This window comes from Amycolatopsis rifamycinica (genome assembly GCF_000695625.1).
Taxonomy (GTDB): Bacteria; Actinomycetota; Actinomycetes; order Mycobacteriales; family Pseudonocardiaceae; genus Amycolatopsis; species Amycolatopsis rifamycinica.
The window spans coordinates 1-109,456 of sequence record NZ_JMQI01000011.1 but is presented as its reverse complement, the minus strand read 5'-3'; the positions used below and the strand labels follow the sequence as shown (position 1 = coordinate 109,456).

122 protein-coding genes, 1 tRNA gene and 1 pseudogene (1 of these 124 cut by a window edge) are annotated in these 109,456 nt (G+C 71.6%); 69 read left to right on the top strand and 55 right to left on the bottom strand.

Going from position 1 to position 109,456, the window contains the following annotated elements:
• Positions 1-833 carry the 5' portion of a recombinase family protein gene (locus DV20_RS05215; RefSeq protein ID WP_043776807.1) on the bottom strand. 52 nt of this gene lie to the left of the window's left edge, so 833 of the gene's 885 nt are visible here — the first part of the coding sequence; it begins with the start codon at positions 831-833; its stop codon lies beyond the left edge, outside the window.
• Between the two features lie 132 nt (positions 834-965).
• Between DV20_RS05215 and DV20_RS05210 the strand changes: the two are divergent.
• From DV20_RS05210 to DV20_RS05165, 10 genes and pseudogenes are all read left to right on the top strand, one after another.
• A pseudogene (locus DV20_RS05210) lies at positions 966-1,163 on the top strand (endonuclease NucS domain-containing protein); the annotation flags it as partial.
• A 1-nt stretch (position 1,164) separates the two neighbouring features.
• Positions 1,165-1,380, top strand: a complete 216-nt coding sequence (locus tag DV20_RS05205; protein ID WP_235190710.1) for a DUF1653 domain-containing protein — start codon at positions 1,165-1,167, stop codon at positions 1,378-1,380.
• A 383-nt stretch (positions 1,381-1,763) separates the two neighbouring features.
• Complete coding sequence (locus tag DV20_RS05200) at positions 1,764-2,540, top strand: hypothetical protein (protein ID WP_043776800.1); 777 nt, start codon at positions 1,764-1,766, stop codon at positions 2,538-2,540.
• A 198-nt stretch (positions 2,541-2,738) separates the two neighbouring features.
• The gene (locus DV20_RS05195) at positions 2,739-4,436 is read left to right on the top strand and encodes a sodium:solute symporter family protein (RefSeq protein ID WP_043776798.1); all 1,698 of its coding nucleotides are present in this window, start codon (positions 2,739-2,741) and stop codon (positions 4,434-4,436) included.
• A 9-nt stretch (positions 4,437-4,445) separates the two neighbouring features.
• Complete coding sequence (locus DV20_RS05190) at positions 4,446-4,736, top strand: hypothetical protein (RefSeq protein WP_043776795.1); 291 nt, start codon at positions 4,446-4,448, stop codon at positions 4,734-4,736.
• A gap of 47 nt (positions 4,737-4,783) precedes the next feature.
• A complete protein-coding gene (locus DV20_RS05185) occupies positions 4,784-5,776 on the top strand; it encodes a DUF3558 domain-containing protein (protein WP_235190709.1) in 993 nt (330 codons plus the stop codon).
• 67 nt (positions 5,777-5,843) lie between these two features.
• On the top strand, positions 5,844-6,845 hold the full coding sequence (gene dhaK / locus DV20_RS05180) for a dihydroxyacetone kinase subunit DhaK (protein ID WP_043776792.1): 1,002 nt from the start codon (positions 5,844-5,846) through the stop codon (positions 6,843-6,845).
• Positions 6,845-7,474 (top strand): dihydroxyacetone kinase subunit DhaL, encoded by a 630-nt coding sequence (gene dhaL / locus DV20_RS05175; protein ID WP_043776790.1) that lies wholly within the window; start codon positions 6,845-6,847, stop codon positions 7,472-7,474. The genes dhaK and dhaL overlap by 1 nt, the downstream gene beginning before the upstream one ends.
• Positions 7,471-8,142: a dihydroxyacetone kinase phosphoryl donor subunit DhaM gene (gene dhaM, locus DV20_RS05170; RefSeq protein ID WP_043776789.1), complete on the top strand. Its 672-nt coding sequence runs from the start codon at positions 7,471-7,473 to the stop codon at positions 8,140-8,142. The genes dhaL and dhaM overlap by 4 nt, the downstream gene beginning before the upstream one ends.
• Before the next feature lie 119 nt (positions 8,143-8,261).
• Positions 8,262-10,031, top strand: a complete 1,770-nt coding sequence (locus DV20_RS05165; RefSeq protein WP_043776787.1) for a 3-hydroxyacyl-CoA dehydrogenase family protein — start codon at positions 8,262-8,264, stop codon at positions 10,029-10,031.
• On the opposite strand, the gene tsaA is transcribed toward DV20_RS05165, so the two are convergent.
• The 3 genes from tsaA to DV20_RS05150 are packed head-to-tail and all read right to left on the bottom strand — an operon-like array spanning position 10,032 to position 11,703.
• Positions 10,032-10,442, bottom strand: coding sequence for a tRNA (N6-threonylcarbamoyladenosine(37)-N6)-methyltransferase TrmO (gene tsaA, locus DV20_RS05160; RefSeq protein WP_043776786.1), 411 nt, complete (start codon positions 10,440-10,442; stop codon positions 10,032-10,034).
• Complete coding sequence (locus tag DV20_RS05155; RefSeq protein WP_043776784.1) at positions 10,439-10,867, bottom strand: nucleoside deaminase; 429 nt, start codon at positions 10,865-10,867, stop codon at positions 10,439-10,441. The genes tsaA and DV20_RS05155 overlap by 4 nt, the downstream gene beginning before the upstream one ends.
• Positions 10,864-11,703, bottom strand: coding sequence for an LLM class flavin-dependent oxidoreductase (locus DV20_RS05150; protein ID WP_043776782.1), 840 nt, complete (start codon positions 11,701-11,703; stop codon positions 10,864-10,866). Before DV20_RS05150 ends, DV20_RS05155 begins: the two co-directional genes overlap by 4 nt.
• Before the next feature lie 93 nt (positions 11,704-11,796).
• On the opposite strand from DV20_RS05150, the gene DV20_RS05145 reads away from it, so the two are divergent.
• Entirely contained in the window at positions 11,797-12,261 is a 465-nt protein-coding gene (locus tag DV20_RS05145; protein ID WP_043776781.1) for an Lrp/AsnC family transcriptional regulator, read from the top strand.
• Complete coding sequence (locus tag DV20_RS05140) at positions 12,245-12,769, top strand: P-loop NTPase family protein (RefSeq protein WP_043776779.1); 525 nt, start codon at positions 12,245-12,247, stop codon at positions 12,767-12,769. The genes DV20_RS05145 and DV20_RS05140 overlap by 17 nt, the downstream gene beginning before the upstream one ends.
• 2 nt (positions 12,770-12,771) lie before the next feature.
• Here DV20_RS05140 and DV20_RS05135 read toward each other — a convergent pair whose 3' ends face one another.
• Positions 12,772-13,248: an Lrp/AsnC family transcriptional regulator gene (locus tag DV20_RS05135; RefSeq protein WP_043776777.1), complete on the bottom strand. Its 477-nt coding sequence runs from the start codon at positions 13,246-13,248 to the stop codon at positions 12,772-12,774.
• A gap of 58 nt (positions 13,249-13,306) precedes the next feature.
• On the opposite strand from DV20_RS05135, the gene DV20_RS05130 reads away from it, so the two are divergent.
• Positions 13,307-14,425: a trans-sulfuration enzyme family protein gene (locus DV20_RS05130; protein WP_043776775.1), complete on the top strand. Its 1,119-nt coding sequence runs from the start codon at positions 13,307-13,309 to the stop codon at positions 14,423-14,425.
• Here the strand turns inward: DV20_RS05130 and DV20_RS05125 are convergent.
• Positions 14,422-14,634, bottom strand: coding sequence for an FmdB family zinc ribbon protein (locus DV20_RS05125; RefSeq protein WP_043776774.1), 213 nt, complete (start codon positions 14,632-14,634; stop codon positions 14,422-14,424). The genes DV20_RS05130 and DV20_RS05125 overlap by 4 nt on opposite strands.
• Positions 14,635-14,679: 45 nt before the next feature.
• Between DV20_RS05125 and DV20_RS05120 the strand changes: the two genes are divergently transcribed.
• The 3 genes from DV20_RS05120 (at position 14,680) to DV20_RS05110 (ending at position 17,689) form a co-directional block, all read left to right on the top strand.
• Positions 14,680-15,804, top strand: coding sequence for an alkaline phosphatase family protein (locus tag DV20_RS05120; RefSeq protein WP_043776772.1), 1,125 nt, complete (start codon positions 14,680-14,682; stop codon positions 15,802-15,804).
• A gap of 184 nt (positions 15,805-15,988) precedes the next feature.
• Entirely contained in the window at positions 15,989-17,089 is a 1,101-nt protein-coding gene (locus DV20_RS05115; protein ID WP_200876356.1) for an NAD/NADP-dependent octopine/nopaline dehydrogenase family protein, read from the top strand.
• 294 nt (positions 17,090-17,383) lie between these two features.
• Entirely contained in the window at positions 17,384-17,689 is a 306-nt protein-coding gene (locus tag DV20_RS05110; protein ID WP_043776770.1) for a peptidase associated/transthyretin-like domain-containing protein, read from the top strand.
• A gap of 34 nt (positions 17,690-17,723) precedes the next feature.
• Here DV20_RS05110 and DV20_RS05105 read toward each other — a convergent pair whose 3' ends face one another.
• Positions 17,724-18,263: a GNAT family N-acetyltransferase gene (locus DV20_RS05105; RefSeq protein ID WP_043776769.1), complete on the bottom strand. Its 540-nt coding sequence runs from the start codon at positions 18,261-18,263 to the stop codon at positions 17,724-17,726.
• Between DV20_RS05105 and DV20_RS05100 the strand changes: the two genes are divergently transcribed.
• Positions 18,262-19,023 (top strand): alpha/beta fold hydrolase, encoded by a 762-nt coding sequence (locus tag DV20_RS05100; protein ID WP_043777214.1) that lies wholly within the window; start codon positions 18,262-18,264, stop codon positions 19,021-19,023. The two genes, DV20_RS05105 and DV20_RS05100, sit on opposite strands and share 2 nt — an antisense overlap.
• Here the strand turns inward: DV20_RS05100 and DV20_RS05095 are convergent.
• Positions 19,011-19,835: a phosphotransferase gene (locus DV20_RS05095; protein WP_043776767.1), complete on the bottom strand. Its 825-nt coding sequence runs from the start codon at positions 19,833-19,835 to the stop codon at positions 19,011-19,013. The genes DV20_RS05100 and DV20_RS05095 overlap by 13 nt on opposite strands.
• A gap of 135 nt (positions 19,836-19,970) precedes the next feature.
• Between DV20_RS05095 and ctaD the strand changes: the two genes are divergently transcribed.
• From ctaD to DV20_RS05075, 4 genes are all read left to right on the top strand, one after another.
• Complete coding sequence (gene ctaD, locus DV20_RS05090; protein WP_043776765.1) at positions 19,971-21,758, top strand: aa3-type cytochrome oxidase subunit I; 1,788 nt, start codon at positions 19,971-19,973, stop codon at positions 21,756-21,758.
• Between the two features lie 115 nt (positions 21,759-21,873).
• Complete coding sequence (gene serB, locus DV20_RS05085; RefSeq protein WP_043776763.1) at positions 21,874-23,103, top strand: phosphoserine phosphatase SerB; 1,230 nt, start codon at positions 21,874-21,876, stop codon at positions 23,101-23,103.
• Positions 23,100-23,879 (top strand): peptidyl-tRNA hydrolase, encoded by a 780-nt coding sequence (locus tag DV20_RS05080; RefSeq protein ID WP_043776762.1) that lies wholly within the window; start codon positions 23,100-23,102, stop codon positions 23,877-23,879. The genes serB and DV20_RS05080 overlap by 4 nt, the downstream gene beginning before the upstream one ends.
• Positions 23,880-23,895: 16 nt before the next feature.
• A complete protein-coding gene (locus DV20_RS05075) occupies positions 23,896-24,297 on the top strand; it encodes an OsmC family protein (RefSeq protein WP_043776760.1) in 402 nt (133 codons plus the stop codon).
• Positions 24,298-24,585: 288 nt separating this feature from the next.
• Here the strand turns inward: DV20_RS05075 and DV20_RS05070 are convergent, their stop codons facing one another.
• The 3 genes from DV20_RS05070 to DV20_RS05060 form a co-directional block, all read right to left on the bottom strand.
• Positions 24,586-24,927, bottom strand: a complete 342-nt coding sequence (locus DV20_RS05070) for a hypothetical protein (protein ID WP_020640935.1) — start codon at positions 24,925-24,927, stop codon at positions 24,586-24,588.
• Positions 24,928-24,985: 58 nt separating this feature from the next.
• Positions 24,986-27,034 carry an ATP-dependent DNA helicase gene (locus DV20_RS05065; protein WP_043776757.1) on the bottom strand — a complete coding sequence of 683 codons (2,049 nt, stop codon included), beginning with the start codon at positions 27,032-27,034 and terminating at the stop codon, positions 24,986-24,988.
• Between the two features lie 135 nt (positions 27,035-27,169).
• Complete coding sequence (locus DV20_RS05060) at positions 27,170-27,757, bottom strand: biotin transporter BioY (RefSeq protein ID WP_043776756.1); 588 nt, start codon at positions 27,755-27,757, stop codon at positions 27,170-27,172.
• A gap of 211 nt (positions 27,758-27,968) precedes the next feature.
• On the opposite strand from DV20_RS05060, the gene DV20_RS05055 reads away from it, so the two are divergent.
• Complete coding sequence (locus tag DV20_RS05055; RefSeq protein ID WP_043776754.1) at positions 27,969-28,586, top strand: choice-of-anchor P family protein; 618 nt, start codon at positions 27,969-27,971, stop codon at positions 28,584-28,586.
• Between the two features lie 54 nt (positions 28,587-28,640).
• Here the strand turns inward: DV20_RS05055 and DV20_RS05050 are convergent, their stop codons facing one another.
• From DV20_RS05050 to DV20_RS05040, 3 genes are read right to left on the bottom strand one after another with little or no spacing between them, the layout of a single operon-like run.
• Positions 28,641-29,285, bottom strand: a complete 645-nt coding sequence (locus tag DV20_RS05050; protein WP_043776752.1) for a bifunctional 4-hydroxy-2-oxoglutarate aldolase/2-dehydro-3-deoxy-phosphogluconate aldolase — start codon at positions 29,283-29,285, stop codon at positions 28,641-28,643.
• Complete coding sequence (locus tag DV20_RS05045) at positions 29,282-29,860, bottom strand: isochorismatase family protein (protein ID WP_043776750.1); 579 nt, start codon at positions 29,858-29,860, stop codon at positions 29,282-29,284. The genes DV20_RS05050 and DV20_RS05045 overlap by 4 nt, the downstream gene beginning before the upstream one ends.
• Before the next feature lie 14 nt (positions 29,861-29,874).
• Positions 29,875-31,176 (bottom strand): nicotinate phosphoribosyltransferase, encoded by a 1,302-nt coding sequence (locus DV20_RS05040; RefSeq protein ID WP_043776749.1) that lies wholly within the window; start codon positions 31,174-31,176, stop codon positions 29,875-29,877.
• A gap of 74 nt (positions 31,177-31,250) precedes the next feature.
• Between DV20_RS05040 and clpS the strand changes: the two genes are divergently transcribed.
• The 9 genes from clpS to DV20_RS04995 all read left to right on the top strand — a co-directional run bounded on the left by clpS (position 31,251) and on the right by DV20_RS04995 (position 36,349).
• Complete coding sequence (gene clpS / locus DV20_RS05035) at positions 31,251-31,550, top strand: ATP-dependent Clp protease adapter ClpS (protein WP_043776748.1); 300 nt, start codon at positions 31,251-31,253, stop codon at positions 31,548-31,550.
• Positions 31,547-32,104, top strand: a complete 558-nt coding sequence (locus tag DV20_RS05030; RefSeq protein WP_043776746.1) for a DUF2017 domain-containing protein — start codon at positions 31,547-31,549, stop codon at positions 32,102-32,104. Before clpS ends, DV20_RS05030 begins: the two co-directional genes overlap by 4 nt.
• Positions 32,101-33,081, top strand: coding sequence for a P1 family peptidase (locus tag DV20_RS05025; protein WP_043776744.1), 981 nt, complete (start codon positions 32,101-32,103; stop codon positions 33,079-33,081). The genes DV20_RS05030 and DV20_RS05025 overlap by 4 nt, the downstream gene beginning before the upstream one ends.
• Before the next feature lie 30 nt (positions 33,082-33,111).
• The gene (locus DV20_RS05020; protein ID WP_043776742.1) at positions 33,112-33,354 is read left to right on the top strand and encodes an ATP-dependent Clp protease adaptor ClpS; all 243 of its coding nucleotides are present in this window, start codon (positions 33,112-33,114) and stop codon (positions 33,352-33,354) included.
• Positions 33,351-33,845 carry a DUF2017 family protein gene (locus tag DV20_RS42955; protein ID WP_051735794.1) on the top strand — a complete coding sequence of 165 codons (495 nt, stop codon included), beginning with the start codon at positions 33,351-33,353 and terminating at the stop codon, positions 33,843-33,845. The genes DV20_RS05020 and DV20_RS42955 overlap by 4 nt, the downstream gene beginning before the upstream one ends.
• 74 nt (positions 33,846-33,919) lie before the next feature.
• Positions 33,920-34,327: a Mov34/MPN/PAD-1 family protein gene (locus tag DV20_RS05010; RefSeq protein WP_043776741.1), complete on the top strand. Its 408-nt coding sequence runs from the start codon at positions 33,920-33,922 to the stop codon at positions 34,325-34,327.
• 65 nt (positions 34,328-34,392) lie between these two features.
• Positions 34,393-34,665: a MoaD/ThiS family protein gene (locus DV20_RS05005; protein ID WP_004559268.1), complete on the top strand. Its 273-nt coding sequence runs from the start codon at positions 34,393-34,395 to the stop codon at positions 34,663-34,665.
• A 3-nt stretch (positions 34,666-34,668) separates the two neighbouring features.
• Positions 34,669-35,619, top strand: a complete 951-nt coding sequence (locus DV20_RS05000; protein ID WP_043776737.1) for a PLP-dependent cysteine synthase family protein — start codon at positions 34,669-34,671, stop codon at positions 35,617-35,619.
• Positions 35,620-35,632: 13 nt separating this feature from the next.
• A complete protein-coding gene (locus DV20_RS04995; protein ID WP_043776735.1) occupies positions 35,633-36,349 on the top strand; it encodes an aspartate/glutamate racemase family protein in 717 nt (238 codons plus the stop codon).
• Here DV20_RS04995 and DV20_RS04990 read toward each other — a convergent pair.
• Complete coding sequence (locus DV20_RS04990) at positions 36,307-37,167, bottom strand: arylamine N-acetyltransferase family protein (RefSeq protein ID WP_152603638.1); 861 nt, start codon at positions 37,165-37,167, stop codon at positions 36,307-36,309. The two genes, DV20_RS04995 and DV20_RS04990, sit on opposite strands and share 43 nt — an antisense overlap.
• An 85-nt stretch (positions 37,168-37,252) precedes the next feature.
• Between DV20_RS04990 and DV20_RS04985 the strand changes: the two genes are divergently transcribed.
• From DV20_RS04985 to rdgB, 5 genes are read left to right on the top strand one after another with little or no spacing between them, the layout of a single operon-like run.
• On the top strand, positions 37,253-37,885 hold the full coding sequence (locus DV20_RS04985) for a rhomboid family intramembrane serine protease (RefSeq protein ID WP_043776732.1): 633 nt from the start codon (positions 37,253-37,255) through the stop codon (positions 37,883-37,885).
• Positions 37,882-38,688, top strand: a complete 807-nt coding sequence (gene murI, locus DV20_RS04980; RefSeq protein WP_084093321.1) for a glutamate racemase — start codon at positions 37,882-37,884, stop codon at positions 38,686-38,688. Before DV20_RS04985 ends, murI begins: the two co-directional genes overlap by 4 nt.
• A 29-nt stretch (positions 38,689-38,717) precedes the next feature.
• On the top strand, positions 38,718-39,485 hold the full coding sequence (locus tag DV20_RS04975; RefSeq protein ID WP_043776728.1) for an MBL fold metallo-hydrolase: 768 nt from the start codon (positions 38,718-38,720) through the stop codon (positions 39,483-39,485).
• A 22-nt stretch (positions 39,486-39,507) separates the two neighbouring features.
• Positions 39,508-40,284 (top strand): ribonuclease PH, encoded by a 777-nt coding sequence (gene rph / locus DV20_RS04970; RefSeq protein ID WP_043776727.1) that lies wholly within the window; start codon positions 39,508-39,510, stop codon positions 40,282-40,284.
• Positions 40,281-40,883 (top strand): RdgB/HAM1 family non-canonical purine NTP pyrophosphatase, encoded by a 603-nt coding sequence (gene rdgB, locus DV20_RS04965; RefSeq protein ID WP_043776726.1) that lies wholly within the window; start codon positions 40,281-40,283, stop codon positions 40,881-40,883. The genes rph and rdgB overlap by 4 nt, the downstream gene beginning before the upstream one ends.
• Before the next feature lie 60 nt (positions 40,884-40,943).
• Here rdgB and bcp read toward each other — a convergent pair whose 3' ends face one another.
• The 5 genes from bcp to DV20_RS04940 all read right to left on the bottom strand — a co-directional run bounded on the left by bcp (position 40,944) and on the right by DV20_RS04940 (position 44,297).
• Positions 40,944-41,417, bottom strand: coding sequence for a thioredoxin-dependent thiol peroxidase (gene bcp, locus DV20_RS04960; protein ID WP_043776725.1), 474 nt, complete (start codon positions 41,415-41,417; stop codon positions 40,944-40,946).
• A gap of 15 nt (positions 41,418-41,432) precedes the next feature.
• Positions 41,433-41,978: a hypothetical protein gene (locus DV20_RS04955; protein WP_043776724.1), complete on the bottom strand. Its 546-nt coding sequence runs from the start codon at positions 41,976-41,978 to the stop codon at positions 41,433-41,435.
• Positions 41,979-42,168: 190 nt separating this feature from the next.
• A complete protein-coding gene (locus DV20_RS04950) occupies positions 42,169-42,351 on the bottom strand; it encodes a hypothetical protein (RefSeq protein WP_043776723.1) in 183 nt (60 codons plus the stop codon).
• Between the two features lie 129 nt (positions 42,352-42,480).
• Positions 42,481-43,368 carry a hypothetical protein gene (locus tag DV20_RS04945; protein WP_043776722.1) on the bottom strand — a complete coding sequence of 296 codons (888 nt, stop codon included), beginning with the start codon at positions 43,366-43,368 and terminating at the stop codon, positions 42,481-42,483.
• A gap of 50 nt (positions 43,369-43,418) precedes the next feature.
• Positions 43,419-44,297, bottom strand: a complete 879-nt coding sequence (locus tag DV20_RS04940; RefSeq protein WP_043776721.1) for an AraC family transcriptional regulator — start codon at positions 44,295-44,297, stop codon at positions 43,419-43,421.
• Between the two features lie 118 nt (positions 44,298-44,415).
• Between DV20_RS04940 and DV20_RS04935 the strand changes: the two genes are divergently transcribed.
• Positions 44,416-45,498, top strand: coding sequence for an aldo/keto reductase (locus tag DV20_RS04935; protein WP_043776719.1), 1,083 nt, complete (start codon positions 44,416-44,418; stop codon positions 45,496-45,498).
• Here the strand turns inward: DV20_RS04935 and DV20_RS04930 are convergent.
• Positions 45,492-46,412 carry a helix-turn-helix domain-containing protein gene (locus DV20_RS04930; RefSeq protein WP_043776718.1) on the bottom strand — a complete coding sequence of 307 codons (921 nt, stop codon included), beginning with the start codon at positions 46,410-46,412 and terminating at the stop codon, positions 45,492-45,494. The genes DV20_RS04935 and DV20_RS04930 overlap by 7 nt on opposite strands.
• 70 nt (positions 46,413-46,482) lie before the next feature.
• Here DV20_RS04930 and DV20_RS04925 point away from each other — a divergent pair, with 70 nt between their 5' ends.
• Positions 46,483-47,430: a saccharopine dehydrogenase NADP-binding domain-containing protein gene (locus tag DV20_RS04925; protein WP_043776716.1), complete on the top strand. Its 948-nt coding sequence runs from the start codon at positions 46,483-46,485 to the stop codon at positions 47,428-47,430.
• Between the two features lie 23 nt (positions 47,431-47,453).
• On the opposite strand, the gene DV20_RS04920 is transcribed toward DV20_RS04925, so the two are convergent.
• Positions 47,454-47,527: transfer RNA gene (locus DV20_RS04920), tRNA-Leu, on the bottom strand.
• Between the two features lie 99 nt (positions 47,528-47,626).
• Between DV20_RS04920 and DV20_RS04915 the strand changes: the two genes are divergently transcribed.
• The gene (locus DV20_RS04915; RefSeq protein ID WP_004559246.1) at positions 47,627-47,848 is read left to right on the top strand and encodes a DUF3618 domain-containing protein; all 222 of its coding nucleotides are present in this window, start codon (positions 47,627-47,629) and stop codon (positions 47,846-47,848) included.
• A 4-nt stretch (positions 47,849-47,852) separates the two neighbouring features.
• Here the strand turns inward: DV20_RS04915 and DV20_RS04910 are convergent, their stop codons facing one another.
• Both DV20_RS04910 and DV20_RS04905 read right to left on the bottom strand, forming a co-directional pair.
• Positions 47,853-48,272, bottom strand: a complete 420-nt coding sequence (locus DV20_RS04910; protein ID WP_200876358.1) for a hypothetical protein — start codon at positions 48,270-48,272, stop codon at positions 47,853-47,855.
• A gap of 204 nt (positions 48,273-48,476) precedes the next feature.
• Positions 48,477-49,034 (bottom strand): TetR/AcrR family transcriptional regulator, encoded by a 558-nt coding sequence (locus DV20_RS04905; protein ID WP_051735808.1) that lies wholly within the window; start codon positions 49,032-49,034, stop codon positions 48,477-48,479.
• Positions 49,035-49,147: 113 nt separating this feature from the next.
• Here DV20_RS04905 and DV20_RS04900 point away from each other — a divergent pair, with 113 nt between their 5' ends.
• The gene (locus DV20_RS04900; protein WP_043776710.1) at positions 49,148-50,605 is read left to right on the top strand and encodes a flavin-containing monooxygenase; all 1,458 of its coding nucleotides are present in this window, start codon (positions 49,148-49,150) and stop codon (positions 50,603-50,605) included.
• Between the two features lie 60 nt (positions 50,606-50,665).
• On the opposite strand, the gene DV20_RS04895 is transcribed toward DV20_RS04900, so the two are convergent.
• The 3 genes from DV20_RS04895 to DV20_RS04885 form a co-directional block, all read right to left on the bottom strand.
• Complete coding sequence (locus DV20_RS04895; RefSeq protein ID WP_043776709.1) at positions 50,666-51,136, bottom strand: helix-turn-helix domain-containing protein; 471 nt, start codon at positions 51,134-51,136, stop codon at positions 50,666-50,668.
• A gap of 179 nt (positions 51,137-51,315) precedes the next feature.
• A complete protein-coding gene (locus DV20_RS04890) occupies positions 51,316-52,992 on the bottom strand; it encodes an LCP family protein (RefSeq protein WP_043776707.1) in 1,677 nt (558 codons plus the stop codon).
• Positions 52,993-53,137: 145 nt separating this feature from the next.
• Entirely contained in the window at positions 53,138-55,291 is a 2,154-nt protein-coding gene (locus tag DV20_RS04885) for a phospholipase A2 (protein WP_043776706.1), read from the bottom strand.
• A 163-nt stretch (positions 55,292-55,454) separates the two neighbouring features.
• Between DV20_RS04885 and DV20_RS04880 the strand changes: the two genes are divergently transcribed.
• Positions 55,455-56,561, top strand: coding sequence for a hypothetical protein (locus DV20_RS04880; RefSeq protein WP_043776705.1), 1,107 nt, complete (start codon positions 55,455-55,457; stop codon positions 56,559-56,561).
• On the opposite strand, the gene DV20_RS04875 is transcribed toward DV20_RS04880, so the two are convergent.
• Together DV20_RS04875 and DV20_RS04870 are read right to left on the bottom strand one after the other, a co-directional pair.
• Positions 56,539-57,969, bottom strand: a complete 1,431-nt coding sequence (locus DV20_RS04875; protein WP_043776704.1) for a GGDEF domain-containing protein — start codon at positions 57,967-57,969, stop codon at positions 56,539-56,541. The two genes, DV20_RS04880 and DV20_RS04875, sit on opposite strands and share 23 nt — an antisense overlap.
• 285 nt (positions 57,970-58,254) lie before the next feature.
• A complete protein-coding gene (locus DV20_RS04870) occupies positions 58,255-59,502 on the bottom strand; it encodes an MFS transporter (protein WP_043776702.1) in 1,248 nt (415 codons plus the stop codon).
• Positions 59,503-59,805: 303 nt separating this feature from the next.
• On the opposite strand from DV20_RS04870, the gene DV20_RS04865 reads away from it, so the two are divergent.
• Entirely contained in the window at positions 59,806-60,705 is a 900-nt protein-coding gene (locus DV20_RS04865; protein ID WP_043776700.1) for an SDR family NAD(P)-dependent oxidoreductase, read from the top strand.
• Here the strand turns inward: DV20_RS04865 and DV20_RS04860 are convergent.
• Positions 60,702-62,552: an AMP-dependent synthetase/ligase gene (locus tag DV20_RS04860; protein WP_043776698.1), complete on the bottom strand. Its 1,851-nt coding sequence runs from the start codon at positions 62,550-62,552 to the stop codon at positions 60,702-60,704. The genes DV20_RS04865 and DV20_RS04860 overlap by 4 nt on opposite strands.
• Positions 62,553-62,748: 196 nt before the next feature.
• On the opposite strand from DV20_RS04860, the gene DV20_RS04855 reads away from it, so the two are divergent.
• The 5 genes from DV20_RS04855 (at position 62,749) to DV20_RS04835 (ending at position 67,917) form a co-directional block, all read left to right on the top strand.
• Positions 62,749-63,405, top strand: a complete 657-nt coding sequence (locus DV20_RS04855) for a hypothetical protein (RefSeq protein WP_043776696.1) — start codon at positions 62,749-62,751, stop codon at positions 63,403-63,405.
• A gap of 601 nt (positions 63,406-64,006) precedes the next feature.
• Positions 64,007-66,550 (top strand): sensor histidine kinase, encoded by a 2,544-nt coding sequence (locus tag DV20_RS04850; protein ID WP_043776695.1) that lies wholly within the window; start codon positions 64,007-64,009, stop codon positions 66,548-66,550.
• On the top strand, positions 66,550-66,966 hold the full coding sequence (locus DV20_RS04845) for a roadblock/LC7 domain-containing protein (RefSeq protein ID WP_043776694.1): 417 nt from the start codon (positions 66,550-66,552) through the stop codon (positions 66,964-66,966). Before DV20_RS04850 ends, DV20_RS04845 begins: the two co-directional genes overlap by 1 nt.
• Positions 66,963-67,334 carry a DUF742 domain-containing protein gene (locus DV20_RS04840; protein WP_004561733.1) on the top strand — a complete coding sequence of 124 codons (372 nt, stop codon included), beginning with the start codon at positions 66,963-66,965 and terminating at the stop codon, positions 67,332-67,334. The genes DV20_RS04845 and DV20_RS04840 overlap by 4 nt, the downstream gene beginning before the upstream one ends.
• Positions 67,315-67,917 carry a GTP-binding protein gene (locus DV20_RS04835; RefSeq protein ID WP_004561734.1) on the top strand — a complete coding sequence of 201 codons (603 nt, stop codon included), beginning with the start codon at positions 67,315-67,317 and terminating at the stop codon, positions 67,915-67,917. The genes DV20_RS04840 and DV20_RS04835 overlap by 20 nt, the downstream gene beginning before the upstream one ends.
• A gap of 23 nt (positions 67,918-67,940) precedes the next feature.
• Here the strand turns inward: DV20_RS04835 and DV20_RS04830 are convergent, their stop codons facing one another.
• Entirely contained in the window at positions 67,941-68,381 is a 441-nt protein-coding gene (locus DV20_RS04830; protein WP_043776688.1) for a DoxX family protein, read from the bottom strand.
• Positions 68,382-68,493: 112 nt separating this feature from the next.
• Here DV20_RS04830 and DV20_RS04825 point away from each other — a divergent pair, with 112 nt between their 5' ends.
• Positions 68,494-68,961: an NUDIX domain-containing protein gene (locus DV20_RS04825; RefSeq protein WP_043776686.1), complete on the top strand. Its 468-nt coding sequence runs from the start codon at positions 68,494-68,496 to the stop codon at positions 68,959-68,961.
• Here DV20_RS04825 and DV20_RS04820 read toward each other — a convergent pair.
• The 4 genes from DV20_RS04820 to DV20_RS04805 all read right to left on the bottom strand — a co-directional run bounded on the left by DV20_RS04820 (position 68,951) and on the right by DV20_RS04805 (position 74,172).
• Positions 68,951-69,598 carry an HAD family hydrolase gene (locus tag DV20_RS04820; RefSeq protein ID WP_043776685.1) on the bottom strand — a complete coding sequence of 216 codons (648 nt, stop codon included), beginning with the start codon at positions 69,596-69,598 and terminating at the stop codon, positions 68,951-68,953. The two genes, DV20_RS04825 and DV20_RS04820, sit on opposite strands and share 11 nt — an antisense overlap.
• 54 nt (positions 69,599-69,652) lie before the next feature.
• On the bottom strand, positions 69,653-72,124 hold the full coding sequence (locus tag DV20_RS04815; protein ID WP_152603625.1) for a hypothetical protein: 2,472 nt from the start codon (positions 72,122-72,124) through the stop codon (positions 69,653-69,655).
• A gap of 47 nt (positions 72,125-72,171) precedes the next feature.
• Positions 72,172-72,963, bottom strand: coding sequence for an alpha/beta fold hydrolase (locus DV20_RS04810; RefSeq protein WP_043776681.1), 792 nt, complete (start codon positions 72,961-72,963; stop codon positions 72,172-72,174).
• 87 nt (positions 72,964-73,050) lie between these two features.
• A complete protein-coding gene (locus DV20_RS04805) occupies positions 73,051-74,172 on the bottom strand; it encodes a metallophosphoesterase (protein ID WP_235190707.1) in 1,122 nt (373 codons plus the stop codon).
• A 72-nt stretch (positions 74,173-74,244) separates the two neighbouring features.
• Between DV20_RS04805 and DV20_RS04800 the strand changes: the two genes are divergently transcribed.
• Both DV20_RS04800 and yidC read left to right on the top strand, forming a co-directional pair.
• Positions 74,245-74,517: a DUF6412 domain-containing protein gene (locus tag DV20_RS04800; protein WP_043776677.1), complete on the top strand. Its 273-nt coding sequence runs from the start codon at positions 74,245-74,247 to the stop codon at positions 74,515-74,517.
• 78 nt (positions 74,518-74,595) lie between these two features.
• On the top strand, positions 74,596-75,246 hold the full coding sequence (yidC, locus tag DV20_RS04795; protein ID WP_043776676.1) for a membrane protein insertase YidC: 651 nt from the start codon (positions 74,596-74,598) through the stop codon (positions 75,244-75,246).
• On the opposite strand, the gene DV20_RS04790 is transcribed toward yidC, so the two are convergent.
• A complete protein-coding gene (locus tag DV20_RS04790; RefSeq protein WP_043776674.1) occupies positions 75,229-75,642 on the bottom strand; it encodes a DnaJ family domain-containing protein in 414 nt (137 codons plus the stop codon). The two genes, yidC and DV20_RS04790, sit on opposite strands and share 18 nt — an antisense overlap.
• Before the next feature lie 60 nt (positions 75,643-75,702).
• On the opposite strand from DV20_RS04790, the gene DV20_RS04785 reads away from it, so the two are divergent.
• The gene (locus tag DV20_RS04785; protein ID WP_043776672.1) at positions 75,703-76,473 is read left to right on the top strand and encodes a TetR/AcrR family transcriptional regulator; all 771 of its coding nucleotides are present in this window, start codon (positions 75,703-75,705) and stop codon (positions 76,471-76,473) included.
• Here the strand turns inward: DV20_RS04785 and DV20_RS04780 are convergent.
• Both DV20_RS04780 and DV20_RS04775 read right to left on the bottom strand, forming a co-directional pair.
• Entirely contained in the window at positions 76,470-76,730 is a 261-nt protein-coding gene (locus tag DV20_RS04780) for a hypothetical protein (RefSeq protein WP_235190706.1), read from the bottom strand. The genes DV20_RS04785 and DV20_RS04780 overlap by 4 nt on opposite strands.
• A complete protein-coding gene (locus tag DV20_RS04775; RefSeq protein ID WP_043776669.1) occupies positions 76,727-77,896 on the bottom strand; it encodes a lytic transglycosylase domain-containing protein in 1,170 nt (389 codons plus the stop codon). Before DV20_RS04775 ends, DV20_RS04780 begins: the two co-directional genes overlap by 4 nt.
• A gap of 352 nt (positions 77,897-78,248) precedes the next feature.
• Between DV20_RS04775 and DV20_RS04770 the strand changes: the two genes are divergently transcribed.
• Positions 78,249-78,908: a hypothetical protein gene (locus tag DV20_RS04770; protein WP_235190705.1), complete on the top strand. Its 660-nt coding sequence runs from the start codon at positions 78,249-78,251 to the stop codon at positions 78,906-78,908.
• A 3-nt stretch (positions 78,909-78,911) separates the two neighbouring features.
• On the opposite strand, the gene DV20_RS04765 is transcribed toward DV20_RS04770, so the two are convergent.
• A complete protein-coding gene (locus DV20_RS04765) occupies positions 78,912-79,352 on the bottom strand; it encodes a GNAT family N-acetyltransferase (protein ID WP_043776666.1) in 441 nt (146 codons plus the stop codon).
• Positions 79,353-79,527: 175 nt separating this feature from the next.
• On the opposite strand from DV20_RS04765, the gene DV20_RS04760 reads away from it, so the two are divergent.
• Positions 79,528-79,698: a hypothetical protein gene (locus DV20_RS04760; protein WP_235190704.1), complete on the top strand. Its 171-nt coding sequence runs from the start codon at positions 79,528-79,530 to the stop codon at positions 79,696-79,698.
• A gap of 269 nt (positions 79,699-79,967) precedes the next feature.
• On the opposite strand, the gene DV20_RS04755 is transcribed toward DV20_RS04760, so the two are convergent.
• The 5 genes from DV20_RS04755 to DV20_RS04735 all read right to left on the bottom strand — a co-directional run bounded on the left by DV20_RS04755 (position 79,968) and on the right by DV20_RS04735 (position 85,418).
• Positions 79,968-81,203, bottom strand: coding sequence for an HNH endonuclease signature motif containing protein (locus DV20_RS04755; protein ID WP_043776663.1), 1,236 nt, complete (start codon positions 81,201-81,203; stop codon positions 79,968-79,970).
• 98 nt (positions 81,204-81,301) lie between these two features.
• Positions 81,302-82,795, bottom strand: coding sequence for an alpha/beta hydrolase (locus tag DV20_RS04750; protein ID WP_043776662.1), 1,494 nt, complete (start codon positions 82,793-82,795; stop codon positions 81,302-81,304).
• An 82-nt stretch (positions 82,796-82,877) separates the two neighbouring features.
• Positions 82,878-84,272, bottom strand: coding sequence for an MDR family MFS transporter (locus DV20_RS04745; protein ID WP_043776661.1), 1,395 nt, complete (start codon positions 84,270-84,272; stop codon positions 82,878-82,880).
• 94 nt (positions 84,273-84,366) lie between these two features.
• Positions 84,367-84,675, bottom strand: a complete 309-nt coding sequence (locus DV20_RS04740; RefSeq protein ID WP_043776660.1) for a hypothetical protein — start codon at positions 84,673-84,675, stop codon at positions 84,367-84,369.
• Positions 84,676-84,953: 278 nt separating this feature from the next.
• Entirely contained in the window at positions 84,954-85,418 is a 465-nt protein-coding gene (locus tag DV20_RS04735) for a GNAT family N-acetyltransferase (protein ID WP_043776659.1), read from the bottom strand.
• Positions 85,419-85,478: 60 nt separating this feature from the next.
• On the opposite strand from DV20_RS04735, the gene DV20_RS04730 reads away from it, so the two are divergent.
• Positions 85,479-86,096: a TetR/AcrR family transcriptional regulator gene (locus DV20_RS04730; RefSeq protein ID WP_043776658.1), complete on the top strand. Its 618-nt coding sequence runs from the start codon at positions 85,479-85,481 to the stop codon at positions 86,094-86,096.
• Here DV20_RS04730 and DV20_RS04725 read toward each other — a convergent pair.
• Positions 86,053-87,018, bottom strand: a complete 966-nt coding sequence (locus DV20_RS04725) for a helix-turn-helix domain-containing protein (protein WP_043776657.1) — start codon at positions 87,016-87,018, stop codon at positions 86,053-86,055. The two genes, DV20_RS04730 and DV20_RS04725, sit on opposite strands and share 44 nt — an antisense overlap.
• A gap of 52 nt (positions 87,019-87,070) precedes the next feature.
• On the opposite strand from DV20_RS04725, the gene DV20_RS04720 reads away from it, so the two are divergent.
• The 8 genes from DV20_RS04720 (at position 87,071) to DV20_RS04685 (ending at position 94,140) form a co-directional block, all read left to right on the top strand.
• Positions 87,071-87,451: a cupin domain-containing protein gene (locus tag DV20_RS04720; protein ID WP_407638316.1), complete on the top strand. Its 381-nt coding sequence runs from the start codon at positions 87,071-87,073 to the stop codon at positions 87,449-87,451.
• A gap of 10 nt (positions 87,452-87,461) precedes the next feature.
• On the top strand, positions 87,462-88,037 hold the full coding sequence (locus DV20_RS04715; protein WP_043776653.1) for a GNAT family N-acetyltransferase: 576 nt from the start codon (positions 87,462-87,464) through the stop codon (positions 88,035-88,037).
• A gap of 32 nt (positions 88,038-88,069) precedes the next feature.
• Positions 88,070-88,573, top strand: coding sequence for a winged helix-turn-helix transcriptional regulator (locus tag DV20_RS04710; protein WP_043776652.1), 504 nt, complete (start codon positions 88,070-88,072; stop codon positions 88,571-88,573).
• Between the two features lie 62 nt (positions 88,574-88,635).
• Positions 88,636-89,127 (top strand): SRPBCC family protein, encoded by a 492-nt coding sequence (locus tag DV20_RS04705; protein WP_043776651.1) that lies wholly within the window; start codon positions 88,636-88,638, stop codon positions 89,125-89,127.
• Positions 89,124-90,149 carry an LLM class flavin-dependent oxidoreductase gene (locus DV20_RS04700; protein WP_043776650.1) on the top strand — a complete coding sequence of 342 codons (1,026 nt, stop codon included), beginning with the start codon at positions 89,124-89,126 and terminating at the stop codon, positions 90,147-90,149. Before DV20_RS04705 ends, DV20_RS04700 begins: the two co-directional genes overlap by 4 nt.
• Entirely contained in the window at positions 90,146-92,449 is a 2,304-nt protein-coding gene (locus tag DV20_RS04695; RefSeq protein ID WP_043776648.1) for a molybdopterin-dependent oxidoreductase, read from the top strand. The genes DV20_RS04700 and DV20_RS04695 overlap by 4 nt, the downstream gene beginning before the upstream one ends.
• A 42-nt stretch (positions 92,450-92,491) precedes the next feature.
• Positions 92,492-93,037 (top strand): dihydrofolate reductase family protein, encoded by a 546-nt coding sequence (locus tag DV20_RS04690; RefSeq protein WP_043776647.1) that lies wholly within the window; start codon positions 92,492-92,494, stop codon positions 93,035-93,037.
• A complete protein-coding gene (locus tag DV20_RS04685; RefSeq protein WP_043776644.1) occupies positions 93,034-94,140 on the top strand; it encodes an epoxide hydrolase family protein in 1,107 nt (368 codons plus the stop codon). Before DV20_RS04690 ends, DV20_RS04685 begins: the two co-directional genes overlap by 4 nt.
• On the opposite strand, the gene DV20_RS04680 is transcribed toward DV20_RS04685, so the two are convergent.
• A complete protein-coding gene (locus tag DV20_RS04680) occupies positions 94,137-95,660 on the bottom strand; it encodes an AMP-binding protein (RefSeq protein ID WP_043776643.1) in 1,524 nt (507 codons plus the stop codon). The genes DV20_RS04685 and DV20_RS04680 overlap by 4 nt on opposite strands.
• Positions 95,661-95,721: 61 nt before the next feature.
• On the opposite strand from DV20_RS04680, the gene DV20_RS04675 reads away from it, so the two are divergent.
• Entirely contained in the window at positions 95,722-96,567 is an 846-nt protein-coding gene (locus DV20_RS04675; protein WP_200876355.1) for a hypothetical protein, read from the top strand.
• Between the two features lie 209 nt (positions 96,568-96,776).
• Complete coding sequence (locus tag DV20_RS04670) at positions 96,777-97,505, top strand: nitroreductase/quinone reductase family protein (RefSeq protein WP_043776639.1); 729 nt, start codon at positions 96,777-96,779, stop codon at positions 97,503-97,505.
• On the opposite strand, the gene DV20_RS04665 is transcribed toward DV20_RS04670, so the two are convergent.
• The 5 genes from DV20_RS04665 to DV20_RS04645 form a co-directional block, all read right to left on the bottom strand.
• Entirely contained in the window at positions 97,506-98,354 is an 849-nt protein-coding gene (locus DV20_RS04665; RefSeq protein WP_043776638.1) for an LLM class F420-dependent oxidoreductase, read from the bottom strand.
• Between the two features lie 25 nt (positions 98,355-98,379).
• On the bottom strand, positions 98,380-99,069 hold the full coding sequence (locus DV20_RS04660) for a TetR/AcrR family transcriptional regulator (protein WP_043776636.1): 690 nt from the start codon (positions 99,067-99,069) through the stop codon (positions 98,380-98,382).
• 62 nt (positions 99,070-99,131) lie between these two features.
• On the bottom strand, positions 99,132-100,058 hold the full coding sequence (locus DV20_RS04655) for a phosphotransferase enzyme family protein (protein ID WP_043776635.1): 927 nt from the start codon (positions 100,056-100,058) through the stop codon (positions 99,132-99,134).
• 11 nt (positions 100,059-100,069) lie between these two features.
• The gene (locus DV20_RS04650) at positions 100,070-101,263 is read right to left on the bottom strand and encodes a pyridoxal phosphate-dependent aminotransferase (protein WP_051735792.1); all 1,194 of its coding nucleotides are present in this window, start codon (positions 101,261-101,263) and stop codon (positions 100,070-100,072) included.
• 21 nt (positions 101,264-101,284) lie between these two features.
• Positions 101,285-102,193: a hypothetical protein gene (locus tag DV20_RS04645; RefSeq protein ID WP_043777207.1), complete on the bottom strand. Its 909-nt coding sequence runs from the start codon at positions 102,191-102,193 to the stop codon at positions 101,285-101,287.
• Between the two features lie 212 nt (positions 102,194-102,405).
• Here DV20_RS04645 and DV20_RS04640 point away from each other — a divergent pair, with 212 nt between their 5' ends.
• The 3 genes from DV20_RS04640 to DV20_RS04630 all read left to right on the top strand — a co-directional run bounded on the left by DV20_RS04640 (position 102,406) and on the right by DV20_RS04630 (position 104,131).
• Positions 102,406-102,705, top strand: a complete 300-nt coding sequence (locus tag DV20_RS04640) for a YciI family protein (protein ID WP_043776632.1) — start codon at positions 102,406-102,408, stop codon at positions 102,703-102,705.
• Between the two features lie 113 nt (positions 102,706-102,818).
• Positions 102,819-103,397 carry a hypothetical protein gene (locus DV20_RS04635; protein ID WP_043776630.1) on the top strand — a complete coding sequence of 193 codons (579 nt, stop codon included), beginning with the start codon at positions 102,819-102,821 and terminating at the stop codon, positions 103,395-103,397.
• Positions 103,394-104,131 carry a dihydrofolate reductase family protein gene (locus DV20_RS04630; RefSeq protein ID WP_043776629.1) on the top strand — a complete coding sequence of 246 codons (738 nt, stop codon included), beginning with the start codon at positions 103,394-103,396 and terminating at the stop codon, positions 104,129-104,131. The genes DV20_RS04635 and DV20_RS04630 overlap by 4 nt, the downstream gene beginning before the upstream one ends.
• A 172-nt stretch (positions 104,132-104,303) precedes the next feature.
• Here DV20_RS04630 and DV20_RS04625 read toward each other — a convergent pair whose 3' ends face one another.
• The 4 genes from DV20_RS04625 to DV20_RS04610 all read right to left on the bottom strand — a co-directional run bounded on the left by DV20_RS04625 (position 104,304) and on the right by DV20_RS04610 (position 107,283).
• The gene (locus DV20_RS04625; RefSeq protein ID WP_043776628.1) at positions 104,304-104,705 is read right to left on the bottom strand and encodes an NUDIX hydrolase; all 402 of its coding nucleotides are present in this window, start codon (positions 104,703-104,705) and stop codon (positions 104,304-104,306) included.
• 15 nt (positions 104,706-104,720) lie between these two features.
• On the bottom strand, positions 104,721-106,385 hold the full coding sequence (locus tag DV20_RS04620; RefSeq protein ID WP_043776627.1) for a hypothetical protein: 1,665 nt from the start codon (positions 106,383-106,385) through the stop codon (positions 104,721-104,723).
• A 76-nt stretch (positions 106,386-106,461) separates the two neighbouring features.
• On the bottom strand, positions 106,462-106,827 hold the full coding sequence (locus DV20_RS04615) for a VOC family protein (RefSeq protein WP_043777204.1): 366 nt from the start codon (positions 106,825-106,827) through the stop codon (positions 106,462-106,464).
• A gap of 30 nt (positions 106,828-106,857) precedes the next feature.
• Positions 106,858-107,283 carry a hypothetical protein gene (locus tag DV20_RS04610; RefSeq protein ID WP_043776626.1) on the bottom strand — a complete coding sequence of 142 codons (426 nt, stop codon included), beginning with the start codon at positions 107,281-107,283 and terminating at the stop codon, positions 106,858-106,860.
• A gap of 101 nt (positions 107,284-107,384) precedes the next feature.
• Between DV20_RS04610 and DV20_RS04605 the strand changes: the two genes are divergently transcribed.
• Together DV20_RS04605 and DV20_RS43645 are read left to right on the top strand one after the other, a co-directional pair.
• A complete protein-coding gene (locus tag DV20_RS04605) occupies positions 107,385-108,524 on the top strand; it encodes an EstA family serine hydrolase (RefSeq protein WP_043776625.1) in 1,140 nt (379 codons plus the stop codon).
• A gap of 47 nt (positions 108,525-108,571) precedes the next feature.
• A protein-coding gene (locus DV20_RS43645; RefSeq protein WP_235190703.1) for an IS5 family transposase occupies positions 108,572-109,440 on the top strand; the annotation gives its coding sequence in 2 pieces (ribosomal slippage) (positions 108,572-108,943 and positions 108,946-109,440; 867 coding nt in all).
• The last annotated feature ends 16 nt before the right edge of the window (positions 109,441-109,456 follow it).

Genomic DNA, 109,456 nt, shown 5'->3' with positions numbered 1-109,456 from the left:
TTGTCGATGAGTTTGAGGCTCTCCCACTCGTCCGGTGTCCATACGGGCTTCCACTGCGCCTTATAGTGGTCGCCCTTGTGCTCGCGGATGGCGAAGTTCTCATCCTCCGGCCAAGGTGCGTACCGGACTCGGCGTAGCATGTTGCGTATGGTGAGCGCGTTGAACAGCTTTCCCTCGGTGGTCAGGTAGCCGTTCTCGTTCATCCAGAAGGCGATCTCCTTGTTGGACCAGCCCTTCATCCGGCGCCCGCCGGCTGCGCGTAGGCCCTTGAACTCTTTCCCTTCCTTGTCGAGCTCGCTGTTGCCCTTCTTAAAGGCGTACGCGCGCCGAGAGCCGTGGCTGAAGCCTTCCTTGGCTCGCTCGGCCTGCTTGCGTCGCTGACGCTTGGAGGTCTTGTTCGACTCACGTTCGGCCAGGGCGACAGCTTGACGGGCACGGTAGATGCCGTTGTCCGTCGTCAGGTCGAAGACATCATCAGAGGTCAGGTTGATCTCACGAAGGTCACCTGAGCCACCCGGCTTCTGCGGGTCGGCGTGGTCGATGAGAACACTCATCTCGTTGGGGCGCCGGGTGATCCGCTCCATCTCAGTGCCGATGACCATATCCACCCAGTTGCCCTCAACCAAGCTGACGGTCTGCTCCCACATGGGGCGCGGCTTCTTCGAGTACTTGCTTGCGCTGCGGTCGTCCTCCTGGAAGACGGCGACGATCACGATGCGCACGTTCCGGTCCTTGGCGAGGTACCGAAGCTCGCTCAGGCACTCTTGAACCTGGATGCTTGTGTTAGTGCTGTTGCTCTTCCCGATCTTGCTGATACGGGTGTAGATCACCACGCGCAAGATGCCCGGCGCTTTGCGGACCAGAGTGGGGGGAGAATCAGGAGGGGGTAGTTCTAGCTCCATTACTGTTTGTGACTTAATGTCACTCTCGGTATAACATTTCTTTCGGTGGGTTTCCATGCCTCAGATGGCGTCGAGCAGCTCACCCGCTACCTGGAGCTGCTCAACCGCGACCCGCTCCTGGCGCCGGTGCAGGGCGTGTTCGCGGCCCAGATCATCAAGCCACAGGCCCGCACGCTGGCGGAGGACCGTGGCATCCGCTGCCTGACGCTGGACTACGACGAACTCCGCGGCATCGAGTCCGACGAGTTCCGGCTGTTCTGACGTGTCCGACGTGGAGCCCGGCCGGTACGTCCACCACAAGGGCGGCGAGTACGAGGTGCTCGGCGTGGCCCGGCACAGCGAGACCGAAGAAGAACTGGTGGTGTACCGGGCGCTCTACGGCGAGCACGGCCTGTGGGTGCGCCCGGCGGCGATGTTCGCCGAGGCGGTCGAGACGCCCGCGGGCCGGGTGCCGCGCTTCCGGCGGGTGGCGGACTGACCGCGGGTCGTTGAAAAATCGACCCGCGGCTGCCCGAAGGGGCGGATCTCGGGGCCGATACCGAATCGATGCCGAAATCGATGTATCTGATTCGGTGGTTATTACTCCGCCAGGAAATCTTTGACCCGATAGGTACCCGAGTGGTCAGCAGAAACTTTTTCACCGGGAATTGTGCGCTGTTCGGGTGAGCTCGGGTTCTTTTCCGCCGTTGTCGTGCGACACTCGATTCGAGGGGTTCCGCCGGTGCGTCCGGCGTGGCCGGAGGGTGGTGCGCTCGGCCGTCTTTCCACGTCGTGCCAACGTTTCAGTCCGCCTTCGAGCTCGGGGTGCGCATGCCATCCGGCCGGCCTGCGCGCATTTTCGCCTGCACGGAGGAGGAAGTCATGCGTTATCGCCCACTCGGTTCCGATCCGGCCGATCCGCGCCTGGGCCGGTTCATTCCGGACGACTGGCGGCACGTGGAAAGGTATCCGCTCGGGGCGCTGGCCGAAGAGGACCGGCCCACCCGCGCGCCGGTCGTGATCGGCGTCAACTGGTACTCGGCGTTCGACCAGCCGGAACAGGACGAGACGTCCGGCGAGTTCTTCATCGCGAAGGCCGGGGTCAAGAAGCTCGGCCGGATCCGCGGCGGCCACTGCGTCTGCCTCGAGCCGGGCGGCACCCCGGACACCGACGCCTGGTACGCCTTCTACGACCAGGGCCACGAGGGCGCCTGCGTCGGCTTCGGCTGGTCGCGGTGCATGTCGATCTTCAACGGCAGCGAGTACGCGGCCCGCTGGCTCTGGGACTCGGCCAAGAAGCGCGACGAGTGGCCCGAGACCAACCCCGGCGACGAGAACGGCACGTCGGTCCGGGCCGCGGCCGAGGTGCTCAAGGACACCGGGCACGTCCTCTGGGACGAGTCCTACGCAGACGACGACTGGCACACCCGCGAGAAGTACACCGCCGAGGCCAAGCAGGGCATCAAGGCGTTCCGCTGGGCCAAGACGGTCGACGACGTGCACGCCGTGCTCGCCAACCCGCGGGCCGACGAACTCGGCGCCGTGCCGATCCTCAACTCGTGGGGTCCGGGCTACCCGCACCGGACCTACCTGCCCGACGAAGTGCTGGCCCACCTGATCGCCGAAGACGGCGAGATCGCCGTACCGACCGACCGCTGATCCCGGCCGCTCCCGCGGCGCGTGGAACGAGGGCGCGTTCTTCCTGGTCAAGGCCGGGGAGGGCGCGCCCTCTGACCATTTTGGACACGTCGGCGTGCCGACCCTGAATCCATGCAGTACTGTCCCGATCCGACGGGATGCTGTTGTTTCCTGTCGGTTCTTGTCCTGTCTGCAGAAGAACTGCCGGAGGTGGGTCGGGTGCTCGTCTTGGCCGATGCGAACCTGCGTCTCGACGCGAGCGCGATCGACTACATCGAGTTGGCGTTCTACTTCGTCCTCGTGCTCGGCATCGGGTACCTGGCGCGGCGGCAGGTGTCGAGCAGCCTCGACTTCTTCCTCTCCGGCCGGTCGCTGCCCGCCTGGGTCACCGGCCTGGCGTTCATCTCGGCGAACCTCGGCGCGGTCGAGGTGATGGGCATGTCGGCCAACGGCGCCCAGTACGGCCTGCCGACCGTGCACTACTTCTGGATCGGCGCCATCCCGGCGATGCTGTTCCTCGGCATCGTGATGATGCCCTTCTACTACGGCTCCAAGGTCCGCAGCGTCCCGGAGTTCATGCGGCGGCGCTTCGGCAAGCCGGCCCACCTCGTCAACGGCGTCAGCTTCGCCGCGGCCCAGATCCTCATCGCGGGCGCGAACCTCTTCCTGCTGGCCAGCGTGGTGAATCTGCTGCTGGGCTGGCCGCTGTGGGTGTCGATCATCGTCGCCGCCGCGATCGTGCTCTCCTACACCGCGCTCGGCGGCCTCTCCGCCGCCATCTACAACGAGGTCCTGCAGTTCTTCGTCATCGTCATCGCGCTGGTGCCGCTGACGATCATCGGCCTGGTCAAGGTGGGCGGCTGGCAGGGCCTGGTGGACAAGGTGACCAACAGCCCGGGCGGATCCGCGCAGCTGCACTCGTGGCCCGGTGACAACCTGACCGGCTTCGGCAACAGCGTGCTTTCGGTGCTGGGCATCGTCTTCGGCCTCGGGTTCGTGCTCTCCTTCGGCTACTGGACGACGAACTTCGTCGAGGTCCAGCGCGCGATGGCGTCGAAGAGCATGTCCGCCGCGCGGCGCACGCCGATCATCGGCGCGTTCCCGAAGATGCTGGTCCCGTTCATCGTCATCATCCCCGGCATGATCGCCGCGGTCACCGTGTCCGAGTACGTTAAGGACAAGCAGGTGCTGCTCGACGGCGGCAAGGCCGAGAGCGGCGTCACCTTCAACAACGCGCTCCTGCTGCTGATGCGCGACCTGCTGCCGAACGGCATGCTCGGCATCGCCATCGCCGGCCTGCTGGCCTCGTTCATGGCCGGCATGGCGGCGAACCTGAGCTCGTTCAACACGGTCTTCACGTACGACATCTGGCAGACGTACGTGAAGAAGGACAAGCCGGACCACTACTACCTGAACCTCGGCCGCATCGTGACGTCGGCCGGCACGATCCTCGCGATCGGCACCGCGTTCATCGCGTCGAACTCCGGCAACATCCTGAACTACCTGCAGGACCTGTTCTCCTTCTTCAACGCGCCGCTGTTCGCGACGTTCATCCTCGGCATGTTCTGGAAGCGGATGACCCCGCACGCCGGCTGGAGCGGCCTGGTGCTCGGGACCGCGTCAGCGATCACGGTGTGGGGCCTCTCGCAGGCCGGGGTGCTGGGCCTCACCGGCCAGGGCATCAGCTTCGTCGCCGCCGGCACCGCGTTCGTCGTCGACATCGTGGTGAGCGTCGTCGTCTCGCTGGCGACCAAGCCGAAGCCGGACGAGGAGCTGGTGGGCCTCGTCTACTCGCTGACGCCGAAGGAGACGCGCCGGCACGACGCGACCGGCGAGAACGCGGGCTGGTACCGCAAGCCGGGCCTGCTCGCGGGCATCGTGCTCGTCCTGACCATCGCCCTGAACGCCATCTTCTAGGAGGTCGGAATGGCTACCGAGTCGCAGCCGCGCGCACACAAGGCAGGCGCCTTCGACATCCGGCTGATCATCGCCCTGCTGATCGGCGTCTACGGCATCATCCTCACCGTCATGGGCCTCGGCTTCACCTCCGACGAGGAGATCAAGAAGGCGGCCGACGTCAACATCAACCTGTGGGCCGGGATCGGCATGCTGGTGGTCGCCGCGCTGTTCGTCCTCTGGGCCGTGATCCGCCCGCTCGTCGTGCCGGCCGAGCCGGAGGCCGAGACGGGCGACACACCGGCGGTGGCGGGCGAATAGCCGGGTTGTCCGGACAGCGGCGCGCGGGTGCCGCTACCGTGCATCGCGTGTTCCCAGACGTTCGGCGCCGCCGTCTCCCGAAGCTGTTCCTGCTGGTCACCGCGCTCGCGCTGCCGCTGACGGCGTGCGGGCCGGACCTCGGCAAGTCCAACTTCGCCCGGACGACGGTGCCCGCGGCGGCCGGCTCCGGCCAGGTTGCCGACGGCCCGATCACCGACGCCGCCGTGGCGGCCGGCGTGCTCCGCACGATCCAGCCGTGCCAGTTCCTGACCAAGGACGCCCTCGGCGCACTGGGCCTCGGCACGGTCGAGGACGACCCTTCGCCGTCGTCCATCGCCTTCGACACCTGCAGCAACAAGGTCAAGGACCCCGGCGGCAAGGAGATGCGGCTCGCGCTGGAGATCGGCAGCACGATCGTGCCGCGCGCCGACAAGACCACCGGGGTGGCCGGCGGGCTGCCGCTGCGGGTGAACGAGACCGGCGACACCGACTGCACGGTCGCCGTGATGACGGCGCTGAACCCGGACATGGCGCTCGAGGTGTCGGTCACCTACGCCGGTGACCCCTGCCGTCCCGGGCGGACATTCGCCGAGGCCGTCGTCCAGAAGCTGCACAACTCGCCGGAGAAGTACTCGACGCCCGCGGGCACCGTGCTGACCGCCGACCCGTGCGCGATGGCCGACACCGCGGCGGTGACCGGCGTCGTGCCGTCGGCGAAGCCCGCGGCCACGGGCCTGCACTCGTGCGAGTGGAAGGATCGGGGCCCGGCGGTGACGGTCGGGTTCCGGCCGGGCCTGCCCCCGCTCGTCGGCGACGGTTACTCCAAGGTGGACCTCGGCAACGGCGTGACCGGCTTCCAGAAGCAGCAGACCGGGGGCTCGGCCCGGTGCAAGGTCGAGTGGCAGCACCGGCCGTGGCAGGGCGACGACGTCGAACTGGCCCAGGTGGACTACCAGGGCTATGCCGACAACGACACCGACCCGTGCGGCAAGGCGGTGACCGTCGCGAAGAACGTGGTCACCAAGCTCCCCAAGCCCTGATCTGGCGGCGGGCCCCGCGGCGAGGTAGGAAGGGGGCACCCCACCCGCCGATGTGCCGGAGGCTGCCGTGAAGAAGATCATCAACGATCCGGCGAACGTGGTCGCCGAGTCGCTGCGGGGCCTCGCCGCCGCGCACGCCGACATCCTCCGCGTCCAGTACGACCCGGACGTCGTGATCAGAGCCGGTGCCCCGGTCGCGGGCAAGGTCGCCGTCATCTCCGGCGGCGGCTCCGGGCACGAGCCGCTGCACGGCGGCTTCGTCGGCCACGGCATGCTCGCCGCCGCGGTCCCCGGCGCGGTGTTCACCTCGCCGACGCCGGACGCCGTGCAGGCCGCCGTCACCGCGACCACCGGCGAAGCCGGCGCGCTGCTCATCGTGAAGAACTACACCGGCGACGTGCTGAACTTCGAGACGGCCGCCGAGCTGGCCGCCGCCGAAGGCCTCGAGGTGCGCAGCGTCGTGATCGACGACGACGTCGCGGTCAAGGACTCGACGTACACCGCGGGCCGCCGCGGGGTGGGCGGCACGGTGCTGCTGGAGAAGATCACCGGCGCCGCCGCCGAGCGCGGCGACTCGCTCGACGCCGTCACCGCACTGGCGCAGAAGGTGATCGGCCAGGTCCGGTCGATCGGCGTCGCCCTCACCGCGCCGACCGTGCCGCACGCCGGCACCCCCAGCTTCGACCTCGACGACGACGAGATCGAGTTCGGCATCGGCATCCACGGCGAGCCCGGCCGCGAACGGATCCCGGCCGAGCCCGCCGACGCGCTGGTGGCGCGGATGGTCGAGGCGGTCGTCTCGGACCTGCCGTTCGCCTCGGGCGACCGCGTGCTGCTGTTCACGAACTCGATGGGCGGCACCCCGCTCGTCGAGCTGTACCTGGCCCACGGCATCGCCGAGCGGCTGCTGGCCGACCGTGGGATCGTGGTCGAGCGCCGGCTGGTCGGCCCGTACATCACCAGCCTCGAGATGCAGGGGATGAGTCTGACGTTGCTCAAACTGGACGACGAGCTGACCGAGCTGTGGGACGCCCCGGTCAACACCGCGGCCCTGCGGTGGGGGCTCTGATGGCCTGCACGGCCGAGGGGGTCGCGGCGGCGGTGCGGGCCGCCGCGGCGGTGGTCGCCGAGCACCGCGGGGAACTGATCGACCTCGACCGCGCGATCGGCGACGGCGACCACGGCGAGAACATGAACCGCGGCTTCGCGGCCGTCGTCGCGGCGCTCGATTCCGCGGTTCCGGACACCCCGGGCGGAGTGCTGAAACTCGTCGCGACGACGTTGATCTCCAAGGTCGGCGGCGCGGCGGGCCCGTTGTACGGCACGGCTTTCCTGCGTGCGTCGGCCAAGCTGGGCCGGGCCGGTGACCTCGACGTCCCGGCGCTGCTGGACGCCCTGCGCGCCGGCCTCGAAGGCGTCCAGGCCCGCGGCAAGGCCGTCGGCGGCGACGCGACCATGGTCGACGCCCTGCTCCCCGCGGTGGCGGCCGCGGAGAAGGCGGCCGGCGACGGCGGGGACGTCGCCGCGGTGCTCACCGCGGCGGCCGACGCGGCCGACACCGGCGCGGAGTCCACAGTGGACCTGGTGCCGCGGAAGGGCCGGGCGTCCTACCTCGGCGAGCGGGCCGTGGGGCACATGGACCCCGGCGCCCGATCGTCGGCGCTGCTGCTGCGGGCGTTCGCGGAGGCCGCCCGGTGAGCGTGGGAATCGTGCTCGTTTCGCACAGCGCCAAGCTCGCCGAAGGCCTGGCCGAACTGGCCGCCCAGATGGCGCCGGACGTCACCATCCTGCCCGCCGGTGGCCTCTCCGACGGCTCGATCGGCACGGACTACGACGAGGTCGTCGCGGCCACCCAGCGCGCCGACTCCGGCGACGGCGTCGTGCTGCTCTACGACCTGGGCAGCGCCCAGATGACGGCCGAGCTCGCCGTCGAATCGCTGGCCGGCCCCTCGGCCGCGGTCGTCGCGGACGGCCCGCTGGTGGAGGGCGCGATCGCGGCGGCGGTCGCCGCGCAGGCCGGGCAGGACCGCAAGGCGGTGGCCGAAGCCGCCGCGGCGGCCGGCGTCCCCGACGACCTGACCCTCGCCGATGCCCCGGCCGACGCCGCCGAAATCGAACTGGAGCTGCGCAACGAGGTCGGGTTGCACGCTCGCCCCGCCGCGGTGCTGGTGCGCACGCTCAGCGAGTTCGACGCCGAGGTGACCGTCCGGCTCGGTGACCAGGAGGCCGACGGCCACAGCGTCCTGGCCCTGATGTCGCTCGGGGCACGCCAGGGTGACCGCATCCGCGTGCGGGCGCGCGGGCCGCAGGCCGCCGCCGCGCTGGACAAGGCGAAGGAGCTGGTGGACGGCAATTTCGGCGAGTGAAGCCGCCGTTGCCGACCGGGTGACTTGAGCGGTACTGACTCGATTCCGTCTGGGCTCCGGCGGTCCCGCGTGGCAGTATCGAGGCCAATTACCAGCGAGTAACATCTCTGGAGGCCTCGATGGCGCGGGACATTTCGACGGTCGGTGTGATCGGCCTGGGCACCATGGGGGCCGGGATCGCCGAAGTGCTCGCGCGCAGCGGGCTCGACGTCGTCACGGTCGAGCTCGACGAAGCCGGCGTCGCCCGCGGCCGCGGGCACCTCGAGCACTCGACCGAACGGGCGCTCACCGGCGGCAAGCTGGATGCGGCCGGGCGCGAAGCGCTGCTGGGCCGGATCAGCTACTCCACGTCGCTGTCGAATCTGTCCGAAGTGGACTTGGTGATCGAGGCGATCCCGGAGAGCCTCGAGCTGAAGGCCGACGTCTTCGCCGAGCTGGACAAGATCACCCGGCCGGAGGTGGTCTTCGCGTCCAACACGTCGTCGCTGTCGATCACCGAGATCAGTGTGCACACCGCGCGTCCCGGCAAGGTCGTCGGCATGCACTTCTTCAACCCGGCGCCGGTGCTGAAGCTCGTCGAGATCGTCAAGACGGTGGTGACCGAGCCCGACGTGGTCGCCGAGGTGGTCGAGTTCGCCGAGCGCCTCGGCAAGGTGCCGGTGGTGATCGGCGACCGGGCCGGGTTCATCGCCAACGCGCTGCTGTTCGGCTACCTCAACCACGCGGTGCGGATGTACGAGCAGCGCTACGCCACGCGCGAGGACCTCGACGCCGCGATGCGGTTCGGCTGCGGCTACCCGATGGGCCCGCTCGCGCTGCTCGACCTGATCGGGCTGGACACCGCGAACGAAATCCTCGACACGATGTACCACCAGTCCCGCAACCGGCTGCACGCCCCGGCGCCTCTGCTCAAGCAGATGATCACGGCGGGCCTGCTGGGCCGCAAGACCGGCCGGGGTTTCTACAGCTACGACGCCCCGGATTCGCCCACCGTGGTCTCGGACGCGGCGGCCGCGTCCACTGTGGACTCCGTTCCGCCGCGGCCGGTGGCGCGGGTCGGCGTGGTCGGGACGGGGACGATGGCCACCGGCATCGCGGAGGTGTTCGCCAAGCGTGGCCTCGACGTCGTGCTGCGCGCCCGGAGCCTGGAGAAGGCGCAGGCGTCCGTGGCGCGCGTCAAGAAGTCGCTCGACAAGGCCGTGGTCAGGGGCAAACTGTCCGAAGAGGACGCTGCGGCGGCCTTGGCCCGCGTCACCCCGGTCACCGACTTCGAGGCACTGGCCGACGTCGACCTGGTCGTCGAGGCGGTGGCCGAGGAGCTGGCGGTCAAGCAGGCGGTGTTCGCGGCGCTGGACGAGGTGGTCCGCCCCGGCGCGGTCCTGGCCACGACGACGTCATCGCTGCCGGTGATCGAGTGCGCGGCCTCGACGTCCCGCCCGGCCGACGTGATCGGTCTCCACTTTTTCAATCCGGCCCCGGTGATGAAGCTGGTCGAGGTGGTGTCGACGATCGCGACCGCCCCGGACGTGGTGGCGACGGCGGGCGCGGTCTGCGCCGCGGTGGGCAAGCACGCGGTGCACTGCGGCGACCGCGCGGGCTTCATCGTCAACGCGTTGCTGTTCCCGTACTTGAACGACGCGGTGAAGATGCTGGAAGCCCACTACGCGGGCGCGGACGACATCGACACGGCCATGAAGGTCGGCTGCGGCCTGCCGATGGGCCCGTTCGAACTGCTGGACGTCGTCGGCCTCGACGTCTCCCTGGCCATCCAACGCACGCTGTACAACGAGTTCCGCGAAGAAGGCTTCGCGCCGGCCCCGCTGCTGGAGCACCTCGTGACGGCCGGCCGGCTCGGCCGGAAGACCGGGAAGGGCTTCAAGGACTACTGATCAACGCTCGGCCACTTCGCCGAGGACGGGTTTCACGTCGAGCACCGGGGTGCCGTCGATCGCCTCCAGCCCGGTGACCGTGAGCGTGCCGCCGTCGACCGCCGTCACCGTGACCGTGTGGAGGCCGATCGGGTTCGGACGGTCCGGCGACCGCGTCGAGAACACACCGGTGCTCGGGCGGTCGCGGTCGCCGCGCGGGTGGACCGACTGGACGTCGCGGTCCGCCTCGTGCAGCCACGTCAGCAGCACCAGACGGTCACCCGGCCGGAGGTCGGCCGCCGCCGGGCCGAACTCCGGCTCGAACACCACCCGGGACGGCGGCGCCCCTTCGTCACCCTGCCTCGGGGCCGCCGAGCGGTCGGCCAGCGCCGAACGCACGACGGCCACCGGGCGGACGTCGTAGGACGTCACTGGTAATAGCCCTCGACCGGCACGCGGGCCTCGTCGAACAGGGCGGGGCCCTCCATCTTGTGCTTGCCCCAGGTGAGCGGCGGGCGCAGCGTGAGGAACTGCTCCGTCGACAGCGCGTAGACGACGCGGCCGAGCCCGGACCGTTCGATCGCGCCGGTGCACATCCCGCACGGCTGCGTGCTGGTGAACATCGTTGTGGCCGCCGCGGTTTCCGGGTCCAGGTTCTGCGCCGCCCAGCGGGCCAGCTTCAGTTCCGGGTGGGCCGTGATGTCGTTGTCGGTCAACGAGGTGTTGCGGTCCTCGGCCAGGATCTTCCCGTCGGCGTCGGCCAGCAGGGAGCCGAACGGCGGGTTGCCGTGTTCCTCGCGCGCTTCGCGGGCGAGCTCGATCGCCCGCCGCAGCAGGGCTTCTTCGGTGTCCTTCACAGGTTCTCCCTCCAGGATGCGGCTACCGCCGCGAGATCCCGCCACGCCACTTCCGGGCGCAGCGTTTCGGCCGGGTCCGAGTCGAACGGGTCGAGCACGACGGTCTCCGCCCCCAGCGCCCGCAACTGCGCCAGATCGTCGAGCACCTGCTCGAGCGTGCCTTCCCCGGCCAGCCGCTCCGGCCCGGTCACCGGCGCCGCCGTCAGCCGCAGCAGGATCCGCGGCGCGAAGCCGGGCAACGGCCGGTCGCCGGCCAGCTTTTCCAGCCGCCCCAGCGTTTCCCGGAACCCGGCCGTCGTCATCCGCAGCGGGTGCCACGCGTCGCCGAGCTCGATCGCCCGGCGCAGCCCGGCGTCGCTGTGCCCGCCGAGCCACAGCGGGATCGGACCCGCGCGGTAGTCGTCGCGCTCTCCCCACGCGGCGCGGATCGTGCGCAGGTACTCGGTGGTGAGCTTGCCCCGCTGCTCGAACGGCACGCCCAGCGCGTCGAACTCCTGCTTCGCCCAGCCGATACCGGCCCCGAGCACGAGCCGGCCGCCGCTGAGGGCGTCGAGGTTCGCCGCCATCCGCGCCACCAGCAGGGGATGGCGGTAGGGCACCACCAGCACCGTGGTGCCCAGCCGCACCCGCTGCGTCACCCCGGCCAGCCACGACAACGTCGTGAACGGCTCGTAGAACGGCGCCGGGTACTGCTCGGCGACGTCCGGCGTGATGGCGACGTGGTCGGACACCATCAGCAGGTCGTAGCCGAGCCCTTCCACCGTCTGCGCCCAGGCACGCAGGACACCCGGGTCCGTGCCGGGCCCGAAATTGGGGACGTTCACGCCGATCTTCACCCGGAAAGGCTATCGACGTTTTGCCCGAATCCGGAAGGGAATGATCACGGCGTTCGGGGAGTTCCGCCGTGGATCCCACGGTATGTTCGGCGGATGACCGAGAGTCTCGATCAGACGGACTGGGCCATCCTGACCGAGCTCCAGCGCGACGCCCGGGTGCCGCTCACCGAGCTCGGCCGCCGGGTCAACCTCAGCGCGTCCGCGGCGACCGAACGGCTGCGGCGGCTCGAGACCGCCGGCGTGATCAGCGGCTACCGCGCGGAAATCGACCTCGGCAAGGTCGGCTACCCGGTGCTCGCCGTGGTCCGCCTCAAGTACCCGGGCAGCCGCCACGAGCCGTTGCACAAGCTGCTCGCCGAACGCTCCGAGATCCTCGAGTGCCTGCGCACCACCGGCGACGACTGCTACACGCTCAAGATCGCCGCCGCCTCCATGGCCCACCTCGAGCGCACGGTCGACGAGCTGTGCCAGTTCGGCAGCACGACGACCAACCTCGTCTACAGCCAGACCCTGCCCTACCGCGGCCCGCGGGAGCCCGCCCGTGACCTCGAGGCCTGACCGCATCCTCGTCTACGGCGTGACCGGCTCGGGCAAGTCGACGCTCGCGGCCCGGATCGCCGAGCGCACCGGCCTGCCCTACCACCCGGTGGACGACCTCACCTGGGAGCCGGGCTGGGTCCCGGTCCCCGACGACGAGCAGCGCCGCCGGCTCGGCGAGGTCTGCGCGGGCGAACGCTGGGTCATCGACTCCGCCTACTCGAAGTGGAAGGAGATCGCGCTGGCCCGCGCCCAGCTCGTCGTCGGCCTCGACTACCCGCGCTGGCTTTCGCTGGGCCGCCTGCTGCGCCGGACGGCCGTGCGCGCCCTGACCCGCGAACGGATCTGCAACGGCAACGTCGAATCGCTCCGCCAGGTGTTCTCTGCGGACTCGATCATCCGCTGGCACTTCACCTCGTTCGCGCGCAAGCGGCAGCGCATCCGGGCCTGGGCCGCGTCCCCGGACGGCCCCGCCGTCGTCCGCCTGACGTCCCCGCGCGAGACCCGCCGCTGGCTCGAGACGCTCTGAGATCAGGCACCCGGCGGCAGCAGCGGGCCGCCGCTCCAGTGCTGGAAGACGAGGTTCGTGTGCACGCGGGCGACCTCGTCCCGCGCGGTGAGCTCGTCGAGGACCAGCCGCTGCAGCTCCCCGGCGGAGCCGGTGGCGACGTGCGCGAGGAAGTCGTCCGGCCCGGTCAGGTGGTAGACCGCGCGCACCTCCGGCAGGGAGAGCAGGTGCTCGACGAACGGGTCCACCAGCGGCCGCCGGTGCGGGCGGACCTGGACGAACAGGAACGCCTCCAGTGGACGGCCCAGCTTCGCCGCGTCGACCGACGCGTGCTGGCCGGTGATGACGCCGGTGTCCCGCAGCCGGGCGACGCGGTCCAGGCACGTCGACGGCGCGATGCCGACCGCGGCCGCCAGGTCCTTGTTGGTGATCCGGGCATCGTTCTGCAGCAGGCGCAGAATCTCGAGATCGACCGGGCTCAGTTCGACGGAAGCAGACATCGCCGAATGATATCCGAGAGTGTTGCCCCTGGTCCGGGAAAAGCTCGACCATGCTGACATGACTTCCTCGCTGCGCACGCGAGCCGTCCACGCCGGCCGTGACGATCTCACGGACCTCGGGGTGCACGCCGCTCCGCTCGACCTGTCCACGACCTACCCGTCCCGCGACAGTGCCGCCGAAGCCGCCCGGATCGACGCCTTCGCCGCCGGCGCCGAGCTGGCCGGGCCGCCGATCTACGGCCGGGTGGGCAACCCGACCGTCGAACGGTTCGAGCGGGCGCTCGCCGAGCTCGAAGGCTTCGACCACGGCGTCGCGTTCGCCAGTGGCATGGCCGCCGTCTCGGCCTGCCTGCTTTCCGCGGTGGCGCAGGGGAAGCGGCACATCGTCGCCGTGCGCCCGCTCTACGGCTGCAGCGACCACCTGCTCGAGTCCGGGCTGCTCGGCACCGAGGTCACCTGGGCCGCGCCCGGCGCCGTCGCCGCCGCGCTGCGGCCGGACACCGGGCTGGTGTTCGTCGAGACGCCGGCGAACCCGACCCTGGCCGAGGTGGACATCGCCGAGCTGGCGCTCGCTTGCGGTGAGGTGCCGCTCCTGGTGGACAACACGTTCGCCACCCCGGTGCTCCAGCGCCCCGGCCGCCACGGCGCGCGGATCGTGCTGCACAGCGCGACGAAGTTCCTCGGCGGCCACGGCGACGTGATGGGCGGGATCGTCGTGTGCGACGCGTCGGAAGCCGCCCGGCTGCGGCAGATCCGCTTCGCCACCGGCGGCGTGCTGCACCCGCTCGCCGGATACCTGTTGCTGCGCGGGCTTTCCACGCTGCCGCTGCGGGTCGGCGCCGCGTCCGCGACCACGTCGACCCTGGCGTCACGGCTCGGCGAGCACCCGGCCGTGACCGCCGTCCACTACCCGGGCATCGGCGGCCCGCTGGTGGCGTTCGAGGTCGACGGCGACCCGCACGCGCTGATCAAGGCGGTCCGGCTGATCACGCCCGCCGTCAGCCTGGGCAGTGTGGACACGCTGATCCAGCACCCGGGTTCCATCAGCCACCGGATCGTCGACGAGGGCGACCGGCACGGTGCCGGGGTGTCCGACCAGCTGATCCGGATGTCCGTCGGCCTCGAAGACGTCGAGGACCTGTGGGCCGACCTCGAGCAGGCGCTGAAGGCGCTTTAGCCGCAGCAGCCGCCACCGCAGCAGCCACCACCACCGCCGGCCGGGGCCGCGGGACCGCTCGCGGCCCCGGTGAGGGCGACCGTGGTGAGCAGCTTGACGGTGTCGCCGTGACCCTCCGGGCAGGTCGCCGGCGCGCTGGATTCGCTCATCGGACGCAGGAGCTCGAACGTCCCGGTGCACTCGCGGCAGCGGTAGGCGTAGGTGGGCATGCCGCGATTATCGCCGGAGCCGCCCGGGGATGGGAAGCTGGGCACGTGCAGCCGCCCTCGCTCGCCGACGTCCCGCACCTCGGCCAGGTCGTCCCGTCCCTGCTCGCCGCGCTCGGGGTGCCGGGCTGCGGGAACACGCTGGCCCTGCCGGAGGCACGCAGTGCCGGTGTGCTGCTCGTCGACGGGCTCGGCTGGGAACTGCTCGCCGAGCACGCCGCGGACGCCCCGGTGCTGACCGAGCTCGCCCGCGAGTCCCTGCGCGTCGGGTTCCCGTCCACGACGGCCGCCGGCGTGGCCGCCATCGGCACCGGGCTCGCGTCGGGCGAGCACGGGATGGTCGGCTACACCTTCGAGATGCCCGGCACCGGCGTGCTCAACGCGTTGCGCTGGTGCAGCCACGAAGACGGCAGCGACCTGCGTGGCGCCCTCCCGCCCCGCGAGGTCCAGCCGCTGCCGACGACGTTCGAGCGGGCCGCCGCGGCGGGCGTCGAAGCGGCGGTGGTGTCCTCCGCCCAGTTCCGCGACACGGCCCTGACCCTGGCCACCCAGAGCGGCGCGCGGTACGTCGGCGTGCACGCGCTGGGCGACCTCGCCGCGCGGATGTCGTCGGTGCTCGACGGGCGCGTGTTCTGCTACGCCTACCACAGCGAACTCGACCTGCTGGGGCACATCTACGGCCCCGGTTCGACCGCCTGGCGGATGCAGCTGCGGCAGATCGACCGGCTCGTCGAGTCCGTTGTGGAGGGTCTGCCGCCCGGCGCGCTGCTGGCGGTGGTGGCCGACCACGGGATGGTGGCCGTCGACGACAAGCTCGACCTCGACGACACCCCGGAGCTGCTGGCCGGCGTCCGGACGTTCGGAGGCGAGGTCCGGGCCCGGCACGTCTACACCGAACCGGGCGCGGCCGCGGACGTCCTCGCGGCCTGGCGGGAGGTGCTCGGCGAGCGGGCCTGGGTGCGCTCGCGCGAGGAGGCGATCGCGGAGGGCTGGTTCGGGCACACGGTGAGCGACCGGGTGCTGCCGCGCATCGGCGACGTCGTCGCCGCGGCCCGGGACCGGTTCGGGATGGTGCGGGAGCTCGCGGAGGCCGTGGAGTCGTCGCTGGTGGGGCAGCACGGGTCGCTCACCAGCGCCGAGCAGCTGGTGCCGCTCGCGCTGGCCCAGGGGTAGGCGTACCCGGACGGACGACACGCGTGCCTGGACGGACGACACGCGTGCCTGGACGGACGACACGCGTGCCTGGACGGACGACACGCGCGGCCGGTTCGGGTTCCGGGCACCCGTTCGCGCGGGAACTTTCGCCTTCGCGGTGCCGACCTGTCCACTGCGTACCGGACTGACGGGAGTGGGCGGGATGAGCGTGCTGGACGGGATCGGGGTCGTCGGGGCGGGTGGTGAGGGACGGGCCGTGGCCGCGTACCTCGCCGCGCGGGAGCTGCCCGTGCACCTCTACACGCGGGACCTCGAGGCCGTCGGGGAGATCGTGCGCCGCCGGGAGATCGTCGCGCGCGGGGTGCTCGACGGGCGGTTTGCGCTCCGGGAGGTGACCGCGGACCCGGCCGGGCTGGCCGCGCGGGCCGTCGTCCTGGTCGCCACCGTGACCACCGCCTACCCGGAGGTCGCCGCCCGGCTCGCGCCGCACCTGCGTCCGGGGCAGGTGGTGGTGCTGTTCTCCGGCAAGCTCTGCGGGAGTGTCGAGTTCGCCTGCGCACTGGCCGCCGCCGGAGGGCCGGACCTCGATGTCGTGGAGACCGATGCGCTGTTCGCCGCGCGGCCGTGCGGAACCGAGGGCGTCACGGTGCTCGGCACCAAGGGCTGGAACCTGATCTCCGGCAGCACCGAGGCCGCCGTCGCCCGGCGCGCCGGGTTGCTGCGCGAGTGGTTCCCGATGCTGGAGATCGCGCGCAACCCGGTGGAGCGCGGCCTGCACGACTTCGGCGCGGTCGCGCACGTGCCGATCGCGCTGGCCAACCTCGGCACCATCGACCGCGCGGAGGACCTGCTCTTCTACGTCGACGGCGTCTCGGCGCGGACGATCGCCCTGCTCGAACGCACCGAGGCCGAGTTCGCCGCCGTCGCGGCCGCCTACGGCGCCCGGCTGCTGCCGATGACCGAGGTCCTCGACCGCTACTACGGCTGCCCGGCCACCACGCTGCTCGACGCGCTGCGGACGGTGGAGCCGTACCGGACGATCGCCGCGCCGACCAGCCTCGACCACCGCTTCCTGACCGAGGACATCCGCTCCACGCTGGTGCCGCTGCAGGCACTCGCGCGGTGCGCCGGCGTCGCCACACCGATGGTCGACGCGGCGATCACGATCATGTCCGTGCTCGGCGGCGAGGACTTCCGCCGGACCGGCCGCACGCTCCACCGCCTCGGCTGGGACGGCCTCGCCCACGACGAAATCCTGCACCGGCTCGGGGCCGGTGGCCGGGTGGCGGAGCGGGCGGCCTGAGCCCGCGGGGCCTTCCCTGTGCCGGGAAAGGCATCACGTGTGACTGGTGGGGCATCACCCGTGACTGGTGGGGCATCACGTGTGACCGGGTGGGCATTACCCGTGACGGGGGTGGGCTTCGTCCGTGACCCGACGGGCATCACTCGGAACCGGCGGGGCCATCACGGGTGGCTGTCGGGCATCTCGCGTGATTGGAGGGGCATCTCGTGTGATTGGAGGGCATCTCGCGTGATTGGAGGGACGACTCGCGTAGCGGGTGGGTGGTGTGGCGGGGGTGGCGGTTAACGTTTGGGCGTGCCACGACGTAACCGTCCCGGCCGCCGGGCGGACGGTGGGCCGCCCGAACGTGATCTCGGGGCCGCCACCGGGTGGGCGCGGGCCGAGTCCGGGGCGGACGGGGACTGGCTGGTGCGGACCGTGCCCGGGAGCCAGGCCACCAAGTTCTACCGCTGCCCCGGGTGCGACCACGAGATCCGGCCGGGGACGCCGCACCTGGTCGTCTGGCCGGCCGACGAGACCGGGTCGGTCGCCGACCGGCGGCACTGGCACCGCCCCTGCTGGGAAGCGCGGGCCCGGCGGCGGCCGCACCGGCGCTGGTGATCTGCGCTCTGGAGTTGTCAAACAGCGGCCGCGGTCAGCGGCGGTAGTGCCTCGACATCGCGCCGTCGTACATCTCCTCCGTGTACTCCGTGAAGCCGAGGCGCTCGGCCACCCGCAGCGAAGGTTTGTTCGCGATGCTCACGCTCGCCAGCACCGGGACCGACGGCAGCTCGCGGGCGCACCACGCCAGCACCGCCAGGCCCGCCTCCACCGCGTACCCCTTGCCCCAGGCCGACGGGCGGAAGCGGTAGCCGAGGTTGAGGACCTTCTCGCCGTGGAAATCGCGCAGGCGCACGCCGCACATGCCGATCACCTCCGTGCCACCCCGTTCGAGGACCGCCGGGTAGCCGAAGCCGTGCTCGGCCCAGTGCGCCAGCCAGTCCGAGAACATCGCCGACGCGCGCGGGACGTCGGGTGGGTCGGGGTTGAAGCGGTTGGTCCGCGGGTCGGTGTGGATGTCGACCATCGCCTGCCTGTCCGCCTCGTGGAGCGGACGCAGCCGGAGCCGGTCGGTTTCGATGTCGGTGAACACATCGGCGAAGCTAGCGAGGGGGTCCGACAAAATGACGCGCATGACCGAACTGCCGCTGGTCCTCCTCCACGCCTTCCCCCTGGATTCCCGCATGTGGAACGCGGTGCGCGAGCCACTCGCTTCACACCTTCGGGTGATCACCCCGGACCAGCGCGGGCTCGGCCGCTCGCCGCTGCCGGAATCCGATCGCGAGCCGAGCCTCGAGGACGCCGCGCGGGACGTCGTCGCCCTGCTCGACCGGCTGGACCTCGACCGCGTCGTGCTCGGCGGCTGCTCGATGGGCGGCTACCTCGCGATGGCCGTGCTGCGGCTCGCGCCGGAGCGGGTCGGCGGGCTCGTGCTCATCGACACCAAGGCCGCGCCCGACACACCCGAGGCCGCGCAGACGCGGCTGGACGTCGCGGCCCGCGTCGAGCGCGAAGGCACGAAAACCTGGCTGGCTGAGGCCAACCTGCCCAACCTGCTGGCGGAATCGACGCGCGAACAGCGTCCCGAGCTCGTCGAGTCGGTGCGGGAGATCATCGAATCCCAGCCGCCCGCCGGGATCTCCTGGACGGCGCTGGCACTGCGCAACCGCCCTGACTCGCTGGACCTGCTGCGGGACGCCGGGATCCCGGCGCTGGTCATCGTCGGCGAAGAGGACCCGATCACCCCGGTGGCGGCGGCGAGCGAGATGGCCGGGGCCATGGACGGCGCCAACTTCGTCGTGCTGCCGGGCGCCGGTCACCTGACCCCGCTCGAAGACCCCGCCGGCGTGGTCGAGGCGATCCTGTCCTGGTACCCGGCCACTCACGAGAAGTAGGCGGCGAACGCGGAGCGGGCTTCGGGCAGCCGGTGCGGGAACCGCCGGGCGATGACGAAGCGCCAGGCGACGGCGAAGAGTTCTCGCAGCCGCGTGTACGCGCGAAGGGCCTCCTCGGGCACCGAACCCGGGTAGGCGGCGAGGTACTCCGGGCCGCCTTGCCGCGCCAGGACGCCGAGGTCCCAGGCGAGCGGCCCGAGCCAGGTGTCCTCGAAGTCCAGCCAGCAGGGCCCGGCCGCCGTCGCGATCAGGTTGCCGGGGTGGGCGTCGCCGTGCAGCGGGCGGACCGGGCCGTCCGGCAACGCGGCTTCGATCCGGGCGGCTTCCGCGCGCAAGCGAGGTGCCACGCCGTCGAGGTCGTCCCGGCCGAAGAGGCCCTCCAGTTCCGCCAGCGGCCCGCGGCGGGGCAGCTCACCCGGGTATTCGAGCAGGGCCGTGTGCACTTCGGCGAGGGAGCGCGCGACGACGTCCGGTGCGTACCGGTGATCCGGATCGTGGGGCGTGTGGTGCCAGAGCGTGACCGGCAGCCCGTCGGCGAAATGCGGTCCGGCCGGGGCATCCGTGGCGGGTGAGACGACGAGCACACCACGCTCGGTGAGGAACCTCGAGAGCGCGACGTCCCGGGCCAGCCAGGCCGCCGGTTCCGGGCGGAGCAGCCGGGTCGTCGCGGGCACCCTGGCGACCAACGGACCCAGCCTCACCAGCACGTTCGACCGTTGGTGGAGCACTTCGGGATCGTGGGCGGGCAGCCCCAGCCGGGCGGTCACGGCGCGGGCCGCGCGCACCGCCGCGCGGGTGTACTCGTCGGCCACGCCCCGATCTTGCCAGCCGGTGCGCGCGACTGTCGGTAGCGAGGGCTACGATCCCCCTAAGCCGCCGGATCGGGCTTTCCCGAGCCCCGGTGGCGCGACGATGACCACCACAAGGTTTCAGTGTTGGAGGCAGGAGTGACGGCCGTAGCCCCCAAGCCGATCGCGACGCGCCCGTACCCCGCGCGCGAGTCGGTCAAGGGTTCGTACCTGCTGCGGTTGTTCCGCACGACGGACCACAAGCAGATCGGGATCATGTACCTGGTCACGTCGTTCGCCTTCTTCATGGCGGGCGGCGCGATGGCCATGCTGATCCGCACCGAGCTGGCGCGGCCCGGGCAGCAGTTCCTTTCGCAGGAGCAGTACAACCAGCTGTTCACCATGCACGGCACGGTGATGCTGCTGCTGTACGCGACCCCGATCCTCTTCGGCTTCGCGAACTTCATCCTGCCGCTGCAGATCGGCTCGCCGGACGTCGCCTTCCCGCGGCTGAACGCGTTCTCGTACTGGCTGTACCTCTTCGGCGGCCTGATCGTGATCTCCGGCTTCCTGACCCCGGGTGGCGCCGCCGACTTCGGCTGGTTCGCCTACACCCCGCTGTCGGACGCCATCCACTCGCCGGGCGTCGGCGCCGACCTCTGGATCTCCGGCCTGGTGATCGGTGGTCTCGGCACCATCCTCGGCGCGGTCAACATGATCACCACCGTGGTCTGCCTGCGCGCGCCGGGCATGACGATGTACCGGATGCCGATCTTCACCTGGAACATCCTGGTGACGAGCATCCTGGTCCTGCTCGCCTTCCCGATCCTGACCGCGGCCCTGATGGGCCTGCTGGCGGACCGGCACCTCGGGGCGCACGTGTTCGACCCCGAAAACGGCGGCGTGATCCTCTGGCAGCACCTGTTCTGGTTCTTCGGCCACCCCGAGGTGTACATCGTCGCGCTGCCGTTCTTCGGCATCGTGTCGGAGATCTTCCCGGTGTTCAGCCGCAAGCCGCTGTTCGGCTACAAGAGCCTGGTCTGGGCGACGCTGGCCATCGCCGCCCTGTCGGTCGCGGTGTGGGCGCACCACATGTACGCCACCGGCGCCGTGCTGCTGCCGTTCTTCTCCTTCATGACGTTCCTGATCGCCGTCCCGACCGGCATCAAGTTCTTCAACTGGATCGGCACGATGTGGAAGGGCCAGCTGTCCTTCGAGACGCCGATGATCTTCTCGATGGGCTTCATCGTCACGTTCCTCTTCGGCGGCCTGACCGGCATCATGCTGGCCGCGCCGGCGATCGACTTCCACGTGTCGGACAGCTACTTCGTCGTCGCGCACTTCCACTACGTGCTCTACGGCACGATCGTGTTCGCCACCTTCGCCGGCATCTACTTCTGGTTCCCGAAGATCACCGGCCGGATGATGGACGAGAAGCTCGGCAAGTGGCACTTCTGGACCACGTTCATCGGCTTCCACATGACCTTCCTCGTCCAGCACTGGCTGGGTGCCGAGGGCATGCCCCGCCGGTACGCGGACTACCTGACCAGTGACGGCTTCACCACGCTGAACACGATCTCCACGATCGGCGCGTACATCCTCGGTGCCTCGACGCTGCCGTTCATCTGGAACGTCTTCAAGAGCTACCGGTACGGCGAAATCGTCACGGTGGACGACCCGTGGGGCTACGGCAACTCGCTCGAGTGGGCGACCTCCTGCCCGCCGCCGCGGCACAACTTCACCGAGCTGCCCCGGATCCGCTCCGAGCGGCCCGCGTTCGAGCTGCACTACCCGCACATGATCGAGCGCATCCACAACGAGGGCGAGATCGGCTTCTTCGGGAAGCAGAAGGTCAACAGCCACGCGGCGCCGTCGCAGCTGCTCACCGAAGCGGTGATCCCGGGAGACCACTCGAACGACAACGCCAGCGAGCAAGGCGACAAATAACACCTGATCGAGTGAGCGCGTGCCCGGCTGATGTGAAGCCGGGCACGCGCTCTACTTATGTCCAAGCCCGGACCGGCACACTGACCGTGCAGCGTTGCCGAACGAGGGATGACCAGTGACCCAGACCCCCGTCCTGATCACGACGACCGGCCCCGACAAGCCGGGTGTTTCGTCCGTGCTGTTCGCCGTACTGACCCGGCACGACGTCGACGTGCTCGACGTCGAGCAGGTGGTCATCCGCGGGCAGCTCGTGCTCGGGGTGCTCGCCGGGGTCTACCGCGACCCGGAGGGCCTGCAGGAGGCGGTCGAGCAGGCGATGGCGTCCGTCGGCATGCAGGTCGACGTGAAGATCGGCAGCGCGATCGGGGACGACCCGTTCGCGCTCGGCCGCCGCGACTCCTCCCACGTGCTGGTCATCCTGGGCCGGCCGGTCACCGCGCGCGGCTTCTCGGAGGTCGCGCGCCGGCTGGCCGCGCTGGGCGCCAACATCGACGCGATCCGCAGCGTCGCCGACTACCCGGTGACCGGTCTCGAGCTGTACGTCTCGGTCCACGAGGACACCGTCCACGCCGACGCCGCGCTGCGCTCGGAGCTCGCCGACGCCGCCGTCGAGGCGGGCGTCGATATCGCCGTGGAGCGTGCGGGCATCACGCGCCGGGCCAAGCGGCTCGTCGTGTTCGACGTCGACTCGACCCTGATCCAGGGCGAGGTCATCGAGATGCTGGGCGCGCACGCCGGCGTCGAGCCGGAGATCCGCGAGATCACCGACGCGGCCATGCGCGGCGAACTGAACTTCACCGAGTCGCTGGAGCAGCGGGTCGCGTTGCTGGCCGGCCTGCCGGCGACGGCGATCGAGGAGGTCGCCGCGTCGATCGAGCTGACCCCGGGCGCCCGCACCACGATCCGGACGCTCAAGCGGATGGGCTTCCGCACCGGCGTCGTCTCGGGCGGCTTCACCCAGGTCATCGCGGGCCTGGCCGAGGAACTCGGGCTCGACTTCGCGGTGGCGAACGAGCTCGAGATCGTGGACGGCAAGCTCACCGGGAAGGTCGTCGGCGACGTCGTCGACCGCGCGGGCAAGGCGAAGGTGCTTCGCCGCTTCGCCGCGGAGTACGACATCCCGCTCGAGCAGTGCGTCGCCGTCGGGGACGGCGCCAACGACATCGACATGCTTTCGGCCGCGGGCATGGGCGTCGCGTTCAACGCGAAGCCCGCGCTGCGCGAGGTCGCCGACACCGCGCTGTCGCACCCGTACCTCGACGCCGTGCTGTTCGTGCTCGGTCTCACCCGCGGCGAGGTCGAAGCGGCCGACGCCGCCGACGGACTCGAGCTGATGCGTCCGTGAGCAGCGTTCTCGACCCCCTGGGCGCCCGCTACGCGTTTTGGCTCGGGCTTCCGGCCGAAGACACTTCGGACACCTCCGACGAGCTCCCCGAGGAAGTCCGCGCGATGCCGGTCATCCTCCGCATCGAACGGGCCGAACCGCCCGGCCGCACGCCGCTGCTGGAAGCGGCGGCCGCGGCGGCGCTGGCGGTGTGTCTCGACGAGCGTTCCCGGCCCGGCGGCGAGTGGGCCGAGCCGATGCACGCGTGGCTCGACAACCGGATCCGGAAGGTCGCGCGGCGGGCGCGGGGCGCGCACTGGGCGGCCGTGCAGGACCTGCCGGGCATCACCGTCGAGGTCGACGGCGCCGAAGCGCGGGCCCTCGTGCCGGGGCTGGTCACCGAAACCCCCAAGGAAGTCGCGCGGCTGCAGATCTCGGGCAGCGAACTGCCGCCGGACGAGCCCGGCCCGCTCCCGGACGGCGTCCCGCTGCTGCTGCTCAACCCGCACGTGCCGATGACCGTCGGCAAGGGCGCCGCCCAGGTCGGCCACGCGACGATGATCCTCGCCGCGTTGCTGGGCGACGCCGAGCGAGCGACCTGGGCCGAGCAGGGCTTCCGGGTGGCCGTGCGCACGGCCACCCCCGTGCAGTGGAAGGAACTGCACCCCGGTGACGACCCGGAGGGCGCGTGGCGGCGCGACCGCGTGATCGCCGTGCGGGACGCGGGGTTCACCGAAGTCGACCCGGGCACGATCACGGTTCTCGCCCAGTGGGCGCCGGAACAAGCGGCTACCTGAGCCGGTTGGAGCGGGCATGACACTGGAAGTGGAACGCACGGGTGAGCACGCGTTCGTCGGGCGCAACGAGCGTGGCGCGCAGGTGTGGCTGGGCCGCAAGGGCGCCGAAGGGGCGTTCTCGCCCGCCGAACTGCTGCAGATCGCGGTGGCCGGCTGCAACGCCGTCACCGCCGAAGAGCTGATCACGCGGCGGATCGGCGAAGACGCGAAGTTCCGCGTCACCGTCGACGCCGACCGGCGTGAAGGCGCTTCGGAGCTGGACGCCGTGCACGTCGCTTTCGACGTCGACGTATCGACATTGGCGGCAGATCAGCGGGAAGCGCTGGCCGGCGCCGTGGACCGCGCGATCGAGCGGCTCTGCACGGTGAGCCGCACGCTCAAGAAGGGCATCCCGGTGACAGAGGTGTTCCCGGGCTAGCGCAAACCAGGCCTGCATCAGCGGCGACGGCGGGGCGTTCAAGTGCTCCGACCAGCGGAACGACATCCGCGACCAGGAGCTGTTCTCGGCATCGAACGCGGGTGGTCGCCCGCCGCGGGAGCCCTTGGCGGCGCGGCCGGCGATCTGGTCATCCCGTTCCGGGCCGACCCGGGGTGGGACATACCGGAGACGCCCTATTCGAGGTACTTCGGCAGCTCGAGCCGATCGGCGGCTTCGGCGAGCTTCTCGCGTTCTTCGTCGTCCGAAGCGCAGGCCGGGCAGCGCACTTCAGTTCTGGCCGGATTCCCAGACGACGTAGGCCTGGTCGGCGTCGGTGGTCATGGCTTCGATGAACTTCTCGTTGTCGAAGCCCGGCAGGGACTGCAAACGCTCGATGAGGGCGTCGGCCGCCGGGTCGCCGCTGGGGACCGCGGTGCCCTTGCCGTCGGTGCCGACGAGCATGAAGAACACGTCTTCGTTCCAAGGGCCGTCAGGGATGACCCTGACCATCACCGACGACAGGTCGGACCACGTGACGGCCTCCTCGCTGCCGTCCGCGAGCCGCCGCCGCACTCCGGTGTCGTCGACGCTGACGGTCCGGGACTGGGCGCTGGACGAATCCTGGGTCAACCGGTGCTCCCTTGTTGCTTCGGTGCCTTCACCGTACCGGGCGAAGCTGCGGACCGCGTCACGCGGGCGCGGCTGCGTCCAGCCGGCGCAGTGCTTCCCGCACCACCTTCGGGTCCATCGTCGGCCAGAACGGCGGCAGGGACGCCCGCAGGAAGCCGCCGTAGCGGGCGTTCGCCAGGCGCGAATCCAGCACCGCCACCACCCCGCGGTCGGAGACCGCCCGGTGCAGCCGCCCGGTGCCCTGCGCCAGCAGCAGCGCCGCGTGCGTGGCCGCCACGGTCAGGAACCCGTTGCCGCCGCGCGCTTCCACCGCGCGCTGGCGCGCCGAGGACACCGGGTCGTCCGGGCGCGGGAACGGGATCCGGTCGACCACCACGAGCTGCAGCGACGGCCCGGGGACGTCCACGCCCTGCCACAGGCTCAGCGTGCCGAACAGGCACGTGCGGACGTCTTCGGAGAACTTCTGGACCAGCAGCGACGTCGCGTCGTCGCCCTGGCACAGGATCGGGAAGTCCAGCCGTCCGCGCATCTCCTCGGTGGCCTGCTTGGCCGCGCGCATCGAGGAGAACAGCCCGAGCGTGCGCCCGCCCGCCGCCTCGATCAGCTCGGCCAGTTCGTCCATTGTGGACGGCGTGAGGCCGTCGCGGCCCGGCGGCGGCAGGTGCTTGGCCAGGTACAGGATGCCGTTGCGCCGGTGGTCGAACGGCGAGCCGACGTCCAGGCCGGTCCACTTCGGGCCCGAGTCGTCGGACGGCGCTTCCTTCTCCGTCGCGGCGCCGGGCGCCTGCTCCACCCGGGCCGCGCCGGGCGGGAGACCCCACTGCCGCGCCATGGTGTCGAACGTGCCGCCCAGGGTCAGCGTCGCCGACGTCAGGATCGTCGTGTGCTGGTTGAACACGCGCTCGCGCAGCAGGCCGGCGACGCCCAGCGGCGCCACCTTCAGCGCCGGCGGCCGCGGGTTCGACGAGTACTTGTCGCCGGAGAGCCAGACGACGTCGCGCTGGTGCGCCTGGTCCTCGTCGAACGCCTCCAGCAGCCGGACCGCGGTGTCGTGCACCTCGTCGAGCAGCGACCGCGCCAGCTTGCGCGCCGTGGCGCCTTCGACGTCCTCCTTGCGGTCCGAGCCCAGCGCCGTGATGCACCGGTGCGCGGCGTCGCGGACCGCCGGGATGATGCCCTGCAACGGCCGTGGCAGCTCGTCCATCCGGCCCGGGGGGAGGTCGTCGAGGATCAGGGCCAGCCCGTCGCCCGCCTCCAGCAGGCCGTCGGCGACGTCGGCGTCGATCAGCTTGCCGCAGCGGCGCGCGGCCGCCGCGCACATCGCGCTGGTCAGCTCGCCGGTGGCGACCGAGGTGACCCGGTCGACCAGGTCGTGGGCCTCGTCGATGATCACCACGTCGTGGTCCGGCAGGACCTGGTAGCCCTGCAGCGCGTCGATCGCCAGCAGCGCGTGGTTGGTGACGATGACGTCGGCGCGGCCGGCCTCGGCGCGGGCCTTCTCGGCGAAGCAGTCCGTGCCGATCGGACAGCGCGAAGCGCCGAGACATTCCTTCGCCGTCACCGAAACTTGGCGCCACGCCTGGTCGGTGACACCGGGGACGAGCTCGTCGCGGTCACCGGTTTCGGTGTCCGAGGCCCACTCCCGCAGCCGCGTGACCTCCTTGCCCAGCCGGGACACCGCGAACGGGTCGAAGAGCTGGGCGTCCTCCGGCTCGTCCGGCGCGCCGGAATCCAGCCGGTGCAGGCACATGTAGTTGCGGCGGCCCTTGAGGATGGCGAACGTCGGTTCGCGGCCGAGCGGCTTCCTCAGCGCCTTCGCCAAGCGCGGGAGGTCACGGTCGACGAGCTGGCGCTGCAGCGCGATCGTGGCCGTGGAGACCACGACGGTGGCTTCCTTCTCGACGGCGTGCCGGATCGCGGGCACGAGGTAGGCCAGTGACTTGCCGGTGCCGGTGCCGGCCTGCACGGCCAGGTGCTCACCGGTGCGGATGGCGCGGCCGACGGCGTCGGCCATCTGGACCTGCCCCGGTCGTTCGGCGCCGCCGACGGACTCCACCGCGTGGGTGAGGAGCTCGAGGACGCCGGGGAAATCAGTTCGGGCGGGCACAGCGACACATTAGCCGCCACCACCGACAGAGATCGGTGCTCCGTCGCGAACGGGCCACTCGTGCCGCGGGGGGAAGCCGTTCGTGAGGGGTCAGGGCGGTTGGAGCCGCCCTGACCACTCACGAGGCGCGGCGGGTCAGTCCTGGTTGCGGCCCGAGACCAGCTTCCAGGTCAGCGGCAGCAGACCGGCGGCCACGACGATCTTGATCGCGTCCCCGATCAGGAACGGCGTGACGCCCTTGGCGAACGCGGTGGACAGGTCGAACCCGGTCGACGCCATCAGCCACGGCACGCCGAACGCGTAGATGACCAGGTTGCCGAGCACCATGGTGCCCGCGGTGCGCACCGGCGTCCGGTCGCCGCCGCGACCGGCGAGCGCGCCGACCAGGGCACCGGCGAAGACGAACCCGACGATGTAACCGGCGCTCGCGCCGGACAGCCCCGCGGTGCCGTGCTGGAACCACGGCACGCCCACCGCGCCGACCAGCAGGTACCCCAGCATCGAGGCGGCCCCGCGCGACATGCCGAGCGACGCGCCGACGAGCAGCGCGGCGAACGTCTGGCCGGTCATCGGCACCGGGCTGCCCGGGACCGGGATCGTCAGCTGCGCGGCGGCGCCGGTGAGCACGGCACCGCCGGCGACCAGCGCGATGTCCCGCACGAGCGAGCCGGGCACGAGGTCGGCCAGTACGGGCCGCTTGCCGGCGAAGGACAGCGAAGACACGAAACCTCCCGAGGTGAACAGGCGACGACCGAGGTTAACGCTCGTTACCGTCTAGTGGGTCCGCCGAGTTGCGTTCCTCACCGGCCACTCGTCCGGGTGGACCCGATCAGGGCGGGGGCCGGACCGGCCGATGACGAAGTGGGTGGCTGCGAACTGTCACGGAAACCGAGGAGGCCGGAGCATGGGCAACGCCAGGAAGCGGACATATCGGTTGCTGGCCGTGACGACGCTGGCCGTTCCGCTGCTCGGCGCGGCGGCGCCCGCGACGTCCACCGGATGGGCGTCGTCGGGCTCGGTGGACGTGACCATCGACAACGAGCACATCGTCACCGGTGAACTCGCGAAGTGCACGGTCGACGGCCCCACCCGAGGCTGGACGCAGGGCGGTGCCACGGGCGATATCGCGGTGTTCGGCGCCGGGGACACCGGGTGCGGGCGATCGGGGGAGGCCGCGATCGCGCAGGCGGCCGGGCGCCGCTTCCGGGCGACCGTGCTCCAGCGCTACGGCGGCCCGGAGCTCTCTGTCCGCACGTACTCGGCGAAGTGCTCGACGACCACCAACGGCAGCGTCGGCGAGGTCGCGATCGGGGCCGTGGACGGCGTCACCGTGCCGGAGGACATCCCGCCGAACTACCGGATCGTCATCCCCGGCGGCGCCGCCGGCACCGCGCTGGCGACGGTCGTCCTGAACGAGACCGTGACGCCGCAGCCGCCGGACGGCAGCCTGGTGACGCACGCGGTGCACATCAAGCTGTTCCCGCAGGGCGGCCCGGCGACCGGCGACCTCTACCTGGGCACGGCCGCCTGCGACCCCTTCGGCAAGAAGTAGCGCCCCGGTGATCCGGAGCCCGCACTCCGGGTCACTTTCACGTGAAAGTGGCGGTCAGGGGGTGGTGAAGCGGGCGGCGGCGGCGACGAACTCGCCCGCCCGGGTGGCGAGGTCCGGGAGGCTGCCGGCGGAGGTCAGGGCGTCGCCGAGGAGGGGGGTCGCGGCGGCGACCGCGATCGCGCCCGCGCGCAGGTAGCCCTCGACGTCGGACAGGTGGACGCCGCCGGTCGGCACGAGCGGGACGTCCGGCAGCGGCGCCCGTACCGCGCGCAGGTACGCGATTCCGCCCACCGCCGCGACCGGGAACACCTTCACCGCGGCCGCGCCGAGGCGCCAGGCCTGGTCGATCTCCGTCGGCGTCAGCGCGCCGCAGATCACCGGGGTGTCCAGGGCCGCCGCGCGCTCGAGGACGGCCGGGTTGACCGTCGGCGTGATCAGGTACGCGGCACCCGCGTCCACCGCGACGTCCACATCGGACGGTTCGCGGACGCTGCCCGCGCCGATCAGCGCGTCGTCGCCCAGCGCCAGGCGCAGCGCGGTGATGGCCGCGGGCGCGCCCGGCGTCGTCAGCGTGGCTTCGAGCAGGCGGATGCCCGCCGCGTGCAGCACCATCGCCGCGTCGGCGAACCGCGACGCGTCGGTGGCGCGCAGGATCGCGACGAGCCGGTGTTCGGCCAGCGCGGCCTGCAGGTCCGTCACGCGGCCGGGCCCACGAACGCGGTGCCGGTGTACGCGACGCCCGCCTCGTCGAAGTCCTTCAGCGTCGCGTCGACCGTCGGCTGCGAACCGCCGACGGTCAGGTCCAGCAGCACCCGGACGCCGAAACCGGCCTTCGCCGCGTCGAGCGCCGTCGCGCGGACGCAGAAGTCCGTCGCGATGCCCACGACGTCGACGTCGGTCACGTCGTGTTCGCGCAGCCAGGCTTCCAGCGGCTTCCCGTCGCGGGCCGCGCCTTCGAAGCCCGAGTACGCGGCGCTGTACTCGCCCTTGGAGAACACCTCGCCGATCGGGACGACGTCGAGCGCCGGGTGGAACGACGCGCCCGGCGTCCCGGCGACGCAGTGCACCGGCCAGCTGTCCTTGAAGTCCGGCGTCTCGCTGAAGTGGCCGCCCGGGTCGATGTGGTTGTCCCGGGTGGCCACGACGTGGCTGTACCCGCCTTCGACGGCCTGCTTCGAGATGGCGGCGGCCGCGGCGGCCCCGCCCGGCAGGCCGAGCGAACCCCCTTCGCAGAAGTCGTTCTGCACGTCCACCACGATCAGCGCGGTCCCCATGGTCGAACTCCCTCTCAGAGAAACAGGGTCGGGATAGCGGGCTCGCCGTGCGAAAGCTTGAGGCCCTCCCACGGCAGGCTGACCAGGCCGCGGCGCAACCGCTGCCTCGCGTCGTCGAGCGTAGGCAGGTCCGGCTCCGGACGGCCAGCGCGGATCAGCGGGATCTGCAGCGGCCGGTCGTTGGCTTCGGGCTCGGGCGCGGCACCCGAGGTCGTCCAGACGACCTCCTCGACCGCCGTGCCGGTGCCGCGGTGGCGCCGCAGCGCGGACTTGCGGCCGCCGCGGGACTCCTTGTGCGCGCTGCGCTTGGCGACCGGCTTCCCGTCCACTTCGACCAGCTTGTAGACCATGCCGGCGGTCGGCGCGCCGGACCCGGTGACCACCGAGGTGCCGACGCCGTACGCGTCCACCGGCTCCGCGCGCAGCGCCGCGATGGCGTGCTCGTCGAGGTCGCCGGACACCACGATCCGGGTGTCCTTCGCGCCGAGGGAGTCGAGCTGCTCGCGGGCGCGGCGGGCGAGCGGGCCGACGTCGCCCGAGTCGATCCGGATCGCGCCGAGCTCGGGCCCGGCGACGCGGACCGCGGTCTCGATGCCGGCGGTGATGTCGTAGGTGTCGACCAGCAGCGTCGTGTCCGCGCCCATCTTGTCCACCTGGGCGCGGAAGGCCGCCTCCTCGCTGTCGTGCAGCAGCATGAAGGCGTGCGCCACGGTGCCGCGCGTCGGGATGCCGTAGCGGCGGCCGGCTTCCAGGTTGGACGTCGTCGCGAAGCCGGCCAGGTAGGCGGCGCGCGCGGCGGCGACGGCGGCGTATTCGTGCGTGCGGCGGCCGCCCATCTCGATGATCGGGCGGCCGTGCGCGGCGCCGGACATCCGGGCCGCGGCCGAGGCGATGGCGCTGTCGTGGTTGAGGATCGACAGCACCAGCGTCTCCAGCAGCACGCATTCGCCGAACGAGCCGGTGACGGTGAGGATCGGCGAGCCGGGGAAGTACAGCTCGCCCTCGGGGTAGCCGTCGATGTCACCCGAGAACTCGTAGTCCGCCAGCCAGGCGAGCGTCGCGTCGTCGACGACCGCGGTGGCCTCCAGCTGCGCCAGCTCGGCGTCGGTGAAGCGGAAGTCCGCGATGGCGTCGAGCACCCGCGCGGTGCCCGCGACGACGCCGTAGCGCCGCCCGTCGGGCAGCCTTCTCGCGAAGACCTCGAAGACGCAGGGCCGCGCGTGCGTCCCGTCGGCGAGCGCGCTGCCCAGCATGGTCAGCTCGTAGTGGTCGGTGAGCAGCGCAGTGCTGGCCGTGACCGGCTCCGGTGAACCCATGGGGTAAGCCTATTCACCCACATGGCCGGACCTGGCGCGGCGTACCCGGTGACCCCCGTGACACCATGGGGTGCATGTCCACGCCTGTCGCATCCGAACAGACGCAGGTCGAACCGGTCGGTGCCGAAGTCGCCGAGTCGGACACACCGTGGCGGACCGTGGTGTGGAACGACCCGGTCAACCTCATGTCGTACGTGACGTACGTCTTCCAGAAGCTGTTCGGCTACAGCCGCGACCACGCCACCAAGCTGATGCTGGACGTGCACCACAAGGGCAAGGCGATCGTCTCGTCCGGCAGCAAGGAGAAGGTGGAGACGGACGTGGCGAAACTCCACGCGGCGGGCCTCTGGGCCACCATGGAGCAGCCCTCGTGAACGGTTGGCGGCGCAAGGGCGCGGTGATCCACGCGGGCTTCGAGCAGCAGGAGGCGGCCGTCCTGCGCGGGCTGGTCAGCCAGCTCGAGGACATGCTCACCGCGCGGGCCGAGGAAGCGCCCCAGGACGAGCTCGCCGAGCTCACCGGCATCCGGACCGGCCCCACCGAGTCCCCGGACGACCCGGTGCTTTCGCGGCTCCTCCCGGACTTCCACAAGCTCGACCCGGACAACCCGTCCCGGGAGGACATCGACTCGGTCGCGGCGATGCGGTCGCTGCACGAGCCGGAACTGCTCGACATCAAGGTCGGGGTGGCCAAGATCGTGCTCGACACGCTGCCCCGCGACGGCGGCCATGTCCGGCTGACCGAGGAGCAGGCCGACGCGTGGCTGGGCGCGCTCAACGACGTCCGGCTGGCGCTCGGCACCGCGCTCGACGTCACCGAGGACATGCCCGACGAGCTGCCCGAGGACGACCCGCGCGCGCCGCACCTTGGCGTCTACCACTGGCTGACGTGGGTGCAGGAGACGCTGATCCAGGCGCTGACGGGATGATCACCGACGTGCCGGGTGTCCTGGTGGGGCACCACGAGCGGGTCGGCGGCGGCTGGGCCACCGGGACGACGGTGGTGCTGGTGCCCGAGGGCGCGGTCGGCGCGGTCGACCAGCGCGGCGGCGCGCCCGGCACGCGGGAGACGAACCTGCTGGAGCCGGAGAACCTGGTGCAGCGGGTCAACGCGGTGTGCCTGTCGGGCGGATCGGCGTACGGCCTCGCCGCGGCCGACGGCGTGATGCGGTGGCTGGCGGAGCGCAACCTGGGCTTTCCGGTGGGCACGCAGCCGCACGAGGTGGTGCCGATCGTGCCCGCGGCGGTGCTCTTCGACCTGCCGCGCAGCGAGTGGGGCAACCGGCCCGACGCGTCCTTCGGGTACGCGGCGTGTGAAGCGGCTTCGGGCTCCTTCGCCCTGGGGACGGTGGGCGCAGGCGCGGGTGCGGCTGTGGGATCGCTGAAGGGTGGGATCGGCTCGGCCAGCGAGGTCGTCGGCGAGTTCACCGTGGGTGCGCTGGCGGCGGTCAACGCGGCCGGCGAGGCCGTGGATCTGACGACGGGCCGGGCGTACGCGGCCGACCACGGCGACTTCGGCGTGACGTGGCCTTCGCGGCCCGCTGACCTGCCCCCACGCCGGACGGACCTCAACACGACGATCGGCGTCGTCGCGGTCGACGCGGCGCTGTCGAAGGCCGAGGCCCGGCGGATCGCGGTCGCGGCGCAGGACGGGCTCGCGCGGGCGGTGCGCCCGGCGCACACGATGTTCGACGGCGACACGGTGTTCGCACTGGCCACGGGGGCGCACGAGCTGCCGGGCGCGAGCGGGCCGTTCGGCGCGGCGGCGCGCCCGGCGGCGCTGGACGCGCTGTGCTCGGCCGCGGCGCGGGTGTTCGCGCGGGCGATGGTGCACGGCCTGCTGGCGGCGACCACCGCGGGCGGGGTGCCTGCCTACCGGGACGTCTGGCCGGAGGCGTTCGCGTAACGCCGGTGTCCTCCGCGGGGATCATCCGAGGTGCAGCTCGACGAAAAGTGGGTCGTCCGGATCCACGACGACAACGTGAACAGCCACGCCGGGGTGGCACTGGTGCTGGCGGAGCTGCTGGATCTGCCGGCCGGAGAAGCCTGGGCCGCCGCGGAGCGGATTCACACGACCGGCTCGGCCGGGCTCGACCCGCTGCCGGCCGGGCCGGCGGAGGACTTCGTCGCGGCTCTGCAGGTCCGCGGCTTGCGCGCGACCCTGGAGCCGGCCTCGTGACCGACTTCGCGCACGTCACGGCCTGGGCCGGGCGCGTCCGGATCGCGTTCGCGCCCAACACCGCGTCCGTGCTGCACGGGATGTTCTCCGACGTCGCGGCCCGGTTGGGCGGCTCCGGGCGGACGGGGATCGCCGACACCACGCTGTTCCCCGACGCCTACCGGCGCCGCAAGCCGAGTGCCGCGTTCCGGGACCGGCACGGCGCCGCGATGCGGGCCGAGGTGGCGGCCGCGTTCTCGCGGATGCTCGAGGCGTGGTCCGGCGGGACGGAGCTGGAGCTCGACCTGGCGGGCGCTCGCGACGTGCGGCTCGTGCTCGCCCACGCCCAGTCGGCGTACCTGCGGAAGCCGCGCTGGGAGGTGCCGGTGGACGAGCTGTTCTCCACGCGCTGGGGGGCCGAAAACAAGTTCGCCTGGCTGCAGGAGCTGGAAAGCCACGTCGCCACGGCGGCCCTATCCCGGGACGACGTGCCGGTGTTCCTGGAGCTCTGAGGCGGTCCGGAAGCGCTGGTGAGGGGTATGTCTCAGCATCTGGACCCGCTTTGTCCACCACCTAAGATGTCGGTGTGCTCCGGATCCGCCGTGAACTCGTCGACGAGATCGTCGCCCACGCCCGTCGTGACCACCCCGACGAGGCGTGCGGGGTGATCGCCGGGCCGGAAGGCTCGGATTCCCCCGAGCGGTTCATCCCCATGCTCAACGCGGCCCGGTCGCCGACGTTCTACGAGTTCGACTCCGGCGACCTGCTGAAGCTCTACCGCGAGATGGCCGCGAACGACGAGGTGCCGGTGGTCATCTACCACTCGCACACCGCGACCGAGGCCTACCCGTCGCGGACGGACGCGAACATCGCGGCCGAGCCGGACGCGCACTACGTGCTCGTCTCCACCCGCGACCCCGAAGTACACGAGTTCCGGTCGTACCGGATCGTGGACGCCGAGATCACCGAGGAGCCGGTCGAGATCGTCGACTGAGCCCACGGAATAAACCGCCGCGCCACCGGCGTCTGCGTGTAAGAACCCACCGGAGGTAAGAACCCATGGCCGTGACCGTCTCCATCCCGACGATCCTGCGCACCCACACCGGCGGCGAGAAGTCCGTCGAGGCGAAGGGCGCGACCGTCCTCGAGGTCATCGACGACGTCGAGGCCCGGCACGCCGGCATCAAGGCGCGCCTGGTCAAGGAGGAGAAGCTGCACCGCTTCATCAACGTCTACGTCAACGACGAGGACGTGCGCTTCGCCGGCGGGCTCGAGGCCGAGGTCAAGGACGGCGACACCCTGACCATCCTCCCCGCCGTGGCCGGTGGCTGATCGATGGCTCGCTTCGAGTCGCTGCTCGACGCGCTCGGCGGCACCCCGCTGGTCGGGCTGCCCCGGCTGTCCCCGACGCACGACGTGCGCCTGTGGGCGAAGCTGGAGGACCGCAACCCGACCGGCTCGATCAAGGACCGGCCCGCGCTGGCCATGATCGAAGCCGCCGAGCGTGAAGGCAAGCTGCGGCGCGGCTCCACGATCCTGGAGCCGACGTCGGGCAACACCGGCATCTCGCTGGCCATGGCCGCCAAGCTCAAGGGCTACGGGCTGGTCTGCGTGATGCCGGAGAACACCTCCACCGAGCGCAAGCAGCTGCTGCAGGCCTACGGCGCGCGGATCGTCTTCTCGCCGGCCGCGGGCGGCTCGAACGAGGCCGTCCGGCGGGCGAAGGAACTGGCCGAGGCGAACCCGGACTGGGTGATGCTCTACCAGTACGGCAACCCGGCGAACGCCGAAGCGCACTACCGCGGCACCGGGCCCGAGCTGCTCAAGGACCTGCCGACGCTGACGCACTTCGTCGGCGGCCTCGGCACGACCGGGACGCTGGTGGGGGTCGGCCGGTACCTGCACGAGGCGAAGCCGGACGTCCAGGTCATCGCGGCCGAGCCGCGCTACGGCGAGCTGGTGTACGGCCTGCGCAACCTCGACGAGGGGTTCGTGCCGGAGCTGTACGACGCCTCGGTGCTCAACGGCCGGTACTCCGTGGGCGCGTACGACGCGCTGCGGCGCACCCGCGAGCTGCTGGAGCACGAAGGCATCTTCGCGGGCATCTCGACGGGCGCGGTGCTGCACGCGGCGCTGGCGGTGGCCGAGAAGGCCGCGGCCCGCGGCGAAGCCGCCGACGTCGCGTTCGTCGTCGCGGACGCCGGGTGGAAGTACCTGTCGACCGGTGCTTACGCCGGGTCGCTCGACGAGGCGGCCGCGCGGCTCGACGGGCAGCTCTGGGCTTAGGCATCCTGGTGGCATGAAGGTCATCGGGCTGCTCGGCGGGATGAGCTGGGAATCTTCGATCGAGTACTACCGGCTGGTGAACGAGCGGGTGAAGACCCTGCTCGGCGGGTTCCATTCGGCCCACACCGTGCTCTACTCCGTCGACTTCGCCGCCATCGAGCAGATGCAGGCCGACGGCCGCTGGGACGACGCCGGCGCCGAGCTGAACCGGGCCGCCAAGGCCCTCGAAGCCGCCGGGGCGGAGTTCGTCGTGCTCTGCACCAACACCATGCACAAGGTCGCCGACCGGCTCGAAGCCGGCCTCGGCATCCCGCTGCTGCACCTCGGCGACGCCACCGCCGCCGCCATCAAGACCGCCGGGGTGCGCCGCGTCGGGCTGCTCGGGACCGGTTTCACCATGGCGCAGCCCTTCTACCGCGACCGCCTCGCCGCCCACGGGCTCGACGTGCTCGTGCCCGGCGCCGAAGACCGTGAGCTCGTGCACCGGATCATCTACGACGAGCTGGTGCTGGGCGTCGTGAAACCCGAGTCCCGCGAGGCCTACCGCGGGGTGATCGCGCGGCTGGCCGACGCGGGCGCCGAGGGCGTCATCTACGGCTGCACCGAGATCGAGCTGCTGGTCGGCCCCGAGGACTCCCCGGTGCCGACCTTCCCGACGACCCGCCTGCACGCCGAAGCGGCGGTGGACTACGCGCTGGGCACCACCTCGCTGCCCGTGCCACCGACGTGAGCCTCGTGCTGCGCGACGCACTGCCGCCACAGCCGCTCGCGCTCCTCCGCGGTGAACAGCGCCGCCGGGATACCGAACACGTCGCCCGCGGCGGCCCACCAGTCGCCGGGTGACTCGACCAGTTCCTTGGCGCCGTGGCGGTCGAGGGTGAGCGCGCGCAGGGTGTCGATTCCCGCCGCGTCCCGCCGTTGCACCACGCAGACCCGCACGAACCCGGACTCCGGTGCCGTCGACAGCCAGGTGTGCTTCTCCGCGAAGTCCGCCATCTCCGCGACGCCGGGCGCGAAGTCCATGCCGGTGAAGCTGCCCGACGGGTCGTGGTCGAACCGCCAGCCGCCCGGCGCGGCCTCGGACGGCCGCAGCCGGTAGGTGTGCGGGCCCTGCACGTAGGTGCCTTCCCGGAGGGGGAGCGGCTCGTGCGGGCCGTCGCCGAGCCCGGCGTCGGCCAGCCACGCCGTCCCGGGGGCGTCCGGCAGCCCGGTGACGGTCAGTGCCAGGTGGTTCCGGTCGACGTTCGGCGCGTCCGCCGCGCTGCCCTGCACTCCGCCCAGGTGCCGCGTGACCCGGTAGCCGAGCGCCGCCAGCAGGGCCGAGAACGCCCCGTTCAGGTGGTAGCAGTAGCCGCCGCGACCTCGGAGGATCCGCGCCAGCGACGCCGGCGGGTCGAGCGGGGTCGGCCGCCCGAGCTGCACCTCCAGCGCCTCGTACGGCACGCGTTCGACGTGCGCCGCGTGCAGCCGCCGCAGCGCACCCAGGCTCGGCGGTTCGGGATCGAGGCCGAGCCGCGCGAGATAACCGGTGACGTCCATGCCCGACAAGCTAGCGGCGACCACCGACAAAACCGCCCGGATCAGGGATTTCACCCGAGGTGAAGTGGCCGTGGCCGGACGTAGCCTCGAAACCGTGAGCACTTCGACCCCCACCGCCCCGGAAACCGACGCCGCCAAGCGGGTGCTGCCGCCGAAGCCGGTGGCGGCCGCGATCGTCGCGCTGTCGTTCACCCTGCTGCTGTACCTCGTCGAACTGGTCGACGTCATCCTCCCGGGTGACCTCGACCAGGGCGGCATCCACTCGCGGGCGCTGTCCGGGCTGGACGGCGTCCTGTTCGCGCCGGTCCTGCACGCCGGGTGGTCGCACCTGTTCGCCAACACCGTCCCGGTGCTGCTGTTCTCCTTCCTCGCGATGGCCGCGGGCTTCGGCCGGTTCGCGCTGGTCACGGCCATCATCTGGGTGGCCTCCGGGCTCGGCGTGTGGCTGATCGGGCCCGCGGACGGCGTCACCGTCGGCGCGTCCGGGCTGGCCTTCGGCTGGCTCGCCTACCTGCTGGTCCGCGGCCTGTTCAACCGCGCCGCCGGCCAGATCGTGGTCGCCGTCGTCCTGCTCGGCGTGTGGAGCGGCATGCTGGCCGGGCTGCTGCCGGGCAACCCCGGCGTCTCCTGGCAGGGCCACCTCTTCGGCGCGCTGGCCGGCGTTCTGGCGGCCTGGCTGACCACCCGGCGGTCCCGCAAAACCGCCCCGGGTAACCTCGAAGGGTGACGTCTCCGCCCGCTGATGCCCCGATCGGCGTGTTCGATTCCGGCGTCGGCGGGCTGACGGTCGCGAGGGCGATCCTCGAGCAGCTGCCCGCCGAGCAGCTCCGCTACGTCGGCGACACGGCGCACAACCCGTACGGCCCGCTCCCGATCGCGACCGCCCGCAGCTACGCGCTCGCGGCGCTCGACGAGCTGGTCGAGAGCGGCGTGAAGGCACTGGTGATCGCCTGCAACACGGCGTCCGCGGCCTGCCTGCGCGACGCGCGCGAGCGCTACGACGTCCCGGTGATCGAGGTCGTCCTGCCGGCCGCGCGCCGCGCCGTCGTGGCGACGCACACGGGCCGCGTCGGCGTGATCGGCACCGAGGGCACCGTGCGGTCGCGGGCTTACGAGGACGCCTTCGCCGCCGCGCCGGACATCACGCTCACCAGCGTCGCCTGCCCGCGGTTCGTCGACTTCGTCGAGCGCGGCATCACGACCGGGCGCCAGGTGCTCGGCCTGGCGCAGGGCTACCTCGAGCCGCTGCTCGACGCCCAGGTCGACACGCTCGTGCTCGGCTGCACGCACTACCCGCTGCTGCAAGGCGTCCTGCAGATCGTCATGGGCCAGGAAGTCACCCTGGTGAGCAGCGCGGACGAGACCGCCAAGGACCTCGTCCGGGTGCTCACCGAGCAGGACTTGCTGACCGCGCGGGAGACCCCGCCGCGGCACGAGTTCCTCGCCACCGGCTCGGCCGAGCCCTTCACCCGGCTCGCCCAGCGGTTCATGGGATTCGCGCCGGGTGTCCTGGCTCCCACCACCGCGTGATCGCGACGGTGGACGCTTAGGGTGTCGTCGTGCGACTGACCATCCTCGGGTGCTCCGGCAGCGCCCCCGGGCCGAACGCCGCCGCGTCCGGTTACCTGGTCGAGGCCGAGGGTTTCCTGCTCGGCCTCGAACTCGGCAACGGCGCGCTCGCGCAGCTGCAAGCCGTGACCGACCCGTTCGACCTGGACGCGCTCGTGCTCTCGCACCTGCACCCCGACCACTGCGCCGACGTCAGCGCACTCACCGTCCTGCGGCGCTACCACCCCGCGGCGCCGTACCCGGCCCGCCCGCGGCTGCTGCCCCTGTACGCCCCGTCGGACGCCCCGACGCGGCTGGCCAACGCGTACGCGCCCAACGAAACCGAGCGGGCGCTCACGGACCTTTCCGACGTCTACGACTTCCGGCCGCTGCGGTCCGAGACGTTCCGGATCGGGCCGTTCGAGGTCGTCGCCGCGGAGGTCGACCACCCGACCCCGGCGTACGGCCTGCGGATCTCCTACGGCGGCCGGATCCTCGCGTTCACCGGCGACTCGGGCCCGTGCGCGGCGCTGAACGAGCTCGCCGACGGCGTCGACCTGCTGCTGGCCGAAGCGTCCTGGACGGACTCGGCGGCCCGGCCGAAGGGGGTGCACCTGTCCGGAAAGCAGGCCGGCGAGCTCGCGCGCGACGCCGCCGTCGGGCGGTTGCTGCTGACGCACATCGCGCCGTGGACCGACGCCGGCGCGGTCCTGGCCGAGGCGTCGGCCGGGTATCCCGGGGCCGAAGTCGTCAAGCAGGGTGCCGTCTACGACGTCTGACCGGCGGTCATAGAGTGCACCTGTGGCTCGTAAAGATGGCAGGAACGACGACCAGCTCCGTGACATCAAGATCACCCGGGGGTTCCAGCAGTGGCCGGCGGGGTCGGTGCTCATCGAATTCGGTAACACGCGGGTGCTGTGCGCGGCGAGCGTCACCGAGGGAGTGCCGCGCTGGCGGGCCGGTTCCGGCCTCGGCTGGGTGACGGCGGAGTACGCGATGCTGCCGTCCGCGACCAACACGCGAAGCGACCGCGAGTCGGTGAAGGGCCGGATCGGCGGCCGCACGCACGAAATCTCGCGGCTGATCGGCCGGTCGCTGCGGGCCTGCATCGACCTGGCGGCGCTGGGCGAGAACACGATCGTCATCGACTGCGACGTCATCCAGGCCGACGGCGGCACCCGCACGGCGGCGGTGACCGGCGGCTACGTGGCCCTGGCGGACGCGATCACGTGGCTGGGCGCGGCGAACCGGCTGAACGACCCCCAGCCGCTGTCGTCGTCGGTGGCGGCGGTGAGCGTGGGCGTGGTCGACGGCCGCGTCCGGCTGGACCTGCCGTACGAAGAGGACTCGCGCGCCGAGGTCGACATGAACGTGGTGGCCACCGACGCGGGCACCCTGATCGAGGTCCAGGGCACCGGCGAAGGCGCGACGTTCGCGCGGTCCACTTTGGACACGATGCTGGACATGGCGCTGGCGGGCTGCGCGGAATTGACCCGGCTGCAGAACGAGGCGCTGGCCCTGCCGTACCCGGGCGAGCTGCCCGAGCCGCGGCCGGACAAGAAGAAGGGCTCGAAGTGACGAAGCTGCTGCTGGCGACGCGCAACGCGAAGAAGCTCGGCGAGCTGCGGCGGATCGTTGCCGCGGAAGGCCTTTCGGGGCTCGAGGTCGTCGGTCTCGCCGACGTGCCTTCGTTTCCCGAGGCGCCCGAGACCGCGCCGGACTTCGAGGGCAACGCGGTGGCGAAGGCCCGTGACGCCGTCGCGGCAACGGGTTTGCCGTCGATCGCGGACGATTCGGGAATCGCCGTCGACGCGTTGAACGGGATGCCAGGGGTGCTGTCGGCTCGGTGGTCCGGTCGGCACGGGGACGACGAGGCGAACCTGGAGCTGGTGCTGGGGCAGGTGCGCGACGTGCCGGACGAGCGGCGCGGAGCGCAGTTCGTGTGCGTGGCGGCTTTGGTGCTGCCGTCCGGCGAGGAAACGGTCGTCCGCGGCGAGTGGCGCGGGACGCTGGTGCGCGAACGGCGGGGGACGAACGGGTTCGGGTACGACCCGATCTTCCGCCCGGACGGGGAGACGCGGACGTCGGCGGAGATGGAGCCGGCGGAGAAGGACGCGGTTTCGCACCGGGGGCTGGCGTTGCGGGCGCTGGTGCCGGCGTTGCGTGAGCTGGCATAGCCAAGGTCGACTCCGCGGCCAGGCCGGCGCTCCGCACGACGCCGGCCTTCCGCCGCGGGCTCAGGAAGCCAGGCCGATGTCCCGGATCAGCTTCGCCACGTGGCCGGCGGCCCGGACGTTGTAGAAGGCGTGGGCGATCTTGCCCTCCGCGTCGACGACGAACGTCGAGCGGATCACGCCCATGTACGTCTTTCCGTAGTTCTTCTTCTCGCCGTACACGCCCCACGCCTCGATGACGCTCTTCTCGGGGTCGCCCAGCAGCGGGAAGGTGAGGCCTTCCTTCGCGACGAACTTCGCGAGCTTCGGCTGCGTGTCCGGGGAGATGCCGACGACCTGGTAGCCGGCGTCGTTCAGCTGGGCGAGGTTGTCGCGGAAGTCGCAGGCCTGCTTGGTGCAGCCCGGGGTGCTCGCCGCCGGGTAGAAGTACACCACCACGTTGCGGCCGCGGAAGTCGCTGAGGGAGACCTCCTTGCCCTCGCTGTCGGGCAGGGTGAAGCCCGGGGCTGCGTCACCGGGGGAAAGGCGCTCGGTCATGTGCCGAGCTTAACGTCACGCGGGACCGCAGTAGGTGACCGCGACACCTTCCGTCGTGCTCGGCCGGATCTGCAACCGCAGCTGCGTCTGCTCGCGCGGGACCGCGAAGGCCAGCGTGATGTGCACCGACCGGCCCGGCAGCACGTCCTTGCCCGCGTCGGTGATGCCGGCGAAGCCCTGGGCGGTGTCCACCACCTGCTTGACCGCGGTGCCGCCCGTGGTGGCGGTGACGTTGAGCCCCGAGAGCTTGTAGGTCGTCGAGCCGTCGTTGATCAGCTGGACGTCGAAAGCCGCGCCGCGCGGGCTCTGCGGGTACGCCGACGGGCTCGGGCGGAACGACTGCGGGGAGCCGACCGAGATGGTCAAGCCACTGGCGAACCGGTGGTCGGCGCCGAACTTCAGATCGTGGCCCGCCGGTGCGGCCGAGGCGCCGGCGCCCGCTGGGGAGCCGGCCACGCCGAGTGCCGCGGTGCCTTCGTGAGCCGAGGGGACCCCGCACGCCACCGCCAGGCTGAGCAGTCCTGCGGTGAACATGATCTTGCGGGTGCGCGCGAGCGCCATTGCGGGTACTCCAGTCGGCGGGTCGGGTGCCGTCGGCAACGGGGGATTGCCGCGGGAACCCGCTCCACTCTGGCCGTGATCGCGCGCGGTTACGAGGCGCCACCCGGGGTTGTCGCGCACCTGGTGCCACCCCGTGGCCAATCCGTGACCGGAACGGCACGGCTGGTGACAATCTCTGCCCACATGCCACTTAAACCGCGAGCGCGAACAACAGGATGAAGATCGCGACGCCGGCCACCCACGCCGCCATCAGCCAGCCGAAATCCCGGACCGGGTCGACGGCGCGGCTCTCTTCGCCGGGCACGTACACGCCGCGCTCCTCGAACCAGTCCGCCCAGCGGGCGAACCAGCGCAACGGGTTGCGCGACGCCATGCTTCACCTCCGGGGCCGGTTGCTGCCCGTCACAGTACGCGTTCGGGCACGCACGCCGGAAGGCACGGGCCGCCGTCCACTTCCGACACGCCACGGCCGGGTGAACGACGGCGCCACTCGTGTAGAAGCTCAGGCGAGTCCGTGACGGCGGAGGATCGTCACGGCACGGACGGTCGCGTAGCCGCGCCATTCGAGGGCCGCGGCGGGGGAGAAGCTCGCGAAGTCGACCCGCCAGCCGCCGTCGTCCTGCTGCCCGGCCGCGAGCCGCCGCAGTTCGGCGTCGACGACGTCCTCGGCGAACAACGCGCGCGCCGGGCGGTCGGGCAGCGGCGCGAAGTCCAGCGCGCGGAGGGTTTCCCCCTCCGAACCACCGTCCACCGGAGCCAGTCCGTCGGCCGGGACGAACGCGGCGAGGTGGTCCAGGAGCGCGGGCGCCTCGGCGTGGAATTCGTGCGCCGCGTCGGCGAACTGCACCGCGAAGGACAACGCGATCGCGTGCGGTGGCGCGGAAAGCTCGCGGATGGCGCGGAAGCAGTACCGCGTCGCCGCGGCCGGCCACGGGTGTTCGCGCACGGCCCGGTCGTGGCGGGCGACGCGCAGCGCGACGCCCGCGGCGAACGCCGTGCTCTGCAGCGTGGCCTCCGCCGGATCGGCCTGGACCCAGAAGGGCGCGCAACCGGCCGGGTCCGCCACCGGCAGGGCGAACGGCAGGCCACCGTCCGGACGGGACGCGGTGGCGAGCCAGTCGCAGAGCTTCGCGGCGTGCGGGGTCGTCTCCGGGGCGATCTCCTCGAACACCTCGAAGGCGTGGAGGGCGCCGCCGGGCTGGCTTTCCGGGGCCCGCAGGTCGGGCTCGAGGCCCCAGCCGTAGCCGCCGTCGGCGTTGCGGTAGCCGTCGACGGCGGCCAGCACCGCGGCGGTGTTCGTCGCGCCGTCGAGCAGCTCGAACCGGCGCCGGTCGAGGAGGCGGGCGTGCGTCGCCATGAAGGACGCCGCCGCGGGAAGGTTCACGGACATGCCGCCAGCGTCGCACCCGGCGGGCACGGCGGTCTTGAACGGATCGGAACTCAGGGCAGCTGCGGCCCGGTGGTGGCGGCTTCGCGCAGCCGCGCCGCGTCCTGCCCGGGCGGGGCGCCGAACAGGCGGCGGTACTCGCGGTTGAACTGCGACGGGCTGTCGTAACCGACGAGGTGCCCGACGCCCGCGACGTCCCCCGCGTCGGCCAGCAGCAGCGACCGGGCTTCCTGCAGGCGGATCCGCTTCTGGAACTGCAGCGGGCTCAGCGCCGTGGCCGCGCGGAACTGGCGGTGGAACGCCGACGCGCTCAGCCCGCTCAGCCGGGCGAGCTCCTCGATCCGCATCGGCTCGGCGTAGTTGTCCCTGATCCAGCGGATCGCGCGGCCGACGTGGGCGGCGCCGCTGTCGGCCAGGCCGATCCGGCGGACCAGGCCGCCGTGCGGGCCGGTGAGCAGCCGCCAGAGGATCTCGCGCTCGATCAGCGGCGCGAGCACGGGCACGTCGGACGGGTGGTCGAGCAGCCGCAGCAGCCGCACCGCCGCGTCGAGCAGTTCCGGGCCGGCGTCGCCGATGGCGATGGGGGACGCGGGCGGTGCGCCCGGCGGCGCCTCGAGCAGCAGTGGCGCGATCGCCGCGGGCCGCAGCGCCAGGCCCAGGCCCAGCGCCGGCGTTCGCGGGGTGGCGCCGACGAAGTGGCCGGTCACCGGCAGGTCGGTGCCGACGAGCAGGTATTGGCCGGCGCGGTACTCGTGCACCTGCTCGCCGAGCAGCAGCCGCTTGCCGCCCTGGGCCATGACGACCAGCAGCGGCTCGGCGAGCGAGTGGTGCGGCTCGCTGGTTTCCACTTTGGACAGCAGCAGGCCCGGCACCGGCGTGCGCAAGTCGCCGTGCGCGTGCCGGGCGACGCGGTCACGGAGTTCGTCGAGCATCTGTCCAGGTAACCGCGTTCGAGAGGATCGTGCAAGAGGTCGCGGCGATCGGTCTACCGCCGAGCAGGGCATTCGCGGTTTCCTGGGTTCAGTCGATCCGCTACCCAAGGAGAGTTTCGTGTCACTCGACCACTACGTCACCCTCGGCCGGTCCGGTCTCCGCGTCAGCCCCTTCGCGCTCGGGGCGATGACCTTCGGGGAAGACCCCGGTGGCGCCGGCTGCGGCGTCGAAGAGTCCGAGAAGATCCTCGCCACCTACCTCGACCTCGGCGGCAACTTCGTCGACACGGCGAACTTCTACACCAACGGCCATTCGGAGAAGATCCTCGGCGACTTCTTCGCCGCGCACCCGGGCCGCCGCGAGCGGGTGGTGCTCGCGTCGAAGTTCTTCGGCAACATGTTCCCCGGCGACCCGAACGGCGGCGGTGCCGGCCGCGCGTCGATCGTCGCCCAGCTCGACGAGACGCTCCGGCGGCTGCGGACGGACCACCTCGACCTGTACTGGCTGCACAACTGGGACCGCGCGACGCCGATCGAGGAGACCATGCGGGCCCTCGACGACCTGGTGCGCGCGGGCAAGATCCGGTACGTCGGCTTCTCGAACACCCCGGCCTGGGTCACCGCGCAGGCGCAGACGACGGCGTTGCTGCGCGGCTGGACGCCGTTGATCGCGCTGCAGGTGGAGTACTCGCTGCTCGCGCGGACGGTCGAGGGTGAGCTGGCGCCGTTCGCGCTCGACCAGGGCCTGGCGCTGGTGCCGTGGAGCCCGCTGAAGAACGGCTTCCTGTCCGGCAAGTACCGGCGCGGCTCTTCGGTGCCGGATTCCGCCCGCGCGGCCTTCGTCGGCGGTCCGTCCGAAGCGGAGTTCGCGGTCATCGACACGGTCGCGGCGATCGCCGAAGAGCTCGGGTCGACGTCGGCGGCGGTGTCGCTGGCGTGGTTGCGGGCGCGGCGCGGAACGGTGGTCCCGATCATCGGCGCGCGGCGGCTGGAGCACCTGACCGGCAACCTCGCCGGACTGGACGTGACGCTCACGCCGGCGCAGCTGGCCCGGCTGGACGAGGTGTCGGCGCCGGAGCTGGACTACCCGGCCCCGATGCACGGCGCCCAGCGGGCGATGCTGCAGTTCGCGGGCGCGACCGTCGACGGCGAACCGTCCACTGTGTACCCGCCGTTGCTGCAGAGCGACGTCCGCTACTGACTGCGGAACGTGCGGCGGTAGGTGTCCGGGGGCACGCCGACCGTCCGGTTGAAGTGGCGCCGCAACGTCGTCGCCGTGCCCATGCCCACCGCTTCGGCGATCGCGTCGATGCTCGAGTCCGTGTTCTCCAGCAACTCCTGGGCCCGCCGGATGCGCTGGACCAGCAACCACCGCAACGGCGTCGTGCCCGTCGCCGACCGGAAGTGGCGGCTCAGGTGGCGGGAGCTCAGGTTCGCCTCCCGGGCCAGGTCCTCGACCGTCAGCGGCCGGTCGAGGCGGGCCGTGATCCAGGGGAGCAGGGCGGCCAGCGGGTGGTCGTCGCGGGTGGGGACCGGCGTCGTCACGTACTGGGCCTGCCCGCCCGCCCGGTGCGGGGGCACCACCAGGCGGCGGGCGATCGCGTTGGCCGCCGCCGGACCGTGGTCGGCGCGGACCAGGTGGAGGCACAGGTCCATCGCCGCCGCCTTGCCCGCCGAGGTCAGGACCTGGCCGTTGTCGACGTAGAGGACGTCCGGGTCCACCGTCACCCGGGGGTAGCGGGCCGCGAGGACGTCCGTGTGGGCCCAGTGCGTCGTCGCGCGCAGGCCGTCCAAGAGACCCGCGGCCGCCAGCACGAACGCGCCCGTGCACAGCGAGGCCACCCGGGCGCCGCGGGCGTGGGCCGCGCGCACCGCCTCGACCAGGCCGGCCGGCGGAGCCGTGTCGACGTCGGCCCAGCCCGGGACGAGCACCGTGTCCGCGCGCGCCAGCCGGTCGAGGCCCTCGTCGGGCTCCAGCAGGAACCGGCCCACCCGCACCGGGGCCGCACCGCAGACCGCGAAGCCGTAGCGGGGGTCGTCGCCGAACACCTCGGTGGCGATGGTCAGCTCGAACGACAGCATGCCGTCGGTGGCGGCGAGGGCGACAGCGTGCATGTCCGAAAGTGTACGCATCACGTCGTTCCGGACACTGGTGACGACGTCGGGCCCTCGCCAGGATTGCCCCATGACTTCGGTTCTGGTTTACGGCGCTTATGGACACACCGGCCGCTTCGTGGTCGCTGAGCTGCGGAGGCGGGGGTTCGACCCCGTCCTTTCCGGACGGGATGCGGCCAAGCTGCCGGGCGGCCGGCCGGCGTCGGTCGGCGATCCGGCGTCACTCGACCGCGCGCTCGAGGGCGTGGCCGCGGTGATCAACTGCGCGGGCCCGTTCGCCGGCACGGCCCGCCCGGTCGCCGAGGCGGCCATCCGCGCCGGCGTGCCGTACGTGGACGTCGCCGCGGAGATCGAGGCGAACCTCGACACCCTCGAACTGAGCGCCGACACCGCGGTGGTGCCCGCGATGGCGTTCTTCGGCGGCCTGGCCGACCTGCTGGCCACGGCGGCGATGGACGACTGGACGGCGGCCGACGAGGTGCACGTCGCCTACGGGCTCAGCGGCTGGCGGCCGACGGCAGGCACCCTCGCCGCGGGCCGGGTGTCCCGGGAACGCCGTGAAGGCAAGCGCATCCGCTACGCGGGCGGCCGGCTGGAGTACCGCGACGACGCCCTGCCGAAGCGAGAGTGGGCGTTCCCGGAGCCGCTCGGGCCTCGGCCCGTCTTCGGCGAGTTCTCGATGGCCGACATCGTCACCATCCCGCGGCACCTGAAGGTCCGCGACGTCGTCAGTTACATGACCGTCGACGCGGCCCAGGACCTGGCGGTGGCCGGCGAGCGCGACGCGGCCGAGACGTTCGTGGTGGACGTCGTGGTGCGCGCCGGCGACGACGAACGCCGGATCGTGGCGCGAGGCGAGGACATCTACGCGGTGAGCGCACCGCTGGCGGTCGAGGCGGTGGACCGGATCCTGACCGGGCGGACGAAGGCGAAGGGCGTCGCGACGGCGGGCGAGATGTTCGACGCGGCCGGTTTCCTGCGGGCGCTGGCGCCGCACATCACGGTCGAGCAGAGGTGAAACCGGGGAGGACGCCACTGAAGTGGGCCCGGAGAGACTCGAACTCTCACTGGCACGGACCTAAACCGTGTGCCTCTGCCAATTGGGCTACGGGCCCCCGGCACTTCGAAGCGTAGCGTGCGGCGTGGCCCGTGCGGCGGCGGCGGGGCGGTCGACTAAGTTGGGGCCTGGAAGTCCCATGCGGCGAGGAGGACACGTGGCCCGCGATCCCGAGACGATCGAGCGTGAGATCGAGCAGGCTAGGACCGCCCTGGCGGCGACGCTCGACCAGCTGACCGTCAAGGCCGACCCGAAGAAGCTCGCCGACGCGGCCAAGGACGGCGTGCGCGCCAAGCTGGACAACCCCAAGGTCAAGTTCCCGCTGATCGGTGCGGGCGTCCTCGTGCTTGTCCTGCTGGTGCGCAAGCTGCTCAAGTAGCGGTTCAGGCCTGTTTCGCCGGCGCCTTGCTCTCGGCAGCGGGCGCCGGCGCCGCCGGGCTCTTGCGGTCCTCGACCGCCTTGGGGAGCTGCTTGCTCGGCGGCAGCTGCGGCTTCTTGTCCGCCGAGGCCGGCGTCTGCTGCTTCGGCACGCTGCCGGGCGGCGGGACCTCCAGCGGCGGCAGCTTCGGCAGCGTGAGCCGGGCCGTCATGTACGCGCTCGTGAAGTCCAGCGCACTGCCGTTGAGCAGGTGCACCACTGTCGTCTTCGCGTCGCCCGCGAGCTGCTCGACCAGTTGGTCGGCCCGGTCGCGCGCGGCGATGATGCCGGGCGCACGGGCGGTCAGCTCCTTGCCGAGGCCGCTGACCTTGATGGCCCAGTCGGCGTCTTCCTGGACGTACGTCGCCGTGATCGTTTCCACCATCTGCCTCACGCCCCTCTCCCTCACCAGCATCCTTACACAACCGTGACGCGGTCACCGCGCTTTCGTGACGTGGTTCCCGTGCCCCTCCTCCGGCCGCGAAGGTCCAGCACACTTTCTACCGTGTCGGAAGAACAGTAGAGCAACTCTGTGTTACAGGACACGATAGCGCTCAGTAACCAGCCTGTGGCCTAACGCACGCGCAAGCTAACGTGCACGATTCCGCAGGCCACTCCACAGTACGTCCATGGCGTACTCCGTCGCCGTCTCAGGGCCCACTTCGTCGTGCCGCTCGCACCAGATCGCGAGCCGCTCGCACGCGCCGACCACGAATTCCGCGGCCGCCTCGGCCCGCAGGTCGTCGCCGCCGTCGAAGTAGCCGCTCATCAGCGCGGCGATGAGGTCGGTCTGCTGGCGCCGGGTCTCCTCGACCTCGTCGGCGGCCGGCGTCCCGATCAGCGCCATCTCGTGCCGCAGCAGCGACCACGCCTGGCGGCGCTCCCGGATGAAGACGAAGAAGGCGAGCAGGCCGCGCCGGAGCGCGTCCTCGGCGTCGGCCGCGCCGACCGTCGCCTGCTCGGTGACCTCACGCAGCACCGCCCGCGATTCCCGGATGCAGGCCAGCAGCAGGCCTTCCTTCGAGTTGAAGTACTCGTAGAGCATCGGCTTCGAGACGCCCACCAGTTCGGCGATCTCGTCCATCGACGCCGCCGCGTAGCCGCGTGCCGAAAAGACCTGCTCGGCGACCTCGATCATCTGGCGCATCCGGTCGGCCCGTGGCATGCGCTTGCGCTTCGCGGTGGTCACGAGCCACACTCTACCGCTGGTAACCTACTCCCAGTAAGATGGACGACGAGTAACAGGAATCCGGAGGCGTCATGGGCAACCGCACGGAGACCGGGGTCGTCATCGTCGGGACCGGCTTCTCCGGTCTCGGCATGGCGATCCAGCTGCGCAAGGAGGGCCGCGAGGACTTCGTCATCCTCGAGAAGGCCCACGACGTCGGCGGCACCTGGCGCGACAACAGCTACCCGGGCTGCGCCTGCGACATCCCGTCGCACATGTACTCGTTCTCCTTCGAGCAGAACCCGGGCTGGTCGCGGGCCTACTCGCCGCAGCCGGAGATCTGGCGCTACATGCGCGAGGTCACCGACAAGCACGACCTGCGCCGGTTCATCCGGTTCGGCCAGGAGATGACCGGCGCCCGCTGGGACGCCGAGGAGAACCGGTGGCACGTCGCCACGAGGGGCGGCGACGAGTTCACCGCCCCCGCGCTGGTCGCCGGGGTGGGCGCCCTCCACCTGCCGATGGTTCCCGAGCTGCCGGGCATCGAGCAGTTCGCGGGCCCGGCCTACCACTCCGCGCGGTGGCGGCACGACGTCGACCTGAAGGGCAAGAAGGTCGCCGTCATCGGCACCGGCGCCAGCGCGGTCCAGTTCGTGCCGAAGATCGCGCCCGAGGTGGCGGAGCTGACGCTGTTCCAGCGGACGCCGCCGTGGATCATGCCGAAGGCCGACCACGAGATGTCCGGCCGGACGCGCGCGCTGTTCAAGGCGTTCCCGCCGGCCCAGCGCGCCTACCGCACCCTGCTCTACTGGCTGCTCGAAGCCCGCGCGATCGGCTTCAACGGCCAGTCGTGGCTGATGAAGCTCGGGCAGCGGATCGCCAAGCGCAACATCGACCGCGCGATCAAGGACCCGCGGCTGCGGCGCAAGGTCACCCCGGACTACACCATGGGCTGCAAGCGCGTGCTCATCTCCAACGACTACTACCCGGCACTGGCGCGCGACAACGTCGACGTCGTGACCGCGGGTGTCCGGGAGGTGCGCGAGCACAGCGTCGTCGACGCGGAGGGAGTCGAGCACGAGGCCGACGTGATCATCTACGGCACCGGCTTCCACGTCACCGACGCCTTCGACGACCTGGAGATCGTCGGCCGCGACGGGCGCAACCTCGGCAAGGAGTGGGCGACCGAGGGGATGCGGACGCACCTCGGCATCACCGTCGCCGGCTTCCCGAACCTGTTCTTCCTGCTCGGCCCGAACACCGGCCTCGGGCACAACTCGGTCGTGTTCATGATCGAGGCCCAGATCTCGTACGTCGCCGAAGCGCTGCGGCTGGCCCGCGGCCGGGCGATCGAGCCGAAGCCCGAGGCACAGGAGCGGTTCAACGCGCAGATCCAGCGCAAGCTCGCGAAGGGCATCTGGACCCGTGGGGGCTGCAAGAGCTGGTACCTGGACGCGAAGGGCGTCAACCGGACGATCTGGCCGGGCTTCACCTGGCGGTACTGGCTGGACACGCGGAAGGTCCGGCGCGAGGACTTCCTGGTCGGCTGAGCGTCGTGAGTGGTGAGGCGGGTTCCCACCCCCCCCTCACCACTCACGGCCGCCCGGGGATCAGCGGGAGGTGTAGCGGCGGAGGCGGGCGATCAGCTCCACGGTCGGCAGGCGGCACAGCTCGGCCATGCGCTCGAGGGCGGGCAGGTCGAGGGCGACCTCGCCGCCGCCCTGCTCGCCGGCCTGCCGCAGGCGGTCCTCGGCCCAGCGGCGCAGCGGCAGCAGGTCGGCCGGGGCGTCGGCGACGACCTTGCGCAGGTCGACGCGGACCCGCCCGGGCTCGTCCAGGAACACCCGGCGGTGCACCTTGGCCAGCAGGTCCTGGGGCAGTTCGTCCATCGCGACGCACAGCTCGACCAGGCGCACGACGGAGCACTGTCTGGTGCCCAGCTCGTACGTGGCCAGCGTCTGCAGCGAGATCTCGCTCTGCAAGTGCTGGTTCAGCTCCTTGCGCGTCCACCCTCGGCTGCGCCGGAGCTTGCGGAGCTCGTCTCCGAGGATCCGCTGGTACTCCTCAGCGTCGATCAGCACATCAATGTCCCCTGCCGTGCGCTCCCACGGCACCGCCCGGGCGTGTTGATTCCCGTGCAGGTGCACCCTCACGTGTATGTAAGTGCGCTGGAGCCCGGCCCTTACGCGATTTCGCGCATGTCTTTGATACCGATTGCGCGAGTTAGGCCGAACGGGTTAACGGCGGCTCGCGGACCGGCTCAGTTCACGCAGGGGACGCCCTCGGCGGTGATCGGTTTGTCCGCGTCGGCGGCGGCCGGCGGAGGGGCGGCAGCCTGCGACGACGTCGCGCCCGCGGAGCCGGCGCCCGAGCTCGCGTCGCTGGTCGTGCCCTCGTAGTCGGCGCCGAGGAACACTGTCACGTGCCCGGCCTGGACGCTCTTGTCCTCTTGGATCGTCGGCGAGCCGCCCAGCGCGTCGGCGACGGCCTGGCCCTTGTCCTTGCCGCCCTTCGGCACCCAGATCACCGTGGTCTTGCGGGCGGTCGCGTTGGCCGTCTCGCCCGGGGTGAAGCCCTTGCCCTCGAGGGTCTTGGCGACGTTCGCCGCGAGACCGGTCCGGCCGGAGGCGTTGCGGACGTCGACCGTGGTCGCCTTGTTGGCGGGGTCGGCCTGCTGGGCCGGCGGGGCCGACTCGCCCGGCGGCGGCCCGGCGAGCCCCTGCACGAACTGCTTCACCGCGGCGGGGTCGACCTGGATGGCGACGCCGTCCTCGGGCGTCCGGTACTCGACGTTCTTCACCGGGATGGTGCGGAACTCGAGCTGGCCGCCGGTCAGGCCCTTCATCTGCTGGGCGAACCCGAAGATGTCCCAGTTCTGGTTGAGCACGACCGACTTCTTGATCGCCTCGATCAGGTCGTTGAGCTTGCCCGGGTTGGTCAGCGTGCCCGCCGAAAGCACTTTGCGCGCCATGCCGGCCATGAACACCTGCTGGCGGACGACGCGGTCGAGGTCGCCGTTCGGCAGGCCGTGGCGCTGCCGGACGAACTCGAGGGCCTCGACGCCGGAGATCGTGTGCTGGCCCTTGGTGAAGTTCGCACCGGAGTACTGGTCCTTGACGGTGTTGTTCAGGCAGACGTCGACGCCGCCGATGGCCTTGGTGATCTCGCTGAAGCCGAGGAGGTTCACCGCGGCGTAGTTGTCGATGGTCGACCCGGTGAGCTTCTCGACCGTCGCGATCAGCTCCTTCGCCCCGGCCTGGTTGGCCTTGACGTCGAGCTCCTTCGGGTCGGTGACGCCCTGTTTCTGCAGGTCCCTGCGGGCCTGCAGCATCGCCCGCGCGTACGCCGAGTTGATCTTGTGCTTGCCGTAGCCGCCGGGGATGTCGACGTAGGTGTCACGCGGCAGCGAGATCGCGACGGCCTTGCTGCCGTCGTTGGGGATGTGCACGAAGATCAGCGAGTCGGTGTTCAGCTCGCCGTCGGCTTCGCCGGCGCGCAGCTCGTCGAGCACCTCGCGCGGCAGCGGGTTGCCCTGGGCGTCGGTGCGGCTGTCGAGGCCGACCAGCAGGATGTCGCGGGCGCCGTCGGCGGGCTTGTCGCCACCGCCGCCGTCGCTGAGCACGTTCGTGTAGTTCAGCCCGTTGACCAGGCCCTGCATGGCCGCCCACGCGTACCCGGTCAGGCCCATCACCAGCAGCGAGACGACGGCCAGCGAGATCTTCGCGCCGCGGAAGGAGTGGCGGCGGGCGCGGGGGGCCGGGCCCGGCTGCGGACGGCGGGAGGGCGGCGGGCCCGCGCGGCGGGCGTCCGCCGGCTCGCGGCGGGGAGCGGGGCGGCGCGGCGGGGTGCCGCGCCGTGCGTCGTCCCGGCCTGGCTCGTCCGGCCAGGGCCGGGCGGGGCGGCGGCCGCCTTGCCCGTTCCGAGGCGGATGGTCCACGCGGGCGACTCCTCACTCCATCGATCGGGTGGTGCTCTGGGATGGGACGCATGGTGCCTGCCCCGGGTTGCCGTAGCGTTACACATCCCCCCGCGAATGTGTCATGCACCACCCAGTTTCCCGCATGTTCGACGGTTTCGCCTGGTCAGGACGTCGCATTCGCCGGTGTGCGCGCCGGCAGGAGAGTGCCCGCGGCGGCCAGCAGGGCAAACGCGGCCGTCACGGCGTGGAGCGTGACGCCGAGGAAGCCGGGCCGGTCGCCGTCGGCGGCGAACAGCAGCGACGGCGCGCAGGCGAGCGCCGTCGCCAGCCACGTGCCGGTCGCCGCGCCCGCGCCGATCCGGATCGTGTGCAGCAGGAAGACCCCGAGCAGCAGGTGCACCAGGCTCTGGATCGGGTCGAGCCGCAGGCCGAGCAGGTCGGCGTCGGCGGCGGCCCCGCCGAAGCGGGTCAGCGCGAAGCCGAACACGCCCAGCGTCGCGTAGCCGATCCCGAGCCCGGCCGCGGCCCGGGTGAGCACCGCCGTCCGCCGGCCGGGGTGGTCGGCCGCGCGCGGCTGCCGGACGCCGTGGGTGTGCCGTTCGAACCACCAGAAGACCAGCGTGGCGGGCACCGCGAGCAGCCCGACCGCGACCAGGGTGCGCGGGCGGATCAGCCAGCTGAGCCCGTCGGCGATCCGGCCGGGCAGGTACACGACGGCCACCAGCAGCAGCATCGCGGCGAGGAACGCCAGGTAGAGGCTCATCGGCGCGCGCAGGACGAACCGGCAGGCGCGGAGGACACCCGGCCGGTCGCCGAGCCGGGCGAGCGGGCGGGCCAGCAGCCCGAGCAGGCCCAGCTGGACCAGGCCGAGCAGCAGCACGCCCCACGGCGGGGCGGAGAACGCGGCGGGCGCGCCCGGGCTGCCGAGCAGGACGGGTGGCCCGTCCCGCAGGACGCTCATCCCGGCGAGGCCCGCGACCCCGGCCGCGGCGGCCGCGGCGAGCAGCCGCCGAGACGGGCGGACGCCGCCGGCGTGCGCGAAGGCGAGCTGCTGGGCGAGCAGGGCGATGGCGAACGTCGCCGCGTAGCGGGGCGAGGGCGAGCCGGACCAGCTAGCGGCGAGCTCCCCGGCGGCGACCAGGGCGAGCAGGCCGGCGGCCGTGCTCACCGGCGCCCGGCGGTGCAGGGCCAGCAACGGCGGCGCGCAGACGATCGTCAGCAGGTAGACGCCGAGCAGCCAGAGCGGGTGCAGCGCGATCCGCATCACCGTCGCCGTCGTCCCCGCCGGGCTGCCGAGCAGTTCGAGCGCGAGCGGCGTCAGCAGCGCGACGACCGCGAAGATCAGGGCCGGCCGCAGCAACGGACTCGCGCGTTCGGCCAGGTAGTGGCGGTAGCCGCCACCCGCCTCCTGCTCGGCGCGCCAGCCGGCCGCGTTGGCGTGGCCGCCGGCGAAGTAGATCAGCGGGGCGAGCTGGGCGAGCCAGGTGACCGGCCACAGCGCCGGCTCGGGGGCCCCGGCCCAGTGCGCGAGCGCCGTCACCGACTCGCCGAGCAGCAGCAGGACGACGCCGCCGGCCCCGAGCAGGGCCCACCGGCCGATCTCCGCGGGGGCGGCGACGGGCACGGGCGCCCGCGGCTCCCGGCGGGCCCGCAGCCAGCCGCGCAGCCGGAAGACCAGCAGGCAGCCGATCACCAGCACGCCGGCCACCATCGGGCCGATCGGGTCGCCGACCGGCGGGCCCCAGCGCTGGTGCCACGAGTTGACGACCAGCCCGGCCGAGTAGAAGGAGGCGACGGCCCGGCAGGTGAGCGCCGAGTTCATCGGGTTGAGGTCGCAGGCGTGGTGCATGTCGGAGGACAGCCGGGCGTCCAGGGCCTCCCGGACCTCCGGGCCGAGCGGGTGGCCCTTGCGGTCGGCGTACCGGAGCAGGTCGTAGCCGAGGTCGTGGGCCTTGCACGGCACGGCGTAGTCCCACTTCGTGTTGTCGTCGCCCCACGGGGTGGAGCAGCCGCCGTCGACGTGCACGGCGCGGACGGTGCCGTCGCGGGCCGGCATCGCGCCCGGGGTGACGCCGCTGAGCGCGGTGAAGTCCTTCGGCAGCCGGGCGAGCGCGTCGGGGTGCGGGCCGGGGTGGACCAGCGCCTCGATGGCGTTCTGCGCGGCAAGGACGTCACCGGTCGGCGGCCCCTGGTCCGGCGGGGACGGCGGGCGCGAGGCGATCAGCCCGAACGCGAAGACGACCAGCAGGACCAGCAGCAACCACCCGGACGTCGACCAGGGTCGGCGGGTGCGGGGCGGAGGGGGCGGTGCCGGCATGGGTTCCAGGGTGCCAGCCGCGCCGGACGACCGACATGGGGATAACCACAAGGTCGGGTGGAGGTTTCCCGCAGGCTGCCCGGACGGCTGCCCGTTCTTCCCTTCCGCGGCGGCGACGGCCCGGCGAGGGTGGGGGAAGGGGGACGGCGACCAGGAGGCAGCAGTGCGCTCGACCGAGCTCGCCGTGCCCGCGGAGAACACCGCGCGCGCCCTGCGCCGGCTCGCCCCCGGCGCCCGGTTGCGCGAGCCACGCACGCCGGAGCTGCGGGCGGTGGCCGGTGCGCTGCGCGACTGCGCGCCGCCGGAGCTCGCCCGGGCGCACCCCGGCCCGGTCGTCCGGGTGGTGCTGGACGCTCAGTTGCGGGCGCTGGACCGGGCGATGACGGGGTTCTTCGGCGTGGACGCGGGCGGCCCGGAGGCCACCCGCCTGGTCAGGGCCGCGCGGTTCGGCCGGGTCCGGCCGCTGCTCGACCGGCTGGCCACCGAGCCTGGCCTGCGGACGGCGGCGCTGGCCTGGGCGGAGGTGCTCGGGTATCGGATCCTGGCGGGGGAGCTGCGCGGGGTGCGCGCGGTGCCGGAGGAAGAGGACGGACGGCTGGCCGCGGAGCTGGCGGTGGCGGCGGTGCTGCCGCGGGCCGAGACCGGGACCGGCGGGCGCGAGGTGCTGCTGCCCTGGCCGGAGGACCACCGCTCGCCAGGCTCGCCGCCCGGGCCGGATGCCGGTGCGGGCGGCCGGCCCGGCCCGCCGCCGGGTCGCGATGGGAGTGGGCCGGCGTGGGGTGGGGCGGGCAGCTCGCCGCCGGGGCTCGAGACCGGCCCGCCGCCGGGGCTCGAGACTGGCCCGCCGCCGGACCCGGGCGGCCCGCACCCGCCGCGGCCCGGCGGCCCCGGCAGCCCCGGCGGCACCGCCTTCCTCCACGTGCGCTCGGTCCGCCTCACCGACCACGGCTTCCACGTCGACGTGCACGCCGATCCCCCCGTCGAGCTCCTCCGCGACGGCGACGGCCTCACCCTCCGCGCCCTGTGGTGGACCGGCCTCGGCCGGGTCGCCGACGATCTCGGGCACGAGTACCTGCTGCTGGCCAAGGACCACGCCGGCACCGGGACCGTCCGGCACTGGTGCCACCCCCGGCCCGCGCCCGGCGCGCGCGTGCTGCGGCTCGAGTCCGCCGGTTACCGGGGTGAGCGGGTGCGGCTGGAGCCCGCCGCCGCCGGGACCTCGGCCGAGGTGCTCGTCAAGCTCGAACTCACCGTTCGGCTGGGGGCGTGAGCGTGTCCGGGGCGAAGCAGACCTGGTCGCGGCCGTTCTCCTTCGCCAGGTAGACCGCCGCGTCGGCGGACTGCAGCAGCCGCTCGAGGGTGTCGCCGTGGCGGGGGTGGCGGGCGACGCCGATCGACGTCGTGCGGTCGGCGATCGTGGCCGGGTCGCCGCGCTTGTCCGTGGTCACTATGTGTAGTTTGGCGATGGCGATCCGGATGCGCTCGGCGGCGTCCCAGGTCGCCTGTTCGTCGATGTCCGGCAGCAGAACGAGGAATTCCTCACCGCCGAAACGGCCGACCAAGTCGCTCGGTCTGGTCGCTTCGTCCAGCGTTTGCGCAACGGTGCGCAGCACGTCGTCGCCCGCCGGATGTCCATAGGTGTCGTTAATCCACTTGAAGTGGTCCAGATCGACCATCAGCAGCGCCAGTTGATCACCCGATCGAGCAGTCCGTTCGAGCGCCCGCTCGGCCGACTCCGACCAGCCGCGCATGTTGAGAATGCCCGTTTTCGGGTCCGTCCGGACGTCGTTCTGGAGCTGGTCGAGTTCCGCGAGGCGATTGAAGACCACGGTGACCACGGCCATCACCGCCACCATCGGCGGGACGGCGGCGAGCAGGATCGCGGTCACCGCGCCGAGGCCGATGGTGATCGCTTCGAGCATGTTGTCGGCCGGGCTGCCCAGCACGTTACGAACCGTGCGCCCGGCGGGGGATCCGAGCAGCAGGACCCCGCCCACGTACGCGATCTGGATCGCTTCGTAGATGGCCCCAGTGACGACGATGGTGCCGAACTCGCGGAGGAAGTCGCCCCAGCCCGGCCGGCCGAGCGAGTGCGGGCCGAGCGCGGTGTAGGTGAGGTGGGCGAGCGCGCCGGCGAGGCCGTGGGTGATGGACGAGAAAATGAAGTTGTGGGCGGGCCGCCGCGCGATGAACCAGTGTTGCAGCCGGATCACGGCGATGACGAAAAGGGTCAGCGGTACCGGCAGTATCATCGCCGCGGAAAACGTCCATACGGCGGTGAGGTCGATCAGCACCGTTTTGGTCCGGTCGCGCCGCCGCTCTTCCTGGCGCTGGGTCAGTTGAATGTGGACGGTGGCGCCAGCCGCCAGTATCGCGAAATTGATCCAGTCGTTTCCGGACGGAATCGGCGAACGGGTGAACGAGACGGCCAGAACCGCGATCGCGACGGCTTCGGCCCCCAGCATGAACGCGACCTGCACCGGCCGGCGGCGCCAGAGCGCCCAGTTGCGCGGCCAGTACGCGTGGCGGACCCGGGGACCACCGGTCGTGGTCGCGGGCGTACCAGTGGTCACGCCCGGATCCGCCGCGCCGTGGTTGCGGGACGCGGCCGCCCGCGCGGGTGGCGAGGCGCCCGGTTCGCCCGGCGCCGCCGGGTCCCCGTCCGGTCCTGGATGCAATTGGTCACCTCCTTTCCAGCCTAGTGCCGCTCTTGAGTAATCTCATCGGTACCTGGCAGAGTGTTCACGCATTCCGTAGCCGGGTACCATCCCACAGCAACGGATCGGTCGCGGTCCCGGAGTAACTGCCGGGAACGCGGCGCAAAAGGTTCTGCGAGACTCTCCCCGCATGGAGGTGGCCCCCATGAGCAACCGCGACTTCTGAACCACCCTCGAATTGTCACCCGTGACGTCCGCGAATGCCATTCATGATCTTGGCCGTACCCGGAGGTGGCACCGGGCGCCTCATGACGGCCAGTGCCGCGGTTCCGTTCCGCCCACCCGGCGCCAGGCGAACGCCACCGGCACGGCCAGCAGCAGTCCCACCGCGCCCGCCAGCGCGATGGTCGTGTACGCGGAACCGACCGCCTGCGCGACCAGCCCGCCCACACCCACACCCACGCCCTGCGCGACCCGCAGCCCGGTCCGGTACAGGCCACCCGCACTGCCCCGGATGTCGTTCGGCACCCACGTGATGAACGTGGCCGACACCGTGATGACGTACGCGCCCGTGGCGCCGGCCAGCGCGAGCAGGACCAGCGCGAGCACCAGGTTCGGCCGCAGCGCGAACGCCGCCAGCGCGGCCAGCGGCAGCGCGGCCAGCACGCCGAGCAGCTTGCGGCGGTGCTCCGTCGTGACGAACCGCGACAGCAGGAACGTCCCGGCGACGAAGCCCAGCGGGTCGGCGGCCAGCAGCCAGCCGACCGCCTGGTCGCCCACGCCCAGCTGGGCGGCGAGCGGCGCCGCGAGGCCCTCCGGGATCACCGCCAGTCCGACGAGCCAGGACAGGTAGAGCAGCACCCGCAGCCGTTCGTCGCCGAAAACCTGCCGGACGGCGCCGAACCACGGGGCGCCGCCGTCGCCCGCGGCGGGCCGGCGCAGCACCAGCAGCCGCACGGCGACGGCGGCCACCAGGAACGTCAGCGCGTCGATCGCCAGAGCCCACGACGTCCCGATGGTGGTCACCAGCAGCCCGCCGGCGGCCAGGCCGGCCAGCATCGCCGTGTTGTTCGTGATCCCGCGCAGGTCCTGGCTCTGCAGGTAGACGTCGTCGTCGGCGAAGACCTCGCGGCCGAGCGCGTTCTGCGCCGCGTTGCCCGGCGCGTTCGCCAGCCGGGCGAGGACGAACAGCGCGAACAGCCAGCCCATCGGCATCCCGGGCAGGGCCATCAGCCCGATCAGGACGGCCTGCGCGAACGAGCCGGTCACCAGCACCGCGCGGCGGGGGAACCGGTCGGCGAGCTGGGCCAGCCCGAGCCCGCCGGCGAGCGCGGGCAGGAACGTCAGGGAGTAGACGACGGCCGACAGCAGCGGCGACCCGGTGCGGTCGAAGGTGAGGATGGCCAGCGCGACGATGGTCAGCTGGTCACCCAGCATCGACTGCGTCTCGGCGAACCACAGCGCGCGGAACTCGTGGTTGGCCAGAACGGCCCGGAGCCGGGGCGTCGCGCGCGTCGTCACCTCGTCACCACCGTGCCCCGATCGAGTGAACATGGACCGTCCGCATTGTGCCTCTCCGGTGACGACCCCAGCCGGGGGAGTCACGGACGACCACCGGAAAGCACCCTCAGTATGCCGCCGGTTACGCCGCGATGTCCCCGGAACGGCCGCCGGTCACCCCCTCGTGACCGGCCCGGAGTACCTCCGGACTGATCGAACCGGGCTCGCTCGGCGCAGGGCGGCGGCCGCTCGTCGTCGCGCCGATGCCGCGTTGGACCGAATGGGCCAAGACTGGACAGTGAGCCGGCCGGGGTGGGCGGACCGCGCGCCGCCGGCGCCGCAGATCGGGGAGAAGCGATGGACGGGTTGATGCAGGGCAAGGCGGTCGTGGTCACCGGCGCCGGCCGCGGCCTGGGCGAGGCGTTCGCGGTGCACATCGCGCGCGAGGGCGGGGCGGTGGTGGTCAACGACGTCGACGCCGAGCTGGCCGAGCGGACGGCGGAGAACATCCGGGCGCACGGCGGCCGTGCCGTCGCGAGCGGGCACAGCGTGGCCGAGGCGGGCGAGGCGCAGGAGATCGTCGACCTCTGCGTCAAGGAGTTCGGCGGGATCGACGGGCTGGTCAACAACGCGGGGCTGAACTACGAGGCACTGCCCTGGGAGGACGACGCCGAGCAGGCGCGGGAGCTCGTCGCGGTCAACGTGCTCGGCGTGGTGAACACCGGCCTGGCCGCGATCAAGGCGATGGTCGGCGCGGGCACCGGCGGCTCGATCGTCAACATCTCCTCGGGCGCCTCGCTCGGGCAGCGCAAGCTCGGCGTGTACGCGGCGAGCAAGGGCGCGGTCGCGTCCCTGACCTACTCCTGGGCCCTCGACCTCGAGGACGCCGGGATCCGCGTCAACGCCGTCTGCCCGCTCGCGCACACGCGGATGGTGTGGAAGTCGGAACGCTCCCTGCGCGCCTGCCCGCCGGACCGCACGCCGTCGCGGATCGCGCCGGTGGTGCTGTTCCTGCTCGGCGACGGCTCGCACGGCATCACCGGCCAGATGATCCGGTGCAACGGCCCGCAGCTGCACATCATGGGCCAGCCGTTCCTCAAGCAGCCGATCCTCGAGCGCCCGGTGTGGGACACCGAAACCGTGCAGAAGGCGTTCGACGAGGTGTTCTCCGCCCACCTGGAGAACTACGGCCTGGAGAAGCGCGTCCCGCCACGGCTGCGCAAGTGGACGGAGACCACCTCGCCCCGCACCGCCTAAGCGCCCGCCGCGGGCTCGCGGGCCGCCGCGTAGAGGGCCTCGATGTCGGTCGAGTAGCGGTCGTTGATGACCCGGCGCTTGAGCTTGAGCGTCGGGGTCAGCTCGCCGGATTCGGGCGTCCACGTCTTCGGCAGGACGTGGTAGCGCTTGATCTGCTCGATCCGCGCCAGCCTGCTGTTGGCCGACTCGACCGCGCGCTCCAGTTCGGCCCGCACGGCCGGGTGCGAAGCCAGCTCGTCCGGAGCGGCCTCGACGCCGTTCGCCGCGGCCCAGCCGGGGGCGATCTCGTCGTCGAGCACGATCAGCGCCGTCACGTAGGGGCGGTCGTCGCCGATCGCCACGGCCTGGCCGATCAGCGGGTGCTCCTTGAGCAGGCCCTCGATGCGGGTCGGCGCGATGTTCTTGCCGCTCGAGGTGATGATCAGTTCCTTCTTGCGGTCGGTGATCGTCACGAAGCCGTCTTCGTCGATCGTGCCGATGTCGCCGGTCGCGTACCAGCCGTCGGCGTCGGTGGCGTCCTTGATCGTCCCGTCCTCCTGGAGGTACCCGAGGAACACGATCGGGCCGCGCACCAGCAGCTCGCCGTCCTCGGCGACCTTCACCTCGACGCCGTCGAGCGGTTTGCCGACGGTGCCCGCGCGGAAGTCCGAGCCGGAGTTGGACGTCGCCGCGCCCGTCGTCTCGGACAGGCCCCAGACCTCGCAGATCTCGATGCCGAGCCCGGCCAGGAAGTAGATGATCTCCACCGGCAGGGCGGCCGCGCCGCTGGAGGCGACGAGCACCTTGTCGAGCCCGAGGAGCGCGCGGATCGGGGCGAGCGCGGCTTCGTCGGTCTGCCGGATCTTCTCCGCCAGTTCCTCGGGCACCGGCTTTCCGGCGCTGCGCAGCTTGTAGCCCTGCTGCAGCAGCTCGTTCGCCTGCAGCAGCGCGGTGCGCTTGTCCTCCGGCACGCCGCCGAGCATGTTCTTGAGCCCGGCGACCATCTTCTCCCACACGCGCGGGACGCCGAAGAAGCTCTGCGGGTGCACCTTGCCGAGCGCGCCGACGACCCCCGCCGGGTCGGCGAGGGTGTGCACGTGCCCCGCCCAGACGATCGGCAGGTAGATCGACAGCTGCCGCTCGGCGATGTGCGCCAGCGGCAGGTACGCGATGTTCGTCGCGTGCATCGGCGGGTGGTGCAGCTCGGTGACCGCGTACGCCTGGTGGATCGCGTTGCGGTGCGAAAGCACGACGCCCTTCGGGTCACCGGTGGTGCCGGAGGTGTAGATCATGGACAGCGGGTCGTCCGGCTTGATCTCCCGCCACGACCGCTCGAACGCCTCCGGATCCGCGGCAAGCGCTTCCCGGCCCCGGGCCCGCAGATCGGCGAAGGAGAGGAAGCGGTCGTCGCCGTCGGGGATCGCGGTTTCGTCCAGCACGACGATGTGCCGCAGCGCCGGGAGGTCTTCGAGCACCGGCCGCCAGCGCGCCAGCTCGCTCTCCCCGCCGAGCACCACGACCGGCGCCGCGCTGTGCCGCGCGACGAACCGGATCTGGTCCGGGCTGAGGGTGGCGTAGGCGGTGCAGGGGATCGCGGACAGGTGCGTCGCGGCCAGGTCGGCGACGATGTGGTCCGGGCAGCCGGGTGCCATGATCAGCATGCGGTCGCGCGGGGCGAGCCCGAGCCCGGCGAGCCCGCGGGAGACCTCGGCGATCGCCGTGCGGAACTGTCCCCACGTCAGCGTCGGCTGTCCTTCGATGTCGAGCGAGGTGATCGCCGGCAGGTCCGGGTATTCGACCGCGTTGCGGTGCAGCAGCCGCGGGATCGTCTGGCCTTTGGTCTGCTCGGCGACGGACGGGGTGGTCAACGCTGGCCTCCTCGGTGCTCCGGATGGCCACACTGTAGGGGCTCCCGGCGCGGGGGGATAGAGAATCGCGGCCACGTCAGGCGGCACCGTCGAACCGGACAAAGCGGTCAGGTCCCCACGACTGTCCACTGTGTATACGGGCGTCGGCGCGCGAACCGCGCTTCAATGGGGGGACCACGTACTCCAGGGGGAATCGATGACGCGGTCGGCTCGTGAACTGCTCGGGAAGATCCAGGCCGGACTCGCGCCGCGCGACGGCGACAACCGGCTCGTGCCGCTGATCACCGCCGGCCGGGCGCCGCGCGCGGTGTTCGCCGCGCTCGCCGCCGAGGAGAAGCTGATCACCCTCAGCGACTGGCGCAGTTTCCACGAGCTGGCCGCCCGGGCCGGCGAACCGAACGCGCGCGCCTTCTTCGGCGGGCTCGCGCCGGGCGAGCAGCAGGCGAACGGGATGCTGGACGCGCTGCTCGCCGCGACTGGTCCGGACCACGGCGAGGAGCTGCCGCGCGCGGGCTGCCAGGTGTACCCGGCGTACGTCGCCTGGCTTGCGCTGAACGGCGAGCCGGCGGCGACCGCGGCGGGGATCTTCGCCAATTTCGCCGCCTTCGGCCGGTACTGCCGGGACGTCGCCGCCGGCATGCGCGAGCACTACGGGTTCACCGACGAGCAGTGCGCGTTCTTCGACTTCTTCGCCGCGGACGTCCCGGAAATAGAGGAACAAGCGCTCGCCGCGATCCAGGCCGGTCTCGACGCGCACCGGCTCGACGAAGGCGAAGCGCATCGCTGTGCGCGGCTGTTCCAGAGCTACGAACTGCTCTTCTGGAACACCTTGGCCGACGAGTTCCCGGGCTGAGGTGCCCGCCGGCCGCCGCGGAACCGGTACCGGGGCCCGCGCAGCGTGATCGGCCGACCGCGGTTGCGGATTGCCGGGAATTCCGCGGCCCTTTCCGGGGAATCCGTGGCTGCGCTCGCGAATCCTGATCCATTCCGCTTTCCCGCGGCTGTCCACTCCGGACGAACGTGGTCTTCGGGAGGGCGCGCGCGGATCCGTGATGTTCGTCACCGAACGATTCGATGCTGTCGTACGTAGAGGGTGCCGGCCGGACGCGCGGCGGGTCCGGGAGCGCTTCCCCCTGCTCACTTCCGTACAGGGGACGAAAGTCGGCCTGCGACGAAGGTCACGACTTACGGTGGTGGACTTTCCAAGCGCAGGCAGCGAGTGTGGACGGGTCACCGATCCAAGATCACGTTCTCGCCACGGACTTGACGCGCCCTGGAGGGCTGCCTAACGTCGTCGCGGGCGAAGCAGACCACGGTGATGTTGATCCGGCTGGTCGGAATCCGGGTGTTGACCGCCTCGGGCGACCCGAAACCATGTACTGCCGGAAGGAAAACGGACCCAGGTGAAGCAGATTTCTCTTCGACGCAACCGGGGATCCTCGATTCGGAAGCGCGTGCTCACGATCGCGCTCATCCCCAGTGTGGCCCTGCTGCTGGTCGGGGTGGCCCTCGCGGGCTACCTCATCTACGACGCGGTCACCGCTCGTGATTACACCAGCCGGATCCGGAACTCGGAAGCCCCCGCGATCCCCTTCTTCGCCGCGCTGCAGCAGGAGCGCCAGGCGACCCTGAGCCTGCTGGCCGGGCAGAGCAACCAGCGGGCCGTGCTCGCGGCCGTCCGTCCGAAGACGGACGCGACCGCCGCCAAGGAGATCGAGAACCTCCGCGAGAACTTCGCGGACTACGACGACACCCCGCCGAGCGTGCAGAAGAACATCGCCACGTTCTTCGGGCTCTTCCAGCAGCTGCCGCAGACGCGCCAGGCGGTCGACAGCGGCCAGCTGCAGATCGGCCAGGCGTTCGCCTACTACAACAAGCTGTTCGACCAGTTCACCGACGGCGTCGCCGGGCTCGCGCAGAAAGCGCGCGGCGCGCAGAACGCCTACGACCGGCTGACCGCCATCCCGCTGTTCACCGCGGCCGACGCGATGCAGCGCAGTGACGCGCTCGCCGCCGCCGGGCTGGCCGCGGGCGGTCTGTCGAACGACGACTTCCGCGCCTACGTCGGCCAGGTCGGCGCCTACCACGCCCAGCTCGACGCGTCGGCGCCGAAGATGATCCCCGAGGTCAAGGCGAAGTACGACCAGCTGCTGGCCAGCCAGCCGTGGCAGGCCGTGACCCAGGTCGAGACCGCGTTCCTGCGCGGTGACCTCTCGAAGCTGCCGGTGCCGCAGGACCAGTGGCGAGCCGCGGCCCGCCAGGTCGGCGACGCGCTGATGGGCATCTTCATCCTGCAGAGCTCGAACGCCAGCCAGGCCGCGATCAACGACGCGGACTCGACGTTCACCGAGTCCCTGATCGCCGGTGTGGTCGCGGTCCTGTTCGCGGTCTTCGTGGTCTTCGTCGCCGTCCGGCTGTCGAACCGGCTCATCGGCCGGCTGCACCGGCTGCGCGAGGACACCCTCGACGCGGCCGAGGTCCGGCTGCCCGAACTGGTCGCCCGGGTCCAGGCGGGCGAGCCCGTCGACCTCGAAGAGGGTGGTCACTTCCTCGACCACGGCACCGACGAGATCGGCCAGGTCGCCGACGCCTTCAACAAGGCGCAGCAGACCGCCATCGCGGCCGCCATCGAGGAGGCGAAGACCAAGGAGGGCACCAAGACGGTGTTCCTCAACATCGCCCACCGCAGCCAGGTCATCGTGCACCGCCAGCTCAAGGTGCTCGACCAGGCCGAGCGCAAGCAGGAGGACCCGGACCAGCTGGACACGCTGTTCCAGCTCGACCACCTCTCCACCCGCGCCCGCCGCAACGCGGAGAACCTGATCATCCTCGGCGGCGGGCAGCCGGGCCGTCAGTGGCGCAACCCGGTCGGGCTGGCCGAGCTGGTCCGCGGCGCGTCCGCCGAGACCGAGGACTTCGCCCGGGTCAAGACGGCCGTGCTGCCGCAGATCGCCATCCGCGGCCCGGTCGTCGGCGACCTCGTGCACCTGCTCGCCGAGCTCATCGACAACGCGACGGCGTTCTCGCCGCCGCAGTCGCGGGTCGAGATCCGCGGCAACGTGGTCGGCAAGGGTGTCGTGATCGAGGTCGAGGACCAGGGTCTCGGGCTCGAGCCGGACCAGACCGAAGAGATCAACGCGATGCTGGCCGACCCGCCGGACTTCGGGATCATGGCGCTGTCGGACGAGCCGCGCCTCGGCCTGTTCGTGGTCGCGCGGCTGGCCGCGCGGCACGGCATCCAGGTGCACCTGCGGGAGTCGGCCTACGGCGGCACCCGGGCCATCGTGCTGGTGCGCACCGACCTGCTGGCCCCGCTCGCGGACCTCGAGCCGGAGCAGCCGATCACCCCGCCGAAGCCGGAGCTGGTCCCGAACCCGGCCGAGCCGGAGACCGCGGCCAACGACGAGGTCGCGCCGCTCAAGCGGCCGGTCCGCCGCCCGGCCCGGCACCGCACCGAGCCGCCGGTTTCGCCCGTGACGGCCCCCGCCGCCGTGACCCCGCCGCCGGCACCCGTGCCGCCCGCGGCCGTCCCGCCGGTCACCGTCCCGCCGCCGGTCCCGGAGCGCACGCCGTCCGCGCCGACGCCGGTCCCGGTCGGCTCCGTGCCGGAGCCGGTGAGCCAGCCGACCCAGGCCCAGCCGGTGGCCGCGGTCCGCCCGCCCGCCCCGCCGAACCGGACCTCGCGCCCGGCGCGGCCGGCCGCGCAGCAGCCGGTGTGGCCGCCGCAGGAGCCGCGGGCCGCGGCGACGCCCGAGAGCCGCCCGCAGCAGCCGCGCCGCCCGGAGGCCCCGGGCCGCCCGCCGCTGCCCCAACGGCGACGCCAGCAGAACCTCGTGCCCCAGCTGCGGGAAGATAAGCCCGCACAGGAACGCGAAGAGGTCCGGCTGGACTCGCCGGAAGTCGCCCGCAGCAGGCTGTCCGCCTTCCAGCAAGGCACCCGGCGGGCCCGTGACGAAGAGTTTCCCGAGAACGACGACAGGTACGGAGAGCGCGAGTAATGGTCAACTCAGGCGCCCACGAGCTCGACTGGCTGCTGGACGACCTCGTCAAGCGGGTCGCCGGGGCGGACCGGGCGGTGGTGCTGTCCTCGGACGGCCTGCTCATCGGGAGGTCGGGCAACCTCTCGGAGGAGGACGCCGAACACCTGTCCGCGGTGGCTTCGGCGTTCCAGAGCCTGGCCCGCGGCACCGGGCGGCACTTCGGCGGCGGCAACGTCCGCCAGACGATGGTCGAGATGGACCACGCGTTCCTGTTCGTGACGGCGGCCGGGCGAGGCGCCTGCCTCGCCCTGCTGGCCCGTGAAGACGCGGACATGGGGCTGGTCGCGTACGAGATGAACCTGATGGTGAAGCGGGTCGGGCAGGTGCTCACCTCCGCCCCGCGGACCGCCGGCGCGCAGCCCACCGCGCCATGAGCGCACGGCACGAAGCCTGGTTCGACGACGAGGCCGGCCCGCTGGTCCGGTCCTACGCGGTCACCGGTGGCCGCACCCGGTCGGACACGCTCGGGCTCGACCTCATCACGCTGGTGGTCGCGCTGCGCACCGCGCACGAAGCAGGAATGCTCGAACCGGAGTACGCGCGCATCATCGCCTTGTGCCAGCGGCCGGTCTCGGTGGCCGAGGTGGCCGCCCGGGTCGATCTCCCGCTGCCCGTGGTGAAGGTGATGCTCAGCGACCTCATCGAGCAGAACCTGGTGCTGTTCCGTACCGCGGCACCGGTCCAGGAAACTCCCAACCGACACGTATTGCAGGCGGTTCTTGATGGCATCCGGAAACTCTGACCCCCGGCGGAACCTGACCGCGACCGCGGTCAAGGTACTCATCGCCGGCGGGTTCGGGGTCGGCAAGACCACGATGGTCGGTTCGGTGAGCGAAGTGCCGCCACTGCGGACCGAGGAGGTCATCACCACCGCGTCCGAGGGGGTCGACGACCTCTCCGGTGTCGAGCAGAAGACCACCACGACGGTCGCGCTCGACTTCGGCCGCATCACGATCAACCCGGACCTGATCCTCTACCTGTTCGGCACGCCGGGGCAGGACCGGTTCTGGTTCATGTGGGACGAGCTGGCGGAGGGCGCGCTCGGCGCCGTCGTGCTGGCGGACACCCGGCGGCTCGACAGCTGCTTCGCCGCGGTGGACTTTTTCGAGCGCCGCAACCTGCCGTTCGTCGTCGGCGTCAACTGCTTCGACGGCGCGTACCGCTACGGCACGGAGGAGGTCCGGCAGGCGCTCGACGTCGGCATGGACGTCCCGCTGCTGCTGTGCGACGCCCGCGAGCGCGAGTCGACCAAGCAGGTGTTGACCAGTCTGATGGAACACGTGATGGCGCGGTCCGACCTCGCGGCCGCCCAGGGCGGCTACTAGCCGGACCGCGCTCGGTCTGCTCCTCAGCGACGGCGCTTGATCAGGTTGTCGAGCGCGAACCGGCCCGGGCCGATCGCGGCGAACAGCAGGAAGACCCACGAGTAGACCGCCGACGGCTCGCCCATGTTCTGCAGCGGCAGCAGGCCCATCGGGGCGTGCACGGTGAAGTAGGCGTAGGCCATCACGCCGGAGAGCAGGATCGCGGCGGGCCGGCTGGCCAGCCCGACCAGCAGCAGGACGGCGCCGGCGAGCTCCAGCAGGCTGCCCCACCAGCCGGGCCAGGAGCCGAACGGCACGCCGCCGCCCTGGCCGTCGATCCCGCCGAAGAAGCCGAATCCCTGCAGGCCGTGGAAGCCGAACAGGAACGAGATCACGATCCGGCTCGCGCCGACGACCAGCCCGGTGACCTTGGTCGTGGCCGGGGTGGCGGTGGTCCGGGTTTCGCGGGCGATGGTGGCGGTCATGGTGGGTTCCTTCCCTGGGTTCCGCTTGCCTTCTGCCTACGCGTCGAGCGGGCCCCGGCCGGATCGACACCCTCGCGGAAAAATCTTGGAAGAGTTTCGGGAGACTGTGTCCATGGCGGGCAAACAAAGTGCCGGGCTCCTGCTCTACCGGGGCCGCGGTGACGACGTCGAGGTGCTGCTGGGCCACATGGGCGGGCCGTTCTGGGCGAAGAAGGACGCGGGCGCGTGGTCGCTACCCAAGGGCGAGCTCGACCCGGACGAGTCCCCGGAGGCGGCGGCCCGGCGGGAGTTCGAGGAGGAGCTGGGCCTGCCCGCGCCCGACGGCGAGTACGTCGAGCTGGGCGTGGTGAAGCAGTCCGGCGGCAAGGTCGTGACGGCGTGGGCGGTCGAGGCCGACCTCGACCCGGCCGCGGTGGTGCCCGGGACGTTCACCATGGAGTGGCCGCCGCGCTCGGGCCGTCAGCAGGAGTTCCCCGAGGTGGACCGGGTCGAGTGGTTCCCGCTCGAGGCCGCCCGGGAGAAGCTGGTGAAGGGTCAGCTGCCGTTCCTGGACCGGCTGCTGGCGCTGGTCAGCGGCTGAGCAGGGCTTCCAGCGGCTTGGCGGTGAACGACGGCAGCACGACGTCCGCCTGCCCGAAGTCGAGGTTCCGGGTGATCGCGTTCGGTACGGCGACGCAGGTCAGGCCGGCGGCCTTGGCCGAGGTGACGCCGTGCGGGGTGTCCTCGAAGGCGATGGCCTCGGCCGCCCCGGTGCCGAGTGCTTCGAGAGCGGCGAGGTAGAGGTCCGGGTCGGGCTTGGCCTTGTGGCGGTCCCCGGTGAGGACGGCGTCGAAGTAGTGGTCGATCCCGAGCCGTTCGAGGTGCGGGTTCACCCAGGCCCCGGACGAGCTGGAGGCGACGGCCAGCCTGATGCCGTGCTCGCGCGCGGTTTCCAGGTAGCCGAGCACGCCTTCACGCGGTCCGAGGTCCTCCAGCAGCCGGAGGACGTGTGCCCGCGTCCGGGGCCGCAGCGCCTCCGGGTCGATGCCGGGGACGTGCTCGGCGAGCAGGGCGAACATGGCGGGCGTCGTCCGGTGGGTCCCGATGACGGCGTACCAGGCGTCCAGCGGCAGTTCGGTGCCGTGTTCGCGGAAGACTTCCTGCCAGGACTGCAGGACGGCGGACTCGGTGTCGGCGAGGGTGCCGTCGAAGTCGAAGACCAGGGCGCGGGTGGGCACGCCTGCACCCTGCCCGGTCGGTGATCGACCGGGCAAGGGAGTTGTGACGAGGTCCTACGGGTGGACGGTCAGCCGGTGCAGGCGTTCACCGATCTTGTAGTACAGGTCGCCGAAGCGGTCGGCCGTCAGGTCCTCGACGCCCGATTCGGTCAGCAGGACCGTGACCGCCTTCGTGGCCTTGTCGATCTTGAAGATCCGGTCGCCCTGCGTGCCGTAGACGTGGTCCGGGTCCTTGGGCACCGTCAGCAGCACGCCGTCGCGCCAGGCCATCGTCGACTTCGCGGCGTAGTCCGGGTCGGCGAACAGGCGCTGCGTCTTCATCGCCGAGGGCGCGGCCGGGTCGAAGGTGAGCAGTGAGCCGCCGGACAGGCCCCACACCTGCCCGTCCACCTCGGTCAGGGCGGTGACGGCCCGGGGCGCGGTCAGGGGCAGCGCGTACCGCGTCACGGCGCCGTTCGCCGGGTCGTAGGAGAACACTTCGGCCGAGGCGTCCGGCGCGAACACCGGGTTGACACCCAGTGCGCCGCGCGTCGACGTGCCGCCGAAGACCTTGCCGCCCGCGAAGGCCAGGGAGACCACCGCCTGGCCGGGGACGACGCAGACGGTCCGGCCCGGCGTGCCGTCCTTCCAGACGCTCAGCGCGCCGCTGCGCTTCCCGTACTTCGGCACGGTTCCCATGTAGACGGTGCCGTCGGGGCCGCCGGCCAGCGCGTACGGGCGGTCCTGCGGCGGCGGGCCCTCGCCCGCGCGGCAGTCGGCGGCCTTGTCGCCCGCGGCGCCACCGGTGTACTGCAGCTTCGGCGGCCACGCGCCGCCCGGCTCGTAGCTGTACAGCCGGGCCGAGGGGTAGACGCCGATGTAGAGCTTCCCGTCGTGGGCCAGCAGGCTGTCGGTCTGGTTGAGGCCGGTGAGGGTCTTCGTGTCCGGGTGGTTCTCGTCGGTGTCGCCGTGCAGCGGGTCGTAGGCACCGGTGCCGCCGGTGAGGTAGCCGCCGGTGTAGATCTTGCCGTCCGGGCCGGTGCCGAGCGCGTTGATCGCGGCGGGCAGCACGGGGGTGCCGGTCACGAGCCGGGTGCTCGACGCGCCGGTCGCCGGGGCGTACTTGAAGATCCGGGTGCCGTCCGGCGCCGCGCCGAGACCGACGAGGGTCCCGTTCTCCCAGCTGTAGCCGGTGACGTCGAGATCGGGCCGGACGGCCGTGGGCTGCACGGCTTTCGTGGCGATGTCGTAGGACTGCAGCAGCCCGTCCTTGGTGAACCAGACCTTGCCGTCCGCGGCCGGGGAGTGGTGCAGGTCGGTGTCGGTGATCGCCGCGTCCACGACCGAGCGGTACGAGCCGTCGGCGTTCTTGACGACCTGCAGCACGAGCAGTGTCCGGTCGAACCACGCGAACAGCCGGCCGCCGGTCCAGGTCAGGCCGCCCACCATGGAGTTGTGCGCGTACTCGGCGGGCAGCAGGCTGTCGGTCCGCCCGGTGACGTTGTCGTAGCGCACCAGCGAGGCGTTCGTCCCGGTGCCGAGGTAGGTCGCGTTGGCGGCCGGGTCGTGGGCGATGCTGCGCACGTACTCCGCGCCGGCGACGATCGGCGTCGCGCCGATGGTGGTGAACGCGCCGTTGTCGTACTTGAAGTAGCGGCCGTCGTTGTAGGTGCCGCCGTAGACCTTGCCGTTCGCGCCGGCTTCGAGGTCCCAGATGAAGGAGTACCCGCCCTCGGCGCGGCCGAGGTCGGTCAGCGTGGTGGTGCCCGGCACGTGGCGGTACAGCTTGGAGTTGGGGTAGGTGCCGAGGTAGACGCTGCCGTCGGTGGCCGTGGTGGCGGCCCAGCCGCCGACCGTCGGGGTGTCGGCGGTGTCCGGGAAGGTGAGCTTCGAGGTGACCTTTTCGGTGGCGACGTCGATGACGGCCAGCTGCGGGTTGCTGTCGGCGGTGCCGGTGTAGACCGCGTAGGCCTTGCCGCCGGCGAAGGTGGTGGCGTTGGGGACGCTGCTTTCCAGCTGCACGCCGAGATCGGTGCGGTCCTTGCCGATCACCACCTCGTCCCAGTACGCGGTGCCGACGTTGCCGACGCCGGAGTAGACGAGCGCCGAGACACTGGCGGTGCCCGCGGGCGCCGTCCCCGAAGCCGTGGCGGTGGTCCACTTGCGGCCGGAGACCGAACCACCGGTCACGCTGCCGAGCAGCTGCCCGGCGGCGTCACGGAACCGCAGGTAGAGGTCGGCCGCGCCGCTCTCGGTCCAGACCGGGGCGTAGGCGGTGTACCGGACACCGGCGGTCGCGGGCAGCCCGGGCTGGCTCTCGCGGCCGTAGGCGTTGTCCGGGGAAGTGTCGTCCACGCGCGCCGCGGTGCGCCCGTCCCACGTCACGGCCGTGAAGCCGCCGGGACTGTGCGACCCGCTCCAGCCGGTCAGCCCCTGGTCGAACCCGCCGTTGGGGATCCGCAGTTCGGCCGCGCCCGCCGGCGCGGCGGCGGCGAGCAATCCGGTGGCCACCGTGGCGGCGAGGGCGGCGGACAGTAATCGTCTCATGGCCGCCACGGTCGGGCGTGGGCGTACAAAACCGGTACAAGGGCTGCTCAGGCGAGGAAGAACTCCGTCAGCACCGGGGCCAGCGCCGGCGCCTTCACGATGTGCGTCTGCCCCGGCAGCGTCCGGTACTCCGCCGACGGCAGCACCTTCGCCAGCGAGGCCACGCCGTTGCGCATCCAGTCCGGGCTGCGGCCGCCGTCGATCACCAGCGCCGGGACCTTCACCTCCGGCCAGGCCGCCGGCAGCGGACGGCCCGCCTGGTGGTCGATCACCATCGCCGTGTCGTACGGGATAGTGTGGGCCACCCGCTTGAGCTTGGCCCAGAAGGGCATGATCCGCATCAGCGCCACCATCGTGCCGCTCAGGCCGACGCCTTCGGTCATGAACAGCTTGACCGCCTTGCCGCGCTTGTCCTCCTTCAGCGCTTGCCCGAGCCGGGCCACGTAGTCCTCCGGGACGCGGGGACGGCTGCCGTCCACGATGAACGGCGGCTCGTACAGCGCCAGCTTCCGGACCGGGAGGCTCGGCGCCGCCGCGAGGGCCAGGGCGACGCCGGAGGAAATGCCGAACAGGAACGTCTCGCCGCCCGCCTCCTCGGCGACCGCGGCGAGGTCCTCGACCTCGCGCTCGACCGCGTACGGCCCGGTGTCGCCGCTCTCGCCCCGGCCCCGGCGGTCGTAGGTGTACACGGTGAAGTGCGCGGCCAGTTCCTTCGCCAGCGCGTCGTTGGGGGATGAGCCGCGGTAGCACATCGCACCGTCCACGAGGACGAGCGCGGGGCCGGACCCGGTGCGGGTGTAGGCGATCCGGGTGCCGTCGGCCGAGGTTGTCGTCGTCATGCGGACAGCCTGACTGCCGACGCATCGGTCTGTCAAGACAAAAAAATTTGTCGGTGGTGAGCGGCCGGAGTGGCCGGGAGGGGAACGTCAGGCCGAACGCAAGGTCAGGAGCGTGATCTCGCTGGGGGCGAAGATCCGGAACGGCGGGCCCCAGAACCCCGTGCCGCGGCTGTTGTACAGCTGCGTCCCGCCGTGCCGGGTCAGGCCGGACAGCGTCGGCTGGTCGAACCGGACCAGCAGGTGGAACGGCCAGATCTGCCCGCCGTGCGTGTGCCCGGAGATCTGCAGGTCGACGCCGGCCTCGCGGGCCTGGCGGACCTGCTTCGGCTGGTGGGCCAGCAACACCACCGGGACGCCATCGGGCCGGTCGGCGAGCGCCGCGGCCAGGTCGGGGCCGTGGCCGGGCAGACCGGACGTCGTGCCGGTCGGGTCGTCGATGCCGGCGAAGAGGATCCGGTCGCCGCCGCGCTCGAGCAGCGTCGAACGGTTGTGCAGGATGTCCCAGCCGAGGCCTTCCATGTGGTCGAGCCACGCCTGGGCCTCGCCGAAGTACTCGTGGTTGCCGGTGATGTAGAACCGGCCGAGCCCGGCCTGGACGCCGCCGAGCGGGTCGACCTGCTTACGGCGCTTGGCCACCGCGCCGTCGGCGAGGTCGCCGGCGTGGCAGACGACGTCCGCCTCGAGCGCGTTGACCGCCGCGACGACGTCCTCCGACCACTTCGTCCGGTCGATCGGCCCGAAGTGGGTGTCGGTCAGCACGGCGACGCGCAGGCCGTCGAGCCCCGGCCCGAGCCGCGGGATGACGACGTCGACGGCCTTCACCGGCGGCACGCGCATGGCGACGCGGTTGCCGTGCACGAGCAGCCCGGCGGCGACCAGCGCGGTCGCGCCCGCGACGATCCGCGACCGCGCCGGATCGTCGACGCCGAGCAGCGCGACCCGCAGCACCAGGCTCAGGATCGACCAGCTGAACAGCACCCAGATGACGGCGAGCAGCGAGTCGCCGAGGCGGGCGGCGCCGTCGCGCTGGCGTCGCCCGTGGCCGCGGACCATGGCGACCGGCATGGTCACCAGGCCCAGCGCGAACAGCGCGGTGCCGGCGATCGTGCCCGCGGTGCCCCAGTCCGGCGCGAGCACCAGCGTCCACCAGGGGACGGTGAACAGCAGAAGCAGCGCCAGAAGCGGCACGACGACTAGTTGGCCTCTCATCGAACCAGATTACAGCCCATCGGGCTGTTAGCGTTTTCGCTACTCTGGTGGGGGAAGGAAGGGGGCGCCGCCGTGACCACGTTGCTGGAGCTGGCGTTCCCCGCCCTGACCGGTCCGACGGCGCTGGTCGCCTTCGCCTCCCTCGCCGCCGCCGGCCTGCTGATCGTGCTGCTCGTCGGCAGCACGCACCGCCGCGAACTGGCGTTGTGGTCGGTGCCGGTCCGCAGCCGCGCCACGGCGTTGCGCCGCCGGGCCCGGCTCGCCGAGTCGATCCGGCTCCGCGACCCCGGCCGGCCCGGTCGCAGCAGACCCCGAGCACCCGGTTCCCGCAGCACGGCTGCGTAGGAACCGCTTCGACGCAGCCATTCCGCTCACCTCCACCCCTTCCACTCATGCCCGTCTTGTTCAAGCGGAGTGCTGCCCATGTTCGGCTTTCTCGACGTGCCCGTCGAAGGCGCGTACCACCTGATCCACGCCCTCACCGGCCCGCTCTCGACGGGCCTGGCCATCGTCGTCTTCACCCTCGGCGTGCGGCTGCTGCTGCACCCGCTCGCCCGGTCGGCGGCCCGCGGCGAGCGCGCCCGGGCCGCTCTGCTGCCGGAGATCCAGGCCCTGAAGGACAAGCACGGCCGCGACCGCGACCGGCTGGCCGCGGAGCTGACGAAGCTGCAGCAGGAGTCCGGGAATTCGCTGTTCGCCGGCTGCCTGCCGCTGCTGCTGCAGCTGCCGTTCTTCATGGTCATGTACCGGCTGTTCACCACGGCCACGATCGGCGGCGAACCCAACTCGCTGCTCGGCGCGACGCTGCTCGGGACGCCGCTGGGCGCGCACGGCCTGGCCGGCAGCCCGCTCGTGTTCGTGATCGCCGCCGGGCTCGCCGTCGTGGCGTGGTTCTCGGTGCGCCGGCAACCGGCCGCCGCCGCCGCCGAGGCGCCGGGCGGGAAGCTGCTGCGGTTCCTGCCGTACGGCACCGTGCTCGCGACACTGGTCGTGCCGCAGGCCGCCGGGATCTACCTGCTCACTACGACCGCGTGGACCGTCGCGGAACGGGCGCTGCTACGACGCGGCTCGTGAACGCCGCCACTCCTCGACCGCCTCTTCGGCGTCGACCAACGCGACCGTCAGCGGCGGGCCGGTGTGGTGGTTGAGGTAGGCCCGGCGGATCCGCTCGTTGAGCTCCTCGACGACCTCCCGCACCCGCCGTTCGGTCCGCTCGGCGGCGAGCGTCACCGGCAGGTCCTGGACTTCGCGCTTGAGCGCGAGCGCCGGCGGCAGCAGGGCCTTCGTGTCGTGCCCGCCCTTGCGGACTTCGCGCAGCACCCAGTCGGTCGCGGCGTCGTTGCCGGTGGGCTTGGGCAGCGGTTTGCCGGTGCCGGGCAGGTCGTCGAACTCGCCGCGCGCCCGGGCTTCGTCGATCTGCCGATCGACCCACCAGCGGAAAGACACCTTGGGTGGTTTGCGCCGGGTCATCTCCTCACCCCCTCCGTCCGTCCTCCAGGGTAATGTCCGATCGACGAGCGAGGGGACCGCATGACCGTCGAACGCACGGGCGCCGAGGACGTCGACCGGACGCTGGCGCTGCTCTGGCGCACCCGCGGCGGCACCGCCGAACCGACCAGGGGCCGCCGCCCGACGCTGACGATCGAGCGGATCGTCGCCGCCGCGATCGCGGTCGCGGACGCCGACGGGCTCGCCGCCGCGTCGATGCACCGCGTCGCCAAGGAGCTCGGCGCCGGCACGATGACGCTCTACACCTACGTGCCCGGCAAGGCCGAGCTGGTGGACCTGATGGTCGACGACGTGCTCGTCGAGCGGCGGCTGCCCGGGCCGGGCGAGCCACGCCGCGGGGACTGGCGCGAGCAGGTGGCGCTCTACGCCGAGCGCACCCGGCGGGCCTACCGCGACCACCCGTGGCTGTGCGAGGTTTCGCGCGTCCGGCCGCCGCTGGGCCCCGGCCAGCTGGCGGGCCAGGAGTACCTGCTGTCGATCATGGACGCGCTGGGGCTGCCGCCGCGGCAGGCTGTCGCGGCGGCCAACGGGATCGGCACCTACGTCGACGCGAACGCCGCGCTCGACGCGGAGAACACCCGGCTGGAGCGCAGCACCGGCCAGTCGACCGAGGCGTGGTGGCACCAGCGGTCTTCGTTCTGGGAGAACTACTTCGTCGTCGACGCGCACCCGGCGATGAACCGCATCTGGCTCGGCGGCGGCTTCGACGAAAGCGCCAAGGCGCAGGGCGACGCGGCGTACGAGTTCGGCCTGAACCGGATGCTCGACGGCATCCAGGCCATGGTGGACTAGCGCCGGCTGCGCCACCGCGGCCGGCGGCGCTCCTGGCGGGGCACCTCGGCCGCCGGCTCCGCCCGCAGGACGTCCCGGCAGACCGGGTCGAACCGGCCGGGCTCCTCGATCATCGGCGCCGCGAGCACGACGTGCCCGCACACCGCGCGGAACCGCCCTTCGTGCCGTCCCGTCGCGAACTCGTCCTCGGTGACGGCGTGGGTGTAGCCGTCGGTGTCGCAGCGGATGTGCACCAGGAACGGCTCCACCCGGCTCATCCGGCCGAACTGGTCGAGGTCGGTTCGGTCGGCGCGTCCGTCGAGCCGGCCGGGGTGTCGGCCGCCGCCGTCGACGAAGGCGGCGGGGTGGTGCTGGTCGTCGCCGGCGGCGGCGTGGTCGGGTCCGACGACGGCGGCGGCGTGGTCGGATCCGGGGACGCCGGGGTGGTCGACGTCGGCGTGGTGGAGGCCGGGGTCGTGGACGTCGGCGTGGTGGGCGTCGTCGACGTGCCGGGCGGCGTCGTGCCCGGCGGCGTGACGACCGGCGCCGGCGGTGCCGGGACACCGACCGGGGACCCGGCCGCGGCGGCGTCCGGGGCGTCGGGCGCGCCGATCGGCACCTGGCTGTCGGGCAGCTGGGCCACTCCGCCGCGGTAGGCCGTGGCCCACGCCAGCACAGTGTCCACATAGGACTGCGAGTTGTTGTAGCGGCGCACCGCGATGCGCTGTCCCGCGTCGGTGGAGAGATCCAGGCCGCCCGAGCACAGGTAGCGCGCGGTGGCCAGCGCTTCGTCGTAGATGTTGTTCGGGTTCGACACGCCGTCGCCGTTGCCGTCGGAGGCGTAGCCGCGCCACGTCGACGGGATGAACTGCATCGGACCCACCGCGCGGTCCCACACGATGTCACCGTCGTACTTGCCGCCGTCGGTGTCCCGGATCGCGGCGAACGGGCCGGCGCCGTTGAGCACCGGGCCGAGGATCGGCTCCAGCGTGTCGCCGACGGCGTTGACGTACCCGCCGCGGCCGTGGTTCGACTCGATCCGGCCGATGCTGGCGATCAGCGCCCAGTCGAGGTGGCAGTTCGGCTGTTCCTTGCCGAGGATGTCCGCGGCGTTCTTGTAGGCCCTGAGCATGCTCCCGGGGATGCCGAGCGACCCGGAGATGCCCGCGGAGCCGGCCCGCCCGCCGGGCACGACCAGCGGTTCGGGCAGCGGCGGCTGGGGCAGGCTGCCGTCGACCGCGATCGGCGGCATGACGATGTTCGGCTGCTGCGGGGCAGCGGCGACGGCCTGGTCCGGCAGGCTGTCCCCGGTGTTGGCCACCACGACCGGCGCCGGCAGACCCGTGGTCAGCGTGGGCAGCACGACGAGCGCCCCACCCGCGAGCGCGGCAGCGGTCCGCCGGACCGAACGCGCGCCCTTGCGACGTGGCCGGTGCTTGGGCATGGTCGTCCCCGCTTCCCTCGATCTATCGCTGATCGCCTCACCCGATCGGCCGCACCCACCGGTACTGACCGGTAGGAGCAAGCTATCCGATGGAAGCAAACTTTGGCGAATGCCACAGCCGAATCTTCCCGTCAGCGAGAAGTTCGTCTGGATGGCACAAAACCTTCGTAGGAAATCTGTCAGATTCACCAGGACTTAACGGGCTGCCGCGGCCGGTTTTGCCCGGCAGGACACGGGCCCGGACGGTGCGGCCGGCTCGGGCGAGCGAGTCTTTACACGGACTTGAACCGTTCCTATGATCGGCCGTCCGGACGCGTTGCCGCCCGTCCGGACGGCCCGGGTGGAGGGTTTGATGGCACGTAGGGCTCCGCGCCGAGAGCAGGTCACCGTCGCCGAGCTGCTGGTCCGGTCCGACGCACCGCGCGACCGGTACCGCGACGAGGACACGCTCGTGCTCCCGCGGGCGCGTCACCGCGAGAAACCGCAGGTCCTGCGGTCCCTGACGCGGTTGCGGGTGTTGTCCGTGGTCGCCGGAGCCCTGGCCCTGACGGGTGGGGTGAGCGCGGCGGTGTCGATGCCGTCTCCCCGCGACGTGGCCACGACCTGGCCCCCGCCCGGCTTGGAACCCCCGGCGGTGGCCCTGGTGCCGCTGCCGGCGGACGTCGTGGTGCCCCCGGCCCAGTACGGCACGCCGCCTCCGGAATCCGCAACGCCGCCCGCCCCACCGGCCGGGATTTCCCCTTCCACCGGCGACGCGAAACCGAAATCCGCCGGTCCGGCCGGCCACCGCGGGACCCTCGCCCGCGCGGTGAAGATCGCCGACAAGGTGAAGACACCCCTGAAGGCGCAACCGAAGCCGCCGGTGCGCCACGAGGTCCCGGACATCCCGGTCTGGTCGCCCGGCCGCCCGGGAACCCCGGACTGGCCGTCGATGTCGGCCGGCCGCCGCCCCGCGGGTGTCCCGTCCGGAGGCCACCACGCCTGCGCCGGCGGAGGCCGCCACCGCCGCTGAGGGTCAGGCGTCGAGCGGGATTTGGTACTGCATGAAGCCCTTGTCGACGGCAACCTGGTCGTAGAGCCGCCGCGCGGCGGTGTTCGAGGTGTGGGTGTGCCAGTAGACGCGCACGCACCCCCGCGCCCGCGCCCACCCGGCGACGGCTTCGATCAGCGCCCGGCCGGCCCCGCGCCCGCGGACCTCGGCGTCGGTGAAGAGGTCCTGCAGGTAGCAGACGTCGGCCGAGGTGGTGCTGACGTGCGTGAAGAAGTGGGCGATGCCGACGAGCGCACCATCGACCCGGGCACCGAGCGCGTGCAGCCGTTCCCCGCGGGAGAACTCCCGCCAGGCCCGGTCCACGAGTTCCGGCGCGAGGGTTCGGCCATAGAAGGTGTTGTAGCCGGCGAAGAGGTTTTCCCAGGCAGCGCGGTCGTCTTCGGTGAGGCCCCCCACGGTGATCATGGTCCGAGGCTAACGCGCAGGGGACACGCACCGGACACAACTCACGAGTAAGGTGACGAACCCGAATCAAATTCATAGAATCGCGGAGCCCGGTCGGCGAAGGCAGCAGCGGAGGTTCTTGATGGCGCGCACGGCGCACCGTGCCAGTGGCAGGCCCGTGACGGTGGGCGAGCTGATGCTGCGGCCGGATGTCCACGGCCGTCGCCGCCCCGAGGATCTCGAGGTGCTGGAACTGGCTTACCGCATGCGCCGCCGAATCGGCCCGGAAGCAGCGACGCAGGTCCGCTCCCCGGGCGCCCGCGCACTGGCGGCCGTCACCGGCCTGTGGCGGCGCAGGTCGCGCTAGCTCGGTTGCGGCGGGGTTCGGTGATCTTGGTGGCCTGAGTGGAACTTTGCCTACTCACGGTGGCGAGTTCTCGGCCGGCTGCGTTCCGTGGACAGCAGCGGTGAGCCGACTTCCCAGCTGGAGCGGTGCCGCGGGCTGGTTTTTGCTACCGGTGGCTCGTCTGGTGCGTCCGCAGGGGTGGTTGAGTGAGGACCTGGGATGCGGTGCGTCGGCTTGAGGTGATGTGGGTGTAGGCCCGTAGCCGTGTGGCTGCGGGCCTGTCCCTGTGTTCAGGCTGCGAAGGGCAGGGGTTCGTGGAGGTTGTTGCGTCGGGGTTTTCGGCGTTTGTCGATGAAAACCGGTGGCAGAAACTCGGGTAGGCCGTCGGCTGCGATGCGGACTTCCCAGCCGGAGCGGTGCAGCAGCCGATGGTGGTGGGCACACATCAGCACCAGGTTGCCCAGATCCGTGGGACCGCCGTCGGCCCAGTGCCGGATGTGGTGGCCTTGGCAGTGGCGTGGTGGACGATGACAGCCAGGGAAGGCGCAGCCGCGGTCGCGCAGGAACAACGCTCGGCGGAGTCCGGCGGAAATCAGGCGGCGAAACCGGCCCAGGTTGAGCGGTTCGCTTTTGTCGCCCAGCACTGCGGGGATGATCATGGCGTCGCAGGCATGAACCCGCGCTTCGGCCGCGGACATCTCCCCAGTGTCGCCGAGGGTGGCTTTGCCAACCCCGGACTTCAGGTCCTGCAGGGATACCGCGACCATCACGTGAGCGCGTTCCCCGGCCTGCATCGGCAGATCCGGTGAGTTGAGCGCCAGATCCATCGCGTCGGAGAACGCGTCACCGTAGCGCTGCGGCAGGGAGCGGTGGTCCGGGCCATCATCGCTGCTGCGACGTTCAGCCAGCGCATCCAACAGGGCGCTGGCCCGGGTGCCGGTCTCATCGTCGAATCGGCCGTTCAGCTCCCACACCCCGGATCTTTTCCGGCGCAGGAACAACTCCCGGGGCGGGATCACGGGTTCGGTGTCGTCGGGCTCCGCACCATCCGGAACCAGGTGAGCGAGAATGCGAGCGCCGAGAGCGGCGACCTGCTTATGCCCAGCCTCGGCAGCGAAGGTCAGCAGGTTGGCCTCGGCGCTGTCGCGATGCTCGCAGGGCACCTCAGCGAGAACACCGGTGATCACATCGATCATCGGGTTGCTCAACCGTCCCGCGCGAGCGGCGGCGCCGATGGCCGGGGCCAACGCGGGAATCGGGGTGCCGTCAAGATTACGGCCAGGATTCAGCAAGCGGGCACGTCGCACGAGCCGTTCGGCCGCGGGCTTGGGGACATCGCCGAGGTGTTCCAGCAACCGGGCGGCAGAGCGATACCCGAACAGCTCCATGACTCCGCGCTGTTCGATTTCCACCAGCAGGGCACCGAGTTCGGCTTCAGCAGAACGCATGCACGCAAGCAACTCCCCGATGCGGTCGGCAAGAGCGACCGCCTCGGCGGAGGAGGGGTGGGCTGCGGTGCTGGTCATACCTCCAAGCTACCGACCATCGAACACCAGTTCACCACTCGAAAGGGTACGAATCCCAGCAACTGTCCGCACCCCAGAACAGCACCAACAGCAAACCGTCAGAATCCGTTCACCACAGGAGGTCCGGCCACCGACGCCATCGACGACGCCACCGGTTCGACCGCCGCGCAATGTGTTCCCGGGGCCGGCAGCTTGCCCGAAATCAAATAGTCGTCCGTCGCCCGCGTCACGCAGGAACTGTTCTTGGAATACGCCCCATGGCCCCACCCGTCGTAAGTGAGCAGGGTGCTGCCCGTCTGCCGAGCCACCGCCTGCGACCACGCGTACGGCGTCGCCGGGTCGTGGCGGCTGCTCAGCAGGAGCAGCGGGGGTGCGCCGTGGATCCGCGGCGGGCGCTGGGGGTTGCTCGTCTTGTTCGGCCAGCCGATGCAGCCGGTGATCGCCGTCCAGCCCAGGGAGTTGACCTTGACGTCCGGGGCGAACGCCGCGGCCACCCGGCGGTAGGTCTCCAGCTCGGCGAAGCTGTGCACCGGCATCCGCCAGTCGTCGCAGAACACGCTCTGGAACACGTAGTTGATCGGGATGTCGTCGCGCAGCTTCGCCGATGCCGCCGGGGCCGTGCCGTCCGCCAGGAGCTTGAGCGTCGTCGCCAGCCTGTCCCAGCTCGGGCCGTAGAAATTGCCCTGGAAGATCGACGCCAGGTCCAGTGGCTCGATCAGCTCCTCGCTGCGCGGGTCCTTCAATTCCCCGCGTGCGGCCTTGTCCTGCAGCTCACGGGTCAGCTTGGAGACGTCGCGGCCGTGCAACGCGCAGTTCGGCGTCCGGGCGCACCAAGCGACGAACTCGCCGAACTCCGCCTGCACCGACCGCGTTTCGCTGAGAAGGAACTCGGCCGCGGTGAACTGCGAGTGGTCCATGTTGGAGTCCAGCACCAGCGCGCGGACCTTGTCCGGGAACAGTTCCGCGTACTGCTGGCCCATCAGCGTGCCGTAGGAAACGCCGTAGTACGTCAGTTTCCGCTCGCCGAGCGCGACGCGGATCGCGTCCATGTCCCGCGCGACGCTCTTCGTGTCGCCGAACTGCCCCAGCGGCCCGGAGATGCGGTTGCAGCTCTCGCCGAGCCTGCGGTTGTACGCCGCGAGCTGCTCGAACTCCGCCTGGTTGCGGGGCACGCGCGGGTGGTCGGCGATCAGTTCCTCGAGCCCGCAGGAGATCCGGGTGCTGGCGCCGACGCCGCGCGGGTCGAACCCCACGGTGTCGAAGCGCCGGGTGATCTCGGGCGAGAGCGACCAGCCGGTCTTGACGCCATCGGTGCCCGAGCCGCCGGGGCCGCCCGGGTCCATCAGGACCGAGCCGATCCGGGCCTGGGGGTCGGTGGCCTTGCGCCGGGCGAGCGCGACGGTCGTCGTGCCCCCGTCCGGGTGCGCCCAGTCCACCGGCACGGTCACCGTGCCGCAGTCGACGCCGGGTGCGTCGGCGCACGGCTGCCAGTCGACGGATTCCGCCGCCGAAGCGGGCGTGGCCGCCAGCACGCTGCCCAGTACCGCTGTCACCGCCGCGGCCGTCAGCAGCCGCTGGGTCACCCTCGCCATGCCAGTCCTCCCCATCACCGACAGTGCTCGATCGGCTCCATAAAATCACCGATCCGGTGATCACGCCAGCTTCCCAGGTGAATCACACCGTCGTGACCACTGTGGACGATCGCTCGGCCCACCGGAGCCAGGCCGTGGCCGCCGCGCCCAGCACGCACAGCACCGCCAGCACGCCGAACGCCCAGCCGAACCCGGTGGCCGGCCCCACGCTCAGGCCCTGGGACAGCACGATCACGCACAGGGCACCGCCGAGCGCGCCGCCCACGCGCATCACGATGTTCACCAACGCCGTGGCGTGACCGAGGTCGGCGGCGCCGACCGACGCGTACGCCGCCGTCGACGCGGGGATGATCGACAACCCGATGCCGGCGCCGCGGACCAGGAGCAGGGCCTGGATCAGCCACCCCGGCGAATCCGGGCCGAGCCACGGGAGCGGCACGGTGCTCGCCAGCACGACCAGTGACCCGGTGAGCGCGACGGTGCCACCGCCGTAGCGGTCGGTCGCCCGCCCGGCGACGAACACGAACACCGCCGTGGCCAGTCCCATCGGCGCCAGCATGACGCCGGCCTCGGCGGGCCCGGCGCCGAGCCGGACCTGGAACCACAGCGGCAGCAGCAAGACTGCGCCGAACATCCCGGCGCCGCCGAGCAGCACGGACGCGAGCGCCGCGCCCATCACCGGCCGCGCGGCGAGCCGCAGCCGCAGCACCGGGTGCGGGGTGCGCAGCGACCACCACGTGAACAACCCCATCGCGGCGGCGCCGACGGCCGCGAGCACGATGTCGAGCGAGCCGGGTGTGGCGAGCTCGGTGAGCGCGTACACCAGCAGCGGCAGGCCGAGCGACACCATGGCCAGGCCGCGCCAGTCCATCGGCGGCGGCTGCTCCCGGTCGCCGCGCGGCACGTACCGCAGCGCCAGGCCGAAGGCGAGCAGCCCGATCGGGAGGTTCAGCCAGAACAGCACCGGCCAGGAGAAGTGCACGAGCAGGAACCCGCCGACGCTCGGCCCGACGACCGGTGCGAGCCCGACCACGAGTGCGAGCGTCCCCATCGTGCGACCCAGCCGTTCGGGGCCGACGGCCAGCCCGATCACGGTCTGCCCGGCCGTGACCATGACACCGGCGGCCATGCCTTGCCCGGCCCGGACGCCGATCAGCGTGCCCGCGTCCGGGGCGAGCGCGCACGCCACCGACGTCAGCAGGAACGCGGCGAGCGCGCCGAGCCACAGCCGTCCGGCGCCGAACCTGCGCCCGAGCCACGGGGTGAGCGGGAGTGCGGCGGAAAGGCCCAGCAAGTACGCCGTCGCGACCCACTGGATGTCGACGAGGGCGACGCCGAGACTGTCGCGCATCGACTCGAGCCCGACGGCGACGATCGAAGCGTCCATGTTGCCCAGGAAGCCGCCGAGGGCCATCACTCCGGAGGCGATCCAGACGGTGCGCGGGATCGGCGGCAGGGCGGTGCGGAGATCGGTCATGGCTCCGACGGTAAAAGCTCGAGGAAGCTTGAAGTCAACCTCGCCGCCGGGGAAATGTCCGATCAGGACGCTGGTGACTCTCCGCGCTCTCGTGTCACATGACCGACCGGCGGCCGTGGCTTTCCCGGTAGTGCTCGAGCGCCGCGACGGATTCGGTGACCTGCTCGAAGCTCGGCAACGCGCGGACGTTCGCGACCAGCGTCATGTCCTTGCGCGGGATCTCGACGAAGCACACCTCGACGCCGGCGCGTTCGGCCTGGGCGGCCACTTCGGCTTGCCAGCCGGGCAGATCGAGGTCGTCGCCGAGCCATTCGTGCAGGTAGACACACCACTTGCCGCGCAGCAGCTCACCCGCGATGGCTTCCAGCCCGACCACGTACGGCTCGGTCACGTGCTCGGCCATGACCGTTCCCCGCAACACCAAGGCACTGCTTCCCTCCTGCACCCGGCGGCGACCCCTACCGCCGGAAAGCGCTCTCTCGGCGGCAGCCTCCCCGCTTCGCCGAGCAGCGCGAACCCCGGTGACCGATGACGAACGCCGGGATCGCCAACTTACCGGGGGGATTGGTTCCCAGCAACCGTTCCGGAGATCGGGAAAGCGTGTGCACAATCGGCGTGCGGATGCACGTTCGTTCTCCGCGCGTGCACGGCAGCCGGGCAGGTCGTCCGAAATAGACGGGTTTACAGATCGCGGGCGAAGCAGCGCGACAGCGGTTCGCCGCGGTAGGGCCCGTACGCCTCGATCGGCTCGTAGCCTTCGCGCTGGTAGAAGCGGATCGCGTCCGGCTGGCCGGTGCCGGTTTCCAGCAGCAGCCGCGTGATGCCGAGGTCCCGCGCGTGGTCTTCGAGGGCGCGCAGCAAGGCGACCGCGACGCCGGTGCCACGGGCCGCCGGCTCGACGTACATGCGCTTGACCTCGCCCGAACCGGGACCGAGCGGCCGCAGCCCGCCGCAGCCAACGGCGGTGCCGCCGGCGTCGCGCGCGAGCAGGAACACGGCGACGGTCTCGGCGGTGGGGACCGCGCCGGGCTCGTGGTCGTCGGTGCCGTAGCGGGCGTCGAGCTCGGTCCGCTGGGCTTCGCGCAGGCGGACGGCGTCGGGATCGTCCCAGGCCACCGGGGTGATCGTCAGCGTGCAGTCGATCATCAGGGCACATCCCCTTTTCCGTAACAGGCGTTACCGTAGCATCTGTTACGCTTCCGGGCCATGCCGAAGCAGCGGGACGTGCGGGCCCAGCGGGAACTGCTGTCGAACGCGACCTGGCAGGTGCTCGCCGACGACGGCCTGCCGGGCCTGACGCTGCGCGCGGTCGCCGAGCGCGCCGGCTGCACGACCGGCCTGGTGATGCACGCGTTCCCGACGAAGAAGGCGTTGCTGCTGCACGCACGCGACCTGCTGTACGAACGCACGGCGGTCCGCGCCGACGCGGCGGAAGCGGCGTGCGCCGAGCCGTCCGGCGCGCTGGCGGCCGTCCTCGGCCAGGCGGTCGACCTCCCGCACGGCCACCACGAGGAGTCCCGGATCTGGGTGGGCTTCCTGGCCGCCGCCCTGGCCGACGACGACCTGGCCGAACGCCACCGGGCGGCGAACCGGTCGTTCCTGGCCCGCGTCCGCCGCCTGGTGGCGGCGTGCCGTCCGGAGTGGACGGACGAGCGGCTGGAGCTGACGACGAAGAGCCTGGTCGCGCTGGTGGAGGGGCTGAACGTGCTGGCCGCGGCCGACCCGCAGACCTATCCGGCGCGGTTGCAGCAGGCGGCGCTGGCGGAGGCGCTCGCCGACCTCACGCAGCCGGGCCGAAGCGGCGGCGGTAGGCGCTCGGGCTGAGGCCCGTGTGACGCCGTAGCTGCGCGCGCAGGTTCGCCGCCGTGCCGAAACCGCTCAACGCGGCCACCCGGTCCAGCCGCAGCTCGCCGCGCTCGATCAGCCGGCACGCCAGCGTCACCCGTTCCGTCGTCAGCCACGCCAGCGGCGTCGTGCCCAGTTCCGCGCGGAACTTCCGGTGCAGCGTGGCCGGACTGGTCGCCGCGCGCGTGGCCAGGTCCGTCACCGTCAACGGCTGGTCCAGGCGCTCCAGCGCCCACGCCAGGACCGGCGCCAGGGACGTCTCGGGCACCGCCGGGACCGGGCGGGCGATGAACTGGCGCTGGCCGCCGTCGCGGTGGCCGGTGAACACCAGGCGGCGGCTCACCGCGTTGACCACTTCGGCGCCGTGGTCGCGGTGGATGATGTGCAGGCCCAGGTCCAGGGAGGCCGCGCTGCCCGCCGCCGTCAGGACAGTGCCCTCGTCGATGAACAGCACGTCCGGTTCCCAGCGCACGCGGGGGAACCGTTCGGCCAGCGACGCCGCCCACTGCCAGTGCGTCGTCGCGCGGCGGCCGTCCAGCACGCCCGCTTCGGCGAGGGCGAGCGCTCCCGTGCAGAAGCTGACCAGGCGGGCGCCGCGGTCGGACGCCCGGCGGATCGCCTCGATGATCGCCGGGTTCGTCGGGACGCCGGTGTTGGGGCGGGCCGGGACGATCAGGGTGTCCGCCGTGTCCGCCGCTTCGAGGCCCGCCACGTCGGACAGGGTGAACATGCCCAGGTTCATCCGGACCGACGGCGTCGCCGCGCAGAGCGTGAAGTCGTACCACGGCCGGTCGAGTTCGGGGCGGCGGAGGCCGAACAGTTCGGTCGTCACGCCCATCTCGAACGGGTTCGACTCCTCGGTGACGATCGCGACGACCCGGTGCGAGAATTCTTGCGGCATGTGCGATTCCTAGCACTCCCCGGCCGGGGACGCCAGGACGACCATGGGCCGCATGAACCCGATCGACCTGAACGAAGTCCTCGCGAGCTTCGACGCCGCCTGGAGCCCGCGCATCGTCACCCGTGTCAACGACTACGACATCCGGCTCGCCCGGTTCGACGGCGAGCACGTCTGGCACGTCCACGAGAACACCGACGAGTTCTTCATGGTGCTCGACGGCGAGATCGAGATCGGCCTGCGCGACCCGGACGAACGCGTCGTCACGCTCGGCCGCGGGCAGGTCTTCGTGGTTCCGAAGGGCACGTTCCACAAGCCGTCGTCGAAGGCGGGGGCGAGCGTGCTGCTCGTCGAGCCGGCGGGCACGCTCACGGTCGGCGATGTGCACGACGAGGTTCCCGAGTACGTCGACGTCACGACGGGCCACCTCGTCTAACCTCGGGGAAATGCTGACTGTCGTACCCGTCGACCAGGCGTCCTGGGCGGATCTGCAGGCGATCTTCGGCGACCGCGGCGATCCGGCCCGCTGTCGGTGCCAGTACTTCAAGGACACGCCCGCCGAGTGGCGGTCGGGGACCGCCGAGGAACGCGCCGAACGGCTCCGGGCCCAGACCGCCGACCACGCGACCGGGCTCGTCGCCTACCTCGGCGGCGAGCCCGCCGGCTGGTGCGCGGTCGAACCGCGCACGGCCTACCGCCGTCTCCTGACCAGCCGGCTGGTCTGGGCCGGGCGTGACGAGGACAAGGCGGACGACGGCGTCTGGGCCGTCACCTGCTTCGTCACGCGCAAGGGCTTCCGGCGCCAAGGGGTGAGCACGGCCCTGGCGAAGGCGGCGGGGGAATTCGCTCGTGAGCGGGGCGCGCGGGCCGTCGAGGGCTACCCGCTGGTCGTCGAGCCCGGGCAGAAGCTCGCCTGGCCCGGCGAACTGTTCGTCGGCACGACCGGGATCTTCGCCGACGCCGGCTTCACCGAAGTCAGCCGTCCGACCGCCCGCCGGGTGGTCATGCGCCTGACCTGCTGAGTCTTCCATAGGAACGGCGTACGCTCGGCCGCATGAAACGGACCTCGTTCGCGCAGTGGCCGTGCTCGATCGCGCGCACCATGGATCTGCTCGGCGACTGGTGGACCCCGCTGGTGCTGCGGGACGCCTTCTACGGCGTGCGCCGCTTCGACGAGTTCCAGCAGGCCCTCGGCATCGCGCGCAACACCCTCGCCGACCGGCTCAAGCGGCTGGTCGACGAGGGGCTGCTGGAGAAGGTGCCCTACCAGACCGAGCCGGTGCGCTACGACTACGTGCTCACCGAAAAGGGCCGCGACTTCTACCCGGTGCTGCTCGCGATGACCCGCTGGGGTGACAAGTGGCTGGCCACCGAGGCCGGCCCGCCGATCACCGTGCACCACCTCGCCTGCGGACACGACACGCACGCCGAAATCACCTGCGCCGAATGCGGGGAACCGATGACCCCGGACGACACGCGGATGCGCCGCGGCCCCGGTTTCCCGCCGCGGCTGGCGCAGCGGCCGGACGTCGAGGAGCGCTTCGCCCGGCAGGAGTGATTGACAGAGTCAGTCTATCTACGCAACTATCGTGGTCAGCAGCCGACAGGAAGGTGACCACGATGGAGTGGACGGGTGCGCGGTACACCGACCTGCCAACGGCCGAGGTGTGGACCTGGATCGACGCCGCACCCGAGGATGTCTGGCCGGTGGTCTCGGACGTCACGCTGATGCCCGAGATGAGCCCGGAGCTCCAGTCCGTCGAGTGGTGCGAAGAGGGCCGCAAGTTCCTCGGCCGCAGCAAGCACGACGCGTTCGGCGAGTGGGAGACGACGTCGTACGTCGTGGAGTGCGAAGCGCCGCGCGTGTTCGCGTGGGCCGTACAGGATCCCGAAGAGCCCAGCGCGGTCTGGAAGTTCACGCTCGAGCCCGAAAACGGCGGCACGCTCCTGACCCAGTGGATGCGGATGGGACCCGGCCGATCCGGGCTGTCGTTCGCCATCGACCGGATGCCGGAGAAGGAACAGAAGATCGTCTTCGTCCGCATGCGCGAGTTCGAGACGGCGATGCAGGGCACCCTCGCCGCGATCAAGGCCCGGATCGAAAACCGATGAGAACCGCGACCACCGTCGAGTTCTCGAAGGACACCCGCTCGACGGTGGACTTCGTGCTGGAAGCCGAAAAACTCGGTCTCGACGCCTGCTGGGTGGCCGAAGCCTGGGGCTCGGACGCGCCGTCCGCGCTCGGCTACCTCGCCGCCCGCACCGACCGGATCCGGCTCGGTTCCGGGATCATCCAGCTGGGCACGCGCACGCCGGTCGCCATCGCACAGGCCGCGCTCACCCTCGCCGACCTGTCCGGTGGCCGGTTCGCGCTCGGCCTCGGCCCGTCCGGCCCGCAGGTCGTCGAAGGCCTGCACGGCGTTCCGTTCGCGAAGCCGCTGACGCGCATGCGCGAGACCGTCGAGATCATCCGTCAGGCGTTCGCGGGGGAGAAGATCTCCTTCTCCGGCAAGGCGTTCGAGATCCCGCTGCCCGGCGAAGCCCGTCCGATGCGGCTGTCCACCGCGCCGAACCCGGACATCCCCATCTACTTCGCGACGCTGTCGCCGAAGCTGCTGGAGCTCACCGGCGAAGTCGCGGACGGCTGGCTCGGCACCAGCTTCGTGCCCGAAGGCGCCGACGCGTACTTCACGCACCTCGACGCCGGGCTCGCGAAGGCGGGCAGACAGCGTACGGACATCGATGTCTGTCAAGGCGCCGAAGTCGCCTTCGCCGACAACGAAGACGAGTTGCGCACGTTGGTCGGCAGCCGCAAGAAGGAGCTCGCCTTCAGCCTCGGCGGGATGGGCTCGGCCGGCACGAACTTCTACAACAACGCCTACAGCCGCCAGGGCTGGGCGGACGTCGCCGCCGAGGTCCGCGAGCGCTGGCAGGCCGGCGACCGCGACGGGGCCGCCGCGCTCGTCACCGACGAAATGGTGCTCGGCACGACGCTGATCGGCACCGAAGAGATGGTGCGCGAACGCCTGCGCGTCTGGCGCGCCACCGGGATCGACACCGTCCGGCTCTACCCGGCCGGCGAAACCCTCGACGCGCGTCTCACGACCCTCGGCCGCGCATTGGAGCTGATATGACCGGCGAGTGGCAGCGCACCGCGTGCAGCCTCTGCTACCTCAACTGCGGGCTGGAGGTGCAGCTCGACGGCCGGAAGATCACCCGCGTCCGCGGCGACAAGGCGCACCCGCGTTCGGCGGGCTACCTGTGCCAGAAGGCGCAGCGCCTGACCTGGTACGGCGACCACGAAGACCGCCTGACGACGCCGCTGCGCCGTCGTCCCGACGGCACGCACGAGCCGATCGGCTGGGACACCGCGCTCACCGAAATCGCGGCCAGGCTGCACGCGATCCGGGACGCCGACACCGCGGCCGGGCGGCCCGGCTCGTTCGCCTACGTCGGCGGCGGTGGCCAGGGCAATCACTCCGGTGGCGCGTACGGCACGTCGCTGCTGAAGTGGATGAACTCGACGCGGCACTTCAACGCGCTGTCGCAGGAGAAGACCGGCGACTTCTGGGTCAACGGGCACCTGTTCGGCTCGACGCTCGTGCACACCGCCGAGGACGTCGAGCACTGCGACCTGCTGGTCGTGCTGGGCTGCAACCCCTGGCAGGCCCACGGCTTCAGCAACGCCCGGCACGCGCTCAACACGCTCAAGAACGACCCGGACCGCCGGATGATCGTGATCGACCCGCGGCGCACCGAGACCGCGGAGCTGGCCGATCTGCACCTCCCGCTGCGGCCCGGCACCGACGCCTACCTGCTCGGCGCGATCCTGGCGCTGCTGCTCGAACGGGGGGCCGCCGACGAGCGGTTCCTCGCGGAACGCACCGAGGGCTTCGACGAGGTCGCCGCCGTGCTGGCGAAAGTGCCGGTGGACGCGTGGATCGCGCACGCGGAAGTGTCCCGGGTGGACGTCGAGCGGGCGGTCGAACTGATCCGCGCGGCGGAGGCGATGACCGTGCGCGTCGAGCTGGGCATCCAGCAGGGACGCCACTCGACGCTCAACAGCTACCTCGAGAAGCTGTTGTACCTGCTCACCGGGCACTTCGGCCGTCGCGGCACGAACAACCTGCACTCGTGGCTGCTGCCGCTGTGGGGCGCGGCGACCGGGCAGCGCTCCGAGATCACCGGCTTCGAGTACATCGGCGGCCTGCTGCCGGCGAACACCCTCGCCGAGGAGGTCCTCGCCGACCACCCGAACCGCGTCCGCGCGGTGTGGGTCGAGTCGTCGAACCCGGCCAACACCTTCGCGGGGACGCGAGACGTCGAACGCGCGCTGGAGGCCGCGGAGCTGACCGTGGTGGTCGACGTCGCCTACACCGAGACGGCCGCGCTGGCTGACTACGTGCTGCCCGCGGCGTCCCAGCACGAGAAGTGGGAGTTCACGCTCTTCACCTTCGAGTGGCCGACGAACTACTTCCAGCTGCGGCCGCCGTTGCTGGACCCGCTGCCGGGCACGCTCGCCGAGGCCGAGATCTACACGCGGCTGTTCGACGCGCTCGGCGTGCTGCCGTCGTCCGACGTCCTCGCCGAGCTGGCCGCGGGACCGCGCGCGGAGCTGCAGGCCGGTCTCGGCGCGCTGGTCCGGGCGATGCCGGAACGCGCGGCGATCCTGCCGGTGCTGCTCTACCGCACCCTGGGCGCGTCGCTGCCCGACGGCGCGGCGTCGATCGCGCCGCTGTGGGCCGGCTGCCACCGCGCGGCGAAGACGATGACCGTGCCGGTGCAGCGCGCGCTGGGCAGCTCGGCCACCGGTCCGCAGCTCGGCGAAGAGCTTTTCGACCGCGTTCTGGCCGGTCCGACGCCGTTTTCGGCGCACGAGCAGGACGAGGTGTGGAGCCTGATGCGCCGCGAGCGCGTCCAGCTCGCCGTGCCCGAACTGCTGGACTGGCTGGCCGCGCTGGACCCGGCCGCCGAACGGCCCGACCCGGCGTACCCGTTTTCACTGGTCAACGGGCAGCGGCGGGCGCACAACGCGAACCAGATCCTGCGCGACCCGCGCTGGCGCCGCACGGATCCGGACGGTGCCCTGCGCGCGCGTCCCGAAGAACTGGCCTCGATCGGCGCTTCCCCGGGAGACTGGGTGGCCGTCGTGACGCCGTCGGGACGGGTGGTCGTCCGCGCCGAGGCCGACCCCGCGCTGCGGCCGGGCCAGCTCTCGCTGCCGCACGGATACGGCATGGCCCACCCGGTCGCCGACGGCCGCCGGGTGGTCAGCGGCCCGCGGATCAACCTCCTGACCGACGCGCGGGACCGCGACCCGATCGCCGGTACCCCGCACCACAAGGACGTCCCGGCGCGCCTGGAGCCCGCGACGGAGGCGGAGCGGGCCCGGGCGGCGGCGGACAGCGAGACCGTCTCGAGTGGACGATTTTGAGGTTTCGCCGGTTTATAGTGGGTTCCTGACCGAAGGGGGCCCATGCGCAAGATCGTCGCGAACCTGTTCATCTCACTGGACGGCGTGGTCGAAGCGCCGGACAAGTGGTCGTTGCGGTACTGGAGCGACGAAATCGGCGAGGCGGTCGGCAGCGGGATGGCCGCCGCCGACGCGATGCTGCTCGGGCGCGTCACCTACGAAGGGTTCGCCGAGGCGTGGCCGGGGCGGACCGTCGAGGACGACGAAGGCGCCGAATTCATGAACAACGTCCGCAAATACGTGGTTTCGTCGACGTTGTCCGAAGCCGGCTGGAACAATTCGACGCTGCTCACCGGCGACCCGGCCGAGGCGGTCCGGGCGCTGAAGGCCGGCTCCGGCGGCGACATCATGACCAGCGGCAGTCCGACGACGGTGCGGTGGCTGCTGTCCGAAGGCCTGGTCGACGAGCTGCAGCTGCTGCTGTACCCGGTGGTCGTGGGCCGCGGGAAGCGGTTGTTCCCGGAGGAAGGACCGTCGTTCCCGCTGGAACTGGAGAAATCGGCGACGTTCGGCAACGGCGTCGTCCGGCTGACCTACGTGCCGGCATGATCACGCCGTTCCGGATCGAGGTCCCCGAGGCCGACCTCGACGACCTGCGGGCGCGGCTGCGGCGGACGCGCTGGCCCGAAGCCGAGCCGGTGGGCGACTGGAGCCAGGGCACACCGCTGGAGTTCCTGCGCCCGCTGTGCGAATACTGGGCGTCGGACTACGACTGGCGCCGCACGGAGGCGCGGCTGAACCGGTTTCCGCAGTACCGCACCGAAATCGACGGGCTGGGCATCCACTTCCTGCACGTGCGCTCGCCGGATCCGGCCGCGTTGCCGCTGCTCCTCACGCACGGCTGGCCCGGCTCGTTCATCGAGTTCTCGAAGGTGATCGAGCCGCTGTCCGAGGAGTTCCACCTGGTGATCCCGTCGCTGCCGGGCTACGCCTTCAGCGACAAGCCGACGGCGCCGGGCTGGGGCATCGAGCGCATCGCGGCGGCGTGGGCTTCGCTGATGGCGCGCCTCGGTTACTCGCGGTACGGCGCGCAGGGCGGCGACTGGGGGACGTCGATCACGACGTTGCTGGCCCAGCGGGACGCGGAGCACCTGGCGGGCATCCACCTGAACCCGCCGATCGCGGCGCCGGACCCGGCGACCTTCGGCGACCTGACGCCGGCCGAGCGGGCCGCGCTGGACGCGTTGGAGCACGCGCAGCGCTGGGAAGACGGGTATTCGGTGCTGCAGTCGACCCGCCCGCAGACGATCGGCTACAGCCTGCTCGACTCCCCGGCGGGGCTGTGCGGCTGGCTGGTGGAGAAGTTCCACGCCTGGTCGGACGGCTTCCCGTTCACCCGCGACGAGCTGCTCGACGACGTCACGCTGTACTGGCTCACGGGCACGGCGGCGTCGTCCGCGCGGCTCTACTGGGAAAGCATCCGCAAGGTGCAGAAGTGGTTCTCGGAGGCGACGGACGACACGGTCGACGTCCCGGTGGGCTGTTCGATCTTCCCGAAGGAGATGCCGCGGCCGTCCCGCCGGTGGGCGGAGCGGCGGTATCCCGACATCCGGCACTGGAACGAGCTGGACCGGGGTGGCCACTTCGCGGCGTACGAGCAGCCTGAGCTGTTCGCGGAGGAGGTGCGGACCTTCTTCCGGCTGGTCCGCTAGTTGACCTGCCGTGACTGACCCCGCCAGAACGGCTCCCGGAGCTTGAACTTCTGGATCTTGCCGGTGGCCGTCCGGGGCAGCGCGTCCAGGAACTCGATCCGCTTCGGGCACTTGTACCCCGCCAGGTACCCCCGGCAGTGCCGGATCAGCTCCTCCGCCGTGACGTCGCCCTCGACCACGACCAGGGCCGTCACCAGCTCGCCCCACTTGGCGTCCGGGATGCCGATCACGGCGGCCTCGCGGATCGCCGGGTGCGAGTTCAGCGCGTCCTCCACCTCGATGGACGACACGTTCTCGCCGCCGGAGATGATCACGTCCTTCTTGCGGTCCGCGATGGTCAGGTAGCCGTCGTCGAACGAGCCGCCGTCGCCGGTGTGGAACCAGCCGCCGTCGGTCACCCGGGCGGTCTCGGCGGGGTTCTCCCAGTAGCCGTCGAGGTTGTGGTTCGACTGCGCGAGCACCTCGCCGTCCTCGCCGACCTCGATCCGGACACCCAGCGCCGGCGTCCCCGCGCGGCCCAGCAGCCGCGCCTGCTCGTGCGGGTCGAGGTCCGCCCACTCGCTGCGCATCCGGTTGACCGTCAGCAGCGGCGCGGTCTCGGTGAGCCCGTAGATCTGGATGAACTCCCAGCCCAGCTCCGCCCGGACCCGCTCGATCGTGCGCGTCGGCGGCGGCGCGCCGGCCACGACGATCCGGACGCGGTCGCGGCCGGGGACCTCGCCGTTCCAGGTCGAGGCGCCGTCGAGCGCCGCCGTGACCACCGCGGGCGCCGCGCACAGGATCGTCACGCCGTGTTCGTCGATGCGCCGCAGGATCTCCGTGCCGTCGACCTTCCGGAGCACGATGTGCCGTCCGCCGAGGCCGGTCACCGCGTACGGCATGCCCCAGCCGTTGCAGTGGAACATCGGCAGGGTGTGCAGCAGGACGTCGTTGTCGCTCAGCGTCGTGTGCAGGCCGAAGACGGCGGCGTTCAGCCAGATGTTGCGGTGGGTGAGCTGCACGCCCTTCGGCCGCGCGGTCGTCCCCGACGTGTAGTTGATGGTGGCGGTGGCCGACTCGTCGCCGGCCCAGGGCCGGGGCGTTCCGCCGCCGCCCCAGATGGCCTCGTCGTCGCGGCCGAGCACGAACACGCGCTTCGCCGTCACCGTGTCCAGCAGGTGCTCGAGCTCCGGGTCGACGATCAGCACCTCCGCCCCCGAATGCTCCACTATGTACTCGGCCTCGGCGGGCGCCAGCCGGAAGTTGACCGGCACCAGGATCCGGCCCCAGCCGGACACGCCGAAGAACGACACGAGCAGCCGGGCGGCGTTGTGCGACACGATCGCGACGCGCCCACCTGGCGGCACGCCCAGCGCGTCGAGGTTGGCGGCCTGCGCGCGGGCCCGGCGCGCCACCTCGCGGTAGGTGAGCGAGCCCCAGCTCGGCGCCGGCTGGTCCGGCTCGTCGACCACCGCGACGCGGTCCGGGTACACCGTCTCCGCGCGGTCGAGGAAGTCCCGGACACCCAGATCGAAGAACATCCCCCGATGATGACTCTTCAGCAGGTGTCCGCACCAGTCCGATGTGGTTCGCTGGAGCACGATGGACTTCGACACGGTGGCCGGCGAACTCTACGGGGGCGACCCCGCGGAGTTCGTCAGCGCGCGCAACGCGGCGGCGAAGGCGGCGAAGGCCGAGGGCGATGCCGAACTCGCGAAGCGGATCCAGCAGCTCCGCAAGCCGACCACGGCCGCGGCGATCGTCAACGGCCTGGCCAGGGACGACTCCGACGAGCTGCGGGAACTGGCCGAGCTCGGCGCCGAGCTGCGGGACGCCCACACCCGCCTGGCCGGCGACGAGCTGCGCGCGCTGACCCGGCGCCGCGGCGAGCTGGTGCGGCGGATCCTCCACGAGCTGCCGTCGATGAGCGACACGGTGACCCGCGAGGTGGAGGCGTCCCTGGAGGCCGTCGCGGCCGACCCGGACACCGCCGCGCTGGCGCTCGCCGGACGGCTGACGTCGGTCGCGCACCAGGACACCGACCAGTGGTTCAGCCTGGCCGCGAGCGTCCCGCCCGCCACCGGGAAGCGCCCGCAGAAGCTGGTGGACAAGGCCGAACCGGCCAAGCCGAAGCGGGATCACCGGCGTGAAGAACGCGAAGAACGCGAAGCCGAGGAGCGGGCGCGGGCCCGTGCCGAACGCGAGCGCCTGCGCAAGGAAGCCGCCGAGCGGGACAAGGAACGCGCGGTGGCCGAGCGCGACCTCGTCCGCACCGAACGCGCGGCCGAGCAGGCCACCGCCCGCGTCGACGACCTGCGTGAGCGGCTGGCGGAAGCCGAGGAACGCGCCGCGCGGGCGACGGCGGAGTTCGAGACCGCGAAAGCGGCCTTCGACGAAGCCGACGCGGCCGCCACCGCCGCGCGAGAGGCCGCCGACGCCGCCCGCTGAGCCGTCGTCACGGCTACGCGGATTGAGGATGGCCGACGGTCCAGCCGGTTGGTAACGTGCGCTTGTGCCCCGGATGGGCCGACACACGGAGGTAGTGGCTACCAAGCCCCCTTGAGTTCGACACGTTCCGCCTTTCCCCGGCGGAGCTGTGCCCTCCGTGTCGGCCTCTCGGCCTCCGGTGATTCCGTCATCGGAAAGGACAACGCAGCTTGATCATGCTCACCACGACCGGCGCCCGGACGGGCCGGAAGCACCGGGTTCCCCTGGGCGCCTTGGACATCGACGGCCGGCTGGTCGTCGTCGCCTCGGCGATGGGGGCGCCGAAGCACCCCGCCTGGTACCACAACATCCGGCGCAACCCGCTGGTCACGGTGGAAACGGACACCGAAACGTTCGAGGCGATGGCGGCCCTCCCGCCCGACCGCGACCGGCTGTTCGCCGAGGTGATCGAGCGGGAACCGGGGTTCGCGCAGTACCAGGCGCGAACGACCCGGATCCTGCCCGTCGTCGAGCTGCGCCGGTTCGACACCGCGCGCCGCATGGGCGACTGGCTCGTCGAGATGCACGACTGGCTGCGCGGTGAGCTGAAGGAGATGCGCGCCGAGCTGGACTGCGGCGTCCCACGGCAGCTGCGCACGCGTTGTGCCGGCTTCTGCACGGCCCTCACCCGGCACCACACCGGGGAGGCCAGGAACATCTTCCCGGTGCTGGCCGAGCGGTTCCCGGCCCTCAAGCCCACGCTGGACAAGCTCGACGAAGAGCACGTCGTCGTGGCCCGGCTCCAGGAAGAGATCGAGCGGCTCGTCGAGGAGGAAACCGACCCGGTCCGGCTCCGCGCGGAGTTCGACCGCCTCCAGTCCGCATTGGACAGTCATTTCGCCTACGAGGAGCGCACGCTCGTCGCCGCCCTGAACGTCCTGCTGCCCGCGCCCGGCTGATCAGAGCAGCTCTTCGGCCAGCCGCCGCTGGTTTTCCCGCTCTGCCTCGGGTGACGGGCCGAGCACCTGCACCGCCACGTGGTCGGCGCCGGCGTCCACATGGGACCGCAGGCCCTTGGCGACGGTGTCCGGGGTGCCGTGCAGGACGAGGTCGTCGATCAGGCGGTCGCTGCCGCCGCCGGCGACGTCGGCCTCGGTGTACCCGTGGCGCAGGAGGTTGTTCACGTAGTTGCGGAGGCCGAGGTAGGGGGTCCGGACGTACGGCCGTCCGATGGCGCGCGCGGCCGCCGGGTCGTCGTCCACGACCACCTTCTGTTCCGGGGCCAGCAGTTTGCCCGCGCCCAGGACCGCCCGGGCGTGCCGCGTGTGCGCGACCGGCACCAGGTACGGGTGCGCGCCCGCGGTGCGCTCGGCGGCCAGCTTCAGCATGCGGTCGCCGAGCGCGGCGAGCACCCGGGCACCGGCCGGGACGCCGGCCGCGTCGAGCCGGTCGAGGTAGTCGACGATCTTGGCGTACGGGCCGCGGTACCCGGTGACCGACTCCGGGTGGCCGACGCCGATGCCGAGCAGCAGCCGGTCTCCGTAGCGGTCCGCGAGCCGGTGGTAGGACGCGGCGAGGGTTTCCGGTTCGTCGACCCACATGTTGACGATCGCCGTCGCGACGGTGATCCGCTCGGTGGCGGCCAGGATGTCCTCCACGAACGCGAGGTCGCCGACCGAGTTGGGGCCGGTACCGAGCCAGACCGCGCCGTACCCCAGCTCGTCCGCCGCGATCGCCTGCTCCTTGCGGGCCACGTCGTCGCGGTGCGGGGCCAGGAACACGCCGAACTGCTTCACTACATTTGCCATAGACATTAATGTAGCGAATGTAGCGTTAGACGGCCAAGCGGTGCAGCCACTCCCGCAGCATCTGGCGTTCGGTGGTGGTCAGCGCCTCCGTGTCGTCCTCGAGGGCGGTCGACAAAGCGACAGCGAGGGCGCTCATCGACGAGCCGTCGGCCGGGCGGTCGACGAGCAACCCGGCCAGGACCGACTCCCTGACCTGCGTGGACATCGCCAGATCCCGGCTTTCCGCGGGCTGGGCGATCAGGCTGAGCGTCACGCCGCTGTTGGCCGCGGCGAACTGCCGCGCGGCCTCCGCGGCCTCGACGCGCAGGCGCCCGTCGCGCGCCAACGGCGTGAAGAGCTCCAGCAGCATCGCCTCGGCGCTCGAGGTGAGGTTGCACGGGACGCCGGGCTCGATCTGGCCGTAGAGCAGCACGTAGAACGCGGGGTGCTCGAGGCCGTATTCGACGTGCCTGTCCCAGCCCGCGCGGATCCGGTCCACCGGGTCGCCGCCCGGCTCCGGGGCCTGGACGTACTGGGTGAAGCCGTAGTTGACCACCGCGTCGAGCAGGCCCTGCTTGCTGCCGAAGTGGTGGTACAGGGTGGGGGCCTGGACGCCGGCCCGCTCGCAGATCGCCCGCGTCGACACCGGTCCGTCGCCGGCTTCGTGCAGGAGCTGCCCGGCCGCCATGAGCAGACGGTCACGGGTACTGGTGGCATTGCTCGATCGTCCGGCCATATAGCAATTGTAACGCCCCCTTGTAACGCGCCACTTTCACGTGAAAGTGCCGCTTGGGCGGGTCAGCGAAGGCGGAGCTGGACGCGGCGGAGCGCGGCGAAGGCGCCCAGGACGCCCGGGTCCGTCGTGGCCGCGGCCGGACGCACCGAACGGTAGCCGTCCAGGAGCGCCTCCTTCAGCTCTTCGCGCTGGGGCAGGTGCGCGAGGGCGGCGCAGGCGACGGCGAGGTCGTAGGCGAAGTGGCCGTACCCGCAGTCGTCGAAGTCGATCACGTGCACCCGGCCGCGGTGCAGCAGGTAGTTGTCCTGGTGCAGGTCGCCGTGGACCAGGCCGAACACGTCGGAGCCGTAGCCCAGCTCGGCCCGCACCGCGCGGGCGCGTGCCACGGCCTTGCGGATCCGCTCGTCGCCGCCGGCCGCCGCGACGGCCCGCTCGACGACCGCGGCGGAGAAGCCGTCCACCTGCGTGCGGCCGAACTCGGTCAGGTCGTCGACGCGGCGGCGGTCGAGGCCGTTCATCCGGGCGCCGTGCAGGTGCAGCCGCGCGGTGAACTCGCCCACCGCGTACAACTGCGGCGCGCTGAGCCGCTCGTCGACGAACCGGCCCTCGACCCAGTGGCAGAGCACGCAAGTACGGGGTTCCGGCACGGCCGGGTCGGCGACCACGGTGACCAGGTCCCGCGCGCGCGTCGGCACCGGCTGCGGCACGACGAGACCGGATTCTCGGCGGAGCCGGGAAAGCCAGGCCATCTCGGCCCGCACCTGCGCGACGCCGGGGCCGTCCGGCCGCTGCACCCGCAGCACGTACCGGTGGCCGTCCGCGCCGTCGACGCGGAAGGACGTGTTCTGCCCGTGGGCCAGCGGGGTCAGGCGAGCCACCGGAACGGCGTAGGCCGTCAACGCCGCTTCGGCGAGCCGGCGCAGGCGGCGGGTGCGGCCGGCGCGGTCGAGCTCGGCGAACGGCCGGGTGTTCGCCTGGAAGTCGGCCATCGCCCAGGTGCTCAGCTGATCGACCGTTCCGGCTCGCGGGAGTGCGAGACCAGCTCGATGGCCGGCGTCGTGTGCCGTCCGCCGCCGAGCCGCTCCACGCCGCGCAGTCCCTCCACCAGCCGCTCGACCTCGGTGTCCGGCCGCACCCCGAAGCGCATGAACTGGCTGGTCATGCCGATCTTGTTGCCGCACTGGCGCACCAGCAGGTGGTGCTCGGCGAGCAGGTAGTCGCACAGCTCGGCGCCGTCGACCGACGCCGGCAGCTTGACGAGCAGGAAGTTCGCCTGCGACGGGAACACCGTCAGCTCCGGGAACTGGCCGAGCTGCGAATGCATCATGAACCGGTCGAGCGCGAGTTTCTTGAGGCTGTCTTCGTACTCCGCGCGGTGCTCGGCGAGCATGAAGATCACGGTCTCGGCGAGCGAGTTCAGGTTCCACTTCGGCAGCGCGGCCGATAGCTTGCGCGTCAGCGCGGGGTTCGACACCTGGTAGCCGAACCGGATCCCGTGCAGCCCGAAGTTCTTGCCGAGGCTCTTCAGCACGATCACGTTCGGCCGGACGACGGCTTCGGCGGCCACCGACGGGTTCCGCTCGGCCTCGACGAAGTCGACGAACGACTCGTCGATCACCACCAGGTCGAGGTCCTCGAGGGCATCCATGAACCGGATCACCTCACGGCGCGGCAGGTACCCGCCGTCGGGGTTGTTCGGGTTGCACAGCACCGCGACCCGGGAGCCGCGGCGCTTGATGAAGTCGATGTACTCGTCCACCCGCAGTTCGAAGCCGTCCGCTTCCTTCAGCAGGAACATGTCGACGCGCTTGCCGGTCTCCATCGGCTGGTCGGTCCAGCGGCCGAACGTCGGGATCGGCACGGCGACGCTGGAATCGACCAGCAGGCGGTCGATCCAGGTGATCAGCTCGGTCGAGCCGTTGGCCAGGGAGATCGTCGACGGGTTGAGCCGCAGCACGCTCGCCAGCTGCGCGGTGATCGCGCCCGCGTCGCTCGGGTAGAACTTGAGGATCGTGCGGAGGTTGCGTTCGAGCCGCCCGAACATCTCGTCGGTCGGGAAGTACGGGTTGCAGGGGATGCAGAAGTCCGCGAGGTCGTCCGCGTGCTGTCCCATCGCCCTGGCTACGGAGAAGAACGACGGGCTGTGGGCTCTGTCCTGCTGGGAAAGGCCGTGGGTGGTCATACCGTGCCGCACGCGTGTTCTCCGTCCGCCGCATTACCGGCCCCTTGCCTTCCCGTTGAGGACACGTGCGGATCGGACGGCCGGTTCAATGCCGGACAACGCGTGGATCCCGGTGCCCGCCAGCACGGCCGTGGCCAGCGCGGACAGCAGCAGGAGCGGAAGCGGCGCGGCCAAGGGGTCGACGCCGGTGAAGGACTCCACCCCGATCACGGCGGTGAGCACGAGGTCGGCGGCGACGGCCGTCTGCACGACGCGGAGCCGGTGCGCCTCGGAATGAAGGGTGAAGCGCAGGAGCCAGGCCAGCGCGGGCAGCACGAGGATCGCGTGCATGGCGACCGCGTGCAGCGGCTTGAGGGCGCCGGCGGTGGTGTAGGCCAGCTGCGGGTCGCCGCCGCGGGCCGCGACGACCCCGCGTCCGATCATCACCGCACCGGTGGCCAGCGCGACCAGCAGCACGACCAGGCCGGCGCGGACGGCCAGGCGCAGGCTCGGCGCGCCCGGCCCGGGCTCGACGAGCGCGGCGGCCGTGAAGCCGATGACGGTCAGGACGAGCACCCCACCGCCCGCGGCCAGCGTCATCGAGACGACGGTGTCGAACGACGTCTCGAAGTTGAAGTGCGACGGCACCCCGCGCCACGCCTGCATGCTGACCAGCACGACCTCGGCGACGCTCGCCGCGGTGAAGGCGCCGAGCAGGAGGGTGCGCACGCGAGCCCGCATGGTGAGGAAGGACGTCGCCCAGGCGACCGAGGCGAGCGTCAGCCCGAACGACAGACCGAACGTGACGGCCTTGCGCATCGACAGCGGGCCGAGCCACGAGCCGCCGGTGGCGATGAGCACGAGAGCGTGCACGACGCCGCTGAAGAACAGCACCGCGCCGACGGCGTAGGCGATGCGTTCGGCGCGGCGTCCGTCGGACCAGATCCGGGTCAGTGCGTTCATGCCGGTCAGTTTCGCGCCGCCGGTGGGGTCACCGCGTCGGCCCGGCGGCGACACCACGACGTACGACGACGTGCGTACGGGAATCGGCGAGTATGTCGAAAAAGCACCGGTAAAGGAATTTCTTTTTTCTTGACGGAATATTGACGAACCGCGTGCCCGGTGCCACTCGGCAGGCGGATGCGCGGCGGGCCTGTGCGTTCTACTCTGCAGACATGTACATCGCATTGTTGACCTATACGGCGCCCGAAACAGAAGTCGACTACGCGCTTCCCGACCATTCGGAATGGGTGCGTAAACAGTTCTCGAAAGGACTCTTCCTGGTTTGCGGAAAGGGCAACGGCGCGGCCGACCACGTGATACTGGTCCGGCCGGTGCTGCGCGGCAAGCTCGACGCCGTGCTCGCCAGCGACCCGTTCGTGGTCCGGCGGCTCGCCCGCTACGACGTCATCGAGTTCACCGCCACGCGCACCGCTCAGGAGCTGCTGGCGATCAACGAGGCCATCGCCTCCTGAGGAGCCGTCAAGGTCGGGTGGCCCGGCGACGAAGCCCCGCCACCTGACGGCGAAGAACGCTCACCCGCGGTGTCTCGCTTATGATCGCGAGGACGTCCAGCAGGGAGAGTGCGATGAAGACCCCCGACCTCGTGTTCCGGGGCCGCCGGTTGAGCCGTGACCGCGCGCTGGTGCTGGCCGCGGTCGAGTCGCTCCCCGCGGCCCGCTCGGCCGTCGCCGACGGCGCCGATCTCGTGAGTTTCGCCGGCGCGGGCGCCGAGTCCCTGGTCGGGCAGGCGCGTGAAGCTTTTCCCGGCCTCGTCATCGGGGTCGACACCGCGGACCCGTCGGTCGCCGCGACCTGCTGCGAAGCGGGCGCCGACCTGCTCATCGCGCGCGCGGACCTGACGGAGGTCGCGGCCCGGTACGGCGCTGGTTACGCCGCTCCTTCGCTCCCTTCGCCTGCCGTGCCCGCATCGGGCGTCGTACTGGACATCGGGGAGTTCCGGACGCCGGTGCCCGCCGACCGGCCCGTCCTGGTTTCGGTAGCCGGGGATGGGACAGCGGCCGGTCTGGCGCTGGCGGCCCTCGCGGCGTCGGCCGGCGTGGCGATCCTCCGTACGAAGCACGTCCGCGAGGTGCGGCACGTGGCGGAGATGGCGGCGAGCATCGCGGGCACGCGCCCTCCGGCCAAGGCGGTCCGGTGGGAGTGATCCGCGAGGTCTGGCCCGCCGCGCGCGACCTGACCGACGACGACCTCGAGCAGCTGTACCGCTACCCGGCGGACCCCCGCTGGCTGGCGGTCAACTTCGTCTCCAGCACGGACGGTGCCATCACGGTCGAGGGCCGATCGGGTGGTCTGTCGACCCTGGCGGACCGGATCGTCTACCGCCTGGGCAACGACCTGGCGGACGTGGTGCTGGTGGGCGCGGGAACGGCCATGGCGGAGGGCTTCGAGGGAATGCGCCCGGACGCCGCCACGGCTGAGCGCCGCCGCCGGTTCGGGCTGGCCCCGATCGCCCCGGTGGCGGTGGTGACCACGGGCCGCTCCCTGCCGGCGGACGCCCCGGTGATCACGAAGGCGGCGGTCCCGACACTGGTCTTCACGTGCTCGGCGGCGCCGCCGGCGTTGCGCGAGGCCTGGGCGGCGCACGGTGCCCGCGTGTTCGTGGTGGGCGAATTGTCGGTCCCGGCCGAGCGGGTGGTGTCGACGCTGGTGGCGGAGGGGCTGGGCCGCATCGACTGCGAGGGCGGCCCGCGGTTGTTCGGTTCGCTGATCGAGGCGGGTCTGGTCGACGAGTTCCGGTTGACGGTGGCGCCGTTCCTGGTGGCGGGAACGTCCACCCGCGCGGCCTTCGGTCCGGTGGTCGACCCGGCGGCGCTGGAACTGGCTTCGGTGCTCACCGACGGCGCCAGCGTTTTGCTGCGGTACCTGGCGATCCGCTAGATCGCCGGTTTCGATCCGTTGTGCCATAAGGAAAATCGCTGCTCGGGTCCACTTCGGAGTTCACCCGATCCAGTGATGCTGTTCGCACGTTTGTTCGGGTACCGTCGGAGACATGACTACCACGCGAAGACCTCCGCAGCGCCGTAACCCGGTGCTGCGCCAAGGAAAACCCCTACCGATCAAGCAGTCGCCGGAAGTGGTCCGGCAGTGGCAGTTCCCGAGCCTGCGCCCGCGTCAGCCAGGCGAAGTCGTCGTGCTCCTCAGGGTTGAGCACCACCTCGCCGGCTCCCTCTTCTTCCACCGTGTAAACGAAAGCGTGGATGTGCAGGGCGCGCCCCGCCACGTCCGGCCACGCGTCGCGGGCCAGTTCGCCCGTGACGCGGACCGTCAGCCCGGTCTCCTCCGCCGCTTCGCGCGTCGCTGTGTCCTCGAAGCGCTCGCCTGGCTCGGCCGTGCCGCCGGGCAGCTCCCACCGGCCCGCGAGGAACACCCCGGGGCCGCGGCGGAGGAACAGCACCCGGTCGCCGCGGGCGATCCAGCAGTAGGCCAGGTGCTTCTGCGCGATCTCCGTCATGCGCGCGATTCTCGCTCAGTTGGTCTTCGACGTCGGCAGGTGGGCGCCCAGGTAGCCGACGTACACCGTGCCCGTGCGGTCGGTGTCGTCGAGGAAGTGCAGACGCGGGGCCGGCGACTTGAAGCGCTCCAAGGCGATGTGGGCACCGAAGTAGTCGCGGCCCGCCGGGTTCGTCCGGGGGTCGACGCGGAACGTGCGGGCTTGGCGGAGCCGCTCGTTCGTGGTCACCGTGTCCGACTCGGCCAGCGCGATGATGTTCGCGCTGATCAGCGAACCCGGCTGGCCGGTGCGGGCGAACGCGAGCACGTCCGACAGCTCGGGGCCCGGGTCCTGGCCCGCGTCGAGCAAGGCCGTCCGGGCGCCCGCGTAGGCGTTGAGGGTGCGGAGCGCGTCCCACGCCTTGCGGCGCCAGGCGGCCGCTTTGGGATGGTGGTCGAGGATCGCGGCCGGTGCCGGCTCGGCCGTGATCGCGAGGTGCTTGAGCGAGGCTTCCGCGGCGCCGATCAGCTCGGCGAAGCTGGGGAAGTCCTCGGGCGGGCGCTCGGCGGCGGCGACCTCGTCGTCGGCGTCGTGGTGGCGGGCGAGCCGGCCGGCGAGCAGCCCGTTGACGCGCCTGAGCTCGTCGCGCTCGGCCTCCGTCTCCTCGAACGCCCGGGCGTAGTCGTCGGCCTCGGCCTGCAGTTGCGCGAGCTGCTCGCGCAGGCAGGCCACGTCGGTGGCGCACGCGTCCTCGAGGCGGCGGCGCAGCGTCTTCACTTCGCAGGCGTGCCGGTCCCGTTCCTCGGCGTGGGTCTTGGCCTTCTTCCGCAGGATCGTGATCACGCCCCGCGCCTCGGCCAGCTCCCGCTCGGCGCGGCCGAGCTTCTCGACGAGTTCGGCGTCGGGCTCGCGCTCCGGCGAAGCGAACGGATCGGTCTCGTACCAGGCCCGCACGCTCGGCACGTCCGCCCACTCCTCCGGCAGGGGCGTCCGGCCGCGGGTCTGGATGAACCGGGTGATCGCGCCCTGCAGGGCCTCGCCGGACACCGGGCTCTCGCTGACCACGAAATCCGGGAGCTGGTCGCACGGCGGCACGTACAGCCGGGCCCCCTGCGGCACCGCGCAGCCGAGCGGCAGGTGCCGGTTGAGGGTGTGGCGGAAGCGGTCGTCGACGTCGAAGACGTTGAGCAGGCCGGGCCAGCCCTCGACCGGCACCGTCGGCGGCTCGGTGAGCACCAGCACCGCCGAAGATCGCCAGGGCGCCACCAGCGCCTCGCCCAGCAGGTCGGCGAGGTGGTCGCATTCCTTGCGCGACCAGCCGCGCATGGCCAGCACCGGCGTTTCGATCGGGATCTCGTCGCTGCCGCTGGCGCCGAGCTCCTCCAGCCCGATCCGCTGGGCCGGCGCGTCGAGGCAGCTGCGCCACGGCCGCGTGCACGCGGCGGTCAGCAGCCACGTCACCCGGTCCTCGCCGGCGCGGTAGCACAGCGAAAGCAATACCTGAACGGAGTAGCGGCTGCCCTCGTAGGCGAACTTGAGATCGCACCGCCGCGAACCGCCGTCGTCGGACGAGCCGAGGTCGGTCACCGTGTAGTCGTCGTGCTGCCGCTGGCGGCTGATCAGCCTGCTGCGCAAGGCGTCCAGGGGGCGTTTCCCCTCGGTGGGGACCAGTCCGTGGTGCCAGATCCGGTGCACCCCCACAGGACTCAACTCCGTTCGCCGGGAACAGGAACTCAGCCGAACATAGCGGATCCTGTGACCGTTCGAACGCGGGGCGTCACCCCGTGCGCGTCCAGAGGCAGAACGGGTGCCCGGCCGGATCGAAGCAGACGCGGACGTCGTCCTGCGGCTGGAACTCGGCGACCACCGCGCCCGCGGCGGTCGCCGCCGCCGTCGCCTCCTGGAGGTCGTCGACCTCGATGTCGAGGTGCAGCTGCATCTGCTGCGTCCCCTCGGCCGGTGGCCACACCGGCGGAACGTGCCCGGTCTCCAGCTGGAACGACAGCCCCGCGCTGCCGTCATCCGGCCGCAGCGTCACCCACTCCGGTTCATCGGTGCGAATCGGCCAGCCCAGCAGCTTCGAGTAGAACTCGGCGAGCGCCCGCGGTTCCGGCGTACCGAGCACGGTGGAGGTCAGCTTCATGATCGAAGTGGTACCCACGCGGCGGGTTCTCTACCGCGTCCCGGAGGTCCTCATGTCGAAGTAGGCGATCGGCGGCCCGACCCGCCGCCACGACGTCGTCGCGAACACCGCGGCACCCGACAACGCGAGAAGGACGGTGACCACGGCCAGCGTGGCGCCGATCCGGGCGTAACCGGGCCGGGTGCGCGCCCCCGCGCAGATGCCGAAGACCAGCGCCAGCACGCTGATCGGCAGCAGGGCGAACCACAGCGCGCCGAGGACCAGCACGAACGCCTGCGTGACCCAGGAGAGCGTCCACGCGGACACGAGCTCCGGCCGGACGATCAGCCAGGCCGCCCAGGTCGCGACCGCCAGCGTGAGGCCGGACGCGCCGATCGCGAGCGACGCGATCGCCAGGCCGTGGCCGGGCCGGCTGGTCGTGGTGGCTTCCTGCGCGTCAGGCTCCGGTTGCCCCATGCCGGGAACATCTCGGCGGAATGGTCGCGCGTTACCGGAATACCTCGGCATCGCGTGAGTTGGCTTCTGGCGCAGACGTTGCGATCACCGAGGGAGCTGCCATGTCGTCCGAGGACATCCAGGGGACCGTCGCCGAGGGGTACGAATCCGTCCGGGAGGAGTTCGCCGCCGTCGCGGCCGGGGAAGGGGGTGACTACGCCGCCCAGCTCGTCGCGCACGTCGACGGGGAGCGGGTCGTCGACCTGTGGACCGGGCCCGCCGTCACCGGCGAATCGCTGACCGGCGTGTTCTCCTCGACCAAGGGGGCCGCGCACCTGGTGGTCGCGCTGCTCGTCCAGGACGGCGTGCTCGACCTCGACCAGCGGGTCGCGCACTACTGGCCGGAGTTCGGCGCCGCGGGCAAGAGCGGGATCACCTTGCGGGAGCTGCTCGCCCACCGGGCGGGTGTCGTGGGCGCCGACGACGGGTTCACCGCCGAGGAGATCGCGGACGATCGCGTCATCGCCGAGCGGCTCGCCCCGCAGCGGCCGTACTGGCGGCCCGGCACCGCGTTCGGCTACCACGCGCTGGTGATCGGGGCGCTGACCGGTGAGGTCGTCCGGCGCGTCACCGGCCGCAGCATCCAGGAGCACTACGAGGAGCGCGTCCGGAAGCCGTTCGGGCTGGACTTCTACCTGGGGCTGCCCGAGGAGCTGGAGCCGCGGTTCCTGACCACCCAGCCGATGCTGCCGACACCGGAGCAGCTGGCGGAGCTGGAGGCGAACGCGACCGGGCCGCGGAGCATCACGGGCATCGCGTTCAACCGCAACCACCCGAAGGCGCCGGAGCTGTGGGAGCTGCCGAACATCAAGCCGGTCCGGCAGCTGAGTCCGGCGTCGGTGGGCGGCGTCGCCTCGGCACGCGGGCTGGCCGGCATGTACGCGGCGGCGATCAGCGGCCCGGAGCCGCTGCTGCGTCCGGAGACCGCGGCGGAGTTCGCGCAGATCCACTCGGTCGGCCACGACCTCGCCACGCGCAACCACACCGCGTTCGGCCTCGGCTTCGCGATCGTCTCGGTCGACTACCCGGTGCTGGGCCAGGGCGCCTTCGGCCACAGCGGCGCGGCCGGCTCCCAGGCGTTCGCCGACCCCCGCAGCGGCCTCGCGTACGGCTACAACCGCCGCCGGTACGCCTTCCCGGGCGGAGCGGCACCGGAGAACGCCCGCCTGGTCCGCGCGGTCCACGCGGCGGCGACGGCCTAGGGCGTGTCCTGTAAGTGGTTGAGCTGGTCTTCTGGTAGTCGTGTTCGGTGGTTGGTCGCGGTGAGTTGACGGACAAGGCATGGGCAGTGATCGAGCCGTTGCTGCCGCCGCAGCAGGGCGGCGGGCGGCGATGGCGGGATCACCGTCAGGTGATCAATGCGATCCTGTGGAAGCTGCGCACCGGTGCTCCGTGGCGTGACCTGCCCGAACGCTATGGCCCGTGGAAGACCGCGCATGAGCGGCTGCGGTTGTGGACCAAGGACGGCACCTGGAACAAGATCCTTGACCGCGTGATCGTCAAAGACGACGCCGTCGGCGACCTCGAATGGATCATCTCGGTGGACTCGAGCGTGGTCCGGGCCCACCAGCATGCCGCTGGTGCCCGGAAAAAGGGGGATGCAGCGACGGAATCGAAGCCCTCGCACTCGACGGGGAAGGGCTCGGCCGGTCCCGAGGCGGGCTGAGCACGAAGATCCACCTCGCCGTCGAGGGGCGTGGCCTGCCGATGCGGTTCCTGCTCACCCCAGGCCAGGCCGGTGACAACCCGCAGTTGCTGCCGTTGCTGGATGGCATCAGCGTCGCCCGGATCGGACCGGGCCGGCCACGCTGCCGGCCGGAGACGGTGATCGCGGACAAAGCCTATTCGCATCCTTCGACCCGCCAGGCGATGCGAGACCGCAGGATCGCCTTCGTCAGTCCCGAGCGGGACGATCAGATCACCCGCCGCGCGGCCAAGGGCTCCCGCGGCGGGCGACCACCCACGTTCGATGCTGAGGTCTACAAGCAGCGCAACGTGGTCGAACGGTGCTTCAACCGGCTCAAGCAGTTCCGTGACCTAGCCACCCGCTATGCCAAACGCGCCGCCTACTACCAGGCCGAACTGACCATCGCCGCCATCGTGCTCTGGCTCCGATGACTTACAGGACAGCTCC

Bases quoted from the DNA above. Each gene is read 5' to 3' on its own strand.
- DV20_RS05200 (WP_043776800.1), top strand. From the start codon at position 1,764: ATGCGTTATCGCCCACTCGGTTCCGATCCGGCCGATCCGCGCCTGGGC.
- DV20_RS05190 (WP_043776795.1), top strand. From the start codon at position 4,446: ATGGCTACCGAGTCGCAGCCGCGCGCACACAAGGCAGGCGCCTTCGAC.
- dhaL (WP_043776790.1), top strand. From the start codon at position 6,845: ATGGCCTGCACGGCCGAGGGGGTCGCGGCGGCGGTGCGGGCCGCCGCG.
- DV20_RS05165 (WP_043776787.1), top strand. From the start codon at position 8,262: ATGGCGCGGGACATTTCGACGGTCGGTGTGATCGGCCTGGGCACCATG.
- DV20_RS05145 (WP_043776781.1), top strand. From the start codon at position 11,797: ATGACCGAGAGTCTCGATCAGACGGACTGGGCCATCCTGACCGAGCTC.
- DV20_RS05135 (WP_043776777.1), bottom strand. From the start codon at position 13,248: ATGTCTGCTTCCGTCGAACTGAGCCCGGTCGATCTCGAGATTCTGCGC.
- DV20_RS05130 (WP_043776775.1), top strand. From the start codon at position 13,307: ATGACTTCCTCGCTGCGCACGCGAGCCGTCCACGCCGGCCGTGACGAT.
- DV20_RS05125 (WP_043776774.1), bottom strand. From the start codon at position 14,634: ATGCCCACCTACGCCTACCGCTGCCGCGAGTGCACCGGGACGTTCGAG.
- DV20_RS05115 (WP_200876356.1), top strand. From the start codon at position 15,989: ATGAGCGTGCTGGACGGGATCGGGGTCGTCGGGGCGGGTGGTGAGGGA.
- DV20_RS05100 (WP_043777214.1), top strand. From the start codon at position 18,262: ATGACCGAACTGCCGCTGGTCCTCCTCCACGCCTTCCCCCTGGATTCC.
- DV20_RS05105 (WP_043776769.1), bottom strand. From the start codon at position 18,263: ATGCGCGTCATTTTGTCGGACCCCCTCGCTAGCTTCGCCGATGTGTTC.
- DV20_RS05075 (WP_043776760.1), top strand. From the start codon at position 23,896: ATGACACTGGAAGTGGAACGCACGGGTGAGCACGCGTTCGTCGGGCGC.
- DV20_RS05045 (WP_043776750.1), bottom strand. From the start codon at position 29,860: ATGGGGACCGCGCTGATCGTGGTGGACGTGCAGAACGACTTCTGCGAA.
- DV20_RS05040 (WP_043776749.1), bottom strand. From the start codon at position 31,176: ATGGGTTCACCGGAGCCGGTCACGGCCAGCACTGCGCTGCTCACCGAC.
- clpS (WP_043776748.1), top strand. From the start codon at position 31,251: ATGTCCACGCCTGTCGCATCCGAACAGACGCAGGTCGAACCGGTCGGT.
- DV20_RS05025 (WP_043776744.1), top strand. From the start codon at position 32,101: ATGATCACCGACGTGCCGGGTGTCCTGGTGGGGCACCACGAGCGGGTC.
- DV20_RS05005 (WP_004559268.1), top strand. From the start codon at position 34,393: ATGGCCGTGACCGTCTCCATCCCGACGATCCTGCGCACCCACACCGGC.
- DV20_RS05000 (WP_043776737.1), top strand. From the start codon at position 34,669: ATGGCTCGCTTCGAGTCGCTGCTCGACGCGCTCGGCGGCACCCCGCTG.
- DV20_RS04995 (WP_043776735.1), top strand. From the start codon at position 35,633: ATGAAGGTCATCGGGCTGCTCGGCGGGATGAGCTGGGAATCTTCGATC.
- bcp (WP_043776725.1), bottom strand. From the start codon at position 41,417: ATGACCGAGCGCCTTTCCCCCGGTGACGCAGCCCCGGGCTTCACCCTG.
- DV20_RS04955 (WP_043776724.1), bottom strand. From the start codon at position 41,978: ATGGCGCTCGCGCGCACCCGCAAGATCATGTTCACCGCAGGACTGCTC.
- DV20_RS04950 (WP_043776723.1), bottom strand. From the start codon at position 42,351: ATGGCGTCGCGCAACCCGTTGCGCTGGTTCGCCCGCTGGGCGGACTGG.
- DV20_RS04945 (WP_043776722.1), bottom strand. From the start codon at position 43,368: ATGTCCGTGAACCTTCCCGCGGCGGCGTCCTTCATGGCGACGCACGCC.
- DV20_RS04940 (WP_043776721.1), bottom strand. From the start codon at position 44,297: ATGCTCGACGAACTCCGTGACCGCGTCGCCCGGCACGCGCACGGCGAC.
- DV20_RS04930 (WP_043776718.1), bottom strand. From the start codon at position 46,412: ATGCACGCTGTCGCCCTCGCCGCCACCGACGGCATGCTGTCGTTCGAG.
- DV20_RS04925 (WP_043776716.1), top strand. From the start codon at position 46,483: ATGACTTCGGTTCTGGTTTACGGCGCTTATGGACACACCGGCCGCTTC.
- DV20_RS04910 (WP_200876358.1), bottom strand. From the start codon at position 48,272: ATGGTGGAAACGATCACGGCGACGTACGTCCAGGAAGACGCCGACTGG.
- DV20_RS04905 (WP_051735808.1), bottom strand. From the start codon at position 49,034: ATGCGCCAGATGATCGAGGTCGCCGAGCAGGTCTTTTCGGCACGCGGC.
- DV20_RS04900 (WP_043776710.1), top strand. From the start codon at position 49,148: ATGGGCAACCGCACGGAGACCGGGGTCGTCATCGTCGGGACCGGCTTC.
- DV20_RS04885 (WP_043776706.1), bottom strand. From the start codon at position 55,291: ATGCCGGCACCGCCCCCTCCGCCCCGCACCCGCCGACCCTGGTCGACG.
- DV20_RS04870 (WP_043776702.1), bottom strand. From the start codon at position 59,502: ATGTTCACTCGATCGGGGCACGGTGGTGACGAGGTGACGACGCGCGCG.
- DV20_RS04865 (WP_043776700.1), top strand. From the start codon at position 59,806: ATGGACGGGTTGATGCAGGGCAAGGCGGTCGTGGTCACCGGCGCCGGC.
- DV20_RS04855 (WP_043776696.1), top strand. From the start codon at position 62,749: ATGACGCGGTCGGCTCGTGAACTGCTCGGGAAGATCCAGGCCGGACTC.
- DV20_RS04845 (WP_043776694.1), top strand. From the start codon at position 66,550: ATGGTCAACTCAGGCGCCCACGAGCTCGACTGGCTGCTGGACGACCTC.
- DV20_RS04840 (WP_004561733.1), top strand. From the start codon at position 66,963: ATGAGCGCACGGCACGAAGCCTGGTTCGACGACGAGGCCGGCCCGCTG.
- DV20_RS04835 (WP_004561734.1), top strand. From the start codon at position 67,315: ATGGCATCCGGAAACTCTGACCCCCGGCGGAACCTGACCGCGACCGCG.
- DV20_RS04830 (WP_043776688.1), bottom strand. From the start codon at position 68,381: ATGACCGCCACCATCGCCCGCGAAACCCGGACCACCGCCACCCCGGCC.
- DV20_RS04825 (WP_043776686.1), top strand. From the start codon at position 68,494: ATGGCGGGCAAACAAAGTGCCGGGCTCCTGCTCTACCGGGGCCGCGGT.
- DV20_RS04815 (WP_152603625.1), bottom strand. From the start codon at position 72,124: ATGAGACGATTACTGTCCGCCGCCCTCGCCGCCACGGTGGCCACCGGA.
- DV20_RS04810 (WP_043776681.1), bottom strand. From the start codon at position 72,963: ATGACGACGACAACCTCGGCCGACGGCACCCGGATCGCCTACACCCGC.
- DV20_RS04805 (WP_235190707.1), bottom strand. From the start codon at position 74,172: ATGAGAGGCCAACTAGTCGTCGTGCCGCTTCTGGCGCTGCTTCTGCTG.
- yidC (WP_043776676.1), top strand. From the start codon at position 74,596: ATGTTCGGCTTTCTCGACGTGCCCGTCGAAGGCGCGTACCACCTGATC.
- DV20_RS04790 (WP_043776674.1), bottom strand. From the start codon at position 75,642: ATGACCCGGCGCAAACCACCCAAGGTGTCTTTCCGCTGGTGGGTCGAT.
- DV20_RS04785 (WP_043776672.1), top strand. From the start codon at position 75,703: ATGACCGTCGAACGCACGGGCGCCGAGGACGTCGACCGGACGCTGGCG.
- DV20_RS04780 (WP_235190706.1), bottom strand. From the start codon at position 76,730: ATGAGCCGGGTGGAGCCGTTCCTGGTGCACATCCGCTGCGACACCGAC.
- DV20_RS04775 (WP_043776669.1), bottom strand. From the start codon at position 77,896: ATGCCCAAGCACCGGCCACGTCGCAAGGGCGCGCGTTCGGTCCGGCGG.
- DV20_RS04770 (WP_235190705.1), top strand. From the start codon at position 78,249: ATGGCACGTAGGGCTCCGCGCCGAGAGCAGGTCACCGTCGCCGAGCTG.
- DV20_RS04765 (WP_043776666.1), bottom strand. From the start codon at position 79,352: ATGATCACCGTGGGGGGCCTCACCGAAGACGACCGCGCTGCCTGGGAA.
- DV20_RS04760 (WP_235190704.1), top strand. From the start codon at position 79,528: ATGCTGCGGCCGGATGTCCACGGCCGTCGCCGCCCCGAGGATCTCGAG.
- DV20_RS04755 (WP_043776663.1), bottom strand. From the start codon at position 81,203: ATGACCAGCACCGCAGCCCACCCCTCCTCCGCCGAGGCGGTCGCTCTT.
- DV20_RS04750 (WP_043776662.1), bottom strand. From the start codon at position 82,795: ATGGCGAGGGTGACCCAGCGGCTGCTGACGGCCGCGGCGGTGACAGCG.
- DV20_RS04745 (WP_043776661.1), bottom strand. From the start codon at position 84,272: ATGACCGATCTCCGCACCGCCCTGCCGCCGATCCCGCGCACCGTCTGG.
- DV20_RS04740 (WP_043776660.1), bottom strand. From the start codon at position 84,675: ATGGCCGAGCACGTGACCGAGCCGTACGTGGTCGGGCTGGAAGCCATC.
- DV20_RS04735 (WP_043776659.1), bottom strand. From the start codon at position 85,418: ATGATCGACTGCACGCTGACGATCACCCCGGTGGCCTGGGACGATCCC.
- DV20_RS04730 (WP_043776658.1), top strand. From the start codon at position 85,479: ATGCCGAAGCAGCGGGACGTGCGGGCCCAGCGGGAACTGCTGTCGAAC.
- DV20_RS04725 (WP_043776657.1), bottom strand. From the start codon at position 87,018: ATGCCGCAAGAATTCTCGCACCGGGTCGTCGCGATCGTCACCGAGGAG.
- DV20_RS04720 (WP_407638316.1), top strand. From the start codon at position 87,071: ATGAACCCGATCGACCTGAACGAAGTCCTCGCGAGCTTCGACGCCGCC.
- DV20_RS04715 (WP_043776653.1), top strand. From the start codon at position 87,462: ATGCTGACTGTCGTACCCGTCGACCAGGCGTCCTGGGCGGATCTGCAG.
- DV20_RS04710 (WP_043776652.1), top strand. From the start codon at position 88,070: ATGAAACGGACCTCGTTCGCGCAGTGGCCGTGCTCGATCGCGCGCACC.
- DV20_RS04705 (WP_043776651.1), top strand. From the start codon at position 88,636: ATGGAGTGGACGGGTGCGCGGTACACCGACCTGCCAACGGCCGAGGTG.
- DV20_RS04700 (WP_043776650.1), top strand. From the start codon at position 89,124: ATGAGAACCGCGACCACCGTCGAGTTCTCGAAGGACACCCGCTCGACG.
- DV20_RS04695 (WP_043776648.1), top strand. From the start codon at position 90,146: ATGACCGGCGAGTGGCAGCGCACCGCGTGCAGCCTCTGCTACCTCAAC.
- DV20_RS04690 (WP_043776647.1), top strand. From the start codon at position 92,492: ATGCGCAAGATCGTCGCGAACCTGTTCATCTCACTGGACGGCGTGGTC.
- DV20_RS04685 (WP_043776644.1), top strand. From the start codon at position 93,034: ATGATCACGCCGTTCCGGATCGAGGTCCCCGAGGCCGACCTCGACGAC.
- DV20_RS04680 (WP_043776643.1), bottom strand. From the start codon at position 95,660: ATGTTCTTCGATCTGGGTGTCCGGGACTTCCTCGACCGCGCGGAGACG.
- DV20_RS04675 (WP_200876355.1), top strand. From the start codon at position 95,722: ATGGACTTCGACACGGTGGCCGGCGAACTCTACGGGGGCGACCCCGCG.
- DV20_RS04665 (WP_043776638.1), bottom strand. From the start codon at position 98,354: ATGGCAAATGTAGTGAAGCAGTTCGGCGTGTTCCTGGCCCCGCACCGC.
- DV20_RS04660 (WP_043776636.1), bottom strand. From the start codon at position 99,069: ATGGCCGGACGATCGAGCAATGCCACCAGTACCCGTGACCGTCTGCTC.
- DV20_RS04655 (WP_043776635.1), bottom strand. From the start codon at position 100,058: ATGGCCGACTTCCAGGCGAACACCCGGCCGTTCGCCGAGCTCGACCGC.
- DV20_RS04645 (WP_043777207.1), bottom strand. From the start codon at position 102,193: ATGAACGCACTGACCCGGATCTGGTCCGACGGACGCCGCGCCGAACGC.
- DV20_RS04640 (WP_043776632.1), top strand. From the start codon at position 102,406: ATGTACATCGCATTGTTGACCTATACGGCGCCCGAAACAGAAGTCGAC.
- DV20_RS04635 (WP_043776630.1), top strand. From the start codon at position 102,819: ATGAAGACCCCCGACCTCGTGTTCCGGGGCCGCCGGTTGAGCCGTGAC.
- DV20_RS04625 (WP_043776628.1), bottom strand. From the start codon at position 104,705: ATGACGGAGATCGCGCAGAAGCACCTGGCCTACTGCTGGATCGCCCGC.
- DV20_RS04615 (WP_043777204.1), bottom strand. From the start codon at position 106,827: ATGAAGCTGACCTCCACCGTGCTCGGTACGCCGGAACCGCGGGCGCTC.
- DV20_RS04610 (WP_043776626.1), bottom strand. From the start codon at position 107,283: ATGGGGCAACCGGAGCCTGACGCGCAGGAAGCCACCACGACCAGCCGG.
- DV20_RS04605 (WP_043776625.1), top strand. From the start codon at position 107,385: ATGTCGTCCGAGGACATCCAGGGGACCGTCGCCGAGGGGTACGAATCC.